The organism is Lentzea californiensis (assembly GCF_024648825.1).
In the GTDB taxonomy this organism is placed as follows: domain Bacteria; phylum Actinomycetota; class Actinomycetes; order Mycobacteriales; family Pseudonocardiaceae; genus Lentzea; species Lentzea californiensis.
Genome location: NZ_JANBBE010000001.1, coordinates 1,189,211 through 1,301,665, shown reverse-complemented (window position 1 = coordinate 1,301,665; position 112,455 = coordinate 1,189,211). Strand labels below are relative to the sequence as shown.

At 69.3% G+C, this 112,455-nt stretch carries 111 protein-coding genes, 3 tRNA genes, 1 other RNA gene and 2 pseudogenes (1 of these 117 running past the window's edge); 48 read left to right on the top strand and 69 right to left on the bottom strand.

The genetic code is table 11. The features are described from left to right. Together sftH and LX88_RS06820 are read left to right on the top strand one after the other, a co-directional pair. Positions 1-1,740, top strand: partial view of a DEAD/DEAH box helicase gene (sftH, locus tag LX88_RS06825; RefSeq protein ID WP_258946924.1) — the 3' portion only. The gene continues 558 nt to the left of window position 1, outside the view; the window shows 1,740 of its 2,298 coding nt (coding positions 559-2,298); its start codon lies beyond the left edge, outside the window; it ends in the stop codon at positions 1,738-1,740. Between the two features lie 180 nt (positions 1,741-1,920). After that, positions 1,921-2,694 carry an aminoglycoside adenylyltransferase domain-containing protein gene (locus LX88_RS06820; protein WP_258946923.1) on the top strand — a complete coding sequence of 258 codons (774 nt, stop codon included), beginning with the start codon at positions 1,921-1,923 and terminating at the stop codon, positions 2,692-2,694. A gap of 478 nt (positions 2,695-3,172) precedes the next feature. Here LX88_RS06820 and LX88_RS06815 read toward each other — a convergent pair whose 3' ends face one another. The 8 genes from LX88_RS06815 to ssd all read right to left on the bottom strand — a co-directional run bounded on the left by LX88_RS06815 (position 3,173) and on the right by ssd (position 8,789). Continuing rightward, positions 3,173-3,793, bottom strand: a complete 621-nt coding sequence (locus LX88_RS06815; RefSeq protein ID WP_090069862.1) for a bifunctional DNA primase/polymerase — start codon at positions 3,791-3,793, stop codon at positions 3,173-3,175. A gap of 196 nt (positions 3,794-3,989) precedes the next feature. After that, the gene (locus LX88_RS06810) at positions 3,990-4,415 is read right to left on the bottom strand and encodes an Rv3654c family TadE-like protein (protein ID WP_258946922.1); all 426 of its coding nucleotides are present in this window, start codon (positions 4,413-4,415) and stop codon (positions 3,990-3,992) included. Further along, the gene (locus LX88_RS06805; protein WP_258946921.1) at positions 4,412-4,711 is read right to left on the bottom strand and encodes a TadE family type IV pilus minor pilin; all 300 of its coding nucleotides are present in this window, start codon (positions 4,709-4,711) and stop codon (positions 4,412-4,414) included. Before LX88_RS06805 ends, LX88_RS06810 begins: the two co-directional genes overlap by 4 nt. Positions 4,712-4,721: 10 nt before the next feature. Further along, positions 4,722-4,883 (bottom strand): DUF4244 domain-containing protein, encoded by a 162-nt coding sequence (locus LX88_RS06800; protein ID WP_084402016.1) that lies wholly within the window; start codon positions 4,881-4,883, stop codon positions 4,722-4,724. A gap of 9 nt (positions 4,884-4,892) precedes the next feature. Continuing rightward, on the bottom strand, positions 4,893-5,420 hold the full coding sequence (locus tag LX88_RS06795) for a type II secretion system F family protein (RefSeq protein WP_258946920.1): 528 nt from the start codon (positions 5,418-5,420) through the stop codon (positions 4,893-4,895). Further along, positions 5,417-6,187 carry a type II secretion system F family protein gene (locus LX88_RS06790; protein ID WP_258946919.1) on the bottom strand — a complete coding sequence of 257 codons (771 nt, stop codon included), beginning with the start codon at positions 6,185-6,187 and terminating at the stop codon, positions 5,417-5,419. The genes LX88_RS06795 and LX88_RS06790 overlap by 4 nt, the downstream gene beginning before the upstream one ends. Then, positions 6,181-7,290, bottom strand: coding sequence for a TadA family conjugal transfer-associated ATPase (locus LX88_RS06785; protein ID WP_258946918.1), 1,110 nt, complete (start codon positions 7,288-7,290; stop codon positions 6,181-6,183). Before LX88_RS06785 ends, LX88_RS06790 begins: the two co-directional genes overlap by 7 nt. Before the next feature lie 464 nt (positions 7,291-7,754). Beyond that, positions 7,755-8,789 (bottom strand): septum site-determining protein Ssd, encoded by a 1,035-nt coding sequence (gene ssd / locus LX88_RS06780; protein ID WP_258946917.1) that lies wholly within the window; start codon positions 8,787-8,789, stop codon positions 7,755-7,757. A 449-nt stretch (positions 8,790-9,238) separates the two neighbouring features. Here ssd and LX88_RS06775 point away from each other — a divergent pair, with 449 nt between their 5' ends. From LX88_RS06775 to LX88_RS06760, 4 genes are all read left to right on the top strand, one after another. After that, positions 9,239-10,033 (top strand): HAD family hydrolase, encoded by a 795-nt coding sequence (locus tag LX88_RS06775; protein ID WP_090069851.1) that lies wholly within the window; start codon positions 9,239-9,241, stop codon positions 10,031-10,033. A gap of 631 nt (positions 10,034-10,664) precedes the next feature. Next, a complete protein-coding gene (locus LX88_RS06770) occupies positions 10,665-12,320 on the top strand; it encodes a glycoside hydrolase family 3 protein (RefSeq protein WP_258947628.1) in 1,656 nt (551 codons plus the stop codon). Beyond that, on the top strand, positions 12,317-13,522 hold the full coding sequence (locus LX88_RS06765; RefSeq protein WP_258946916.1) for an exo-beta-N-acetylmuramidase NamZ family protein: 1,206 nt from the start codon (positions 12,317-12,319) through the stop codon (positions 13,520-13,522). Before LX88_RS06770 ends, LX88_RS06765 begins: the two co-directional genes overlap by 4 nt. A gap of 7 nt (positions 13,523-13,529) precedes the next feature. Continuing rightward, positions 13,530-15,053: a serine hydrolase domain-containing protein gene (locus LX88_RS06760; RefSeq protein ID WP_258946915.1), complete on the top strand. Its 1,524-nt coding sequence runs from the start codon at positions 13,530-13,532 to the stop codon at positions 15,051-15,053. Here LX88_RS06760 and pdxR read toward each other — a convergent pair. Continuing rightward, positions 15,036-16,373 carry a MocR-like pyridoxine biosynthesis transcription factor PdxR gene (gene pdxR / locus LX88_RS06755; protein ID WP_258946914.1) on the bottom strand — a complete coding sequence of 446 codons (1,338 nt, stop codon included), beginning with the start codon at positions 16,371-16,373 and terminating at the stop codon, positions 15,036-15,038. The two genes, LX88_RS06760 and pdxR, sit on opposite strands and share 18 nt — an antisense overlap. Positions 16,374-16,422: 49 nt before the next feature. On the opposite strand from pdxR, the gene LX88_RS06750 reads away from it, so the two are divergent. The 3 genes from LX88_RS06750 to LX88_RS06740 are packed head-to-tail and all read left to right on the top strand — an operon-like array spanning position 16,423 to position 18,768. Then, complete coding sequence (locus tag LX88_RS06750; protein ID WP_258946913.1) at positions 16,423-16,887, top strand: carboxymuconolactone decarboxylase family protein; 465 nt, start codon at positions 16,423-16,425, stop codon at positions 16,885-16,887. A gap of 52 nt (positions 16,888-16,939) precedes the next feature. Then, complete coding sequence (locus tag LX88_RS06745) at positions 16,940-17,860, top strand: MurR/RpiR family transcriptional regulator (RefSeq protein ID WP_258946912.1); 921 nt, start codon at positions 16,940-16,942, stop codon at positions 17,858-17,860. Then, positions 17,857-18,768: an N-acetylmuramic acid 6-phosphate etherase gene (locus tag LX88_RS06740; RefSeq protein WP_258946911.1), complete on the top strand. Its 912-nt coding sequence runs from the start codon at positions 17,857-17,859 to the stop codon at positions 18,766-18,768. Before LX88_RS06745 ends, LX88_RS06740 begins: the two co-directional genes overlap by 4 nt. Here the strand turns inward: LX88_RS06740 and LX88_RS06735 are convergent. The 3 genes from LX88_RS06735 to LX88_RS06725 are packed head-to-tail and all read right to left on the bottom strand — an operon-like array spanning position 18,757 to position 20,842. Continuing rightward, a complete protein-coding gene (locus tag LX88_RS06735) occupies positions 18,757-19,875 on the bottom strand; it encodes a globin domain-containing protein (protein WP_258946910.1) in 1,119 nt (372 codons plus the stop codon). The two genes, LX88_RS06740 and LX88_RS06735, sit on opposite strands and share 12 nt — an antisense overlap. 11 nt (positions 19,876-19,886) lie before the next feature. Beyond that, the gene (locus tag LX88_RS06730; protein ID WP_258946909.1) at positions 19,887-20,363 is read right to left on the bottom strand and encodes an RrF2 family transcriptional regulator; all 477 of its coding nucleotides are present in this window, start codon (positions 20,361-20,363) and stop codon (positions 19,887-19,889) included. A 38-nt stretch (positions 20,364-20,401) separates the two neighbouring features. Next, positions 20,402-20,842 carry an Lrp/AsnC family transcriptional regulator gene (locus LX88_RS06725; RefSeq protein ID WP_211257779.1) on the bottom strand — a complete coding sequence of 147 codons (441 nt, stop codon included), beginning with the start codon at positions 20,840-20,842 and terminating at the stop codon, positions 20,402-20,404. Between the two features lie 106 nt (positions 20,843-20,948). Between LX88_RS06725 and LX88_RS06720 the strand changes: the two genes are divergently transcribed. Together LX88_RS06720 and kynU are read left to right on the top strand one after the other, a co-directional pair. Continuing rightward, positions 20,949-21,764 carry a tryptophan 2,3-dioxygenase gene (locus LX88_RS06720; RefSeq protein ID WP_258946908.1) on the top strand — a complete coding sequence of 272 codons (816 nt, stop codon included), beginning with the start codon at positions 20,949-20,951 and terminating at the stop codon, positions 21,762-21,764. Continuing rightward, a complete protein-coding gene (gene kynU, locus LX88_RS06715) occupies positions 21,761-22,861 on the top strand; it encodes a kynureninase (protein ID WP_258946907.1) in 1,101 nt (366 codons plus the stop codon). Before LX88_RS06720 ends, kynU begins: the two co-directional genes overlap by 4 nt. Here kynU and LX88_RS06710 read toward each other — a convergent pair. After that, positions 22,851-23,579, bottom strand: coding sequence for an oxidoreductase (locus LX88_RS06710; RefSeq protein ID WP_258946906.1), 729 nt, complete (start codon positions 23,577-23,579; stop codon positions 22,851-22,853). The two genes, kynU and LX88_RS06710, sit on opposite strands and share 11 nt — an antisense overlap. A gap of 258 nt (positions 23,580-23,837) precedes the next feature. On the opposite strand from LX88_RS06710, the gene acs reads away from it, so the two are divergent. The 4 genes from acs to LX88_RS06690 all read left to right on the top strand — a co-directional run bounded on the left by acs (position 23,838) and on the right by LX88_RS06690 (position 28,457). Next, the gene (gene acs, locus LX88_RS06705; protein WP_258946905.1) at positions 23,838-25,820 is read left to right on the top strand and encodes an acetate--CoA ligase; all 1,983 of its coding nucleotides are present in this window, start codon (positions 23,838-23,840) and stop codon (positions 25,818-25,820) included. 128 nt (positions 25,821-25,948) lie between these two features. After that, a complete protein-coding gene (gene nhaA / locus LX88_RS06700; RefSeq protein ID WP_258946904.1) occupies positions 25,949-27,106 on the top strand; it encodes a Na+/H+ antiporter NhaA in 1,158 nt (385 codons plus the stop codon). After that, on the top strand, positions 27,103-27,543 hold the full coding sequence (locus LX88_RS06695) for a phage holin family protein (RefSeq protein ID WP_258946903.1): 441 nt from the start codon (positions 27,103-27,105) through the stop codon (positions 27,541-27,543). The genes nhaA and LX88_RS06695 overlap by 4 nt, the downstream gene beginning before the upstream one ends. Further along, a complete protein-coding gene (locus LX88_RS06690; RefSeq protein WP_258947627.1) occupies positions 27,540-28,457 on the top strand; it encodes an alpha/beta fold hydrolase in 918 nt (305 codons plus the stop codon). The genes LX88_RS06695 and LX88_RS06690 overlap by 4 nt, the downstream gene beginning before the upstream one ends. Here LX88_RS06690 and LX88_RS06685 read toward each other — a convergent pair. Next, a complete protein-coding gene (locus LX88_RS06685) occupies positions 28,429-29,913 on the bottom strand; it encodes an FAD-dependent oxidoreductase (RefSeq protein WP_258946902.1) in 1,485 nt (494 codons plus the stop codon). The two genes, LX88_RS06690 and LX88_RS06685, sit on opposite strands and share 29 nt — an antisense overlap. A 72-nt stretch (positions 29,914-29,985) precedes the next feature. On the opposite strand from LX88_RS06685, the gene LX88_RS06680 reads away from it, so the two are divergent. Next, on the top strand, positions 29,986-30,681 hold the full coding sequence (locus LX88_RS06680) for a TetR/AcrR family transcriptional regulator (protein ID WP_258946901.1): 696 nt from the start codon (positions 29,986-29,988) through the stop codon (positions 30,679-30,681). On the opposite strand, the gene LX88_RS06675 is transcribed toward LX88_RS06680, so the two are convergent. The 4 genes from LX88_RS06675 to nth are packed head-to-tail and all read right to left on the bottom strand — an operon-like array spanning position 30,678 to position 33,804. Continuing rightward, positions 30,678-31,865, bottom strand: coding sequence for a MarP family serine protease (locus LX88_RS06675; protein WP_090069818.1), 1,188 nt, complete (start codon positions 31,863-31,865; stop codon positions 30,678-30,680). The two genes, LX88_RS06680 and LX88_RS06675, sit on opposite strands and share 4 nt — an antisense overlap. A gap of 15 nt (positions 31,866-31,880) precedes the next feature. After that, a complete protein-coding gene (locus LX88_RS06670; RefSeq protein ID WP_258946900.1) occupies positions 31,881-32,540 on the bottom strand; it encodes an NUDIX hydrolase in 660 nt (219 codons plus the stop codon). Next, complete coding sequence (locus LX88_RS06665; protein WP_258946899.1) at positions 32,537-33,100, bottom strand: TlpA family protein disulfide reductase; 564 nt, start codon at positions 33,098-33,100, stop codon at positions 32,537-32,539. The genes LX88_RS06670 and LX88_RS06665 overlap by 4 nt, the downstream gene beginning before the upstream one ends. Next, a complete protein-coding gene (nth, locus tag LX88_RS06660) occupies positions 33,097-33,804 on the bottom strand; it encodes an endonuclease III (RefSeq protein ID WP_258947626.1) in 708 nt (235 codons plus the stop codon). The genes LX88_RS06665 and nth overlap by 4 nt, the downstream gene beginning before the upstream one ends. A gap of 136 nt (positions 33,805-33,940) precedes the next feature. Between nth and LX88_RS06655 the strand changes: the two genes are divergently transcribed. The 3 genes from LX88_RS06655 (at position 33,941) to LX88_RS06645 (ending at position 36,949) form a co-directional block, all read left to right on the top strand. Then, the gene (locus LX88_RS06655) at positions 33,941-34,180 is read left to right on the top strand and encodes a hypothetical protein (RefSeq protein ID WP_030477588.1); all 240 of its coding nucleotides are present in this window, start codon (positions 33,941-33,943) and stop codon (positions 34,178-34,180) included. Between the two features lie 209 nt (positions 34,181-34,389). Further along, the gene (locus LX88_RS06650) at positions 34,390-35,064 is read left to right on the top strand and encodes a Crp/Fnr family transcriptional regulator (RefSeq protein WP_030477589.1); all 675 of its coding nucleotides are present in this window, start codon (positions 34,390-34,392) and stop codon (positions 35,062-35,064) included. A 637-nt stretch (positions 35,065-35,701) separates the two neighbouring features. Next, positions 35,702-36,949 (top strand): MFS transporter, encoded by a 1,248-nt coding sequence (locus tag LX88_RS06645; RefSeq protein WP_258946898.1) that lies wholly within the window; start codon positions 35,702-35,704, stop codon positions 36,947-36,949. Between the two features lie 49 nt (positions 36,950-36,998). Here the strand turns inward: LX88_RS06645 and dnaN are convergent, their stop codons facing one another. The 3 genes from dnaN to LX88_RS06630 all read right to left on the bottom strand — a co-directional run bounded on the left by dnaN (position 36,999) and on the right by LX88_RS06630 (position 39,413). Continuing rightward, positions 36,999-38,090, bottom strand: coding sequence for a DNA polymerase III subunit beta (dnaN, locus tag LX88_RS06640; RefSeq protein ID WP_258946897.1), 1,092 nt, complete (start codon positions 38,088-38,090; stop codon positions 36,999-37,001). A gap of 61 nt (positions 38,091-38,151) precedes the next feature. After that, on the bottom strand, positions 38,152-39,042 hold the full coding sequence (locus tag LX88_RS06635; protein WP_258946896.1) for a Gfo/Idh/MocA family protein: 891 nt from the start codon (positions 39,040-39,042) through the stop codon (positions 38,152-38,154). Positions 39,043-39,056: 14 nt separating this feature from the next. Continuing rightward, positions 39,057-39,413, bottom strand: a complete 357-nt coding sequence (locus LX88_RS06630) for a hypothetical protein (RefSeq protein ID WP_258946895.1) — start codon at positions 39,411-39,413, stop codon at positions 39,057-39,059. A 39-nt stretch (positions 39,414-39,452) separates the two neighbouring features. Between LX88_RS06630 and LX88_RS06625 the strand changes: the two genes are divergently transcribed. Beyond that, positions 39,453-40,247, top strand: coding sequence for an NUDIX hydrolase (locus LX88_RS06625; protein WP_372511193.1), 795 nt, complete (start codon positions 39,453-39,455; stop codon positions 40,245-40,247). After that, a complete protein-coding gene (locus tag LX88_RS06620) occupies positions 40,244-41,053 on the top strand; it encodes an MBL fold metallo-hydrolase (RefSeq protein WP_258946894.1) in 810 nt (269 codons plus the stop codon). Before LX88_RS06625 ends, LX88_RS06620 begins: the two co-directional genes overlap by 4 nt. On the opposite strand, the gene LX88_RS06615 is transcribed toward LX88_RS06620, so the two are convergent. From LX88_RS06615 to sp36, 4 genes are read right to left on the bottom strand one after another with little or no spacing between them, the layout of a single operon-like run. Then, on the bottom strand, positions 41,047-42,177 hold the full coding sequence (locus tag LX88_RS06615; protein WP_258946893.1) for a hypothetical protein: 1,131 nt from the start codon (positions 42,175-42,177) through the stop codon (positions 41,047-41,049). The two genes, LX88_RS06620 and LX88_RS06615, sit on opposite strands and share 7 nt — an antisense overlap. Before the next feature lie 11 nt (positions 42,178-42,188). Further along, a complete protein-coding gene (locus LX88_RS06610; protein ID WP_258946892.1) occupies positions 42,189-42,791 on the bottom strand; it encodes a hypothetical protein in 603 nt (200 codons plus the stop codon). Positions 42,792-42,831: 40 nt separating this feature from the next. Next, the gene (locus LX88_RS06605; RefSeq protein WP_258946891.1) at positions 42,832-43,287 is read right to left on the bottom strand and encodes a RidA family protein; all 456 of its coding nucleotides are present in this window, start codon (positions 43,285-43,287) and stop codon (positions 42,832-42,834) included. Continuing rightward, positions 43,284-43,439 (bottom strand): Sp36 family protein, encoded by a 156-nt coding sequence (gene sp36 / locus LX88_RS06600; RefSeq protein WP_090069797.1) that lies wholly within the window; start codon positions 43,437-43,439, stop codon positions 43,284-43,286. The genes LX88_RS06605 and sp36 overlap by 4 nt, the downstream gene beginning before the upstream one ends. Before the next feature lie 68 nt (positions 43,440-43,507). On the opposite strand from sp36, the gene LX88_RS06595 reads away from it, so the two are divergent. From LX88_RS06595 to bagB, 3 genes are read left to right on the top strand one after another with little or no spacing between them, the layout of a single operon-like run. After that, positions 43,508-43,759: a hypothetical protein gene (locus tag LX88_RS06595; protein WP_258946890.1), complete on the top strand. Its 252-nt coding sequence runs from the start codon at positions 43,508-43,510 to the stop codon at positions 43,757-43,759. 44 nt (positions 43,760-43,803) lie between these two features. Continuing rightward, positions 43,804-44,796 carry an ATPase BagA gene (gene bagA, locus LX88_RS06590; protein ID WP_258946889.1) on the top strand — a complete coding sequence of 331 codons (993 nt, stop codon included), beginning with the start codon at positions 43,804-43,806 and terminating at the stop codon, positions 44,794-44,796. Beyond that, on the top strand, positions 44,793-45,917 hold the full coding sequence (bagB, locus tag LX88_RS06585) for an ATPase BagB (protein ID WP_258946888.1): 1,125 nt from the start codon (positions 44,793-44,795) through the stop codon (positions 45,915-45,917). Before bagA ends, bagB begins: the two co-directional genes overlap by 4 nt. A gap of 13 nt (positions 45,918-45,930) precedes the next feature. On the opposite strand, the gene LX88_RS06580 is transcribed toward bagB, so the two are convergent. Then, positions 45,931-46,221: a WhiB family transcriptional regulator gene (locus tag LX88_RS06580; RefSeq protein ID WP_090069789.1), complete on the bottom strand. Its 291-nt coding sequence runs from the start codon at positions 46,219-46,221 to the stop codon at positions 45,931-45,933. A gap of 237 nt (positions 46,222-46,458) precedes the next feature. On the opposite strand from LX88_RS06580, the gene LX88_RS06575 reads away from it, so the two are divergent. Further along, the gene (locus LX88_RS06575) at positions 46,459-48,891 is read left to right on the top strand and encodes a transglycosylase domain-containing protein (protein WP_258946887.1); all 2,433 of its coding nucleotides are present in this window, start codon (positions 46,459-46,461) and stop codon (positions 48,889-48,891) included. On the opposite strand, the gene LX88_RS06570 is transcribed toward LX88_RS06575, so the two are convergent. After that, positions 48,892-49,545, bottom strand: a complete 654-nt coding sequence (locus LX88_RS06570; protein WP_258946886.1) for a GntR family transcriptional regulator — start codon at positions 49,543-49,545, stop codon at positions 48,892-48,894. Between the two features lie 52 nt (positions 49,546-49,597). On the opposite strand from LX88_RS06570, the gene LX88_RS06565 reads away from it, so the two are divergent. Continuing rightward, positions 49,598-50,314, top strand: coding sequence for an HAD-IA family hydrolase (locus LX88_RS06565; RefSeq protein ID WP_258946885.1), 717 nt, complete (start codon positions 49,598-49,600; stop codon positions 50,312-50,314). A 42-nt stretch (positions 50,315-50,356) separates the two neighbouring features. Here LX88_RS06565 and LX88_RS06560 read toward each other — a convergent pair whose 3' ends face one another. After that, entirely contained in the window at positions 50,357-50,827 is a 471-nt protein-coding gene (locus LX88_RS06560) for a GatB/YqeY domain-containing protein (RefSeq protein WP_258946884.1), read from the bottom strand. A 68-nt stretch (positions 50,828-50,895) separates the two neighbouring features. Here LX88_RS06560 and LX88_RS06555 point away from each other — a divergent pair, with 68 nt between their 5' ends. The 4 genes from LX88_RS06555 to LX88_RS06540 all read left to right on the top strand — a co-directional run bounded on the left by LX88_RS06555 (position 50,896) and on the right by LX88_RS06540 (position 52,962). Next, entirely contained in the window at positions 50,896-51,849 is a 954-nt protein-coding gene (locus tag LX88_RS06555) for a metallophosphoesterase (RefSeq protein WP_258946883.1), read from the top strand. A 17-nt stretch (positions 51,850-51,866) separates the two neighbouring features. After that, positions 51,867-51,940, top strand: a tRNA-Pro gene (locus LX88_RS06550). Positions 51,941-52,427: 487 nt separating this feature from the next. Further along, complete coding sequence (locus LX88_RS06545; protein ID WP_258946882.1) at positions 52,428-52,655, top strand: hypothetical protein; 228 nt, start codon at positions 52,428-52,430, stop codon at positions 52,653-52,655. A 10-nt stretch (positions 52,656-52,665) separates the two neighbouring features. Further along, positions 52,666-52,962: an antibiotic biosynthesis monooxygenase family protein gene (locus LX88_RS06540; protein WP_258946881.1), complete on the top strand. Its 297-nt coding sequence runs from the start codon at positions 52,666-52,668 to the stop codon at positions 52,960-52,962. A 1-nt stretch (position 52,963) separates the two neighbouring features. On the opposite strand, the gene LX88_RS06535 is transcribed toward LX88_RS06540, so the two are convergent. After that, a complete protein-coding gene (locus LX88_RS06535) occupies positions 52,964-53,443 on the bottom strand; it encodes a GAF domain-containing protein (protein WP_258946880.1) in 480 nt (159 codons plus the stop codon). 217 nt (positions 53,444-53,660) lie between these two features. Here LX88_RS06535 and LX88_RS06530 point away from each other — a divergent pair, with 217 nt between their 5' ends. Together LX88_RS06530 and LX88_RS06525 are read left to right on the top strand one after the other, a co-directional pair. Then, entirely contained in the window at positions 53,661-55,475 is a 1,815-nt protein-coding gene (locus LX88_RS06530) for a prolyl oligopeptidase family serine peptidase (protein WP_258946879.1), read from the top strand. Positions 55,476-56,110: 635 nt separating this feature from the next. After that, complete coding sequence (locus LX88_RS06525; protein WP_258946878.1) at positions 56,111-57,064, top strand: BtrH N-terminal domain-containing protein; 954 nt, start codon at positions 56,111-56,113, stop codon at positions 57,062-57,064. A 52-nt stretch (positions 57,065-57,116) separates the two neighbouring features. Here LX88_RS06525 and LX88_RS06520 read toward each other — a convergent pair whose 3' ends face one another. The 3 genes from LX88_RS06520 to LX88_RS06510 all read right to left on the bottom strand — a co-directional run bounded on the left by LX88_RS06520 (position 57,117) and on the right by LX88_RS06510 (position 58,685). Further along, on the bottom strand, positions 57,117-57,593 hold the full coding sequence (locus tag LX88_RS06520; protein ID WP_090069777.1) for a Dps family protein: 477 nt from the start codon (positions 57,591-57,593) through the stop codon (positions 57,117-57,119). 15 nt (positions 57,594-57,608) lie between these two features. Then, positions 57,609-58,031 carry an organic hydroperoxide resistance protein gene (locus tag LX88_RS06515; RefSeq protein WP_236217880.1) on the bottom strand — a complete coding sequence of 141 codons (423 nt, stop codon included), beginning with the start codon at positions 58,029-58,031 and terminating at the stop codon, positions 57,609-57,611. An 81-nt stretch (positions 58,032-58,112) separates the two neighbouring features. Next, positions 58,113-58,685 (bottom strand): NADPH-dependent FMN reductase, encoded by a 573-nt coding sequence (locus LX88_RS06510; RefSeq protein ID WP_030477613.1) that lies wholly within the window; start codon positions 58,683-58,685, stop codon positions 58,113-58,115. A 65-nt stretch (positions 58,686-58,750) separates the two neighbouring features. Between LX88_RS06510 and LX88_RS06505 the strand changes: the two genes are divergently transcribed. Further along, entirely contained in the window at positions 58,751-59,803 is a 1,053-nt protein-coding gene (locus LX88_RS06505; protein ID WP_258946877.1) for an alpha/beta hydrolase, read from the top strand. Here the strand turns inward: LX88_RS06505 and LX88_RS06500 are convergent. From LX88_RS06500 to LX88_RS06465, 8 genes are read right to left on the bottom strand one after another with little or no spacing between them, the layout of a single operon-like run. Beyond that, complete coding sequence (locus LX88_RS06500) at positions 59,779-60,954, bottom strand: MFS transporter (protein WP_258946876.1); 1,176 nt, start codon at positions 60,952-60,954, stop codon at positions 59,779-59,781. The two genes, LX88_RS06505 and LX88_RS06500, sit on opposite strands and share 25 nt — an antisense overlap. Then, positions 60,951-62,141 carry an MFS transporter gene (locus tag LX88_RS06495; RefSeq protein ID WP_258946875.1) on the bottom strand — a complete coding sequence of 397 codons (1,191 nt, stop codon included), beginning with the start codon at positions 62,139-62,141 and terminating at the stop codon, positions 60,951-60,953. The genes LX88_RS06500 and LX88_RS06495 overlap by 4 nt, the downstream gene beginning before the upstream one ends. A 38-nt stretch (positions 62,142-62,179) precedes the next feature. Further along, positions 62,180-63,586, bottom strand: a complete 1,407-nt coding sequence (locus tag LX88_RS06490; protein WP_258946874.1) for a gluconokinase — start codon at positions 63,584-63,586, stop codon at positions 62,180-62,182. Then, positions 63,583-64,320 carry a class I SAM-dependent methyltransferase gene (locus LX88_RS06485; RefSeq protein WP_258946873.1) on the bottom strand — a complete coding sequence of 246 codons (738 nt, stop codon included), beginning with the start codon at positions 64,318-64,320 and terminating at the stop codon, positions 63,583-63,585. The genes LX88_RS06490 and LX88_RS06485 overlap by 4 nt, the downstream gene beginning before the upstream one ends. A gap of 10 nt (positions 64,321-64,330) precedes the next feature. Continuing rightward, complete coding sequence (locus LX88_RS06480) at positions 64,331-65,806, bottom strand: ADP-ribosylglycohydrolase family protein (RefSeq protein WP_258946872.1); 1,476 nt, start codon at positions 65,804-65,806, stop codon at positions 64,331-64,333. Further along, positions 65,800-66,351 carry a hypothetical protein gene (locus tag LX88_RS06475; protein WP_258946871.1) on the bottom strand — a complete coding sequence of 184 codons (552 nt, stop codon included), beginning with the start codon at positions 66,349-66,351 and terminating at the stop codon, positions 65,800-65,802. The genes LX88_RS06480 and LX88_RS06475 overlap by 7 nt, the downstream gene beginning before the upstream one ends. A gap of 43 nt (positions 66,352-66,394) precedes the next feature. Continuing rightward, positions 66,395-67,459 carry an aspartate-semialdehyde dehydrogenase gene (locus tag LX88_RS06470; RefSeq protein ID WP_258946870.1) on the bottom strand — a complete coding sequence of 355 codons (1,065 nt, stop codon included), beginning with the start codon at positions 67,457-67,459 and terminating at the stop codon, positions 66,395-66,397. After that, positions 67,456-68,721, bottom strand: coding sequence for an aspartate kinase (locus LX88_RS06465; protein WP_090069762.1), 1,266 nt, complete (start codon positions 68,719-68,721; stop codon positions 67,456-67,458). The genes LX88_RS06470 and LX88_RS06465 overlap by 4 nt, the downstream gene beginning before the upstream one ends. Before the next feature lie 104 nt (positions 68,722-68,825). Here LX88_RS06465 and LX88_RS06460 point away from each other — a divergent pair, with 104 nt between their 5' ends. Beyond that, on the top strand, positions 68,826-70,049 hold the full coding sequence (locus tag LX88_RS06460) for a glycosyltransferase family protein (protein WP_258946869.1): 1,224 nt from the start codon (positions 68,826-68,828) through the stop codon (positions 70,047-70,049). Then, complete coding sequence (locus tag LX88_RS06455) at positions 70,049-70,609, top strand: nitroreductase family protein (RefSeq protein WP_258946868.1); 561 nt, start codon at positions 70,049-70,051, stop codon at positions 70,607-70,609. Before LX88_RS06460 ends, LX88_RS06455 begins: the two co-directional genes overlap by 1 nt. Here the strand turns inward: LX88_RS06455 and LX88_RS06450 are convergent. The 3 genes from LX88_RS06450 to LX88_RS06440 all read right to left on the bottom strand — a co-directional run bounded on the left by LX88_RS06450 (position 70,595) and on the right by LX88_RS06440 (position 71,707). Then, positions 70,595-71,008, bottom strand: coding sequence for an NUDIX domain-containing protein (locus LX88_RS06450; protein WP_258946867.1), 414 nt, complete (start codon positions 71,006-71,008; stop codon positions 70,595-70,597). The two genes, LX88_RS06455 and LX88_RS06450, sit on opposite strands and share 15 nt — an antisense overlap. Positions 71,009-71,104: 96 nt before the next feature. Further along, a complete protein-coding gene (locus tag LX88_RS06445; RefSeq protein ID WP_258946866.1) occupies positions 71,105-71,392 on the bottom strand; it encodes a hypothetical protein in 288 nt (95 codons plus the stop codon). An 18-nt stretch (positions 71,393-71,410) separates the two neighbouring features. Continuing rightward, positions 71,411-71,707 (bottom strand): hypothetical protein, encoded by a 297-nt coding sequence (locus LX88_RS06440; protein ID WP_258946865.1) that lies wholly within the window; start codon positions 71,705-71,707, stop codon positions 71,411-71,413. A 489-nt stretch (positions 71,708-72,196) separates the two neighbouring features. On the opposite strand from LX88_RS06440, the gene leuA reads away from it, so the two are divergent. Beyond that, positions 72,197-74,020, top strand: a complete 1,824-nt coding sequence (leuA, locus tag LX88_RS06435; protein ID WP_258946864.1) for a 2-isopropylmalate synthase — start codon at positions 72,197-72,199, stop codon at positions 74,018-74,020. Here the strand turns inward: leuA and LX88_RS06430 are convergent. The 3 genes and pseudogenes from LX88_RS06430 to LX88_RS06420 all read right to left on the bottom strand — a co-directional run bounded on the left by LX88_RS06430 (position 74,017) and on the right by LX88_RS06420 (position 77,692). Next, complete coding sequence (locus tag LX88_RS06430; protein WP_372511250.1) at positions 74,017-74,883, bottom strand: TolB-like translocation protein; 867 nt, start codon at positions 74,881-74,883, stop codon at positions 74,017-74,019. The genes leuA and LX88_RS06430 overlap by 4 nt on opposite strands. A 6-nt stretch (positions 74,884-74,889) precedes the next feature. Continuing rightward, positions 74,890-76,094: pseudogene (locus LX88_RS06425) on the bottom strand (MFS transporter); the annotation flags it as partial. A 29-nt stretch (positions 76,095-76,123) separates the two neighbouring features. Next, on the bottom strand, positions 76,124-77,692 hold the full coding sequence (locus LX88_RS06420) for a discoidin domain-containing protein (RefSeq protein ID WP_258946862.1): 1,569 nt from the start codon (positions 77,690-77,692) through the stop codon (positions 76,124-76,126). Positions 77,693-77,977: 285 nt separating this feature from the next. On the opposite strand from LX88_RS06420, the pseudogene LX88_RS06415 reads away from it, so the two are divergent. Next, positions 77,978-78,397 (top strand): annotated as a pseudogene (locus tag LX88_RS06415) (DedA family protein); the annotation flags it as partial. Positions 78,398-78,417: 20 nt separating this feature from the next. Here the strand turns inward: LX88_RS06415 and LX88_RS06410 are convergent. The 6 genes from LX88_RS06410 to LX88_RS06385 form a co-directional block, all read right to left on the bottom strand. Beyond that, the gene (locus LX88_RS06410; protein WP_258946861.1) at positions 78,418-78,999 is read right to left on the bottom strand and encodes a TetR/AcrR family transcriptional regulator; all 582 of its coding nucleotides are present in this window, start codon (positions 78,997-78,999) and stop codon (positions 78,418-78,420) included. A 103-nt stretch (positions 79,000-79,102) separates the two neighbouring features. Beyond that, positions 79,103-80,209 (bottom strand): ABC transporter ATP-binding protein, encoded by a 1,107-nt coding sequence (locus LX88_RS06405; protein WP_258946860.1) that lies wholly within the window; start codon positions 80,207-80,209, stop codon positions 79,103-79,105. Next, a complete protein-coding gene (locus LX88_RS06400; RefSeq protein ID WP_258946859.1) occupies positions 80,206-81,204 on the bottom strand; it encodes an ABC transporter ATP-binding protein in 999 nt (332 codons plus the stop codon). The genes LX88_RS06405 and LX88_RS06400 overlap by 4 nt, the downstream gene beginning before the upstream one ends. 6 nt (positions 81,205-81,210) lie before the next feature. After that, positions 81,211-82,134: an ABC transporter permease gene (locus LX88_RS06395; protein ID WP_258946858.1), complete on the bottom strand. Its 924-nt coding sequence runs from the start codon at positions 82,132-82,134 to the stop codon at positions 81,211-81,213. Between the two features lie 5 nt (positions 82,135-82,139). After that, the gene (locus tag LX88_RS06390) at positions 82,140-83,144 is read right to left on the bottom strand and encodes an ABC transporter permease (protein WP_258946857.1); all 1,005 of its coding nucleotides are present in this window, start codon (positions 83,142-83,144) and stop codon (positions 82,140-82,142) included. A gap of 42 nt (positions 83,145-83,186) precedes the next feature. After that, positions 83,187-84,866 carry an ABC transporter substrate-binding protein gene (locus LX88_RS06385; RefSeq protein ID WP_258946856.1) on the bottom strand — a complete coding sequence of 560 codons (1,680 nt, stop codon included), beginning with the start codon at positions 84,864-84,866 and terminating at the stop codon, positions 83,187-83,189. Positions 84,867-85,081: 215 nt separating this feature from the next. On the opposite strand from LX88_RS06385, the gene LX88_RS06380 reads away from it, so the two are divergent. After that, complete coding sequence (locus tag LX88_RS06380; protein ID WP_258946855.1) at positions 85,082-88,360, top strand: AfsR/SARP family transcriptional regulator; 3,279 nt, start codon at positions 85,082-85,084, stop codon at positions 88,358-88,360. On the opposite strand, the gene LX88_RS06375 is transcribed toward LX88_RS06380, so the two are convergent. The 8 genes from LX88_RS06375 to LX88_RS06340 form a co-directional block, all read right to left on the bottom strand. Beyond that, positions 88,336-88,812, bottom strand: a complete 477-nt coding sequence (locus tag LX88_RS06375) for a uridine kinase family protein (protein WP_258946854.1) — start codon at positions 88,810-88,812, stop codon at positions 88,336-88,338. The genes LX88_RS06380 and LX88_RS06375 overlap by 25 nt on opposite strands. A gap of 41 nt (positions 88,813-88,853) precedes the next feature. Beyond that, positions 88,854-89,462 carry a recombination mediator RecR gene (recR, locus tag LX88_RS06370; protein WP_258946853.1) on the bottom strand — a complete coding sequence of 203 codons (609 nt, stop codon included), beginning with the start codon at positions 89,460-89,462 and terminating at the stop codon, positions 88,854-88,856. Between the two features lie 3 nt (positions 89,463-89,465). Further along, positions 89,466-89,768 carry a YbaB/EbfC family nucleoid-associated protein gene (locus LX88_RS06365; protein WP_258947624.1) on the bottom strand — a complete coding sequence of 101 codons (303 nt, stop codon included), beginning with the start codon at positions 89,766-89,768 and terminating at the stop codon, positions 89,466-89,468. 477 nt (positions 89,769-90,245) lie between these two features. Next, the gene (locus LX88_RS06360) at positions 90,246-92,288 is read right to left on the bottom strand and encodes a DNA polymerase III subunit gamma and tau (RefSeq protein WP_258946852.1); all 2,043 of its coding nucleotides are present in this window, start codon (positions 92,286-92,288) and stop codon (positions 90,246-90,248) included. A 31-nt stretch (positions 92,289-92,319) separates the two neighbouring features. Continuing rightward, positions 92,320-92,414: signal recognition particle sRNA small type (ffs, locus tag LX88_RS06355), an RNA gene on the bottom strand. Between the two features lie 18 nt (positions 92,415-92,432). After that, on the bottom strand, positions 92,433-93,005 hold the full coding sequence (locus LX88_RS06350) for a maleylpyruvate isomerase family mycothiol-dependent enzyme (protein WP_258946851.1): 573 nt from the start codon (positions 93,003-93,005) through the stop codon (positions 92,433-92,435). Next, positions 93,002-94,180 carry an RNA polymerase sigma factor gene (locus tag LX88_RS06345; RefSeq protein ID WP_258946850.1) on the bottom strand — a complete coding sequence of 393 codons (1,179 nt, stop codon included), beginning with the start codon at positions 94,178-94,180 and terminating at the stop codon, positions 93,002-93,004. Before LX88_RS06345 ends, LX88_RS06350 begins: the two co-directional genes overlap by 4 nt. 10 nt (positions 94,181-94,190) lie before the next feature. Next, entirely contained in the window at positions 94,191-94,529 is a 339-nt protein-coding gene (locus LX88_RS06340) for a YciI family protein (protein ID WP_258946849.1), read from the bottom strand. 131 nt (positions 94,530-94,660) lie between these two features. Between LX88_RS06340 and LX88_RS06335 the strand changes: the two genes are divergently transcribed. Continuing rightward, positions 94,661-94,745: transfer RNA gene (locus LX88_RS06335), tRNA-Ser, on the top strand. A 58-nt stretch (positions 94,746-94,803) separates the two neighbouring features. Then, a complete protein-coding gene (locus LX88_RS06330) occupies positions 94,804-95,448 on the top strand; it encodes a GOLPH3/VPS74 family protein (RefSeq protein ID WP_258946848.1) in 645 nt (214 codons plus the stop codon). Between the two features lie 66 nt (positions 95,449-95,514). Here LX88_RS06330 and LX88_RS06325 read toward each other — a convergent pair whose 3' ends face one another. After that, on the bottom strand, positions 95,515-97,956 hold the full coding sequence (locus LX88_RS06325) for a DUF8508 domain-containing protein (protein WP_307789531.1): 2,442 nt from the start codon (positions 97,954-97,956) through the stop codon (positions 95,515-95,517). A gap of 200 nt (positions 97,957-98,156) precedes the next feature. On the opposite strand from LX88_RS06325, the gene LX88_RS06320 reads away from it, so the two are divergent. After that, positions 98,157-98,927 (top strand): maleylpyruvate isomerase family mycothiol-dependent enzyme, encoded by a 771-nt coding sequence (locus tag LX88_RS06320; protein WP_258946847.1) that lies wholly within the window; start codon positions 98,157-98,159, stop codon positions 98,925-98,927. A gap of 43 nt (positions 98,928-98,970) precedes the next feature. On the opposite strand, the gene LX88_RS06315 is transcribed toward LX88_RS06320, so the two are convergent. The 3 genes from LX88_RS06315 to LX88_RS06305 form a co-directional block, all read right to left on the bottom strand. After that, a tRNA-Ser gene (locus LX88_RS06315) sits at positions 98,971-99,055 on the bottom strand. A gap of 32 nt (positions 99,056-99,087) precedes the next feature. Continuing rightward, entirely contained in the window at positions 99,088-99,519 is a 432-nt protein-coding gene (locus LX88_RS06310) for a nucleoside deaminase (protein ID WP_258947622.1), read from the bottom strand. A gap of 14 nt (positions 99,520-99,533) precedes the next feature. Further along, the gene (locus tag LX88_RS06305; RefSeq protein ID WP_258946846.1) at positions 99,534-100,022 is read right to left on the bottom strand and encodes a tRNA adenosine deaminase-associated protein; all 489 of its coding nucleotides are present in this window, start codon (positions 100,020-100,022) and stop codon (positions 99,534-99,536) included. 60 nt (positions 100,023-100,082) lie between these two features. Here LX88_RS06305 and LX88_RS06300 point away from each other — a divergent pair, with 60 nt between their 5' ends. Genes LX88_RS06300 through LX88_RS06280 form a run of 5 tightly spaced genes read left to right on the top strand, consistent with a single transcriptional unit; the run spans position 100,083 to position 106,762 of the window. Beyond that, on the top strand, positions 100,083-101,288 hold the full coding sequence (locus LX88_RS06300) for a M20 metallopeptidase family protein (protein ID WP_258946845.1): 1,206 nt from the start codon (positions 100,083-100,085) through the stop codon (positions 101,286-101,288). Positions 101,289-101,313: 25 nt separating this feature from the next. Beyond that, positions 101,314-102,261 carry a prephenate dehydrogenase gene (locus LX88_RS06295; protein WP_258946844.1) on the top strand — a complete coding sequence of 316 codons (948 nt, stop codon included), beginning with the start codon at positions 101,314-101,316 and terminating at the stop codon, positions 102,259-102,261. A gap of 9 nt (positions 102,262-102,270) precedes the next feature. Then, a complete protein-coding gene (locus LX88_RS06290) occupies positions 102,271-103,821 on the top strand; it encodes a fibronectin type III domain-containing protein (RefSeq protein ID WP_258946843.1) in 1,551 nt (516 codons plus the stop codon). A gap of 19 nt (positions 103,822-103,840) precedes the next feature. Next, complete coding sequence (locus LX88_RS06285; protein WP_258946842.1) at positions 103,841-105,559, top strand: hypothetical protein; 1,719 nt, start codon at positions 103,841-103,843, stop codon at positions 105,557-105,559. 18 nt (positions 105,560-105,577) lie between these two features. Then, a complete protein-coding gene (locus tag LX88_RS06280; protein WP_258946841.1) occupies positions 105,578-106,762 on the top strand; it encodes a thiolase family protein in 1,185 nt (394 codons plus the stop codon). 111 nt (positions 106,763-106,873) lie between these two features. On the opposite strand, the gene LX88_RS06275 is transcribed toward LX88_RS06280, so the two are convergent. Next, positions 106,874-107,584, bottom strand: a complete 711-nt coding sequence (locus LX88_RS06275) for a GbsR/MarR family transcriptional regulator (RefSeq protein WP_258946840.1) — start codon at positions 107,582-107,584, stop codon at positions 106,874-106,876. A 187-nt stretch (positions 107,585-107,771) separates the two neighbouring features. Between LX88_RS06275 and LX88_RS06270 the strand changes: the two genes are divergently transcribed. After that, complete coding sequence (locus LX88_RS06270) at positions 107,772-108,371, top strand: DUF4097 family beta strand repeat-containing protein (RefSeq protein WP_258946839.1); 600 nt, start codon at positions 107,772-107,774, stop codon at positions 108,369-108,371. A 30-nt stretch (positions 108,372-108,401) separates the two neighbouring features. Further along, positions 108,402-110,516 (top strand): S9 family peptidase, encoded by a 2,115-nt coding sequence (locus tag LX88_RS06265; protein ID WP_258946838.1) that lies wholly within the window; start codon positions 108,402-108,404, stop codon positions 110,514-110,516. Here the strand turns inward: LX88_RS06265 and LX88_RS06260 are convergent. The 4 genes from LX88_RS06260 to LX88_RS06245 all read right to left on the bottom strand — a co-directional run bounded on the left by LX88_RS06260 (position 110,513) and on the right by LX88_RS06245 (position 112,404). Continuing rightward, positions 110,513-110,674: a DUF397 domain-containing protein gene (locus LX88_RS06260; RefSeq protein WP_258946837.1), complete on the bottom strand. Its 162-nt coding sequence runs from the start codon at positions 110,672-110,674 to the stop codon at positions 110,513-110,515. The two genes, LX88_RS06265 and LX88_RS06260, sit on opposite strands and share 4 nt — an antisense overlap. Positions 110,675-110,687: 13 nt before the next feature. Then, positions 110,688-111,509, bottom strand: a complete 822-nt coding sequence (locus tag LX88_RS06255) for a helix-turn-helix domain-containing protein (protein ID WP_258946836.1) — start codon at positions 111,507-111,509, stop codon at positions 110,688-110,690. An 82-nt stretch (positions 111,510-111,591) separates the two neighbouring features. After that, positions 111,592-112,233, bottom strand: a complete 642-nt coding sequence (locus LX88_RS06250) for a putative glycolipid-binding domain-containing protein (protein WP_258946835.1) — start codon at positions 112,231-112,233, stop codon at positions 111,592-111,594. Continuing rightward, positions 112,234-112,404 (bottom strand): antitoxin, encoded by a 171-nt coding sequence (locus LX88_RS06245; RefSeq protein WP_258946834.1) that lies wholly within the window; start codon positions 112,402-112,404, stop codon positions 112,234-112,236. Positions 112,405-112,455: the final 51 nt, after the last annotated feature.

Here is a 112,455-nt window from a genome sequence, read left to right as displayed (position 1 = left end):
GAGTGCCATTCCTATCGGGGCGTTTTCGGTTCGCACGTGGCGTTGTTGATGCGGCGCTTGAGGAGGGTCGCGCGCAAATACGGCGCTGATCCGATCTTCGTATTGGCATCGGCCACTGTGGCTGATCCTTCTGGATCGGCTGAAAGATTGCTCGGCGTTCCCGTTTCCGCTGTCGTGGACGACTTCTCGCCGCGTGCGTCGCGCACGGTCGCGTTGTGGGAGCCCCCGCTGACCTCTCTGGAGGGTGAGAACGGCGCGCCCGTCCGGCGCTCGGCGGGCGCGGAGACGTCGCGCATCCTGGCCGACCTCGTCGTCGAGGGCGCACGGTCGCTCGCGTTCGTGCGCTCGCGCCGCGGTGCCGAGCTGACGGCGCTGGGCACCCAGCGGATCCTGTCCGAAGTGGACGACGAGCTGCCTCCCCGCGTGGCCGCGTACCGGGGCGGGTTCCTGCCGGAGGAGCGGCGGGCGCTCGAGAAGGCGCTGTCCACAGGCGACCTGCTGGGCGTCGCGACCACGAACGCGCTGGAACTCGGCGTCGACATCGCCGGGCTGGACGCGGTGGTGGTGGCCGGTTTCCCCGGCACCCTGGCGTCGTTCTGGCAGCAGGCGGGTCGTGCGGGCAGGTCGGGGGCCAGTGCGCTGGTCGTGTTCGTGGCGCGCGACGACCCGTTGGACACGTACCTGGTGCACAACCCGGCCGCGGTGCTGGACAGGCCGGTCGAGGCGACGGTGCTGGACCCGCTGAACCCGTACGTGCTGGGTCCGCAGCTGGCCTGCGCGGCGTCCGAGATGCCGCTGACACCGGCGTGCCTGGACGACTTCGGCGGACCGCTCGCCGAGGCGGTGCTCGCCGACCTGGTGGCGGAGAAACTGCTGCGCAAGCGGCCTGCCGGGTGGTACTGGGCGTCGCACGACCGGCCGCACGCCGGCGTGGACATCCGCGGTTCCGGCGGCGACCAGGTGGCCGTCGTGGAGGCGGACTCCGGCCGGATGCTCGGCACGGTCGACCCGGGATCCGCCTGCTGGCAGGTGCATCCCGGTGCCGTGTACCTGCACCAGGGGCGTTCGTACGTCGTCGACGAGCTCGACCTGGACAGCGGTCTCGCGATGGTGCACCGCGAAGACCCGGAATGGACCACGCAGCCGCGTGACTGCGTGGACATCACCGTCGTGCGCGAGGTCGAACGCACCGACTTCGGCGGGGTGTCGGTCTGCCTGGGCGAGGTGGAGGTGACGACCCAGGTCGTCGGCTACCTGCGCCGGCTGCCGTCCGGTGTGGTGCTCGACCAGATCCCGCTCGACCTGCCGGAACAGTCGCTGCGGACACGTGCCGTCTGGTACACCGTTGACGAGTCGCTGCTGTTCGACGCCGGCGTGGAGGCCAAACGCGTCCCCGGCGCCCTGCACGCCGCCGAGCACGCGGCGATCGGCCTGCTGCCGCTGTTCGCGACGTGCGACAGGTGGGACATCGGCGGCGTGTCGACGGCCGCGCACCCGGACACGGGGATGCCGACGGTGTTCGTGCACGACGGCCATCCCGGCGGGGCGGGCTTCGCCGATCGAGGTCACTCGGCCCTGCGGGCCTGGCTGTCGGCGACCAGGGCGGCGATCAGTGCCTGCGGGTGCCCGATGGGCTGCCCGTCGTGCGTGCAGTCACCCAAGTGCGGCAACGGCAACGATCCGCTGGACAAGGCCGGTGCCGTGCTCGTGCTGGACGTGGTGCTGGGCAAAATCGCCTGACCGGGTGGCCGCTCCTTGGCTACCGTGGCGTGGTGAACGCATGCAGCTGCAACGCCGCCGACCGGACCCGCCGCGCCTAGGCGCGGCTGAGCCGGAAGCCCGCCGTGCCCTCGCGCGCGGCTGGGCCTGATCACTCCGCCGCGCCCGTCCCTTTCGGCCACGGGTTCATTGGAGACTGCCTTGTTCACGCCCTTTTCCGACCTCGACACCCTTCTCGCCGGCCTCGTCGCGTCCGTGCGCGAGATCCTCGGCCACACCTACGTCGGCACGTACCTGCAGGGCTCGTTCGCCCTGGGCGCTGGTGACGTCCACAGCGACTGCGACTTCATCGTCGCCTGCACCGAGCTGCCGTCCGGTGATCGCGAAGCCGGGCTCCGCGCGCTGCACGCCGAGATCCCGACCCGTCCCGGCCGTTGGTCGACGGAGATCGAGGGCTCGTACGCCGACGTCCAGTCACTGCGTTCGGTGGCAGGCCTTGGGGTTCCGTGGCTGTTCAACGACCACGGGACACGCACGTTGGAGTGGGACCTGCACTGCAACAGCCCGCACACCCGCTGGATCCTGCGCCGCCACGGCATCGTGCTGGACGGCCCGCCGATCACGTCGCTGGTGGAGGAGGTACCGGCTTCCGTCTTGCGTTCATCGATGCGTGCCGAACTGCCGCACGTGCTGGAAGGCATTCGGGAGTGGGCGCCGATGGGCAACGCGTGGTCGCAGCGCTACATCGTCTCGGCTTACTGCCGCACGCTCTACACCATCCACACGGGAAAGGTGGAGTCGAAGCGCGGTGCCTTGTCGTGGGCGAAGAAAATGCTCGATCAGCGGTGGCACCCGCTGATCGAGCAGGTCTTGCAGGACCGGAACCTCGGCTGGCACGCCGACGCGGTTCCGCGGCCCGGATCCATGGAGGAGACCTTCGCTTTCGCTTCCTACGCGGAAGCTCTCCAGCTCTAGGTCTACCACTCTTGCTCTAGGTCTACCACTTCTTCCGTGGGGCGCGGCGGGGGCTCACGGGTACCCCCGCCGCGCTCTCCACGTGCCGAACACTGTTTTCCCGCCTGCTACCGCTTCGTGACCGGATCCCTTGGAACATCGGTGGAATCTGGTTCGTTCGTCTCAACAGGACACGCGGGAGGCGACGGTGTCGACTGTCTTCTGACGAACTCCGGGGAGGAGCCGGCTTCACCGACCGCGGCAGAGCTGGTGCTCTGCCACTAACGTCCTCGGTCCGGTCACTGGTGCGGGAGGCTGTCCTTCGGGGTGCGTGTTCGGCTTTTCGCCCGTTCCTCTGCCGGCCCCCGACGTGCGGGGTGCGGAGGCCGATCATCGGACCGGGCTTGGTGGAACGGCCGTGCAGGGCATCGCCTTCGGGGTTGTCGGGGAGAGTCCACGACGACACCCAGCACGGCCGGGCTTCGCATTCAGTTGTGTGTCAGACGGCTTCGAGCTCGTAGCGCGCCGGGGCGTGCACGGCCTCGACGAGTGCGTCCTGCACGACGTGCGCGTCCGGCAGGTTCCAGCCGCAGACCTGGGGCTTGACCCGCCAGTGCACGACACCGTGCGCCATGGTGGTGGGAGGCAGCGGGATGTACTCCCCCTTGCCGTAGAGGTGCACGTCCGGGTTGTTGGCCAGCTCGGCGTTGAGCGTCGAGCCGGACTTCACGAGGAACATCCAGCGACCGGACGGGGTCGCGGCGATCGGCACGGGGACGCCGATCGACCGCAGTGCGACGGCCGCGCGGCGGCCGAGGCCGGTGCCGACCTCGATCGCGTCCACGACGTGGCCGGTGGCGACGAGAAGGCTGTACGAGCGGCCCGCCCACCACGTGGCGACCTGGTCGGGACTGGTCCCGACGCGGTCCACCCAGTCGCGGTGCACGGGGATCGGGCCGTGGAGCTCGAGGCCGCTGCGGCCCGCCCACTTCGTGACGCCGTCCTCCGTACCGGCCGGATAGGTGCCTGGCAGCACGGGCCAACCGCGGTACGCGAGGCTCACGGCCTCGGCACGCAGTTCGATGCGGAAGGCCCCGCGCCAGCTATCCGACCAATCCATCTTCCGTCGCCTTCTTCCTAGGTTCTGACTCGACATCAACGTGGTGCCGGTGTTCTTGGGACACCGCGTCGGTGCCGCCACTACAACTAACGACACCGGCACCGGCCTCCGTAACCCCCGCGCGACAACTGGTAGCTACGGGACGGCGAACGTCATTTGCTTGACCGGGCAACCGAACTGTTCGCGTTTGGTTCGATCACCGTTCAGCATGTCCCGTCGGCAGTGTGAGTCCGCTCACCGCTGTGAGCCGACCGCTCGTCGTGCTCCAAACGGCCCGATCTTCGGCCGGACCTGCCCTGGCTCGCGCGCTCGCCGGGCCGAACGGCGTAGCCGCCGACACCTCCACGACCACCTCCCATCCGTCCACCGCGCAGCTCGTCAGCTCGGCCCGGTTCTCCGATGCCACGCGTTTCGCCAGCTCACAAGCACTTTCGCCACCGTCGACGAGACGAGCGGCCGCCGCGAGCGCCGCTAGGTCGGCCGCACCGGTCACCCGGTGCCGGGCGACGACCGCCGATCCGATCCGCGCACCCGCCACCACGACGATGATCAGCGACAACATCGCCACCACACCGCTCACCGCAGCCGAACCGCGCTCGCAGCCGAACCGTTCGCCGTTCATCGCGGCTCTGGCACGGCGAACGCCCGTGCGCTGAGCGGTAAGCCCAACGGCCCGCGTTTGCTGACCACGACTTCGATCGCATCACCTCGCGTGCCGATCACGACGTTGGCGTCGGCCACGATCCGCCCGGCCGCTTCCTCGCCGCGCTGTCGTTCACCGCGGGCGGTGAGCCGTGCTGCCTCTCTCGCCGCGTCGGTGCACCGCATCTGCTCGGTGACCGCCGCCAGCCCGTTCGCCCCCAGCCACATGGCCACGAGCAACGCGCACACGGCGATCGCCGCCTCGACCGTGACCATGCCCCGGTCGTCAGACCGAAGACAGTGCACGCTGTATCAGCCCTTCCATCAGTTTCCGCATGAAGTCGCTGGTGAGGAGCACGTACAGCAGACCGCCGAACGCGGCCGCCGCCAGCGTCCCGATCGCGTACTCCACCGTGCTCATGCCGCTGTCGTCCTTCAGCAGTTCCATCTGCTTCTCCTAGTCGAGGAATTGGCCGGCCAGCCCCAGTACCACCGGCGCGACGCCGAGGCACAGGAAAGCCGGGAGGAAACACAGTGCGAGCGGTGCCGCCACCGCGACCGCGGCCCGCTGCGCCTTGGCCTCGGCGTCGTCACGTGCCTCGGCCCTGGTCCGTTCGGCGAGTTCAGCGGTCTGCCGGGCCAGTGCGGCACCAGATCGCGCGGTCCGCCGCGCCGCTCTCGCGAGCAGCGCCGTCGCGGGCTGGTCGAGCGCGGACGCCCACGCCGTAACCGGATCTGCTCCGAGCCTGAGCATTTCGGCGACCTGGCCCAGCTCCTTCATCTCGACCGCCTGGATCGCCGTGGGCACCGGCAAACCGGCTTTCAGGCACGCGGCCAGCAGGTCCCAGGTCGCAGCCCGTTCGAATGGACCGTCCGGCTTCGTCCTGTCGTGCGGCGGGTCGTGGGCCCTGGGCTTGAACCGGTCGATCGATCGCCGGGGCGGTGGCGCGAACAGAACCGCCAGCGCGAGCAGGAGGAACGTCACGTCTCCACCTCCGTGATCCGCTGCGTCCACCACACCCCCGCCGCCCCGAGCACCGCGCCCAGTGCCAGCAGGAACTGCCCCGCTGTCGTGTTCGTGAGGACGTGGAACGGCCTGGCACCGCCGAACTCGCCCAGCAGCACTCCCAGCACCGGAAGCACCGCCAGCACCATCGCGCTGGCCCGTGGCCCGGCCATCCGTGCGTGCACCTGCCGTGCGAACGCCGCCCGTTGGTCGAGATCGCGTCTCGTGGCGTCGAGGACGTCCGCCAACGCCACACCGTGCTTCGCCGACACGTGCCACGCCTTGGCCAGCTGGTCCACGGCTCCGCCGAGCAACGGCTGCTTCAACTCGCGCAACGTCCGCTCCACATCGCCACCCAGCCTCGACGCGGCCGCCGCCGCTTTCAGCACCTCCTTGGCCGGCGCCGGGGTGTCCTCCGCCGCGCCCTCGGCCGCCTGGGCGGGATGCGCGCCCGCCCGCAGCTCGTCGATCACGCCGCCCAGGCCGTTGCTCAGCGCTTCCGCGGTTTGCCGGAGCGCCTTGTTCCGCCTGTGCTGCTTGAGGATTCGCCGACCGGTCACCGCCAGCACCGCTCCGGCGACCAGTCCGCCCGAACCCGCGACGAGGTACGTGACCGTCGCGGCGGCCACCAGCCAGATGTACGGCGGCACAACGACTTCCCTTTTGCCGCGCGGCCTGAGCCGTCGGACCGCCTTGAGTTGCGGCCAGATGATCAACGCCGTCGCCAGCAACAGAAGGCTCAGCACAGCAACTCCTTCGCGAGCCACCCGCTCTCCCGCGTCCAGACCGGACGGACCGCGAGCTCCGGCTTCGCCTCGAACACCCCGATCTCGTCGAGGTACCTGCTGTTCTCGTCCCGGCGCATGTGAAGCACGACCCGGACCGCCGCCGCGACCTGACAGCGCAGCGCCTCGGGCGAAAGCCCGCCCAACGCGCCCAGCGCTTCGAGCCGCGCCGGCACCTCGGCCGGCGAGTTGGCGTGCAACGTCCCGGCGCCACCCTCGTGACCGGTGTTGAGCGAGGTGAGCAACTCCCTCACCTCGGCACCGCGCACCTCCCCGACCACGATCCGGTCGGGCCTCATCCGCAGGGCCTCCCGCACCAGTTCCCCGGTGGTGACCTCGCCGGCTCCCTCGACGTTCGCCGGCCGCGCGGTGAGCCGCACGAACTGCGGATGGTCGGGGCTCAGCTCACTCGCGTCCTCCACGCACACGATGCGTTCGGCCGGTGACACACACCCCAGCAGCGCCGACAACAACGACGTCTTGCCCGAGCCGGTGCCACCGATCACCAGGAACGCCAGGCGCCTGCGGATGATCGCCCGCAACGCCTCCGCGATCTCGGCGTCGAACGTGCCGAGCGCCTGCAACGCCCGCAGGTCGTGCGTCGCGGGCCTGAGGACGCGCAACGACAGGCACGTCCGATCCGCGATGGGCGGCAACACCGCGTGCAACCGCACCCCGCTCCCCGGCAACCACCCGTCAACGCACGGCGAGGCGTCGTCGAGCCGCCGGCCCGCCGCCACCGCCAGCCGCTGGGCGAGGCGCCGGACGGCGTCCTCGTCGGGAAAGGTGATGTCAGTCCGCCGCAGGCCCGTCGTGCCGTCGACCCACACCTGGTCCGGCGCGGTGACCAGGACGTCGGTGGTGCCGGGGTCGTCGAGCAGCGGGTCGAGCGGCCCGGCACCGCTGAACTCCTGGCGGAGCACCTGGAGTGCTTCGAGGACGTCCGAGTCGGCCAGGACGCCGCCGGCTTCCGATCGGACCGCATGCGCCACAACGGCCGCGGTCATCTCCGTGTCGGCGCCGGCGAGGCGGTGGCGGACCCGGTCGATGAGGGCAGAGGTCATGTCGCCGCCTCCGGGCGGTGGGCGTGGCGGCCGTAGGTGATCTCGCGGCCCGTGAGGCGGAGCCAGGATTCCTTGCACCAGATGAGGAAGCGGTTCACTTCGGCTCCTCCTTGAAGATGTAGCGGGGCGGGTAGAGGCGGCGGTAGACGACGAGGTTGCGCAGCATCCGGCCGAGGATGCGGAGCAGGATCACGGCTGGAACTCCTTTCGTGGTAGCGAGATCCGGTCGCGAGCGGTGCGTCTCGTGGAGGCAGGAGTGTGCGGCGATGGCGCGCCGTCCTGAGCCGGAAATCCCTCTGCCGCAAGGAAGTGGCCGGGAGGACGGGGGTATGGGACTCTCACCTCTTCTCCGCGCAGAACCGGGATGCACCCGCAGCCGAAAGCGTCCGCTGACACGGTCTCGGCGTTTCCTGAGGCGAGCGCGATGTACTCGGCCTCATCAGCGACCGCGATATCCGCGGCGGTCATGGGCGGAGCTCCTTCAGCACCACGCGGGCCGCGGTCGCGAGCGGGCCCTTGGGGTTGCGGGGGAAGCGGCCTCGTTCCAGCACCTCGGCCAGCCCCGGTTCCGGGCGCATCGAGGTGAGGAGGGGGACGCCGATCACGTCGGCCATCTCGGCCGGCTGGAGGTTGCCCGGGGACGGGCCGCGGACCACCAGGCGGAGGTTGCGGCCGTTGGTCAGGAGGGTGGTGGCCACGCGGCTGGCGGCCGCGGTGGCGCGGACCTCGGCCGGCACCACGAGGATCGTCAGGTCTGTGCGGTCCAGGGCCGCGGAGGCGGAGGCCGTGGGGAAGCGCGGGAGGTCGCAGATCACCGTGCAGCCCGCTCTGCGGCCGGCGTCCAGGACTGCCGCGACCGCCGCCGGTTCCGGGTCGGGCGCCGACCGGTCGCAGGCCAGGACGGTCAGGTCGCCCGTGGCCGGCAGGGCGGCGCGCAGGGCCGACATCGGGACCCTGCCGCCGGTGGCGTGCACGCCCGGCCAGCGGGCGCCCTGGTCGGCTTCGGTGCCCAGGGCCAGGTCTATGCCTCCGCCCAGCGGGTCGCAGTCGACGAGCATCGCCTCGCCGCCCAGCGCCACCGCCTCGCGGCCGCAGGCGATGGCCAGCGTCGAGGCTCCCGCGCCTCCCCGGCCGCCGATGAACGACACCACGCGGCCCAGGTCCGAGGGCGGGCCCTCGCCCAGGTCGGTCAGCGCCGTCACCAGGGAGCGGCCCTCCACCGGGAGTTCCAGGACGCCGTCCGCGCCCAGGGCCACGGCCGGTGCCCACGGCGGGTCGCCTCCGTGGACCACGAGGACGCCGGTGCGGCGGGGGAAGCCCGCGTCCAGGCAGGCGGAGACCGCGGCGGGGTCGAGGAGCACCAGGGGCGCGGTGTGCCACTGCGAGCGCAGCGACGTGACGTCCGGGGCGCAGGAGAGCGGGCAGTCGGCCGCGGCGGCCACGCGGAGGACCTCGTCGAGCAGGTCCTGGTCCGTGAGCAGGGCGATGGGGTGGCTCATGGGTCTGACCGTGGCCGGTCGTGATGAACGACACAACGGGGTGAAGATCCACCTGTGGACAACTCAGCGGCTGTGGACAGGTCGCGATCTTGGAAGCCTTGGCGGGCCGGAACTGTCGGACCCGTGTGCGACGCTGGAGGGTTGGGCACACGGCGCTCGGGCAAGAGCGGCAGAGGTCCAGTCGTACCCACGAGGAGACGGGGTCCGGATATGGGACGACCCCCGCCAGGGGGGAGGGACGGGGGTCGTCAATGGTTCAGTCCCGGGGGGTCGGACTGAACCCGTCCGTCGAACCGGACTCTCCTACTGTATCCCCATGCGCCAGTGCTGCGCGCAACTTCCGCAACAGCTGCGGGCCAAGTTTCGGTAACCGTGCAGCACAAGGATTTCGTACACGAGCGAAATGCCGCCCGAACGGCCTACTGACGAGTACACCTAAGCTGAGGCACATGAGCCGGATCGCCGCCTTCTTCGACCTCGACAAGACCGTCATCGCGAAGTCGAGCACGCTGGCGTTCAGCCGGCCCTTCTTCCAGGAGGGCCTGATCAACCGCCGCGCGGTGCTGAAGAGCGCTTATGCGCAGTTCGTGTTCATGCTCGCCGGCGCGGACGCGGATCAAATGGATCGGATGCGCGCGCACATCACGGCGCTCGCCGCCGGCTGGGACGTGGAGCAGATCCGCAGCATCGTCAACGAGACGCTGTTCGACATCGTTGATCCGCTCGTTTACAAAGAAGCGACGCAGTTGATCGCCGATCACAAGGCGGAAGGCCACGACGTGGTCATCGTCAGCGCGTCCGGAGAGGAACTGGTCGCCCCCATCGCGCAGATGATCGGGGCGGACTACAGCGTCGGCACGAAGATGGTGGTCCACGACGGCCGCTACACCGGCGACGTCGACTTCTACTGCGCCGCCGACAACAAGGCGGTCGCGATCAAGCAGCTGGCCGCCGAGCACGGGTACGACCTGTCGAAGAGCTACGCGTACTCGGACAGCGTCACGGACCTGCCGATGCTGGAGGTCGTCGGCCACCCGACGGCCGTCAACCCGGACCGGGGCCTGCGCCGCATCGCCGTCGAGAAGGACTGGCCGGTGCAGCAGTTCGTCGACCCGGTGAGCCTGCGCTCCCGCATGTCCACCCCCTCGGGCAAGGCGGTCGCGGTCACGGCCATCGGCATCGGCGCCGTCGCGGCGGCCGGAGCGGCCTGGTACGGCCTGCGCCGCAAGCGGTCCCGCGACTGAAGTCAAGCCCCCGCGGCCACAATGCACCGAGAAGAGACGGGTACCGGCGAGTAGCGGCAACGCGCCGCACACGTGGTGCCCAGGTGAGTGCACGGCACCGCCCTCCCGGCGGTACCCGAACACGAAGAAGACCTCACAAATCCAGAAACCCCAGCACTTTCACTACTGAACGTGGCTTGACCGGTGCACCCGTCCGAGCCCTTGCTGTGACCGGGCCCACGCACTTAAATGGGTGGTGCGGACCTCGGGTCGGCCAGGGGCCAGACGAAGAGAAGTCAGGATCCACCCCGGCCAAGCTCCGTGCGCGGACTTCGAGTACCCACGCGCAGCACGCCGCGGGAGGCTTGTCGTCTAGGGCCTGCGTACCGGGACGCCGGACGCCGAGGCCAGGGTTGTACGACTGGAGTTGCACGCTTGGTAGCTCGCAAGCCCGCGCTGAAGACGGGGCACCCTTTCGAGGGTGCCCCGTCTGCTTGTTCGGTCAAAAACTGCCACCGAACGGCAGAATGTGCCCCCGTTGACCCACCACGAAGTCGTGAGTAACTTGCGAAATACGCCAGTTACCTGTGGGAACATCACCGGGAGGCACGGACAAGTGCGGAAGATCGCCGCGTTGACGCTGGTCACAGCCATGGTCGCCCTCACGCCGGTGGCGAGAGCGGACGCCTCGGTGACCACACTCCGCGGGATGTCGCTGGAACAGAAGGTCGGCCAACTCTTCGTCACGTACGTCAACGGCCAGGCCGCCGACGTCCCGCTGCCCAAGAACCAGACCGATTTCGGAGTGGCCACGACCGCGGACATGGTGCGCAAGTACCAGCCCGGCGGCGTCATCTACTTCAACAACTCGAGCCGCGACAACGTCGACACGCCCAAGCAGGTCGCGCAGTTCTCCAACGGCCTGCAGAAGGCCAGCAAGATCCCGCTGCTCGTCTCGATCGACCAGGAGATGGGCGTCGTCACGCGCATCGGCCCGCCCGCCACCCAGTTGCCGGGCAACATGGCCCTCGGCGCGGGCCGGAGCACCAAGGACGCCGAAGAGGCCGCGCGCATCACGGGCCAGGAGCTTCGCGCGATGGGCATCAACCAGAACTTCGCGCCGGACGCCGACGTCAACTCCAACCCGGCGAACCCCATCATCGGCGTGCGCAGCTTCTCGAGCGACCCGAAGCTCGCCGCCGAGATGGTGGCCGCCCAGGTGCAGGGCTACGAGGGCCGCCGCTGGTTCGACATGACGTCGGTGACCTCGACCGCCAAGCACTTCCCGGGCCACGGTGACACGTCCGAGGACAGCCACACCGCGCTGCCGGTCTCGAACCGCAGCCTCGACCAGTGGCGCCAGATCGACGCGCCGCCGTTCAAGGCCGCCATCGCCGCCAAGATCGACTCGATCATGACCGCGCACATCCAGGTGCCGCAGATCGACCCGTCGGGCAACCCGGCCACGCTCAGCCCGAAGATCATCACCGGCCTGCTGCGCGACGAGCTGAAGTACGACGGCGTGGTCGTCACCGACTCGCTGGAGATGGCGGGCGTCCGCAAGTTGCACTCCGACGCCGAGATCCCGGTGCTGGCCATCAAGGCGGGCGTCGACCAGCTGCTGATGCCGCCGAACCTCGGCCTCGCGATCGACAGCGTCGTCAAGGCCGTCCGCAGCGGTGAGATCACCGAGCAGCGCATCGACCAGAGCGTCCTGCGCATCCTCAAGATGAAGCTCCTGCGCGGCGTCATGCTCACCTCCGAGGTCGACGTGAACAAGGTCGACCAGGTCGTCGGCTCCAACACGCAGCAGGCCCAGGCCATCGCCGACCGCACCATCACGGTCGTCCGCAACGACGCCCAGGCGCTCCCGCTGAACGCCACCGCTCCCCTGGTCGTCGGCACCAGTGACGCGACCACCACGGCCCTCGCCACCAGGCTCAAGGGCACCAAGTTGGTCACCGCGAGCAGCCCCACGGCCGCGCAGATCCAGCAGGCGGTGGCAGCGGCCGCCAACGCGGACAAGATCGTGGTGCTGACCAACAACGCGAGCACCAGGCGCGCGCAGGTCGACCTGATCAACCAGCTCGTCGCCACCGGCAAGCCCGTCGTCGCGGCCGCCACCGCCAACCCGTACGACGTCGCGCACAGCGGCGCCAAGACGTGGCTCGCCACCTACTCGACCACCACCGTCTCGATGGAGGCGCTGGCCAGGGTCCTGCTCGGCGAGGTCAAGCCGCAGGGCAAGCTCCCGGTAGACGTGCCCGGCCCGACCCCTTACCCGTTCGGACACGGGGTGACCTGGTGAGGAGGCGGAGCTTCCTCGCGGCGACCGCCCTGTCCGTCCCCCTCGCCGGCACCGCGACGGCCACCGCGTCCCCGAAGCTCGCCACGGCGGCCGAACAGCTCGCGCAGGACGGCTGGCGCAAGCTCGAGGGCCGCAAGGTCGGGGTGCTGACGAACCCGACGGGCATCCTCAAGGACCAGACCCACGTCGTCGACTCGATGGTCGCCCACGGCGCCAAGCCGACCGCCGTCTTCGGACCGGAACACGGCTTCCGCGGCACGGCGCAGGCAGGCGGCTCCGAAGGCGACTACGCGGACCCTCGCACCGGTGTCCCGGTGTACGACACGTACCAGGCCAGTCCCGCGAAGATCCAGGCGATGTTCACGAAGGCGGGCATCGACACGGTCGTGTTCGACATCGCGGACGTGGGCGCGCGCTTCTACACCTACATCTGGTCGCTGTACCAGGCGATGGAAGCGGCGAAGGACCTGGACTTCATCGTCCTCGACCGCCCGAACCCCATCGGCGGCACCGCGAACGGCCCGCAGCTCGACCCCGCCTACGCGACCTTCGTGGGCTTGAAACCGATCGTCCAGCAGCACGGCATGACGGTCGGCGAACTGGCCCGCCTCTTCAAGGGCGAGTTCGGCCTGACCACGAGGCTCGAAGTGGTCAACGTCAGGAACTGGCGGCGGAACCAGCTCGACACCGGTCTGCCGTGGGTGCCGCCGAGCCCGAACATGCCCACCCAGGACACCGCGCTGGTCTACCCCGGCACGTGCCTGTTCGAGGGCACGGTGCTGTCCGAGGGCCGCGGCACCACCCGCCCGTTCGAGACCGTCGGCGCGCCCGGCATCGACTGGCGCTGGGCCGAAGCGCTGAACGCCCTGGACCTCAAGGGGATCAGGTTCCGCGAGACCTACTTCTCGCCCACGTTCAACAAGTTCCAGGGCAAGGCCTGCGGTGGTGTCACCCTGCACGTCACCGACCCGCGGGAGTTCGACGCCATCAAGGCCGCCGTGGCCATGCTGATCACCGCGAAGTCGCTGTACCCCGGTGTTTTCGCGTGGCGTCCCGACAACTGGATCGACAAGCTCAGCGGCTCCGACCGGCTGCGCCGGATGATCGACGCCCAGGCTCCCCTGGCCGAGGTCGTCGGCGCGTGGCAGCAGGAGCTCCAGCAGTTCCGCCGCACCCGCCTGCCCTACCTGCGCTATCGGTGAGGACGCCATGCTCATCCCTGCCCTGGCCACCGCACTGGTGACGACCCTGGTCCCCGGCCACTTCGACCAACCCCAGGACGGCTTCGCACACCAGTTGACGACGCTGCGCGCGTCGAACCCGTTCTGGGCCGGTCTCGACCCGGAGCCGATCAACGCGGCCCTGGGCCAGCTGCGCGACTTCACGAAACCGCAGGCCAACGGCAAGCCGCTGTACGCCGGTGCGGTCACGATGTACGTGCACGACGGCAAGATCGTCACGCACGACCGCACGGGCTACGCGGTTCTCTACGAGGACCAGCAGACCCAGCTGCCGGAAGCCGAACGCGTCCCGATGCAGAAGGACACGATCTTCGACTTCGCCTCCATCTCCAAGCTGTTCACGTCGATCGCGGTGATCCAGCAGGTCGAGCAGGGCCGGGTGGGCATCGACGAGAAGGTCGCCACCTACCTGCCCGAGTTCGGCGTGAACGGCAAAGAGAACATCACCGTCAAGCAGCTGCTCACACACACGAGCGGCCTCGAACCGTTCATTCCGTTGTGGCAGAAGTACCCCGATGTCCCGTCACGCATCAAGGCCGTGATGGACGTGAAGCCGAAGTCCACGCCGGGCACCACGTACGTCTACTCGGACCTGAACCTGATCACGCTCGGCGAGCTGGTCCTCAAGGTCAGCGGCAAGAAGCTCGACCAGGCGGTGCGCGACGGCATCACCAGGCCGCTCGGCATGAAGGACACCGGCTACAACCCGAAGGCCAAGGACCGCACGGCCGCAACGGAGTTCCAGTCGGCACCGCCACGCGGCATCGTCCGCGGTGAGGTGCACGACGAGAACGCGTGGTCCCTCGGAGGAGTAGCGGGCCACGCCGGTGTGTTCGGCACAGCCAAAGACCTCGCCGTCCTCGGCCAGACGATCCTCAACGGCGGCACCTACCAAGGCCGCCGGATCCTCAGCGAGCACTCGGTCGAGCTGATGCTCACGAACTTCAACCAGCAGTTCCCGGACAACGCCCACGGCCTCGGTTTCGAGCTCGACCAGCGTTGGTACATGGGTGCGCTGAGCGGCCGGGGAACCGCGGGGCACACCGGTTACACCGGCACGTCGTTCGTGATCGACAAGGCCTCGCGCTCGATCGCGATCCTGCTGACCAACCGCGTGCACCCGAGCCGTGACTGGGGCAGCGTCAACCCCGCCCGCCGTGCCGCCGCCGACGGCCTGGCCGGCGCTCTCGCCGTCAAGTCGAACGGGAAGCAGTGGCGCGCAACGACTTCCGGCGGCACCCTCACCGCGGAGCGTCCGGTCGAGGTCTTCGTGGACGTCGACAAGGGCGACAAGCTGACCGTCCAGCGCTGGAACGGCACGGACTGGCAGGACGCGCGCACCATCACGACGACCGGACGTCGTTGGGTGTCAACGGAATCCGTGAAGACCCGGTTCGTCTACACCAAGGCGGGCCAGTACAACGGCCGCGGCGTCTACGTGCACGCACGTGGCGACGTCACGGCCGAAGGCTGGTCAGTGGCACGCCGCTAGGACCTCGGTGAACAGCGGGAGCGCCCGCGGAAACGCGGGCGCTCCGAAGCTCACCACGATCCCCGTGCGGTCGTCGTCGCTCAGCTCGTGCCGGAACCACGAGAGAGGGCTGAGCTCGATCCCGCGTTCACGCGCGGTCCGCACGATCTCCGCTTCGTGAGGCGTGTCGAGCACCGCGTGCATCCCGGCCGCGATACCGGACACCGACACGTACGGCGAGACGGCTTCCACCAGCCGGTCACGGCGGCGCTGGTACTTCAACCGCATCCGGCGCACGTGGCTGTCGTACGCCCCGGACTCCAGGAAGTCGGCCAGCGTCAACTGGTCGAGCATGCTGATGTGCTGTTCGCGATCGGTCTTCAACGCCAGCACGGGGTCCACGAACCGGTCGGGCAGCACCATCCACGCGATCCGCAGCGCCGGTGACAACGCCTTGCTGGACGTGCCCAGGTACACGACGTGCTCCGGATCAAGCCCTTGCACTGCGCCGACGGGCTGCCGGTCGTAACGGAACTCGCCGTCGTAGTCGTCCTCCAGCACAAGGCCGTTCACGCGCCGTGCCCACTCCACGGCCGATGCACGCCGCCGTGGGTGCAACGGGCCGCCCAGCGGGAACTGGTGCGCGGGAGTCAACACACACGTCCGCAGGTCGTCCGGCAGTTGCTCGGTGTTCGCGCCGTGGTCGTCCACCGCCAACGGCACCGTCGACGTCCACATCGACCGGTGGAAGCCCAGCCCGTACTCCTCGACGACGACCGGCGGTGTCAGCAGCCGGTCGAACATCTGGACCGCGCCCCCGAACCCCGAGCACAGCACGATCCGCTCGGGATCGGCACGCACACCCCGCGCCCGTGCCAGGTACTCGGCCAGTGCCGTCCGCAGCTCGATCCGGCCCTGCGGATCTCCCGGCCCGAACGCCTCCGAAGGCGCCGCCGTCAGCGCTCTCCGAGTCGAACGGATCCACTCCGCGCGCGGGAACTCGGTGACGTCCGGCGTGGAGACCCTGAGGTCGTACCGCACCTCGGCGTCCGCGGCACGGCGGGTGACCGGAGGAGGCGGCTCGACACGTTGCGCCACAACGGTTCCCGACCCCTGACGCGCGGTCAGCCAGCCTTCCGCCACCAATTCCGCGTAGGCCTCGGCGACGGTGTTGCGCGCGATCCCGAGGTCGAGCGCGAGCGACCGCGAGGCCGGCAGGCGGGTGCCGGGCGGCAGCCGTGCCGACCGGACAGCGTCCCGCAACGACGCCGTCAACCGGTGCCGCAGACCACCTGGGCCGGACAGGTCCAGGTGGAAGTCGAGATTGGCCCACGATTCCACGATCAGATTTCACCATGCCCAGGGCCAATCATCGCCCTAGGTTTTGACCATGACGAACCGCATCGACCTCGCCAAGAAGGCCCCGAAGGTCTACCGCGCCATGATCGCCCTCGACGCCGCTGCCCGCGAGGGCCTCGACGAGCAGCTCGCCGAGCTCGTGCGCATCCGCGCCTCGCAGCTCAACCACTGCGCCTACTGCCTCAACATGCACACCGTGGACGCCCGCAAGGGTGGCGAGACCGAGGCCCGCATCTACCTCCTCAACGCGTGGGAGGAGGCCGGCGACCTCTACACCGAGAAGGAGCGGGCGGCGCTGCGGCTCACCGAGGCCATCACGGTCCTGAGCAGCCACGAGTACGTCAGTGACGAGGTCTACGAGCTGGCCGCGAAGCACTTCGGCGAGGAGGAGCTCGCGCAGCTCATCGCGTTGATCTTCACCATCAACTCGTGGAACCGGATCGCGGTGTCCACCCGGAAGGTGCCCGACGTCCACCAGGACCTGCCGAGAGGGTGACTTTCGGACACACTCCGTTGACCCTCGCAGTGGCGGTTAGTAAGTTTCCCACGTGTCCACTGAAAGCAGTGCCGAGTCCAGTCCACTGGTGAAGATCCGGTCGTTGCTGCCGGGTCTCGCGCGCGCGGAGCAGCGCGTCGCGAAGGTGGTGCTGGAGAACCCCGGAACTGTCGCGCACCGCAGCATCACCGAGGTCGCCGAGCAGGCGGGCACGAGTGAGACGACGGTGACGCGGTTCTGCAAGGCGATCGGCGTCGGTGGATATCCGGAACTGCGCATCGCGCTCGCCGCGGACACGGCCCGCAGCCAGGCCAGGGCCAACCACGACATGGGTGGCGACATCGGACCGGGCGACGACCTCAAGCAGGTCGTCGGCAAGGTCGCGTTCGCCGACGCCCGCGCCGTCGAGGAGACCGCCGAGCAGCTCGACGTCGAGTCGCTCGAGAAGGTCGTCCAAGCGGTCGCGGGCGCCCGTCGTGTCGACGTCTACGGTTTCGGCGCGTCCGCGTTCGTCGCGTTCGACATGCAGCAGAAGCTGCACCGCATAGGGCTCACCTGCTTCGCGTGGAACGACACGCACATCGCGCTGACCTCGGCCGCCGTGCTGACCCCCGCCGACGTGGCCGTGGGCATCTCGCACACCGGCTCGACCGCGGAGACCGTCGAGGCCCTGCGCGTCGCCCGCGAGACCGGCGCGACCACCGTCGCGCTGACGAACTTCCCGCGCTCGCCCATCACCGAGATCGCCGACCACGTGCTGACCACGGCCGCGCGCGAGACGACGTTCCGCTCCGGCGCGATGGCGAGCCGCATCGCCCAGCTCACGGTGATCGACTGCCTGTTCATCGGCGTCGCCCAGCACCACGTGGACACGGCGAAGACGGCGCTGGAGGCGACCTACGAGGCGGTGTCCGGCCATCGGCTCGGTGCCAGACCAGACGGCCGGCGGCGGCCGCGGGAGACGACTAAATGACCTCCCCCCGGAACGGTGTGGTGGTGCGCGTGGAATCTCCGACCGAGCAACGGAACCCCCGCACCACGGACATCGACCGGGCATCCACGATCGACGTGCTGCGCATGATCAACGAGGAGGACCGGACGGTCCCCGCCGCGGTCGCGCAGGCACTGCCGGAACTGGCCGGGGCCGTCGACCTCGGCGTCGCGGCGATCATGTCCGGCGGCCGCGTGCACTACGTCGGCGCGGGCACGTCGGGGCGCCTGGCGACGCTGGACGCCGCTGAGCTCGTGCCGACGTTCAACGCCCCCGCCGACTGGTTCGTCGCCCACCACGCCGGCGGTCCGGAAGCTCTCGTCCGCGCCGTCGAGGAGGTGGAGGACCACTCGGGCGCCGCCCAGATCCGCCGCCACGCCACCGCGAAGGACCTGGTCGTGGGCGTGACGGCGTCCGGGCGCACACCGTTCGTGATCGGCGCGCTGCAGGAGGCGCAAGCGCTCGGCGCGCGCACCGTGCTGGTGTCGAACAACGCGTCGGTGCCGTTCACGCCCGACGTCCTGGTCGCGCTGAACACCGGCCCGGAGGCCATCGCCGGTTCCACGCGGATGAAGGCGGGATCGGCCCAGAAGCTGGTCCTGACGTCGTTCTCCACCGCGGTGATGATCAAGCTCGGCCGCACCTACTCGAACCTGATGGTCAGCATGCGCGCCACCAACGCGAAGCTGCGCGGCCGGACGATCCGGATCCTGCACGAGGCCACCGGCCAGCCCGAGACCGCGTGCGAGCAGGCGCTGGCGGACGCGGACGGCGACCTCAAGGTGGCGCTGGTCCACCTGCTGTCCGGCGAACCGACCGAACGTGCGGCCGCCGCTCTGGAGGACACCAAGGGCCACGTCCGCAACGCCCTGGACCGGCTAGCGGGTTAGGTCCGGCCCGAACACCTCGTAGTGGATGTCGGTGACGCCCGCTTCGAGGAGCTGGGCCCGCATCGCCCGCAGGAACGGCACCGGTCCGCACAGGTAGGCGGTGGTGTCCTGGGGAACGGGAACACCGCGGAGGTCGGCGAACCCGGTCCGTTCGGCTGGCCACTCACCGACGGGCAGCTCGTAGAAGACGTGCGCCTGCGCGTCCTCGAGCTTGGCCACGAGCTGAGCGAGCTCGGCGCGGAACGGGTGGCTGAACTGGTCGCGGTCACCGTGCACCGCGATGACCTGCCGCGGCGAGCCGGTGGCGGCGAGCTCGGCGAGCATCGCGATCATCGGCGTGCACCCGATCCCCGCCGACGCGAACAGCACCGGGCCGTCACCGGGCTGGAGCGTCACGTCCCCGGCCGGACGGCTGAGCCTCAGCGTGCTGCCCACCGGCGCGCGGTCGTGCAGGTACCGGGACACCTCGCCGTCGCGCTTCACCGAGAACTGCAGCGCGTCGTCGGTCCGCCCGGACAGGCTGTACTGGCGGATCTGCCGGGCCCCGTCGGGAAGCGGCACCTGCACCGACACGTACTGACCGGGGGCGTTCAGGGGCACCGGACCGTTGACCGGCCTGACGACGAACGTGACGACGTCCTCCGTCTCCTGGAACCGGGCGATCACCCGGTAGTCCTGCTGGCCCCTGGGCAGGAACCGCTCCAGTCCGATCAGCGTGTCGGCCATCAGCCAGTAGACCTCGCTCCAGGCCGCCGCGATCTCCGGCGTGACGTCCAGGACCTCGCCGACGGCCGCGAGCAGGTGCTTGTGCACGACCGCGTACTGGCCGGCCGTGACGCCGACCGAGACGTGCTTGTGCGCGATGCGGCGCAGCATCGCGTCGGGCTGCTGCCCGGCGAGCAGTCCTGACGCGAAGGCCGCGACCGAACCGGCCAGCGCCTGGGCCTGCGTGCCGTTGGCCTGGTTGCCGCGGTTGAACAGGACCCGCAGCAGGACCGGGTGCTCGGCGAACATGCGCTGGTAGAACAGCTTGCTGATCTCGCCGATGGCGGCCCCCACAGCGGGCAGGGTGGCTTCGACCAGCTCAGCGGACTTCGGGGACAGCATCGACGTGCTCCTCACCTCAGCCGGAGGCTGAGCAGAACAGGACCGGTGGGATCAGCGACGAGGTCCTCGACGCGCAGTGGATCGAGCGAGGCGTAGAAAGCTTCCTGGGCCTGACGCAACGCGTGTCGCAACCGGCAAGCGGAACTCAACGGGCACGGCACTTCGCCGTCGCAGTCGACGACCTCTCCGTTACCTTCCAGCGCGCGCACCAGCCACCCCACCGAGACGGACCGTCTCGTCTCGGCGAGCGCCAGGCCGCCGCCCCTGCCGCGGCGCGCCACGATCACGCCGAGGTGCTGGAGCTGGGCCACGACCTTGGCCGCGTGGGTGTACTGCACGCCCATGACCTCGGCGACTTCACGCGTGGTCGGGTTCGCCGAGACGGACCGTCTCGTCTCGCCGGGCGACGAGACGAGACGGTCCGTCTCGGCAGCGGCCAGCCGCATCACGATCCGCAGCGCGATGTCGGTGCTCTTGGTCAGCCTCACAAGATCGAGGCTAACTTAATTGGAATCTCAGATGCATGTTATCCGGGCAACACCGGCCGCCACGGGATCGGCGTCGACAGCACCATTGCGCTGGACGTCTCCCCGTGCGCGGCCAGCCGGACCAGCAGCCGCTCCAACTCGACGATGGACGTCGTGACGACCTTCACGACCGAGCAGATGTCTCCGGTCAGCCGCACGACCTCGACCACTTCGGGGAGGTCGTCGAGCAGTTCGGGGTGCACGGTGATGCACCGCGGGCCGTAACACTTCATGCGCACCAACGCGACCACCGGACGTCCGACGACGGTGGGGTCGACCACGGCGCGGTAGCCGGTGATCGCGCCCATGTTCTCGAGCCGGCGGACCCGCTGCGCGACCGTCGGCGGTGAGACGTGGACCCGGCGGGCCAGCTCGTTGTACGACAGCCGCGCATCCTCTTGGAGGGCCTCCAAGAGGGCCTTGTCCACCTCGTCCAACATGAACGCAAAGCTACTCGGCGATCCGTTTTGCGATTGGAAGAAGTTCGAGCCGAACGCCTTTCGTCGCCCATTCAGGTGACGGGCCGTTCCGGCGACGATTGAGCACATGAGCTGCCCCGTGTCCCCCAAGCTGGATTTCGGCGGCACCACGCCGTACGAGGACTACGTGCACGCGTCGGTGTTGCACACCCTTCAACAGCAGTGGTCCAAAGATCCCCGTGAGATGTCGTTCCTGGTCATCACGCAGGTGATGGAGCTGTACTTCGGCCTGCTCTGCTTCGAGTGGCGGCAGGCCCAGACCGAACTGCGCGCCGACGACCTCCGCGCGGCCGTGCGCACGCTCCGGCGTTCTGACCTGCACCTGCAGGCACTGTCGGCGGCGTGGCGGCCGATCGCGCGGATGACGCCGACCGAGTTCAACTCGTTCCGCGACGCGCTCGGCGAGGGGTCGGGCTTCCAGTCGGGCATGTACCGCGAGATGGAGTTCCTGCTCGGCGAGAAGTCCGCTTCGATGCTCGTGCCGCACCGCGCGGTGCCGGCGATGCACGACCAGCTGGAGAGGTCGCTGGGCCTGCCCTCGCTCTACGACGACGTGCTGGCCGCGTTGCAGCGCAAGGGTTTCGACATCCCGCAGAGCGTGCTGGACCGCGACCTGACCAAGGCCTACCAGCCGTCGGCCGAGGTCGAGCAGGTGTGGGCGGCGATCTACCGCGGCGACGACCGCGACCTGCTGGAGCTGGGCGAGGCGCTGACCGACATCGCCGAGGAGTTCGCGCGCTGGCGCTACGACCACCTGCTGGCGACCCGTCGTTCGATGGGCTCGAAGGTCGGCACCGGTGGCTCCGCCGGCGTCGCATGGCTGGAGAAGCGCACCCAGCGAGCGGTGTTCCCCGAGCTGTGGACCGCCAGGAGCTACGTGTGAGGCGCGAGCTGTTCGACATCCCCGAAGGCGTCATCTACCTCGACGGCAACTCCCTCGGCGCACCTCCGAAGCATGTCGCCGAGCGGATGCAGGAGGTCGTGGAGCACCAGTGGGGCACGCGGCTGATCAGGTCGTGGAGCGAGGGCTGGTGGGAGGCGCCGCAACGGATCGGCGACCGCGTCGGCCGGCTGATCGGCGCTGCGCCCGGTCAGGTCGTGGTGGGCGACTCGACGTCGGTCAACGTCTTCAAGGCGTTGATGGGCGCGGTGAAGGGCACCGGCCGCACCGAGATCGTCTGCGACGAGTCGACGTTCCCGACCGACGGCTACATCGCGGAGTCGGTGGCGTCGCTGACGGGGCTGAAGATCCGGGCCGCGCTTCCGTCCTCTTTGGACCTGAGCGAGGACGCCGCCGTGGTGCTGCTCAACCAGGTCGACTACCGGACCGGCGCGCTGCACGACATGAAGGCGCTCACCGAGCAGGCGCACGCCGTGGGCGCGCAGGTGGTCTGGGACCTCTGCCACAGCGCCGGTGTGCTGCCCATCGAACTGGACGCCCTCGGCGTCGACTTCGCGATCGGCTGCACCTACAAGTTCCTCAACGGCGGACCGGGCTCGCCGGCGTTCATCTACGTGCCGCACGCCAGGCAGGCGACGTTCGAGAACCCGCTGTCGGGCTGGAACGGCCACCGCGAGCCGTTCGGCATGAAGCCGTCCTACGAGCCGGACCCCGGCATCGTCCGCGCACGGGTCGGCACGCCGGACATCCTGTCGATGCTGGCGCTCGACGCGTCGCTGGACGTCTGGGACGACGTCGACCTGGCCGAACTGCGGCAGCGCGGCCTGGCGCTGACCGCGTTGTTCCGCGAGCACGTCGAGAAGCTCACGAACCTCGAGGTGATCACTCCGGAGCAGCGGGGCAACCAGATCTCGGTGCGCTGCCCCGACGCCAGGGCCGTCATGGACGAACTGATCGCGCGCGGCGTCATCGGCGACCACCGGCCGCCGGACGTCCTGCGGTTCGGTTTCGCCCCGCTCTACGTGACGGACGAGGACGCCGTCAGGGCCGCCGAAGTACTGGCGGACATCACCCGGTGAGTGCGGCGTCCGCGATGCTCTTGGCCTCGCGGGCGCCCGCCTCCAGCGACGAGCAGACGAACAGGATCCACTGCGCGAGACCTTCCAGGGACCCCGACGCGAACGCCACGGACGCGGCCTCGTACTCCGCCGACCGACGCAGGCACGCCACCTCCGGCACACCGAGGCCCTTGGGGTCCAGGCCTGTGGAGATCGACGTCATCCGCGCGGCCGCACGGGCGACCACCCCGTTGGCGACACCGAACGGCGCCAGCCCGAGCAGTTCGCCGTGCACCACCGCGACGACGATGGGCGCCGGCACGGACGTGCCACCGCTGACGAGCGAGCCGAGCATGTCGAGCCGTTGCGACACGTCGTCGGAGACGCGCGGCCGTCCGACTTCGGTCGTGAGGTCGGCGGCGGCCAGCACGTGCAACCGCGCGAGGGCCTGCAACGGCGCGCGCTGCCACGTGGCGACGAGCCCGCCCAGTGCCTCCGCGACCCGCAAAGAGCCCGCCAGCACGGGGTCCGAGACCTCGCCGGACTCCGGGATCTCGGTCGGACCGCCCTCCAGGGCCGCCGACGCGCGGGCCGCGCGGACGGACGCTTCCGCCGCCGTCGTGGCCCAGCCGCGCAGGTTCACCCGATGGCGGTGCACCTGGAAGACGGCGTCCTTGGCGGCGTTCGCGGCGTCCGCCACGCCGGGCAAGGAAAGCAGCGGTGCGAGAGGATCGGTCACGGTCGCGCAGAGTACCTGACCAGGTGAAACGCGTGACCCAGCTCACTGACCCAACCGCTGAGCGCGCAACTGCGCCCGTTCAACGCGCCACACGTGCCTGGAACAGACAAAACGGGTTACACAATGACAGCCGTGTAACCGCCTCCCCAGATTGGTCTGAACCTTTTGAGGGAGGAGCCTGTTGGAAGTGAGCTGGCTCGCACTACGGTCAGTACCCGCATCCCCAACCGGTCTGGACATTCCAGGAGGTCTCGCACCATGACGCAGTCGCCAGGCCAGGGCAACGCCCTGGACAACCTGCTCACGGAGAGCAGGACGTTCCCGCCTTCCGACGAGTTCGCGGCACAGGCGAACGCACAGCCCGCGCTGTACGAGGAGGCGAAGGCCGACCGCGAGGCGTTCTGGGCGAAGCAGGCGGAACGGCTGCACTGGGAAACCAAGTGGGACCAGGTCCTCGACTGGTCCGGCGCGCCCTTCGCCAAGTGGTTCGTCGGCGGCAAGCTCAACGTCGCCTACAACTGCGTGGACCGCCACGTCGAGTCGGGCCACGGCGACCAGGTCGCCATCCACTGGGAGGGCGAGCCCGGCGACTCCCGCGCCATCACCTACGCCGAGCTGCAGCGCGAGGTCTCCAAGGCCGCGAACGCGCTGACGTCGCTGGGGATCGGCGCCGAGGACCGCGTCGCGATCTACATGCCGATGGTCCCCGAGGCGATCTTCGCGATGCTGGCGTGCGCCCGCGTCGGCGCGTTGCACAACGTCGTGTTCGGCGGCTTCTCCGCCGAGGCGCTGCGCACCCGCATCCAGGACTCCGCGTGCCGGCTCGTGATCACGACCGACGGCCAGTACCGCCGCGGCACCCCGGCTCCGCTCAAGCCCGCCGTGGACGAGGCCGTCGCCGACGCGCCGTCCGTGGAGAAGGTCATCGTCGTCAAGCGCACCGACACCGAGGTCGCGTGGACCGGCAAGGACGTGTGGTGGCACGAGCTGGTGGACTCGCAGTCCGACCAGCACACCCCCGAGGCGTTCGACTCGGAGCACCCGCTCTTCATCCTCTACACCTCGGGCACCACGGGTAAGCCGAAGGGCATCCTGCACACGTCCGGCGGCTACCTCACGCAGGCGTCGTACACGCACCAGAACGTGTTCGACCTCAAGCCGGACACCGACGTGTACTGGTGCACCGCGGACATCGGCTGGGTCACCGGCCACAGCTACATCGTCTACGGCCCGCTGTCGAACCGCGTGACGCAGGTCGTCTACGAAGGCACGCCGAACACCCCGCACGAGGGCCGCCACTGGGAGATCGTGCAGAAGTACGGCGTCTCCATCTACTACACGGCGCCGACGCTGATCCGCACCTTCATGAAGTGGGGCGCGGACATCCCGGCCAAGTACGACCTCAGCTCGTTGCGCGTGCTGGGATCCGTCGGCGAGCCGATCAACCCCGAGGCGTGGATCTGGTACCGCGAGAACGTCGGCGGCGGCAAGACCCCGATCGTCGACACGTGGTGGCAGACCGAAACCGGCGCGATCATGATCTCGCCGCTGCCCGGCGTCATCTCGACCAAGCCCGGCTCCGCGCAGCGGCCGCTGCCCGGCATCGGCGCCAAGGTCGTCAACGACGAGGGTGTCGAGGTTCCGGCCGGTGGCGGTGGCTACCTGGTGCTGGACGAGCCGTGGCCGTCGATGCTGCGCGGCATCTGGGGCGACGAGGAGCGCTACCGCGACACGTACTGGTCGCGCTTCAAGGACCAGGGCTTCTACTTCGCCGGTGACGGAGCGAAGTACGACGCCGACGGCGACATCTGGCTGCTGGGCCGCGTCGACGACGTGATGAACGTGTCCGGTCACCGCATCTCGACCACCGAGGTCGAGTCGGCGCTCGTGTCGCACCCGACCGTGGCCGAGGCCGCCGTCGTCGGCGCGTCCGACGACACGACCGGCCAGGGCATCGTGGCGTTCGTGATCCTGCGCGGTGGCGCGGGTGCGGACGCCGGTGGCGCGGACGCCATCAAGGCGTTGCGCGACCACGTGGCCAAGGAGATCGGCCCGATCGCGAAGCCGCGGCAGATCATGGTCGTGCCGGAGCTGCCGAAGACGCGCTCGGGCAAGATCATGCGCCGCCTGCTGCGCGACGTGGCGGAGAACCGCGCGGTCGGCGACGTGACGACGCTGGCCGACTCGTCGGTCATGGACCTGATCTCGGCGGGTCTGCAGTCGGGCAAGGCCGAAGACTGAGTCTGCTTCAAACGTGACGGGCGTCCTCACCGGGGACGCCCGTTCGCGTTAAGATTCCATCTTGGTGAGCCGGGAAGTCTGGTCGGCACGAGTATTCGCGTACCCGCCGACAGCCCCTGGAGCTCCTGTTGCCCCCCAAGATCGCTGACTTCGCCCGTTACCTCCGCACGGAGACCGTGGGCGGCACTGTGCTGCTCGGAGCCACGGCGGTCGCGCTGTTGTGGGCGAACTCGCCGCTCTCCGCCGCGTACTTCACGCTGCGGGACCTCCATCTTGGACCGTTGTCGGTCGGCGACTGGGCCAAGGACGGCCTGCTCGCGATCTTCTTCTTCGTCGCCGGGCTCGAGCTGAAGCGCGAACTCGTCGTCGGTGAGCTGTCGAACTTCAAGGCCGCGATCCTGCCGATCATCGCGGCGATCGGCGGCATGATCGTGCCCGCGCTGGTCGCGCTCGGGATCGGCTGGGGACAGCCGGGGATCGAGAAGGCCTGGGCGATCCCCGTCGCGACGGACATCGCGTTCGCACTCGGAGTGCTGGCGCTGACGGCGTCCGGGCTGCCGTCGAGTCTGCGGGTGTTCCTGCTCAGCCTGGCCGTGGTGGACGACCTGGGGGCGATCGTCGTGATCGCGATCCTGTTCACGGCGAAGTTCAACCTGCTCGCGGCGGGCGCGGTCGTGCTGCTGCTGGCGCTGTACTGGTTCCTGCAGCGCAAGAGGATCACCAGCGCCTGGATCTACGTGCCGATCGCGCTGGCCACCTGGTGGTTCATGCACGAGTCGGGTGTCCACGCCACGATCGCGGGTGTCGCGCTGGCGTTGCTGACGCGGGTGCGGCGCGACCCGTACGAGCAGGAGGCGCCGGCCGTGCGGCTGGAGCACCGGCTGCAGCCGTGGTCCGCAGGGGTGGCCGTGCCGGTGTTCGCGCTGTTCGCGGCGGGTGTGCCGGTGGGTGCCGAGGCGTTGGGCAAGCTCTTCGACGACAAGATCGCGATCGGCGTGATGGTGGGGCTGGTCGTCGGCAAGGTGATCGGGATCGTGGGGGCGTCGGCGCTCGCCGTGTGGTTCAAGGCGGCGGTGTGGCCGTCCGGGGCGGGGCCGCGCGACATCGTGGCGGTGGCGACGCTGGGCGGCGTCGGGTTCACCGTCAGCCTGCTGATCGCGGACCTCTCGCTCGACGAGCCGGAGACCGCGAAGGCCGCTGTGCTGATCGCCTCGATGATCGCGTCGCTGCTCGCCGCGGTGTTGCTCATTCGTCGCAGCCGGGCTCATGGCACCATGTCCGAGTGACCACCAGGGAGCACATCGCGTCGATTCCGCTGACCGCAGACGACCCGACGGCCGAGGCGTCGATCGGCGGTCTTGTCCGTGACGCGACCGCCCACGTGTCGACTTTGGTCAGAGCAGAGGTCGAGCTCGCCAAGGGCGAGATCACGGCCGAGATCAAGAAGGGCGTGAAGGGCAGCGTCTTCTTCATCGTCGCCCTGACGATCCTCTGCTTCAGCCTGTTCTTCCTGTTCATGGCGCTCGGCTTCGGTTTCGCCGAGTGGTTCGGGTGGGGCTACTGGGCGGGCTTCGGGCTCGTGTTCGGCGTGATGCTGCTGACCGCCGCCGCCTTCGCCTTCCTCGGCTACCGCAAGGTCAAGAAGATCAGGGCGCCGGAGAAGTCGATCGCGGCCGCGAAGGACACCGTCGCGGCCCTCACGCGCAGGGGCGACGACAACTGAGCCGCAAACCCGACCCGTCCGTCGTACGGGTCGCGGGTCCGTGGACGCACCGCGACGTCTCGGCCAACGGCATCCGCCTGCACGTCGCCGAACTCGGTGAGGGCCCGCTCGTGCTGCTGCTGCACGGGTTCCCCGAGTTCTGGTGGTCGTGGCGGCACCAGCTGACCGCACTGGCCGAGGCGGGTTATCGCGCCGTGGCCGTCGACCTGCGCGGCTACGGCGACTCGGACAAACCACCGCGCGGCTACGACGGCTTCACCCTCGCGGGTGACATCGCCGGTCTGGTCAAGGCGCTCGGTGCCCCGCGCGCCCACCTCGTGGGTCACGCGTGGGGTGGCGCCACGGCGTGGACCGTCGGCGCCCTGCACCCGCGCGTGGTCTCGTCGATCTCCGTGCTGTCCGCACCGCACCCGCTGGTGACGCGCCGGACGTTCCGCAGGCATCCCCGCACGAACTCGCACGTGCTGCGCTTCCAGCTGCCGATCCACCCGGAACGGTGGCTGACCGCCGAGAACGGTCTGCAGGTCGCCAAGCTGCTGTCCGCGTGGTCCGGCCCGAAGTGGCGGTCGGCGCCCGAGTTCGACGAGGTCATCCGCCGCTGCCGGCAGGCGATGACGGTGCCGGGCGTGGCCCACAGCGCGCTGGAGTACTACCGCTGGGCGGTGCGCTCGCAGCTGCGCAGCGACGGCCGCCGGTTCGCCGAGGCCGTCGACAAGCCGGTGCAGGTGCCGGTGCTGCAGATCCACGGCGCGCTGGACCCGATCGTCCTCGAGTCCTCCGCGCGCGACTCGCTGCCGTGGCTCGGGCCCGAGTCGGAGTTCCGCTACCTGCCGGAGGTGGGGCACTTCCCGAACCAGGAGGCGCCCCACATGACGAGCAGGCTGATCACCGAGTTCCTGCAGAAGCTGAGCTGAACGCGGTCGCGAGTGCGGTGGCCGGGTCGTCCGGCAGGTCCGCCGACCGCCAGGCGACGTAACCGTCGGGCCTGATCAGCGACGCACCCTTCGCGGACAGTCCGAACAGGTCCAGCTGCTCGACCCGTTCGTACCGGACGGTCAGGCCTGCCGCCGCCTCCTCCCACTGCGGGTGGTCGGCGACGAGCACCCAGCCGCGCCGGAACAGGTCCACAGTGGACTTTCCGGGCTCGATCCACGCGTGCGGTGCCCTGGTGCCCGGCTGGCCGTTCCACTGCTCGGGGAGCTGGGCGGGCGGGAGCTCCGGGCCCGCGCCGAGCACCGCGTCCGAGCGGTAGAGGACGCCGAAGTGCATGGCGTTGTTGTCGTACAGCGGCGCGTCGTCCGGTTCGCCGTCGCGGTTGTGGCCATCGTTGCGCGCGAAGATCTGCTGGTGGCACAGGGTCGCGACCGGACGCCGTTCGGCGTCGTAGGTGTCCAGGAGGGACGGTCGTGACTCGCCACCGAGCACCGCGGCGAGCTTCCACGCGAGGTTGTGCGCGTCCTCGATCCCGACGTTCGCCCCGAACCCGCCGCGACTCGGTGGCAACGTGTGCGCGGCGTCGCCCGCGAGGAAGACCCGGCCCTGCGAGAACCGGTCGGCGACGGCCGCGCTGATCGTCCAGCGACCGGTGGTGATGATCTCGACGTCGAGGTCGTCGCGGCCGATGGCCTGGAAGATCTTCTGCCGCAGCTCGGGCTCGTCGTACTCGCGGTCGTCGAGCATGAGGACCCAGCGGCCGTCGCCGTAGGTGGTCAGGAAGCCGACGCCGCCGATGACGAACTGGCCGATCCCGTCCTTCAGGTACTCCTGCAGCGGCGCGCGGAACAGCACGCTGCGGGAGGTGTGCATGTACCCGCGCCCGGTGCGGCCGATGCCGAGCTGTTCGCGGATGGGGCTGCGGTGCCCGTCGGCCGCGACCAGGTAGCCGGCGCGGATCTCGTACGGCTCGCCGTCGCCCTGCACGACCGCCGTGACGCCCTCGTCGCCCTGGGAGAACTCCAGCAGCCGGGTGCTCATGCGGATGTCCGCGCCGAGTTCGCGGGCCTTGTCGCGCAGGATCGGCTCCATCCGGTCCTGGGCCACACCGACGCCCGTGGACGGCGAGTACTCGACGTCGGAGAGTTCGGCCGGCGGCGACCAGAACGTCTCGTCGAACTTCTTCCCCACCAGGCTCTCAGCCCTGACCCGCCGAACGCCGAAACCCTTCGTCATCCTGCTCGGCGGCAGTTCGTCCTCGATCCCGACGGCACGTAACAACTCGCCGACCCGAGCGTTGAACCCGACCGCTCGCGGGTGCGCCGAGCTGCCCGGATGCTTCTCCACCAACGTCACGGGAACCCCGCGCCACGCGAGGAACAACGCGGCCGACGTTCCCGCCAGGCCTCCCCCGACCACCAACACCGAAGTCCTCACAGCCATCCCCTCTCAATACGGCGTATCGCTCAATACACTGTATCGCCATGAGACACTGTATTGTCCAGCTCGATGTCGAACGAACCCGTGTGGGACCGCCCAGAGCCGCCCAGCAAGCCGTCACCGACCCCGTTGAGCAGGGAACTGATCGTGAACGCCGCGATCAGGCTCGCCGACGAGGGCGGGCTCGACGACGTGTCGTTCCGCAAGGTCGCCGCCGCGCTGAACGCGGGCCCGATGCGCCTGTACGGCTACGTCGAGACCAAGGACGAGCTGCTGGACCTGATGGTCGACGAGGTCTACGGCGAGATCACGCCACCGCCGGCGAAGTCGGACTGGCGTTCCGGCCTGAAGCACGTCGCGCACGAGATGCGGAACGCGGCGAAGCGGCACGAGTGGTTCATCGACCTGCTCAGCGGCCGTCCGCACCAGGGCCCGCACTCGCTCGCGCACATCGAGTCGACGCTCGCCACGGTCCGGCTCGCGGACATCGACCAGGTGCTCGGCGTGGTCAGCGCCGTGATGGCGTACGTGTTCGGCGCCGTCCGCAGCGAGATCACGGAGCTGCGCGCGGAACGGGCCACCGGCCTTACCGAGGAGCAGTGGCAGCGGGCGTCCGGGCCGTACATGGAACGGATGCTCGCCACCGGCCGCTTCCCGCTGCTCGGCAGGGTCATGCACGAGTCCACCGACCGCGACCACGCCGAGGTCTTCGACACCGGCCTCGGCTACGTCCTCGACGGCATCGCCGTCCGACATGGTTTTTAGCTCGCGCAGCCCTGGGTGGAGGCGCGCTTGGTCAGCGTCGGCGCCTTCTGCACCATCGCCTGCACCTGCTGGGCGGTGAGCACGAAGCCCGTCTCCGGGTCGTCGACCGCGGCGCCGAAGACCACGCCCATCACCCGGCCGTTCGGGTCGACCAGCGGGCCGCCGGAGTTGCCGGAGCGGACCTCGGCGCGAACCGTGTAGACGTCGCGCGTGACCGTCTGGGCGTCGTAGATGTCCGGGCCGCGCAGCAGCGGGATCCGCTCGCGCACCCGGGCCGGCGAGGCCTTGTACGGGCCGTCGAGCGGGTAGCCGAGCACGATGCCGTCCTCGCCGGGCTGCACCTCGTCCGAACGGAACTGCAGCGGCGTGGCCTCCAGGTCCGGCACCGCGAGCACGGCGATGTCCGTGCGCGGGTCGTAGGAGACGACTGTCGCGTCGAACTGGCCGCGGCCGACCTCGACCGTCACCTCGTTCGTGCCGGCGACGACGTGGGCGTTGGTCATGACTCGTTCCGGCGCGATGACGAAGCCGGTGCCCTCCAGCGCACGGGAGCACGACGGCGCACGGCCGCGGACCTTGAGCACGGAGGCCTTCAGCCGGTTCGCGACCGGCGAGTTCGCCAGCTGGCCGTCCGGCGGCTCGACGTCCTTGAGCGGCGTGCGGTTGAACGGGTCCATCGCCTGCGGGAAGCCCGAGACGTCGAAGAGCTTCTGCAGGTCGCCGGACAGCACGCGGGCGGCCTGCGGCATGGTCTGGTCGACCTTGCCGAGGATCACCGACTGCTTGAGCGACGAGGTGAGGTCCGGCAGGCCGACGACCGAGGTCAGCGGCAGCGCGATCATCCACGCCACGATGAAGACGACGAAGCCCTGCACGATCGCGCCCAGCGCGTTGTCCGCGCCGCGCAACGGCGACGCGTTGACCCTCGCCTTGATCGTCCGGCCGATGTAGACGCCGATCGTCTCGCCCAGCGCCACGAGCAGCACGACGATGCCGACCGCGAACACGACCTTGGTGACGACGTTCTCGAACTGGGAGACCAGCAGCGGAGCGATCTGCGTGCCGAGGATCAGGCCGACGAGCACGCCGACGAAAGCGGGCAGCGCGACGACCATGCCTTGCCTGGCCCCGGACAGCGCGGCGATCGCGGCGAGGCCCAGCACCAGCAGGTCAACCCAGTTCAACCCGAAACCTCCGCCTCACTGTGTAGCGCGCAACGCTAGTTCAAGGTCACGCACATCGGTCGCATCCCACGGCTGTTCCCAGCCGCCGAGTGCGATCAGGCCGTTGATCAACCCCGCGGTGAAACCCCACACCAGCATGCCCGGCGCGGAGAAGGCCGCTCCGACGTAACCCGCGGGATGGCGCACCCGGAACCTGTTGGCAGGATCGGCGAGGTGCGCGACCGGCACCCGAGCGACCGCGGCGGTCTCCGCCGGGTCGACAGCTGCGACGGGGCTCGGCTGTTCCCAGTAGGCGAGCACGGGCGTGACCACGAACCCGGACACCGGCACGTAGAGCTCCGGCAGCGTTGCAAGTGGTCTCACTCCTGACTCAAGTACACCTGTCTCCTCGTAAGCCTCGCGTAATGCCGTGCCCACCGGCCCGTCGTCGGTGTCGTCGGACGCACCGCCGGGGAACGCGACCTGGCCGGGATGCGAGCCCAGCGTGTCCGAACGGCGCAGCAGCAACACGTCCGGCCCGTGCTCCTCGGACTCGCCGAACAGCATGAGCACGGCCGCCTTGCGCACGCCCTGCTCCGGCGCCCGCGGGACCCGCATGAACGTCTGCGCGTCGATCTCCTCGGTGGCCTTGGCCAGGCGCTGCATCCAGTCGGGTGGCTCTGTCGCCTCCGTCATCGAACCGCCTTCTCCACCTGTTCCGGTGCCTTGAAGTACGGCGGATCGGTGATCTGCCGGACCTGACCGTCCGCTGCTACGTAATACGTGGCGGGAAGCGTCATCGGCGCCTTGAATTGCTTGCGGAGCTGATCCGCCTCGTCGTGGACCGAGGGCAGCCGCACGCCGAGCCGGGCGAGCAACTCCAGGCCGTCCGCCTCCCTGCTCTCCACGAGAACTGGGACGACCGGGACGGCACCTGGTTGCTTCGCATAGGTGTCCAGCACCGGCAGCTCCTCCTGGCACGGCTGGCACCAGGTCGCCCAGAAGTTGATCAGGAGCGGCCCTTGGAGCGCGAGGGCCGTCCGGGTGCCGTCGCGCAGGCACGTCACGCCGACGCCGCCCTCGGCCCCCGGCACGCACGGCCGGAGCTGGGCCTGCGCGCGCAACGCGACCAAGTCCTGGGTCGGGCGGGTGGACGTGGGCGGCGGGGCCGGCGCAACGTTCCGGGGCCACAGCGCCACGACACCCGCCACGCCGAGGACGAGCACCACGACGAGCCAGCGCGTGCGGTTGTTCACGCTCCTAGCTTCTCACCGGCCCGTACCCGCTCGGCGAGCTCGATCAGGTGGGGCTTCTCGTCGCCCTTCACGAGCTTGGCGGCCTTGTCCGGGTCTTCGGGGCCGAGACCGTACGACGGGCAGTCGTTCATCAGCAGGCAGGCACCGCAGGCCGGGGTCTTGGCGTGGCAGACGCGGCGGCCGTGGAAGACGATCCAGTGCGACGCCATGGTCCAGTCGCGCTTCTCGATCAGCTCGCCGATGGCGTGCTCGACCTTGACCGCGTCCTCCAGCTCGGTCCAGCCCCAGCGGCGCACGAGGCGGCCGAAGTGGGTGTCGACTGTGAGCCCGGGCACATCGAACGCGTTGCCCAGAACCACGTTGGCCGTCTTGCGTCCTACACCAGGGAGCTTGACCAGCTCCTCCAAGTTGCCCGGCACCACACCGTCGTGCTGCTCCACGAGAGCGGCACCGAGACCAAGCAGGGACGTCGCCTTGTTCCGGAAGAAACCGGTGGGGCGAAGGATCTCTTCGAGTTCCGTCCGGTCGGCACCGGCGTAGTCGGCGGCCGTCGGGTACTTCGCGAAGAGCGCGGGAGTGACCTCGTTGACCTTCTTGTCGGTGCACTGCGCGGACAGGATCACCGCCACGACGAGCTCGAGCGGCGTGGTGAAGTCCAGCTCGCAGTGCGCGTCCGGGTATCCCTGGGCCAGCACGCGCACCATCCGGCGGGCCCTGCGGGTCAGGCCGAGTCTGGTTTCCGGTTTCTTGGTTGCGGGCACTGATCCAGCGTAGTCAACACGCCGAACCCCACCCCTAGATCCGCACTCGAATCCCTCATGCGCCACACTTCGGAGCATCATGACTGCCTGGCTTGTGATCGTCGTTCCGATCGTGATCATGTTCTTCGCGCTCTTCATGGAGCGCGTCGAAGCGAAGCTCCGGCACGTTGCCGTGCAGGAGAACGAGGTCGAGGAGTTCCTGGAGTCCGCCAGGCCCGAAGAGGTCAAGGCGCTCTACGGACACGGCATCGGTCGCGCCCTTGACATGTTCCGGCTCCGTCGCCGTGGCCGCGGTGGTGCGCGCAAGCGCGTCCGCTGACACGACCCTGGCGTTGACCGACACCCAAATGGCGTAGGCTGGCTCGTTGGGCTCTGGATCGAGCCAGCCGGGTTGTTCCTAGTAAGACGGCGAGCCGAGCGGCGATCCACAAGAGAGCCCTTAGACTGCAACGCAGTGATCGGCGGCACGGCGCTGACTCCACCAAAGATGGTGGTAGGCGTGCCGTCGCGTCGATTAGGAGGGACGAGGTGGACGAGACCCTGGCGCGAGCGGGCATCTTCCAGGGGGTGGACCCGGCAGCCGCAGAGGCGCTGGCGACGACCCTTGAGACGGTGGAGTTCCCGCGTGGCCACGTGATCTTCGCGGAGGGTGAGCCGGGCGATCGCCTGTACATCATCCAGTCCGGCAAGGTGAAGATCGGCCGCAAGTCGCCGGACGGCCGCGAGAACCTGTTGGGGATCTTCGGGCCCTCCGACATGTTCGGCGAACTGTCCATTTTCGATCCCGGGCCCCGCACGTCGACTGCGACGACGGTGACCGAGGTGCGCGCGGTGTCCATGGACCGCCCCGCGCTCCGTCAGTGGATCACCAACCGGCCGGAGATCGCCGAGCAGCTGCTGAGGGCCCTGGCCCGCAGGCTGCGCCGGACGAACTCGATGCTGGCCGACCTGATCTTCACGGACGTGCCCGGCCGCGTGGCCAAGGCGTTGCTGCAGCTCGCACAGCGCTTCGGCTCGCAGGAGGCCGGCCTGCTCCGCGTCACGCACGACCTGACGCAGGAGGAGATCGCGCAGTTCGTCGGCGCGTCCCGCGAGACCGTGAACAAGGCCCTGGCCGACTTCGCGCACCGCGGCTGGCTACGACTCGAGGGCAAGAGCGTGCTGATCCTGGACCCGGAGCGCCTGGCGCGCCGAGCCCGCTAGTTCAGAACGCAAAGCACCAACGCAACGGAGCCCCGTGCAGTACACGGGGCTCCGAGCGCGTTCAGCCCCAAACACGCGACAGAACTCCGGCAGGCATCGCGAGTTCGCGGCAGCACTCCGACCAGGCGAGCAGTTCCGCAAGTTCGCGGCGGCGCTTCGACCGGACGAGGTGTTTCGCGAGTTCGCGCTGGTCATCCGTCGCCTCTTCGTCTCGATTCGGCGAAGCCCAATCGGGGCGAAGCGGCGGGCGGATGACCAGCTTCCCGGCGAACTCGCCGCCGTCTGCGGAGCAGCGGCCAACAAGCACAGCCCCAAACACAAGGGACCGGGCGCCACCCCCGACGTGGCGCACCGGTCCCTTGTGTTCACACGGCCCATCCCCCGACGAACCGTGCCTTCCTTCCCTCCGGCGCGTAGGCCCCGACCCTCAAGCCGGAAGGTTGGTCTCGGTCGGCGAGTCGACTTTCGCACGTCGGCACCCCGACCACTCAAGCCCTTTCACCCTCAAGGACCTGGTGTGTGGCCGATTCGTTGCATGTTTCACCCGGTCATCCCATTCCCGTGACCCAATCGCAACCATCGTGACCCTGCGCACCCGATCTGGTACATCCGTACCAACTTTGGCATACTGGTACACATGTCCCACTCCGCCCGTCTCTCCGACTACCGCGCTGCCCTGACCACTCCCAGCATGCGCGGCCCTGTGGTCGCGTCTCTGCTCGCCCGCCTGCCCATCGCCATGGTCGGGCTCTCGCTGCTGCTCTACGTCGAGCGCGCGACGGGATCGTTCGCGGTCGCCGGCATGGTCTCGGCGGCGGCACTGACGGGTGTGGCACTCGGCTCCGTTGTCCAGGGCCGGCTGATGGACCGCTTCGGCCCCACCCGTCCCCTGCTCTGGGTGACCGGGATGTTCGCCGTCTTCGTCACCGTCTCCGTGCTCGCCGTCGAGGCGGCCGCGTCGGTGTTCGTGCTGGTCCCGCTGGCCCTCGGTGTCGGCGCGACGGAGCCGATGGTGGGCTCGGCTTCGCGTGCGCTGTGGGAGCGGATGGTCCCGGCCGGTCCGACGCGGATGGCCGGTTACGCCTACGAGGCGATCAGCATGGAGGTCTTCTTCATCCTCGGGCCGGGTCTCGCCGGTCTGCTGCTGGCCGCGCCGTGGGCGGGCACCGGTGTCGTCGTCGGCGCCGTGCTGATGGTCATCGGCGCCATGTGGTTCGCGTTCAACCCCGTCGTGCGCGCGTGGGGCCCTGTCAAGCAGGCACCGCGCCCGTTGCTCGGCGCGTTCGCCTACCCCGGTATGCGCACGGTGGCGCTGGCCGCGCTGGGCTTCGGTGTGACCATCGGCTTCGTCGAGGTGGCCGTGCCGGCGTTCGCGAAGGCCGAGGGTCACGCCTCGATGGGTGGCCTGATGCTGTCGCTGTGGTCGATCAGCTCGGTGGTCTTCGGCGTGCTCTACGGCATGCGCCCGTGGCCGCGCCCGATGCACCTGCGCCTTCCGGTGCTGCTGGCCGGCTTCGCGCTGCTGACGTTCCTGCTCGCGATCCCGGCGACGCTCATCGGTCTCGCCATCGCGTTGTTCCTCGTCGGCACGCTGATCACGCCGCAGTCGACCGCGCACTCCGCGGCGATCGAGCAGGTCACGCCGAACGGCATGGCCGCGGAGGCGTTCGGCTGGGTGATCACCTCGGTGACCGTCGGCCTCGCCATCGGCCAGGGTGTGTCCGGCCAGCTGATCGAGCACTTCGGCACGCGCCCGGCGTTCGTCGCGGCCGGTGTCGCCGGGCTGGTGATCGCACTGGCGGTCTGGCTGCTGCGCGGAACCGTGCAGCGCGGCGTGCCCGCCGAGGTGCCGGCCCGGTCCGAGATGGAACTCGCCTCGCGCTGATCGGTTCTTCCAGAAGGCCGGCCCACATCGGGCCGGCCTTCTTCTTTCGTCAGGCCACCCAGCGCATCGGCACCACGAGGTAGGTGAGCTCGACGCCGTCTTCCCCAGGCGGCGACGTCAGCACCGTCGAGCGGAGGCCGCCCTGGATCTTCAGCTCGATCCGGCGGCCCGCGAACGCCTTCAGCGCGTCCGCAAGGTAGCGGGCCTGGAACGTCTTGGTCAGCCGGTCGCCCTCGACGGTGGCCTTCACGAACTCCTCCGACTCGCCCTGCTGCGGGTCGCTGCCCTTGACCCTGACCTCCGAGTCCTCGACCTGGATGGTCACGGCCTGGTGCGGGCCGCCGTAAGGAGTGGCTCTGCGAACGGCGCGCGCCAGCGCGTCGGCGTCCACGAGCACCGTGCTGTCGATGACTGCCTCCAGGAGTCGGCGCGCCCGGTCGTCCGGGAACGGAGCGGCCAAGAGCGCGGTGGAGATCGAGTTGTTGCCCCAGGCGAGGCCGATGCGGTCCTCGTTCGCGTGCAGGGCGACCTTGTTCGTCGCTTGCCGGGCCGCCTCGACGATGGCCTTCGCAGGTACCAACAGGTCTAGTTGACCTTGTTGTTCCCACGGAAGTGTGGCGTAGGCCATGCGATAGCGGTCCGTGGCCATGAAGTGCAGCTTGTGGGCGTCCGACTGGATCCGGATGCCGGTGAAGATCGGCAACGCGTCGTCCTTGCTCGCCGCGCCCGCCACGGCCGCGATGATCCGGAGCTTCGCCGCGTCGATGTGGCCCTGCAGCTCCGGCAGAACCGGAACACCGGGGTGGTGGCCGAGGTCGAGCAACGGCAGCGCGAACCTCGACGTGGGCGTGCGGACGGCCAGCCGCTGCCCCTCGACCTTGAGCCTCACCTGCGGCTCGTCGAGCGACTGGAGGGTCGCGGCCAGCAGCTTCGCCGGCACGAGCACCTCTCCCTCGGTGTGCACCGTCGCGTAGACGCTCAGGCGCACACCGTGCTCCTGGTCGCTGCCGGCGACCTCCACGTCCGTGCCTGCCTTGAGGCGGAGCCCGGCCAGCACCGGGTCGAGCACGCGGGTCGGCAGCAACCGCGCCACCTCGGCGGCGGCACCGGCGAGCTCGGCTGTGGTGGCGGTGAGGTCCATGGTTCTGGACGCTAGCGGGCACCCCTGACAATTTCGGGCGCCCCGGTTCCGACCGCGGCGGTCAGGCGCCCGCCTTGCGGCGCGCCAGGTCGATGATCCGCTGCAGGTGCAGCCCGCGCCGCACGTCGCACTCGTGCGTGGTGGTGCCGCTGTCCACCATCGCCACGAAGTCGTCGAGCAGGTTCGTGAAGCACTCCGGCGCGGGCGTGTCCCGGTTCGTCAGGGTGCGGTGGCCCTCGGTGCCGAAGACGGTGAAGTCCGCGAACGGTGGCTGCATCGGCAGTGAGAGGCAGAGCGAGACGGTGCTGGTGGCGCCGCCGGCGTGCTGGAGGATCAGCTGCCACAGGCCGGTGTCCGTGACGTTCGCGGCCAGTACGTCGGTGATCTCGCCCAGTGCGGCGTCGAGCAGGTCGAACGCGTGCGGGCCCACGTCGTCCAAGGCGCCCTTGTCGTGGCGCCACGGGGAGTTCGAGAACGGGCCGTCGAGCAGCGCGCCGGAGATCCAGCGGCTGTCGGCGCCGGTCCAGCCGCCGGTGCGGTGCAGCTGGGCCAGCATCTGCTTGGTCTCCGGGGCGTAGCGGCGGGTCAGCACGACCAGGGACGCGACGCCGGCCTCCTCCACGGCGGCCACCAGTTCCGCTGCCACCTCTACGGATTCCGCGATCGGCTTCTCCAGGACGAGGTGCTTGCCCGCGCGCGCCGCCTCGATCGCCATCGGGCCCTGCACGCCCGGCGGCACGCAGAACGCCACGGCGTCCACAGTGGACAGCATCGCGGTGTAGTCCTCGAACGGTTCCGCGCCGAAGGAACCCGCCAGCGAGGCGGCCGCTTCCGGGCGGCGCGCCCACACACCGGTCAGCGCGGTGCCGGGGTGGTTCGCGATTCCGGGGCCGTGGATCATCTGGGCCCACGGGCCCGCACCGACAAGTCCTACGCGCAGCTGTTCTTCCACTCGCACATCCTGCCTCAGGTGTAACTGGCCTTGGGGACGAAGATCTCGCCGCCGTTGCCGAACTTCAGGCGCACGCCGTCCTCGACGGACTCCCGCTTCGGCTCGTGTCCCCAGCCGCCGGGCACCGTCACCACGTAGCCGCGGTCCGGTGACGGGCCGAGCCAGACCTCGTAGTGGTCGCCGCCGACGACCCGTTCGACCTTCTTCACGTACATGCCCGGCGCGTCGGAGGTCGGTTCGGCGCTGCTCACGGTCGTGCTGTCCGGCACGAACATCACCACGCCCGCCACCGCGGTGAGGCCTGTGCCCATCACCGCGCCCAACAGGAACAGCAGGACCTTCACCAGGCAGCCGGAGACGTTCGTCGCCATCACACCATCCTCGAGTAAGCGCGGTCGTACGCTCGGAGGATGCCCGACGACATGACCTTGCCGGGAAACCTGGTACCCCGAACGCCGGTTTCCCAACCCGCCGAGGCACGCGACGCCGTCACCGTGGTCCTGCTCCGCGACGGCGCCGAGGGCCTCGAGGCCTTCCTGCTGCGCCGCGTGAAGGGCATGGCGTTCGCGGGTGGCATGACCGTCTTCCCCGGCGGTGGCGTCGATCAACGCGACGCCGACACGTCCGTCGCGTGGACCGGTCCGCCGCCGGAGTGGTGGGGCGAGATCTTCGGCGTCGACGCGACGACGGCCCGTGCGTTCGTGTGCGCGGCCGTGCGCGAGATGTTCGAGGAGTCCGGCGTGCTGCTCGCGGGCCCCGACGCCACCTCGGTCGTCGCGGACACGAAGGACTACGCGCAGGCCCGGCAGCAGCTGGTCGACCGCGAGCTCTCCCTCGCGCAGTTCCTGGCGGCGAACGACCTCGTCCTGCGCGCGGATCTCCTGCGGCCGTGGGCGAACTGGGTGACCCCGTACGAGGAACCCCGCCGCTACGACACCCGTTTCTTCGTCGCCGCGCTGCCGTCGGGCCAGAAGGCCGACGGCGAGACGACCGAGGCCTCCGACGCGGCCTGGCAGACCCCCGCCGCCGCCATCCAGGACGCCCAGGAGGGCCGCCGCATGCTCATGCCGCCCACCTGGCGCACCCTCGACGAGGTGGGCGCGCTCGGCAGCGTCGAGAAGGTCATGGCCGAGGAACGCAGCGTCGAGAAGATCATCCCGAAGCTGATCCGCGACGGCGACGTCATCCGGGTGGTGTTCCAGTGAGCGGCTCCCCGCTGATCGGCGCCCGCGCCCAGCACCCGCGGTACGGCGAACTCCGCCAGGTCACCGAGCACGCCGCCGTGCTGCTGGCGGACAACCCGTCCCCGATGACGCTCGACGGCACGAACACGTGGCTGCTGAAGGCACCGGACGCGACGTCGTACGTGGTCGTCGACCCCGGCCCGCTCGACGACGCCCACCTCAGGCGCATCGCGGAGGTCGGCCCGATCGCCGAGGTGCTGCTGACCCACGGCCACCCCGACCACTCCGAGGGCGCGCGGGAGTTCGCGGAACGCGTGAAGGCCCCGGTGCGCGCGCTCGACCCGACGTTCACCTACGGGTCAGAGGGCCTCACGGACGGCGATGTGATCACCAGTGCCGGTCTGGAGCTCCGCGTCCTGGGCACACCCGGCCACACCAGCGACTCGCTGTGCTTCGTGATCGACGGCGAGGCCGTGCTGACCGGCGACACCGTCCTGGGCCGCGGCACGACGATCGTCGCCCACCCGGACGGCAGGCTCGGCGACTACTTCGAGTCGCTCAAGTTGCTGGCCGAACTGCCGGAGAACACCGCTGTCCTGCCCGGCCACGGCCCGGAGCTCGCCGACGCGGGGGAAGCGGCGCGGATGTACCTCGCGCACCGCACGCAGCGCCTGGAGCAAGTCCGCAAGGCCGTCCAGGCACTCGGCGGGGCACCGACCCCGCACCAGGTCGTCGAGGTCGTCTACGCGGACGTCGACAGGGTGCTGTGGCCCGCCGCCGAGTGGTCGGTGCGGGCCCAGCTGGAGTACCTGCGGACCGGTTACTGAGGCTGGTGGCCGTTGTTCGTGGCCCCGAACGCCGACTGACGCGACGAGGACCGGTCGATCTGCCAGCGGCCGCTGTCGGTGGCCGGCGCCCCGGTCTGCTCCCGCTGCGCCAGCTCCTCGTGCAGCTGCTGCAACAGGGCTCGCTCGCGCTCGCTGAGGTTCGCGTCCACCGAGGACGGCTCGGCGGGCTCGGCCAACGCGGCCTGCAGGGCCGCGAGCTCGTCGGGCTTGAGCTCGGTGGTGATCTCGGCCCGGTTGATCGGAACGGGCTCGGGGAGCACCTCGACCTCGGGCTCCACGGTGGCCCTCGGGATGCGCTTCACGGGCTTGGGCGGGAAGGGCTGCGAGCCCTCCACCGCCTGAGGTGCGGAACGTGTGCGTCGTGAGCCGGTCTCTTCCAGTTGCTCCGGCGCCGGTGTCGGCTCGGCCACCGGCGCCGGAGCCGGAAGCTCCTCGGCGGGCTGGTCGAACCAGGCTTGCTGCTGCTGCTGCGAGACGTGGTCGGCCATCGGGGCCGGGGCACCGGAGATCGGCACCGCGACGGACGACGTCACCGCGGCGGCGTGGTAGTCGCTGACCTGCACACCGGTCGCCATGACCTCGACGGCGGCGCGGACGCCCGCCTTCCGCAGCACCGTGTCGATCCGGTAGGCGGTCGCGGGCGCGAAGCCCTGCGGACCGATGTCCACCAGCACCACGCGCTGCGGCAACGGGCCCGGCGTGGAGCCCGTGGGCGAGGAACGCCAGACGCACCGCACCGAGCGGATGTCCGGCAGCACCGACACCGCACGGGTCAGGTCGCCGGCGATGTCCGAGGCCGGGTCGGTCTCGGAGGTGAAGCGGTGCCTGATGAACGGCAGCATCTCGACCACCGGCAGGCGGTCGGTCAGCGACCCGTCCGAGCGGACCTCGTGGAGGATCCACGTGATGGCGGCGCGCTCGTCCGGCAGCACGGGGATGGTGCCCGCGACGAGCGTGCCGACGAGCAGCTCGATCGAGCGGTCCAGTTCTCCGACCGCGAGGAACTCGCGGGCCTGCGACAGAGCGGCGTCGTCCACGCGCCCGGCCATCGACAACAGGAGATCGTGGAGACGGACCGGCAGGCCGACACCGTCGTTCGTCACGTCAACTCTCCTTAGCTGAGCACCAGGTGCTCATCGGACTCGGCGCCGGCGCACACCAGCTCGGATGCGGCCAACGCCGCCCGGTGATAGGGCGGAAGGTCCATTCCGGACGACATGACCTCTACGCACGGGTCGTGCTCGCCCAACGCCCGCAGAACGCGCTGCAACTCACCGGTCAGCCGGGCGTGGCCGGTCGTGGCCGCCACCAGCAGGACGCGGTTGATCCCGGAGGGACCGATGCGCCAGCAGGAGCGAACCTCACCGACCCCGTGCCGGCCTCGCAGCGTGGCACCGAGAACGACGGTCGCGGAATCACCCATCGGCACCCGATCGGGTGATTCCGGGGAAAAGGTGTAGTCGGTGGCGGGCAGTTCGTCCAGTCCTTTGACCGAACTGAGCGCACCGGGTTCCGCCCCGTAGGGCACCAGCGCGTCCTGCAAAAGGCGCAGTTCGTGATCGGTCAGCGGGATGCGTCCGTGCAGAAGGGTGCGCGGCAGCGACCGCGCGAGCACCGCGTACGCATCCGATGCGGCCCAGTCCCGGTACCGCCACAGCAGCTCGTCCGGGAGGCGCCCGGCGAGCCGCAGCAGCAGTTCGTGGCACGTGTCCGACATGTCACACCCTTCAGCAGAACCCGTAACCCGAACCGGGAACTCAGACCTCGACGATCAGTTCGATCTCCACCGGAGCGCCGATCGGCAGCTCGGCCACGCCCACGGCGGAGCGGGCGTGCTTGCCCTCGTCACCGAAGATCTCGCCGAGCAGCTCGGAGGCGCCGTTGATGACACCCGGCTGACCGGTGAAGCCCTCGGCGGAGGCCACGAACCCGACAACTTTCACGACTCGCTTGATCGAGTCAATCCCCACGAGCGCGTGCACGGCCGCGAGAGCGTTGAGGATGCACGTCGCGGAGTACTGCTTGGCCTCCTCCGGGGAGACCTCGGCGCCGACCTTGCCGGTCGCGGGCAGCTTGCCGTCCACGAACGGCAGCTGGCCGGACGTGAACACCCACGAGCCGCTCTGCGTGGCGGGCACGTAGGCGGCGAGCGGGGCGGCGACGCCGGGCAGCTCGATGCCGAGCTCCTTGAGGCGGTTGCTCCAGGTGGTCACGCCTTCACCCGCTTCAGGTACGCGACGTGCTGCTCACCCGTCGGGTTCGTCAGCACCGTGACCAGCTCCCAGCCGTCGTCACCCCACTGGTCGAGGATCTGCTTCGTTGCGTGGATCAACAACGGCACGGTCGCGTACTCCCACTTCGTCATGCCCGGAGCCTAACTTGCCACCCGAGCGGGGCCTGCCCGGTCGGCGAGGTTGGAGCTACCTTGATCACATGGAGACCTGGCGGATCATCGCCACCGGCCTGTTCGCGGTGGGTGGGCTGGTCTTGGTGCTCGTCGCCATGGCGCAGGTGCGTGACCGCAAGCACAGCCAGCGAGTCGCGGTCGTCCAGGCCGGACTGATCGGACTGGTGGTCGTGGTCGTCATCACGGCCGGCATCGCGCTGTGGCTGCCGTCGGTCGTGGCCTGGGCCTTGGTCGCCGCCACCGCCATGGCCGTTCTCTTCCTCACCATGGTCGATTGACCGACCGGTCCACGTTCGACCGATTTCACACATAGTCTGGACGTGTGACGTCGTGGACCGAGGAGCTGACCCGAGCCCGTCTGCACGTGGTCTCCGGCAAGGGCGGCACGGGCAAGACGACGGTGGCGGCCGCGCTCGCGCTCGCGCTGGCCACCGGCGGGCGCCGGGTGCTGCTCGTCGAGGTCGAGGGCAGGCAGGGCATCGCCCAGCTCTTCGACCGGGCCCCGCTGCCCTACTCCGAGGAACGGATCGCGTCCGCGCCGGGCGGCGGTGAGGTGCACGCGCTCGCGGTCGACGCGGAGGCCGCGCTCCTCGAGTACCTGGCGATGTTCTACAACCTCGGCTTCGCGGGCCGGACACTGCGCAAGATGGGCGCGATCGAGTTCGCGACCACTCTCGCCCCCGGCCTGCGCGACGTCCTGCTGACCGGCAAGGTCAAGGAGTGCGTGAACCGCACCGGGCCGGACGGCCGCCACCTCTACGACGCCGTCGTGCTGGACGCGCCGCCCACCGGGCGCGTGGTCAAGTTCCTCGACGTCACCAAGGCCATGGCCGACCTCGCCAAGGTCGGGCCGATCAAGGGGCAGAGCGAGGGCGTCGTGCGGCTGCTGCACTCCGGCGACACGGCGGTGCACCTGGTGGCGCTGCTGGAGGAGATGCCGGTGCGCGAGACCCTGGACGCCGTCGCCGACCTGGACGGCGCCGACCTGCGTCCGGGCGCGGTGCTGGTGAACCGGGTCCAGCCGGTCCGGTTGCCCGCGCGGTCGCTGCCGGTCGCCGCCGAGGGCCGGCTCGACGAGGCACGGGTGCGCGCGGGGCTGCAGACCGCCGGGCTCGACCTCGACGAGTTCACGCTCGAAGGTTTGGTCGACGAGACGGTGGAGCACGCCATCCGGGTGCAGTCACAACAAGAGGCCAAGGAACTGCTCGGCGAGTCGGACCTGCCGACGCTGGAGCTGCCGGACCTGACGGACGGGGTGGACGTGGCCGCGCTGTACGAGCTGGCCGAGGTGCTGGTCGCGGCAGGAGTCCGATGAACAGGCTCGATTTCGACCCGCTGCTCGACGACCTGGAGACACGCGTCCTCGTGTGCTGCGGCTCCGGCGGTGTGGGCAAGACGACGACGGCGGCGGCGCTGGGGTTGCGCGCGGCCGAACGCGGCAGGCGCGTGGTCGTGCTGACGATCGACCCGGCCCGGCGCCTGGCGCAGTCGCTGGGGCTGCGGGAACTGGACAACCACCCGCGCGAGGTCGTCGTCGAAGGCTTCGAGCCCAAGGGCGAGCTGTTCGCGATGATGCTCGACATGCGTCGCACGTTCGACGACATGGTGCTGACCCACGCGGGCCGCGACCGGGCCGACCAGATCCTGTCGAACCCCTTCTACCAGACCATTTCCTCGTCGTTCTCCGGCACGCAGGAGTACATGGCGATGGAGAAGCTCGGCCAGCTGGTGGCGCAGGACGAGTGGGACCTGATCATCGTCGACACCCCGCCGAGCCGGTCGGCGCTCGACTTCCTGGACGCGCCGCAGCGGTTGTCGACGGTGCTCGACGGCAGGTTCATCCGGATGCTGTCCGCTCCGGCACGGGCGAGCGGCCGCGGCCTTCTCAAGATCGTCGGAACCGGTTTCAGCCTTTTCACGCGCGCCGTGTCGACCATCGTCGGTGGCCAGCTGTTGCAGGACGCGTCAACCTTTGTTCAGGCTTTCGACAGCATGTTCGGAGGATTCCGCGAGCGCGCCCAGCGCACGTACGAACTGCTCCGGTCGCCCGGAACCGGTTTCGTGGTGGTGGCGGCGGCGGAACCCGACGCATTGCGCGAAGCCAGCTATTTCGTGGAGCGGCTCAGCGCCGAGAACATGCCGTTGTGCGGGCTCGTCGCGAACAGGACGCATCCCGTGCTCGCGACCGACCTGCCCGCGGCGAAGGCGGTCGCCGCAGCGGACGAACTCGACCGCTCCGGTGACGCGCCGCTCGCCGCGGCAGTGCTCCGGCTGCACGCGGACCGGGTGGCAGTCGCCGATCGTGAGAAGCGGCTGCTGGCCCGGTTCACGCGTGCCCACCCCGGCGTTTCGCTGGTCGGCGTGCCCGCGTTGCCCGCGGACGTGCACGACCTCGACGGCCTACGGGAGATAGGTCGCCGGCTGGCCGGCGAGTAGACGCTGACAGCGCCTAACTGACCCTCGTGTCCTCAACGTGCTCTTGACGCGCGTTGTCGAGCAGTTCGTGCCACGAGTCGACGTCCGGACGGCGGCGCAGCAGAGCACGGCGTTCGCGCTCGGTCATGCCTCCCCAGACCCCGAACTCGATCTTGTTGTCCAGCGCTTCGGCCAGGCATTCCATGCGCACCGGGCAACCCAGGCACACGAGCTTCGCCTTGCGCTGCTCCGCACCTCGGACGAAGAGCTGATCCGGCTCCTCATCACGGCACGAAGCGTTGATACGCCAATCCCCCTGGTTCATATCCCCCACTCCTCAGTGCTGTCCAAATGTGGAAATCCGCCACACCCCTGCCACGGATGCCGTAGCGTTCGAGCCACGGCTGCATTCCTTGGACGTTGACGGACTGTAGTGCTGTTCGGTTCCCTGTCCAAGCCTGGGTCACCCGACTGTTACCTGTCTTGCGTATGTCTACTCATGCTGAGTAACGGCACTTACTGATCACCTTCACCCGTTCGTGTACGGCGTACGCTGGCCCGCGTGCGAGTCAGGAATGGCGTGCTCAAGATGCTCGGCCTGTGCCTGCTGGCTGGGGTTCTCCTCGCCGGCATGCTGTTCCCAGTCGTGGGTGCGACAGGTCTCGTCTCGAACAGAGCCAGCGACACGGTGGACAGCATCTCGGCCGACCTGGTGACGACGGATCCTCCGTTGATCACCACGGTCACGGACAAGGACGGGGCGCCGATCGCCTACCTGTTCGACCAGTACAGAGTCCTGACACCTCCCGAGAAGATCTCGCCCACCATGAAGGCGGCGCTGATCTCGGTCGAGGACCGCCGGTTCTACGAGCACCAGGGCGTGGACTGGAAGGGCACCATCCGCGCCGGCCTGACGAACCAGGTCAGCGGCTCGGTGTCGCAGGGCGCGTCGACGCTGACCCAGCAGTACGTCAAGAACTACCTGGTCCACGTCGTGGCGCGGAACAACAAGCTGGAGCAGGCCAAGGCCCAGGAGCAGACCATCGCGCGCAAGATGCGCGAGGCGCGGATCTCGTTGCAACTGGAGCGCAAGCTCGGCAAGGAGGAGATCCTCGCCCGGTACCTGAACGTCGTTCCTTTTGGTTCGACCATTTACGGCATCGCGGCGGCGGCGCAGGCTTACTTCGGCACCACTCCTGACAAGTTGACCGTTCCACAAGCGGCGATGCTCGCCGGAATGGTGAACAGTCCGTCAGCACTCGACCCCGAAGCGTATCCGGACAAAGCTTTGGACCGTCGCAACAAAGTGATCGACAGGATGGTCGAGAACGACAAGCTGTCGCGCGACGCGGGTGAGGCGGCGAAGAAGGAAGGCCTTGGTCTCGCGACTCCGGTGCGCACCCCGCCGAACGGTTGTGTCGGTGCCGGTCCGGAAAACGGTTTCTTCTGCTCGTACGTCGTGAACTACTTGCAGCGCGCGGGTTTCAGCGAGGAACAGCTGCGCACCGGCGGTTACACCATTCAGACCACATTGGACAGAGCGGCCACCTCGCAGGCGAAGGCCGCGGCGGAGGCGGGCGTCGCCAAGGGCACCGAGGGCATCGCGAACACGATGGCGATCGTGAAGCCCGGCAAGGAGCGCCACGACGTCCTCGCGCTGGTCGCGAACCGCGACTACGGCCTGAAGTCCGACCTGCGCCAGACCACGTACGACCTGCCCAGCGGGGTGGAGAACAAGTTCGGCGCCGGCTCGATCTACAAGGTCTTCACGGCCGCGGCGGCGCTGGAGAAGGGTCTCGGCATCGAGAACGTCATCCCGACGCCGACGTCGCACACCTCCAGGGTCTTCAAGGGTGGCGCCCAGCGCTGCCCGAGCACCGGTGAGCCCGGCACGCGCTGGTACTGCCTGTCGAACTTCGACTCGAAGTACCCGTCCTCGATGACGCTGCAGCAGGCCCTCGCGACGTCGCCGAACACCGGCTTCGTGATCCTCGAGGAGCAGACGGGCATGGACCCGGTCGTCGACATGGCCTCGCGCCTGGGCATGCGCGAGACGATGGCGACGAACCTGCAGGGCACCAGGCCGGACCCGAAGGCCAAGGACAAGCAGAACCGCATCTCGCAGACGGAGTTCTACAAGCAGAACGGCGGCAACGCGTCGTTCACGCTCTCGCCGGCGCCGGTGTCCACCCTGGAGCTCGCGAACGTCGCCGCGACCATCGTGAGCGGCGGCAAGTGGTGCCCGCCCACGCCGATCGCGAAGGTGCTGGACCGCAACGGCAAGGCCGTCCCCGTCAACGAGGCCCCGTGCGAGCAGGTCGTCGCCGAGGGTCTCGCGAACGGCCTCGCGGTCGGCATGAGCAAGGACGACACCGGCAACGGCACCGCCGCGGCCGCCGCCCGTGCCGCGAAGTGGACCCGCCCGATGATCGCCAAGACGGGCACCACCGAGGAGTACAAGTCGGCGGCGTTCATCGGCGCGACCCCGGACTTCGCGGGCGCCGTGCAGACGTTCAACGACGGCACCAACCCGCGCCCGATCTGCATCGGCGCCGCACCCCGGTTGTGCGGCAACGGCAACATCTTCGGCGGCACGATCCCGGCCAAGACGTGGTTCGAGACGATGACGAAGGTGCACGGCTCGATGCCCGCCTCGGCGTTGCCGCAGGTCGAGCAGCGCTATCTCAAGGGCGGCCGCGAGATCCAGGTGCCCGACGTGGTGGGCAAGCAGATCAACGACGCCACGCGGATCCTCGACCAGGCCGGCTACAAGGTGAGCCAGCAGTCGGTGAACTCCGAGCAGCCGAAGGGCACCGTCGTCAGCCAGTCGCCGCGCGGCAACGCGTTGCGCGGCACGGTGATCACGCTGTCGGTGAGCTCGGGGTACGTGCCGCCGCCGGTCGCGTCGGAGCCACCGGCCCAGCCGCCGCCCGCCCCCGGCAACCCGAACGAGCCGCCACCGATCACGCTGCCGACCGAACCGGAGCCCAGGTAGTCACCGGCGGAGCAGCTGTTCGAGCTGCTCCACGCTCACGTCGATGTGCGCCCGGATCTCGGCGACCGCCCTGTCGTGGTCGCCGAGCCGGATCGCGTCGAGGATGACCCTGTGCTGCGCCACGACCTCCTCCGGCGTCTCGGACTTCGAGAGCACCATGAGGTAGAAGCGCAGCTCCTTGGTCATCGCCGCGAAGAACTCGTCCAGCCTCGTGCTGTCGAGCAGCGCCACGATCGCCTGGTGGAAGGCCAGGTCCCGATCGACGATCCGGGCCGTGTCGCCCTCGGCGGCGGCCTCGGTGATCTCGTCGAACGCCCTGGTGATCGCTTCCAGCTGCTCGGGGCGCGGCGTGCGGAGCACCGCCGCCGTTTCCAGGCGCTCGCGGGCCGTGTAGAGCGCCTCGATCTTCTCCGGGGTCGGGGCGATGACGACGGCGCCGCGGTTGACCTCGTAGCGGACCAGGCCGGTCAGCTCCAGGATGCGGACGGCCTCGCGGATGGTGTTGCGCGCGACGCCCAGCTCGGCCGCGATCGCGCTCTCCCTGAGCCGGTCACCAGGGCCGAAGGCACCGGCCATGATCCGTTCGGAGAGGCCGTCGGCGAGCTGCTGGGCCGTGGTGGTGCGGCGCACTTCGAGGCCGTCGAGGGCTGACATGTGGCCAGTTTAACCAGTTGTCCTACAGTTGAACTGTACTACAGTTTGGGTCATGGACCTGACGACGTTCAAGGCGCTCAGCTTCGACTGCTACGGCACGCTCATCGACTGGGAGACCGGAATCGCCGCGGTGCTGTCACCGTGGGCACGCGAACAGGGGCTGTCGCTGTCCGACGAGGAACTCCTGCTCGCCTACGGCGAGCAGGAGGCGGCCGCGCAGGCCGCGACCCCGTCCGCGCTGTACCCGGACCTGCTGGCGTCGGCCTTCCGGCTCATGGGCTCCAACCTCGGGCGCGAGGTGAGCGACGAGTGGGCGTGCCGGCTGGGTGACTCGGTGCCGGACTGGCCGGCGTTCCCCGACTCCGCGGAGGCGTTGGCGCGCCTGGCTTCCCGTTACAAGTTGATCATTCTGTCCAACGTGCACCGCGAGGGGTTCGCCGGGAGCGACCGGCAGCTGCGCGGCGACTTCGCGGCGATCGTCACCGCGGAGGACGTCGGCGCGTACAAGCCCGCCGAGAACCACTTCCGCGCACTCGACGCCACGCTCGCCTCGTTGGGGGTGGAGCGTTCGGAGCTGCTGCACGTGGCGCAGAGCCTGTTCCACGACCACGTGCCGGCCAAGCGCGAGGGACTGCGGTCCGTGTGGATCAACCGGCGGCACGACCGGCCGGGCTGGGGCGCGACGCCGAAGCCGTCCGAGGACTTCAGCTACGACCTGGAGTTCGGGTCGATGGGCGAGTTCGCGGACGCGGTCGGCAAGGCGTTCTGATCGGGGTGCCGCAGCGGTCACAGCCGCTGCGGCACACTCGTGTCAGCCGGCCAGCTTGGCCTTCACCGCGGCGGCCACCCGGCCACCCTCGGCGCGCCCGGCGACCTCGGCGTTGACGGCCTTCATGACCTGGCCCATCTGCTTCTGCCCCGGCGCCTCGCCGAGCTGCGCGGCCACGGCGTCGAACGCCTTGTCCACAATGGACGCCAGCTCGGCGTCGTCGAGCTGCTTCGGAAGGTAGGTCTCCAGCACGGCGAGCTCCTGGCGCTCCAGCTCGGCCTTCTCGGCCCGGCCGGCACCGTCGAAGGCCTCCGCGGCCTCCTTGCGCTTCTTCGCCTCGCGCGAGAGGACCTTCACGACCTCGTCGTCACTGAGCTCACGGGCCGTCTTGCCCGAGACCTCCTCGTTCGTGACGGCCGTGAGCGCCATCCGCAGCGCACCGGCCGTGACGGTCTCCCGTGCCTTCATCGCGACAGTCAGGTCGTTCTTCAGCCGCGTCTTCAAGTCCGCCATGACGCAGAACGGTACCGCCCGCCGGATGCCGCGCCGATCGAGTTACCGCCCTTCCGTACCCTTGACGCGTGAACAAGCTGGGCCGCGCCCTCCTCGCCACGACCGCTCTCGGCGCCGCGACCGTCGCGTACGCGGCGGGAATCGAGAGAAGGCACTGGACCCTGCGCACCGCCACGGTGCCGGTCCTGTCCCCCGGCGCCAAGCCGATCCGCGTGCTGCACATCTCGGACCTGCACATGACGCCGAACCAGGTGTCGAAGCAGCGCTGGGTCGCCGCGCTGGCCGACCTGAACCCGGACTTCGTGGTCAACACGGGCGACAACCTCGCGCACAAGGACGCCGTCCCCGGCACCCTGCGCGCGCTCGGCCCGTTGCTCGACAAGCCGGGCGTCTTCGTGTTCGGCAGCAACGACTACTACGCGCCCAGGCTCAAGAACCCGGTGCGCTACCTGCTGCCGTCCGCCAAGACCAAGCGCATCCACGGCGTGACGCTCCCGTGGCGCGACCTGCGCGCAGGCATGATCGAACGCGGCTGGGAAGACCTCACGCACCTGCGCAAGACCATCATGGTGAACGGCCAGGCCATCTTCTGCGCGGGCCTCGACGACCCGCACCTCAAGCGCGACCGCTACGCCGACATCGCCGGCAGCCCGGACCCGTCCGCGGCCCTGAGGCTGGGCGTCACGCACTCGCCCGAACCGCGCGTCCTGGACCCGTTCGCGGCCGACGGCTACGACTTCGTGATGGCCGGCCACACCCACGGCGGCCAGCTGCGCATCCCGTTCTACGGCGCCGTTGTGACGAACTGCGAATTGGACCGGGGCCGAGCCCGCGGCGTTTCGCGCTGGGGTTCGCACATGTGGATGAACGTGTCCGCCGGCATGGGCACTTCGCCGTACGCCCCGGTGCGCTTCTGCTGCCCTCCGGAGGCTTCCCTGCTGACCTTGGTTCCGCGGCCCGTTACGCCTGGTCAGGGGCGGAATGAGGGGGTCCGATTCGGAGCTGGCGCGGACATGATGTAGAGTTCTTCTTGTTCGACCGGGGTGTGGCGCAGTTTGGTAGCGTGCTTCGTTCGGGACGAAGAGGTCGCAGGTTCAAATCCTGTCACCCCGATTAAAGAACACAAATCAGCCCCTGTCGCAGAAATGCGGACAGGGGCTGATTTGTTTTACAGCCGTTTCGCGGGGAGATCGGTCAGACCGCCGTGGCGATCCGGCGGGGACCGTGGCGGCGCTCGGGCGGCCGGCGTCGACGATTCCCTTCAGTCGTGAATTCGTCTCAGCTCTTGTCTGACTGGATCACCTCACAAGGTCCTCGCGCCCCAGGGTCGAAGGTCCTTTCCGATCACGGAAAAGGACATCAACGTTCCCGATAGACCACCCGATCGTGTGACGTGTCTCGACACGCGCGGCCGTAGACGGGACCGTTCTTACATGACACAGCGCCATCGTTCCACGTCAAACCTTACGAAACCTGCACGTAGCGTTAACCCTTATGAGTGAAGGTTGACGGTTCAACTCACGTTGCGTAACGGCTGTCTTGATCCAAACGACGAAGGCAGTGGTTCAGCCATCGTGGAATATGTCGGGAGATGTTTGTGATGGACTCCGCCTCCGCCGCCAATCCGTCTAACAGGTCCTGGATCGTCATTGCGGCCAAGGCAATCGTGGTGCTGCAGTCCCTGGGGATCGTTTTCATGCTCACTTCAGCCTGGGTGACGGCCGTGGTGGCCGTCGGCTTCATCGTGGTCTTCGTCGCGATCAGGGCGCTGTCACGCGCCTCACGGCAGGTCGACCAGATCTTCGACGAGGAACTCGGCCGCAAATAGGCTCGACACCATGCTGACGCGGGTGTCCGAGGCCCTGGTGAAGCCAGGCCGGGAGCAGGAGTTCGTCACACGGGTGCGGGACCTCGTGAAGGGGTTTCCCGAGATCTACGACGGGCTCTTGGGCCACGAGGTGCTCGTCGACCTCGACGACCCGCTGCGCGTGCGGTACGTGAGCCGGTGGCGGGACGAGCAGGCACTCGAGAGTTACGCGGGGCCCAGGTGGCGCACCGATCCGGTGACGTTCCCGGACGAGGACGCGTACCTGCAGCGGCCGTTGGCGCTGCGGCACTTCCGGCACGTGAGCTGACTCAGCTGATGAAGCCCCGCGCGGGCAGGCCTTCCGGGAACCGGTCCAGCGCCTCGCCCGAGGCCAGCGCGAGCGACTCCAGCGTCTCCGTCTCGGCCGGGGTCGCGGTGTGCGGGACGGCCCAGTAGCAGCCGATGGCGCCGATCGCTTCCGGGCGCAGGATCGGAGCCATCAGCAGGCTCCGCACAAAGGTCGGCCGATAAGCTTCTTGAGGAATCCTCGAATCGAAGCGGATGTCCCTGATCGCGACGGTCTGACGATTCAACATCGCCCAGCCGCTGATGCAGTTCACGGCGGGGAAGCGCTGGCCCTTCCACAACGGGCTCATCGAGTCCTCGTCGGCGTAGTAGCAGAGGTCGCCGTCGAGCAGCACCAGCGTCGCACCGTGCGCCACCAGTGAAGACCTGGCCGTCGTGCGCACGATCCGTTGCACTTCCTCCAACGTCGCAGCTCCGGCGAGGCGCTCCATCGTGTCGGACATCCGCCCACGTTAACTCCCGCGGAACCGCGCACCTAGATTTCCTGATCCGATTCAACTGATCAGCGGCAGTTCGCGGCATGTGACCTTGTGACGAAGATTGCCGGTGCTTCGCGACAATTCACCGCTGCGGCGACCGGGCGGTGTGGTGACGGCCCCACTTCGGCGGTCGTGTCGTCTGCCATCCCCCGGAAGCGGCCTCTGACTCTAGTGTTGAACCGTGACCACGCACCCTTCTCCCGACATCCCGGAACAGCTCTTCGAGGACCCGGCCGCCGAGACCCGGTGGCGTGAGCGGTTCACCGCTCCCCGGATGAGCCTGCCCGGCTGGGCCGACGACGCTCCGGACCGCACCCTGTACGTCTCCAACGCCAGTGGCGTGTGGGAGATCTACGCCTGGGACCGCGCGACGGACGAGCACCGCAAGGTCACCGACCGCCCGAACGGCACGTCGCACGCCACGCTGAACCCGGACGGCACCGAGATCTGGTGGTTCGACGACCACGACGGCGACGAGTTCGGCGTCTGGGTCCGCGAGCCGTTCAAGGCCGACGGCAGCAAGGCCGAGCCCGCGGTCGCGGACGTGACGGCCGGCTACCCGGCGGGTCTGGAGATCGGCCGCACCGTCACGGCCGTGGCCGCGTCGACGGACGACGGCACCACGGTCTGGCTGACGCGCGACGGCCGCAGCGAGGTGATCTACCAGCACGTCAACGACGCCGGCGTCACCGCGCTGGCCAAGGACGAGTCGATCGTCGTGATCGCGCACTCCGAGCACGGCGACAACCGGCACATGGCGCTGCGCGCGCTCAACGCGGAGAACGGCGAGACGATCGCCGAGAAGTGGGACGGCAAGGGCAAGGGCCTCGACGCCATCTCGTTCAGCCCGGTGCGCGGCGACCAGCGACTGCTGGTGCTGCACGAGCGCCGCGGCCGCGAGGAGCTGCTGATCTGGGACGTCGCCGCCGGCACCGAGCAGGAGATCGTCCTCGACCTGCCGGGCGAGGTCGCCGCGGACTGGTACCCGGACGCGTCCGCGCTGCTGGTCGTGCACACGCACCACGCCCGCAACACCGTGCACCGCTACGACCTCGCGACCGGCGAGCTGTCCACTCTGGACACCGCACCGGGCGTGATCGGCTCGGCGGGCGTGCGGCCGGACGGCACGATCGAGTACTCGTGGTCGTCCGCCGAGAAGTCAACGGTCATCCGCGCGCTGGCCACCGACGGCACCGAACGCGTGCTGGTCGAACCAGTCGGCGCCAAGCCCGCGACGTCGCACAAGCTGGAAGACGTCTTCGTCGGCGACGTGCACGCGCTCGTCTCGAAGCCCGAGGGCGAGGGCCCGTTCCCGACCGTCTTCCTGATCCACGGCGGCCCGCACTCCTCCGACGAGGACCGCTTTTCCGCCTACCGCGCGGTCTGGCTCGACGCGGGCTTCGCCACCGTGCACGTGAACTACCGCGGCTCCAGCGGCTACGGCTCGAAGTGGCGCGACGCCATCGAGGGCAGGCCGGGCATCACCGAACTCGAGGACATCGCCGCCGTCCACGACTGGGCGGTCGAGTCGGGCCTCACCGACCCTGAGAAGTCGGTGCTCAACGGCGCCTCGTGGGGCGGCTACCTGACCCTGCTCGGCATCGGCACCCAGCCGGACCGCTGGGCAGTCGGCGTCGCGGGCGTCCCCGTAGCGGACTACCTCGCCGCCTACGAGGACGAGATGGAACCGCTGCGCGCCTTCGACCGCGCCCTGTTCGGTGGCTCCCCGGAGGAGCTGCCCGAGCTATACAAGGAGTGCTCGCCACTCACGTACGTCGACCAGGTCACCGCGCCGGTGCTGATCCTCGCCGGCGAGAACGACCCTCGCTGCCCGATCCGGCAGATCGACAACTACCTCGACGCCCTCGCGGCCCGCGGCCACACCTACGAGATGTACCGCTACGACGCGGGCCACGGCTCGCTGGTCGTCGCCGAGACGATCCGGCAGACGGCGGCCGAGGTGGACTTCGCGCGGCGCCACCTGGCGGCGAAGTAGTTTCGCGGCCGGGTTGATGGCTGCGGTAGCTGGTCGCCGGTGGTTCGTTGCCGGTAGTTCGTCGCCGGTAGTTCGTCCGGTGATTCGTCGCCGGTAGTTCATGATCGCGAGTTGTCCACAGGCTGCCGTGCGGTTGACCTGCGGTTATCCGAACTTCGGTAGCCTGTGGACAGAGCGGGAACCAAATCCGGGGATCGCGCGTTGCGTCATGAGGAATCGCGCGGGGAGCGGTGGGCACGGCGGCCGGCCACGGTGCCAAGGTGGACAGATCGCCGCGCTGTACAACAGCTCGTCGCGCCGTGCAGCGACTCGTCTCGCCGCACAACAGCCCGCCGCGCCGCACAACAGCCCGCCGCGCCGCACAACAGCCCGCCGCGCCGCACAACAGCCCGCCGCGCCGTGCAGCAGCTCGCCGAGCAGAACAACAGCTCGTCGCGCCGTAGGATGGGTGACGGCGCCGCCGAGCGCCTCACCTCCTGATCGGTCACCCACGCTGACCGGCGTCGCGGAGGCAAAGGGGACTCCTGTCCTCCCGGCGCCGGTCGGCCGTGTCTGTCGTGTGCACCGCGAGCTGAGTCCGGACGAGCAGAGCCAGGCGTGGGGAACGGCTGTTGCGCGTCCGCGAGAGGCACGCCATGACCGAGCAGAAGTCGTTCAAGCGCCTGGTTCGCGCCCGGATGGAGCGCACCGGCGAGTCCTACACCACCGCCCGCAGGCACGTGCTGAAAGACGCGCGGCCCACCGGGCAGATGCACGACTCCTGGTTGCTGCGGGAGGTGCTCGACGACGAGTGGTCCGAGGCGATGCTGGCCGGGCTCGCGGGTGGGATCGGGTTCATGTACTTCGTGTTCGAGTACAAGGGGCACGCGCCCACGATGACGATCGTCGCGCGGCACCATCCCGCGCCGTTCATCCCTACCGCGCTCATGCATGCCGGCATCGCGCATGAGGTCACCAGCACCACCTCCGCACGCAAGGCCGAGCAGCAGTTGCGGTCGGCTGACGGGCCGGTGATCTGCTTGCTGGGCAAGGAGAAGCACCCGGCCGGGGTGCTGGGCACGGATGGTGACACCGTCACCGTGCACAACCACGGCACGCACCAGCAGCCGCTCGCCGAGTTCATGGCGAGCTGGGGGCAGGGCAAGCACGAGATGATCAGCATCGGTGAGGGCCGGGGTGAGCCGGACGTCGCCGCGGCCGTGCGGATGACGTGCGAGCACCTGACCGGGCCGGTGCTGGGCAACAACTTCGACGTGAACTTCGGCTTCTCCGGGATGGGCAAGTTCGCGGAGCAGTTGCGCGACAAGGGGAAGAAGGGCTGGGCTCAGCGCTGGGCCGGCGATCCCGCGTTGCCGCAGCAGCGGCTGCACGACTGCCTGGAGGTCGAGTACACGGCGCCGGGGGCGACGCGACCGCTGTACGCGGAGTTCCTGGCGGAGGCCGGGCTTCCTGGGGCGCAGGAGTTCCAGGAGTCCGGCAGGCTCTGGTCGGAGATCGCCGGGGGTGGCGACTACGACGAACTGGCCCGGAAAGTGGACGAGGCCCGTTCCATCGAGGAACGGGCCATCCGTCGGCTGATGTCGAGCTGACACGCTCAGCTGATGTCGAGCTGACAGGCTCGGCTGATGCCGAGCTGGCGGGCTAGGCCGCCTGGGCCTGCCACATCCAGTGCGCCTGCTCCAGTTCCTGCGTGATGCCGATCAGCAGGTCCTGGGTGACGAGGTCGGGCTTGTCGGTCTCGTCGATGCGGGAGCGCATGCGGGTGATCAGTGACGCCAGCGAAGCCGTGATCGACGTGACGACCTGCTCCTCCTTCAGCCAGCCGGTCTCGATCTCGGACACGCCGGACGACGCGGCGACGGTCTTCGCCGTGCCGTTCGGCGTGACGCCGAGAGCGGCCGCTCGTTCGGCTACCTGGTCGGCCGCGTTGCGGGCGAGGACGACCAGTTCGTCGAGCTGGAGGTGGACGCTGCGGAAGTTCTTGCCGATCACGTTCCAGTGCGCCTGCTTCCCGATCAGGGAGAGGTCGACGAGGTCGACCAGGGTCGCCTGCAGAATGGCTCCGACGGCGTCGCGGTCGGCGTCAGCGAGCGGGCTGGTGATCGGGTTCTTGGCCATGGTGAAACGCGCCTCCTAGACGGTGACGGTGAGCGCCACCTCGATGTTGCCGCGCGTCGCGTTCGAGTACGGGCAGACCTGGTGGGCCTGCTCGACGAGCTTTTCCGCGACCGCCTGGTCGAGTCCGGGGATCTTCACCGCGAGTTCGACGGCCAGTTGGAAGCCACCGGTGCCGTTGGAGCCGATCCCCACTTTGGCGGTTACCTCAGAAGAAGCGACCTGAATCTTCCCTGCGCGCGCGACTGCTGCGATGGCGGAGTTGAAGCACGCCGAGTAACCGGCTGCGAAGAGCTGCTCGGGGTTGGTCGCGTCACCGCCGGGGCCGCCCATCTCCTTCGGGACCGACAGCACCTCGTCGATCACACCGTCGGAGGAGCGAACCTCGCCGTTGCGGCCTTCGCCGTAAGCAGTCGCCTCAGCCGTGTACAGCGCTTCCATTCCGCTCTCCCTTGAGTCAGTGTTCAAAGCCTTTCACTGAGGGAGAACGCATCGTGCGCGACTTAAATGCCCGGTGGTGACTCAGTTCACGTCGGAGATGGGACGGCGCAGCGCGAACTCGGCCACCTGACGGCCGATCATCCGCAGGTTGCGGTCGACGTCGGCGTCCGAGCAGGCGCCGTCGCCGTCGAACTTGACCTGGGCTGAGTTGATCGCGGAGCCCAGCGGGGTCGGCCAGCCGCGCAGGGCGTGCACGATCGAGCGAACGGCCGCGAGCGTGTTCACCGCGGCCTGCCAGCCGTAGGCGGCGGTGATGGTGCCTACCGCGCGGCCGTCGAGGTACGGGCGGTCGTCGTCGCGCAGGTCCTCGATGTAGTCGAGGGCGTTCTTGACCAGGCCGGACACGGTGCCGTGGTAGCCGGGTGACACGACGATCACGCCGTCGCAGCGGCGCAGGTCCTCGACCATCCGGAGGGCTACGTCCGTGCGGTCCGGTACCGACGGGTCGTAGAACGGGAGCACCAGCTCGGGGCCGCTGTACTGGATCGTCCGCGCACCGAGCTCACGAGCGCCCTCCAGAGCCACCCGCAATGCCCGTTCGGACTGCGAGTCGGACCTGATCGAGCCGCCGATGCCCACCACCGTCACCGTCATGACAACGATCCTTCCACCTCCAGCTACCTGGAGATCCAGCACTACTCGCGAGTAACCTGCACCACATGTCGAACTTCCAGGCGGCCGTGATGGCCGGTGCTCTGCGCTTCGCGTTCGGTCTTCCCGGCCCTGTGCGCCGCCTCATCGCCGGTGCCCCGATCCGTCTGGACGGCCAGGACCTGCACCCCGAGGCGCAGCTGCTGCTCAGGCTCCAGCAACTGACCGGGACGGAGTGGCGCACGAGGACAGCATCCGAGAGCCGACTGGACCTGGAGTTGAGTTCGAAGCTCGTCTCCGGTCCGAAGATCACCGGAGTGGGGTCGCGCGACCTCACGATCGGGGAGTTCGCCGGGCGTCTCTACACGCCGGACGGTCTCGCGGCAGGCTCCTCGTTGTTGATCTTCTACCACGGTGGCGGCTGGGTGACCGGCAGCCTGGAGAGCCACGACAACCTCTGCCGCTTCCTCGCGAGGGAGGCGGGCATCCGGGTGCTCGCGGCCGACTACCGGCTCGCCCCGGAGGCCCCGTTCCCGGCCGCGGCCGACGACGCCGCCGAGGTGCTGCGCTACGCCGTCGCGAAGGCGGAGGACCTGGGCATCGACCCGAGGCGGATCGCTCTCGGCGGTGACAGCGCGGGCGGCAACCTGGCCGCCGTCACGGCTCACAGCGCCGAGGTCGACCTCGCGTTCCTGCTGCTCCTCTACCCCGGCGTCGACGCGTCGGTGCGCCGCCGGTCGCGGGACATCTTCGGCAACGGGTTCTTCCTGACCGACGAGAAGATGGACTGGTTCCTCGACCAGTACACCGCCGAGGGCAAGGACCGGCACGACCCGCGGCTGTCGATCATGCTGGCCGAGGACCTGTCGAACCTGCCGCCGACCTACATCGCGACCGCGGGCTACGACCCGTTGCGCGACGAGGGCGAGGCCTTCGCGGAACGCCTGGCCGCCGAGGGCGTGCCGGTCGTGCTGCGCCGGCACGAGGGCCTGTTCCACGGCTTCGCGAACGTGCTCGGCATCGGCGGGATCTTCCGCGAGGCCGTGTCCGAGGCCGTCGGTGCGCTCCGGACCGGCTTCGCGCTGGCCAACTCCGCTCAGGACGTGGAGGAGACCGCCTGACGCTCGCGCGACAACACCCAGCCGACGCCGGCGACCAGCAGCCCGGCCACGCCGGCGACGACGAAGCCGAGCGGGGGGCCGCTGTGATCGACAGCGATCCCCGCGAGCGGCTGACCGGCGGCGACGCCGAACGTGAAGGCGGAACCCTGCAGCCCCAGCGCGAGCCCGCGGGCCGTGGGGGGCGCGTTCTTGGCGATCAGCTCGGACGACGCCGTGATCGTCGGCGCGCAGGCGAGGTTCATCGGGATCAACGCGAGCGCCAGCAGCCAGACGTGGCCGTCGCCGAGGCCGACCGGTATCTCCAGCAAGGCCATGCACGCCAGCAGGAACACGCCGGTCGGCACCCGTTTGAGGGTGCCGTAGAAGAGACCGCCGAGGGCCGACGCCGCGCACATCACCACGAAGACCAGGCCGAGCCAGCTCTGCTGACCCGAGCGCTCCAGCGAGGCGATCGCCGAGATCTCCATGCCGGACAGCACCATCGTGGCACCGAACGGGATGATCAACGCCGCGATCATCGGTCCGCGCAGCCACTGCCGCAACGGGGGTGGCGGGCCCTCGGTCACGTCGTCCTCGTGCAGCAGCACCGGGTTCACGAGGAACAGCACCGCGCTCGCGGTCAGGATCGCGATGCCGATCACGATCAGCGCCGTCCCGGTCGAGTAGTTCGTCGCGATCAGCACACCCGCGGCGGGCCCGACCATGAACGACAGCTCGACCGAGATCGAGTCGAGTGAGAACGCGGGCCTGCGCTGCGGTTCGGGCACGATCGCGGTGAGCGCCTGCCGTCCGATCGACATCACCGGCACGGCCACGAGCCCGTTGGCGAACGCGAGCACGAGCAGCACGTAGTAGTCCATCAGCGGCGCCGTCACCCAGAAGGCGCCTTCGAGCAGGCTCAGTGCCAGCACGAACCGCAGACCCTTGGTGTCGACCAGTTTGCCCATCAACGGCGACCCGAGGCCGAGGCCGATCATGGTCGCGAAGCCGACCGTGCCGGCCGCCGCGTAGCCCTTGTCGAGCGTGGTGACGACGTGCAGCGTGACCGTGACGCCCGCCGCCGTCGGGGGGATCCTGGCGAACAGCATCAGCAGCATCAGGGGACGAACCCCCGGCAGCGCCAGGACCGACTTGAACGGGGCGAGGTTCACGAGGACATCGTCACCTGGCTGGCAACGGGTTTGTTCTGCCGCGACAGCAGCCAGGCGACGCCCGCGACCAGCAGTCCGATCACGCCGACGATCGCGAACCCGGCCGGTGCTCCGCCGCGGTCGATCGCGACACCGGCGATCGGTGCGCCGATCGCGTTGCCGACGGTGAACGCCGACCCCTGCAGGCCGAGTGCCAGGCCGCGGGCGGTGGGCGGCGCGAGCCTGCTGATGTGTTCACCGGAGGCCGCGATCAACGGCGCGCACATGAGGTTCATCGGCACGAGGAGCAGGCACAGCAGCAGCACGTTGCCATCGCCCAGGCCCACCGGGATCTCCAGAGCGGCCATCAGCACGAGCAGCACCAGCACGCTCGGCACCCTCTTCACGCCGCCGTAGACCAGGCCGCCCACGATCGACGCCGCGCACATCGCGAAGAACACCGCGCCGAGCCAGCTCTGCTTGCCGATGTGCTCCAGCGACGCGATCGCCGAGACCTCCATGCCTGTGAGGCACACCGTCGCCCCGGCGCACACGACCAGCACGCCGACGATCCGTCCGCGCATCCACTCGAACACGCGGGGCTTCGGCCCGTCGCTGACCTCGTCCTCGTGGATCATCGGCGGGTTCGCCCAGTACAGCAGCACTCCGGCGACCAGGATCGAGCCGCCGATGAACATCAGCGCGGCGTCCGTCGAGAGCTTCGTCGCGACGAACACCCCGAGCGCGGGCCCGCCCATGAACGACAGCTCCACCGAGATCGAGTCGAGCGACAACGCGACCCGCCGCTGCCTCTCCGGCACCAGCGCGGTAATGGCCTGCCTGCCGATCGACATCATCGGCACGCCGAGCAGCCCGACGCAGAACGACGTGATCAGCAACGTCCAGTAGCCCATCAGCGGCGCCGTCAGCCAGAACGCCGCCGAGGCCGTGACGCTGACCGCGAGCATCGACCGCAGTCCGCGTTCGTCGATCAGCCTGCCCATGAGCGGCGCGCCCAGCCCCATGCCGATCGTGCCCGCCGCCCCGACCAGGCCAGCCGCGCCGTAACCCCTGTCCAGCGTGACCGCGACGTGGAGCGTCAGGATCACGCCGGTCGCCGCCGGAGGCATCCTCGCGAAGAACATCAACAGCGCTAGGGGCCGCACTCTGGGCAGCATCAGGACGTGTTTGAAGGGGGCGAGGTCCACCCAGCCATCCTCACCTGGATGGCAAAAGGTTTTCCTTGCTAACGATGTGATTCGCCGTACAGGTCTTCCAGTGCGCGGTAGGCCTTCACGACGAACGGCCGCGCGTTCGCGTACCTCTCGACCAGCCCCTCGTCCGGCGTGATCGTCTGGGTCGGCCGCACGAGGTCGACGGTCAGCGACTCGATCTCGCCCAGCGCCCGCCACGCCAGCAGCGCCGCGCCCACGGCCGAACCGCCGGTGTCCTCGGTGAGGTGCAACGGCATGCCGAGCGTGTTCGCCAGGGTCTGGGCCCAGATCGGAGCGCGGAACGCCCCGCCGGTGATCCGCAACGACTCGACGTGCGGCACTGCGTCCAGCACGAGCGCCAGCTGCTGACACACACCCTCGACCAGTGCCTTGGTGATCTGCTGAGGGGTGTGCTCGCGCCGGAGGCCGAGCAACGCCGCGTGCGCGGTCGAGTCCCACCACGGTGCCCGTTCGCCCAGCAGGTACGGCAGCGCGACGAGCCCGTCGGAGTCGACGCCGGCGGCCTGGGCGAGCAGATCGCCGACCGGGATGCCGAACGTCTCCGCGGCCCACTGGGCGACCACACCACCGTTGCTGATCGCGCCGCCGCGAACCCAGAGGCCCTCGCCGATGGCGTAGCTGAACGTGCGGCCTTCGTCGTCGACCCCTGGCCCCAGCTGCGCCACGCGGAGTGCGCCCGACGTGCCGAGCGAGACCGCGCCCGCGCCGGGGCCGGCCGCGCCGACGCCGAGGTTGCCCAGCGGCCCGTCGCCACCGCCGACGATCACCGGGAGGCCGGGCCGCAGTCCGGGGATCAAGGCCGTCAACGGCGTCGCGTGGGTGGGCTCGACCAGAGGCGGGAGCTGGTCCGCGGTGACGCCGGCGAACTCCAGCGACGGCTCGTGCCACTGCAGGGTGTGGACGTTCATCAGGCCCGTGCCGGAGCCGGACGAGTGCTCGTTGAGCAGTGCCCCGGTCAGGTGCAGGTGCACGAAATCCTTGATCTCGCACCACTTCGCGGCCCGGACACCGTTCTCGTGGAACCACGCGAGCTTCATCAGCGGGGTGAACGAGTGGATCGGCGCGCCCGTCGCCTGGTGCAGCGCACGGCCCTCTTCGGTGCCCCGCAACCGTTCGGTCTGCTCGATCGCACGGTTGTCTGCCCAGCTCAGGGCGTCCATGACCGGGCTCAGGTCCGCGTCCAGGCCCATGATCGAGTGCATCGCGCCGGTCAGCGCGATGGCCCGCACGTCCTCCGACGCCAGTTCGCGCAGAGCGTCGAACACAGCGTCGAGCACCTGCCGCGGATCGTGCGTGGCTTCGAGACCGACGGTGCGCATGGGATAGCCGCGTTCGGTCGAGGCGACGACACGAGCCTGCGCGTCGACCGCGACGACCTTGGTCGCCGTGGTGCCGAGGTCTACCGCGAGAACGATCACCGCGCGCCTCGCACGGCGGAGAAGACGGCGAAGCTCGGGGACTTCCGCAGCGGTCCCCAGAACTCCTCGCCGCGCTCGTCGTCCGGCGTCACGGCGGGCTGCCGCGTGACTTCGAGACCCGCCCGGGTCAGCGCTGCGTCGAACACGCCGCGTTCCCAGTAGAACGAGTCGAAGTCGAACGGCGGATCGCCCAGCACGTGCACGTTGACCGGCTGTTTCACGTTCATCGGGCCGGTGCGGGTGATCTCGTAGCCGTAGCGGCCGTACTGCCCGAGCAGGTCCCAGTCGGCGTCCGGGTTCGGGACCAGCACGACGAGCCGGCCGCCGGGAGCGAGGTTCGCGGTCAGGTTCGCGATCATGACGTCGAGCGCGGACTCACCTTCCGCGTAGCCCAGCAGCCACACGGCCGTCACGACGTCGAACTCGCCGAGCACCGGCAGATCCGTCGCGTCGTGCTGCTCGTAGGCGATGCCACGGGGTTCGCGTTCCTCGACGTGGCGGGCGTAGCCGATCATCTCGCCGGCCGAGTCGACGCCCACGACCCTCGTCGCGCCGAGGTCGTGGAAGAGCCGGGCGTAGAACCCGGTACCGCAGGCCACGTCCAGCACCGAGCGGCCCAGCAGGTCACCGACCGCGGACAGCAGCGTCGCGCGCTCGGCCAGTCCGGTCGGGATGTGCTTGGCGCGCTCGTAGATCGCGCCCAACGCGTCGTACTGATCGTCGCTCTCCGCCATGGATCACACCCTAGATCGGCGGATACCGGACGAACCACTCTCGTCCCACGGGCGCGGCCTGGCTGGTCTCGATTTCCCAGTCCGCCACCATCTGATCGATGACGGGACGGAACTGCACGCGCTCGACCCAGTCCGGGCGGATCTTCCCGACGCCGTGCAGCGCGCCGGCGAGGTTGCCGGCCATGGACGCCGTCGAGTCGTTGTCGCCGCCGTGGTTGACCGAGATCAGCAGCGCCTCGTTCGGGTCGTCGGTGACCAGCACCGAGTACAGCGCGATGGCGAGTGCCGTGTCGCCGACGCCGCCGCGGCCCAGTTCCTCGACCCGCGCCACGCTCGGTTCGCCCAGGGCGGCGAGTTCGAGGGCGTGCTCGATGGCCGCGACGACCTCCTCGTGGCCTTCGCGCCGGACCAGGGAGTCGAGGGCGACGTCCAGCGCGTCCAGCAAGTCCTTGCCGCGCAACAGTTGGTGCACCAGCACGGCGAACACGGCCGCCGAGAGGTAGCCGCTCGGGTGGCCGTGCGTCAGTGCCGCGTTGGCCGCCGCCAGTGCGAACACCACGGCCGGATCGTCGTCGGCGAGAGCGACCGGCGCGACCCGCATGGCGCCGCCACAGCCCTTGGAGTCGTTGACGGGCTTGGTGATCGTCGCCTGCTCGCCGGTGCGGGCGTACTCCTGCAACGCGCTCGTGCACGTGAGGCCGGGTGCCCGCATCCGGAAGAGGTCGCCGTGGGTGATCAGCCAGCCGTCCGGCTCGTCCAGAGTGGAGTGGACGCCGCGTGCCTTGTCCCACGGCGTTTTCTGGGTGTGCAGCCAACGCTGGTAAGCGTTCTGCGTGATGCCGGTGATCTCGCGTTCGCCGCTGATCCGCTCCCGCACGTGCGCCCGGATGACCGCCTCGAACGTGAACAGCGTCATCTGGGTGTCGTCGGTGATGTCCGGCTTCTCGGGGAGGTCGGTGATGCCGGCCGGCCCGTGGCGTTCGTAGACGACCTCCATCGGCAGGTTCTCGGTGTTCGCACCGAGCGCGTCCCCGATCGCGCCGCCGATCAGGCACCCGCGCAGCCGCGCGCTGTCCTTGTGCGGCACCACGAAGAACCTGCGGCCCTCGGCATCGACCCAGCGACTGGTCTCCCGTGTGGCGGTCGGCCGCTCACCGCACCCGCACGTCCGCATGTGCTCCGCGGCGGCTTCGGCCAGCTCCGCGAAGTCGAACTCCGCCTCGTAGGGCAGGCCTGGGTTGACGTGCAGCCGCGGCTTGGTGGCGACGAGCCTGCTCAGGACGGTGTGCAGCGGGACGCGGATCCACTGCTCGACGCCCGCCGGCAGCCGCGACTCCTCGGTGTAGGCGAGGAGGACGTCGGCCTCGGTCATCAGGACCTCGCCGGGAATCAGCAGCTCACCGTGCGCCCCGTGCTGCCCGAAGCCGTGCACGTCGTCTTCGTACTCGTGCAGGAGCTGTTCCACCGGCGTCAGCGGGTTCACCACGATCTCCGGTACAGCTCTTCGGCCACGAGCCGGACGTCGTGCTCGGGCCCGCCCTCCAGCGCACCCGCGACGGCCCGCGCGACACCACGGCCCTCACCGCGGACGGCCTGCGCCAGCGCACCCGCGGCGGTGAACGGATCGGCGTCCGGCGGGTCCAGCTCGGACGGTGTGAAGAGATGTGTGGCCAGCATGATCACCGCGTCGGCTGCCGCGGAGTCCTGACCATGGGTGAGCGCGACGAGCTCGCGAATCCGGTCCGCGTCGAGCCGCTGAGCCGCGGCGGGCAACGCCCAGATCAACGCACCGGGCCCCTGCGACCTGACCTCGCCGCGACGGGAGTTCCTGACGCTCTGCAGGGACACCAGATCGGGCTGGACGCCGGGCTTCGAGGCCCAGTCGGCCAGCGCCTGCGCCGGGTCCTCCGCCGAACACGCGACCAGCTGGCCGACCAGTCCTGTTCGGACACCCGCGCCGGAAGCGAAACCCTGATAGGCGGCCACGACCTCGGTGAGGCGGGGCGGCCTGATCCACTCGATCTCCCCCATCGCCGTCAGACCCTACCGGGCCCGACGGCGACGGGAGCGACGATCAGAGGCGCTTCGCGAGCTCTTCCGCGACCTCGTAGGTGTTCAGCGCGGCACCCTTGCGCAGGTTGTCACCGCACACGAAGAAGTCCAGCGTGTTCGGGAAGTCCAGCGCCTGGCGCACGCGGCCGACGTACGTCGGGTCCTCGCCCACGGTGTCCGCGGGCGTCGGGAACTTCTGCGCCGCCGGGTCGTCGACGAGCACGATCGTCGGCTGCGCCTCGAGGATCTTGTGCGCGGCCTCGACCGTGATCTCGCGGGCGAACGTCGCGTGGACGGACAGCGAGTGGGTCGTGACGACCGGGACGCGGACGCACGTCGCGGAGACCTTCAGGTCCGGGATGCCGAGGATCTTGCGGGCCTCGTTGCGAACCTTCAGCTCCTCGGACGACCAGCCGCCGTCCTTGAGCGAACCGGCCCACGGCACCACGTTCAGCACCAGCGGAGCGGGGAACGGCGAGTCCTCCGCGGACAGACCGGCGGCGGCCAGCGCCTGCGCCACGTCGCCCGCGGACACACCGGCCTCCTTGCCCGCCAGCGCCGCGATCTCGGCGTAGAGGCGGTCGATGCCGGACTGGCCGGCGCCGGAAGCGGCCTGGTAGGAGGCCACGACGAGCTCCTTGAGCTCGAACTCCCGGTGCAGCGCGCCCAGCGACGCCATCATCGACAGCGTCGTGCAGTTCGGGTTCGAGATGATGCCGCGCGGACGCTCACCGATCTGGTCCGCGTTCACCTCGGGCACGACCAGCGGCACGTCGGCGTCCATCCGGAACGCGCCGGAGTTGTCGATCGCGACGGCGCCGCGCTCGACGGCGATCGGCGCCCACTCGGCCGACACCTCGTCCGGCACGTCGAACATCGCGATGTCGACACCGTCGAAGGCCTCGGCCGACAAGGCGATGACCGTGACGTCCTGGCCGCGCACGTTGATCTTCTTGCCCGCCGAGCGCGGGGACGCGATCAGCCTGATCTCGCCCCACGGCACGGACGAGCGGGTGTTGATGATGTCGATCATCACGGTGCCGACGGCACCGGTCGCGCCGACCAGCGCGAGAACGGGGGCGGTCATCGTCCAGTCCCTGCGTAAACGACGGCCTCTTCGTCGGTGCCCAGGTCGAACGCGTCGTGCAGGGCACGGACGGCGTCGTCGAGCTGGGTGTCGCGGCAGATGACCGAGATGCGGATCTCCGAGGTGGAGATGATGTCGATGTTGACGCCGGCCGTGGCCAGCGCCTCGCAGAACGTCGCCGTGACGCCGGGGTGCGAACGCATGCCCGCGCCGATCAGCGACACCTTGCCGACGTGCTCGTCGTAGAGCACCTGGTCGAACCCGATCTCACCGCGGGACTTCTCCAGGGCCGCCACCGCGCGCGGGCCGTCGACCTTGGCCAGCGTGAACGTGATGTCCGTGCGGCCCGACGCCGCCTGGGACACGTTCTGCACGACCATGTCGATGTCGAGCTCCGCCTGCGCGACGACGCGGAAGATCTTGGCCGCGATGCCGGGGTGGTCGGGGACGGCGGTAACGGTGATTTTGGCTTCGGACCGGTCGTGCGCGACGCCGGTGATCATCGCCTGTTCCACGTGAAGGTCCTCCACTGAACCGGACACGATGGTTCCGGTCTTGTTGCTGAACGAAGAGCGGACGTGCACGGGCACGTTGTAGCGGCGGGCGTACTCCACGCAGCGGAGCATCAGCACCTTGGCGCCACACGCGGCCATCTCGAGCATTTCCTCGTACGTGATCGTGTCGAGTTTCTTCGCGTTCGGCACGATGCGCGGGTCGGCGGTGTAGACGCCGTCCACGTCGGTGTAGATCTCGCACACGTCGGCCTTGGTCGCGGCCGCGAGCGCCACCGCTGTGGTGTCGCTGCCGCCACGGCCGAGCGTGGTGATCTCCTTCGAGTCCTGGGAGACGCCCTGGAAGCCCGCGACGATCACGATGGCTCCCTCGGACATCGCGTCCTGGATCCGGCTCGGCGTCACGTCGATGATCCGGGCCTTGCCGTGCGCCGAGGTCGTGATCACGCCGGCCTGCGAACCCGTGTACGAGCGCGCCTCGGCACCGAGCGAGTTGATGGCCATCGCGAGCAGCGACATGGAGATCCGCTCACCGGAGGTGAGGAGCATGTCGAGCTCACGGGCGGGCGGCACCGGCGAGACCTGGCGCGCGAGATCGAGCAGCTCATCGGTCGTGTCGCCCATGGCGGACACCACGACGACGACGTCGTTCCCCGCCTTTTTGGTCGCGACGATGCGCTCGGCCACGCGTTTGATCCGCTCGGCGCTTCCAACCGATGAACCGCCGTACTTCTGGACGACGAGCGCCACCGACCTGACCTCCTTCGCGCGACTAAAACCCCACGTCGAAGGCAGCCTACCCGGACCACCTGGTGAGACTCTGGAGCCGTGACGCGCGTGACTACTCTGTCCGGGTGTCGTCGAGCGCCGATGTCGTGGAGGCCCCAGCAGCCGTGCAGGAGAGCAGTGCGCGCTTCCGGATGGCCGAGGCGCTCAGACACCCGGCCGCTCTCTGGACCGCTCCCGCGCTCATCTACCTGATCGTCCGGCAGGTCGGCCTCTTCGTCCTGCAGCTCGTCGTCGAGTACCAGAACAAGCTGACCGGGAAGACCGACACCTCGGTCGACAACCTGAGGTCATGGGACGGCGACTGGTTCCTCGGCATCGCGTCGGGCGGCTACAACGGCGTCCCGTCGCCCCCGTACGACGCTTTCGGCCGCCGCACCGCCGAGACCCCGCTCGCCTTCTTCCCCGGCTACCCCGCGCTCATCCGCTGGGTGGACGGGCTGCCGGGCGTGGACGTGGTCGGCGCGGCCTTCGCGGTCAGCCTGATCAGCGGCATCTTCTGCGCGTACGGCCTGTTCGTGCTGGGCCGGGTCGTCCGCGACGGCTCGAACCGCGCGGGCCTGATCTTCGTGACGCTGTTCGCCGCGTCCCCGATGGCCGTCGTGCTCTCGATGACGTACTCCGAGGCCACGTTCTGCGCGTTCGCCGCCTGGGCGCTGGTCGGCGTGGTGAAGAGGCGCTGGATCCTCGCCGGCGTCTGCTGTGCGGCGGCGGGCCTGGTCCGCCCGACCGCGGCGGCCCTGATCGTGGCGGTCGGCCTGGCCGCGCTGGTAGCCGTGCTGGCCGACAAGAAGGACTGGCGAGCGTGGGTGGGCGGCGCCGTCGCACCCCTCGGCCTGCTCGGCTACCTGGGCTGGGTGGCCGTCCGCACCGGCGACCTCATGGGCTGGTTCGGCGTGCAGCAACGGGGCTGGGGCTCGAAGTTCGACGGCGGCGCGGCCACCTGGGAGTTCGCCCTGGGCCACCTCGGCAACCCGCGCTCGTTGCTGGAGACCGGCACCGTCTGGCTCCTCGCCCTCGCGATCGTGCTGGTCTTCTACGCCTTCCAGCGCCGCCTGGAGTGGCCGCTGGTCGTCTACGGCGTCGGCGTCCTGGTCATGGACCTGGGCTCGAACGGCCTGATGAACTCGAAGGCCCGCCTGCTGTTCCCGGCCTTCACCCTGCTGCTCCCCCTGGCCCTGGTCCTCGCCCGCCGCCGCCCGTCCACCGTCCTCACGATCCTGGGCATGGCGACGCTCTTCAGCGCGTGGTTCGGCGCCTACTCGCTGGCCGTTTGGCAGTATGCGATCTGATGAACGAGCTGATCTCGAAGCGCTGGAGCCCGCGCGCCTTCTCCGCTGACGCGACGGTGACCGACGACGAACTCCGCACCGTGCTGGAGGCGGCCCGCTGGGCCCCGTCCCACGGCAACAGCCAACCGGCCCGCTTCATCGCGGGTCACCGGGGCACCGACACCTTCGACGCGATCTTCGAAACCCTGACCCGCGGCAACAAGACCTGGGCCGTCCGCGCCTCGGTCCTGCTGGTCGGCTGCGTGCTCACCACCGACGACCGGGGCGACATCCCGAACGTCGAGTTCGGCCTGGGCCTGGCGATGGAGAACATGGCCCTGCAGGCCGTCGACCTGGGCCTGATCGCACACATGATGGGCGGCTTCGACAAGGAAGCGGCCCACGAGACCTTCTCCATGCCCGCCGACGTCCGCCCACTGGTGGCCATGGCACTGGGAAGGCAGGGCGACGTGAAGGACCTCCCCGAGGACCTTCAGGCCCGTGAGCAGCGAGAACGCAAGCGCCTGCCGCTCTCCGAGACCGTCTTCACCGGTACCTGGGGCAACTCACAGTTCAGTTGAGAAGTACTTCGTCGCAACGTCGTTGTGCAGCGGAAACGCCAACGGCACGCAGTCGAAGATGACCTTGCGCTCGGAAGCCTCGTCGTTGGGCACGAACGGCGGCATGTCCTCGGCGTTGATCGCGGGCGCGGTGGCGAACATCAGCACGGTCCCGCCGTCGGGCGTGGACACGAAGTGCAACGGCCGCAGGTCATCCGGCGGAATGCGCACACCGGCTTCTTCCTCGAGCTCCCGCACGGCACTCTGCTGCCAGGACTCACCGCGATCCATGAACCCGCTGACGAACGCCAGCTCACCAACAGGCGGAATCGCCCGGCGCACGGTCAGCAACCCGGTCCGCGGCCCGTCCTTCACAGGCACGAGCAACACCACGACCGGCGAGGGGTTGGCCCACACCATGTGCCCACAGCCAACGCACCTACGCGGGTACACGGACGTGTCGGAGTACTGAGTGCCACAGCTGCTGCAGAAGTCGTCGCGCGCCATGAGACGAACCTAGTTCAGCCGCCTAACGAGCTTAAGGACGATCGCTCGAACGCCAAGCCAGAACAAGGCGGCCAACCCGAAGTTCACGATCACCCGCAACTTCGCGTCAGCGGGCGAGAATAGGTCCCTGAACGCCAAAGCCACCGGCTCGGCCAGGGACTTGACCGTGCTGGTGATGGGGTTGCCGGGGTTGGCCCCGCCGACGGTGAGCACGACGTGAACGACGAGCACGACCGCCAGCGCGAGGCCGACCCAACTGACAACTCCGGCGGCGATACCGACCACACGCGTCCGCATACCGCCGGAATGTACTACTCAGTAGCGCGACACCGCACGCGCGATCAAACCGGTCACAACCAGCCAGAACACGGCAGCAAGACCGTAGTTGAGGAAGACGTCGAGGTTGTAGTTGCCAGTGTTGAAGAGCCCCGGGAAGAACAGAGCGAGAGGCTCGGCGAGGGACTGGATGAACTTGAAGAACGCGTTCCCCTGGTTCGCGCCCAACACGATCATCAAGATGTACAGCACTTCGATGAAGGCGAAGAGTGCACCGATGCCGCTGATCACGCGGGAAGCCGTGCCGCGGCCGCTGGAGGTACGTAATCTGGACATACATGAACGATTCCCAGGTCTGAGCACACCAAAACTTGCAAGATGACCTGCATCGCGCGCGCCCACGCACCCGCGATGCCGCAAACGACCCGCCCACGCCACCCGAAGCCGAAGTCGAGCCGCCCCACACACGCGAAGCCGCAAACGAGCCGTCCCTTCGCACGCGAAGCCGAAGGCGAGCTGTCCCACGGCGCCACCCCCGATCAGATTGCCGGGGGTCTGGGGGCAGCGCCCCCAGGAAAACGCACGCAACCGCAAGGTCGCCGCCCGCAAGGCGACCACCCACAAGGTCGCGGCGCGCCCCGCCCATGTCCCACGATCCGGTCGTCAAGTTCCATCAACCCCACACCTGTGACTACTCTGTCCGACGTGTGGCGTTCCCTCCTGCTTCGCTGCCGTGACGGGGTCTGATCAGACCGGCCCCCCGTCGCGGGACTCAGCGTTGCCGCCGGTCGTTCCCATCAAACGACCCGCAGGAGCACAACCCCCATGACCTCCAACGAGGCTTTCACCACCACGACCCCGGACTCGGCGGACGCCTACACCTCAGGCACCAGCCGAATCCGCAAGCCTTCCCGCCCGGCCCCGGACTCCCAGCAGTCCTGGAACCGCCAGCTGGGCAGCAGCATGCCGTTCCACCGCTACCGCCCGTTCCACGACCTGGTAGAGGTCATCGACGTCCCGGACCGCACCTGGCCGACGAAGAGGACCACGAAGGCCCCGCTGTGGTGCGCGGTGGACCTGCGTGACGGCAACCAGGCCCTGATCGACCCGATGTCCCCGGCGCGCAAGCGCAAGATGTTCGACCTCCTGGTCCGCATGGGCTTCAAGGAGATCGAGGTGGGCTTCCCGGCGGCGAGCCAGACGGACTTCGACTTCGTCAGGGAGATCATCGAGGACGGCGCCGTCCCGGACGACGTCACGATCCAGGTGCTGACCCAGTGCCGCGAGGAACTGATCGCCCGCACGTTCGAGTCCCTGCGGGGCGCCGACAAGGCGATCGTCCACTTCTACAACTCGACGTCGATCCTGCAGCGCCGCGTGGTGTTCCGCAGCGACAGGGACGGCATCAAGAAGATCGCCGTCGAGGCGGCGAAGTTCGCCAAGCAGCAGGAGCAGGACTACCCGGAGACCGACTTCCGCTACGAGTACAGCCCCGAGTCCTACACGGGCACCGAGCTGTCCTACGCGCTGGAGGTCTGCAACGCGGTCCAGGACGTCATCCGGCCGACGCCCGAGAAGCCGCTGATCATCAACCTGCCGGCGACCGTCGAGATGGCCACCCCGAACGTCTACGCCGACTCGATCGAGTGGATGTCGCGCAACCTCGCGAACCGCGAGGCGATCATCCTGAGCCTGCACCCGCACAACGACCGCGGCACCGGTGTCGCCGCCGCCGAGCTGGGCTACCTGGCCGGCGCGGACCGCATCGAGGGCTGCCTGTTCGGCAACGGCGAGCGCACCGGCAACGTCTGCCTGGTCACGCTGGCGATGAACATGTTCAGCCAGGGCATCGACCCGCAGATCGACTTCAGCGACATCGACGAGGTCCGCCGCACCGTCGAGTACTGCAACCAGCTGCCGGTCGCCGAGCGCCACCCGTACGGCGGTGACCTGGTCTTCACCGCGTTCTCCGGTTCGCACCAGGACGCGATCAAGAAGGGCTTCGAGGCCCTGGAGGCCGACGCCAAGGAGGCCGGCCAGCACGTCGACGACTTCCTGTGGGAGGTCCCGTACCTGCCGATCGACCCGAAGGACGTCGGCCGCAACTACGAGGCCGTCATCCGGGTCAACTCGCAGTCCGGCAAGGGCGGTGTGGCGTACCTGATGAAGCAGGAGCACCACCTGGACCTGCCGCGGCGCCTGCAGATCGAGTTCTCGAAGGTGATCCAGGAGGTCACCGACACGCAGGGCGGCGAGATCGGCCCGAAGGAGATGTGGGACGCCTTCGCGGAGGAGTACCTGCACGGCAAGGTGCCGCTGTACCTGCTGAAGCACAGGGCGTCGTCCGACGGCAGCGGCCGCGAGGAGATCACCGCGACGCTGCTGATCGACGGCGACGAGCAGGAGATCACGGGCTCGGGCAACGGCCCGATCGCCGCGTTCGTCGACGCGCTCGCCTCGGTGGGCTACGACGTGCGGGTGCTGGACTACGCCGAGCACGCGCTGTCCGCCGGTGACGACGCCCGCGCGGCCGCCTACGTCGAATGCGCCGTGGGCGACCGCGTGCTGTGGGGCGTGGGCATCGACTCCTCCACGGTCGCGGCGTCGTTCCGCGCGATCGTGTCGGCGATCAACCGCGCACAGCGTTAACCAAGGACGAGCGACGGGGAGGACGCGTGCGGCACCAGTTGCCGCGGAGCGCCCTCCCCGTTCGCTTGCACGGCCCAGATGCCCTCACCCGGCAGGCCGTAGGCGATGGTGTCGTCGTCGAGCCACACGACCTGGTCGTCGATCCCGCGGGTCTCGGCCAGCGGTGTCTCCACCATCGTGGTCAGGTCCAGCACGTGCTGGCGCCACGGTCGCGCGCCGTCACCGGGCACGCGCTTCTTGAACGCCACGCGCTTGCCGTCCGGTGAGAGCGACGGGCATTCGGCGTTCTCCCGCAACGTCTTCGCCGACTCGTCGACCGCGTCGCCCCGCACCAGGTACGTCTTCCCGGCCGTGCTGAGAGTCGCGTAGTACGTGCGGTCGTCCGGGGCGAACGTGACGCCCCACCAGTTCATGTCGTTGACGGTCTTCATGCCCTCGACGGAGGTGCCCTCGATGTTGCTGGCGTAGGCCTCCGTCTGCTGGTCGAAGATCGCGGTGCGGGTGGAGAACGTGCCCGCCTGGGCGTACGAGTCGCCGGTGACGAACGTCGTCCACGACGCCATCCGCCCGTCCGCCGACAGCTTGGCGCGGTTGGGCACGCCGTCGACCTCGACGCGGCGGCGTTCGGCCAGCCCCCGGTCGACGAACACCGCCGTCGAGCCGGGCAACGGGCCGGAGGCGTCCGCGAGGCACAGTCCCTGCCCGCCCGCGGTGAAGAACCGCTTGCAGGACAACGAGCTCACCCGCCGCGGACCGGACGGCGCGGTCAGCGGCACCGACGCCACCTTGCCGCTCACCTCGTCCACGAACACCAGCCGGCCGGACGACAGTTCGACCGGACCCTGTTCCACGGCAACGGAGATCTCGGCCGGAGCGCGCAGGGCGTAGGCGGTGGCGCCCGCGCCCAGCGCGATCACGGCGGCGATGACGATCAGGACCCTCACCAAGCGAACCACGTCCAAAGAGCACCGAAGAGAACGGAGGAGGTGGCACGGGCGAGCACCTGCCCGGTCTGCAGGAGAGCCAGACCGGACGTGCGCAGCTCGTCCGGGATCATCGGCCCGGCGACGGCCATCAGCACGCCGTCGGTGCACGCGTAGAACAACCCGTGCAGCACCAGAACGCCGATCAGCAGGGAGATCCCGGAAACACCGGCCAGCAGGACGTACGCGCCGAGCAACGCGAGATGACCGAACAGGAAGATCTTCCACCGGCCCACCCGATCGGCCAGTGAGCCCAGCGGCACGGCGGCGAGCAGGTACACGCCGGCCGTGCCGAGGGGCAGCAACGCGATGTAGGCGAGCTCGACGTCGAGCTTCTTCTGCAGCAACAGGTAGACGAACCCGTCGCCCAGCGTCAGGAACCCGAGCCCGCACGCGACCAGGCAGACCCGCCGGAACGGCCTGGACCGCAGCAACCCGAAAGCCGATCGCAGCGACACCGCGACGCGTGGCAGCACGTCCCGGTGATCACGCACGAACAGCACCAGGACCAGAAAACCCAGTGCCGCGAAGCAGAAGCTCACCACGAACACCACGTCGTAGCGGGCGGGCAGCGTCCACAGGAGGCAGAACGCCAGCAGTGGGCCAAGGAACGCGCCCACGGTGTCCATCGCGCGGTGGACACCGAAGGCCCGTCCCAGCGCCGAAGGTTCGCTGCTCAACGTGATCAGCGCGTCCCTCGGCGCCGTGCGCAGGCCCTTGCCGGTCCGGTCCCCGGCCAGCACGAGCCCCATCGCGGTGGCCGAGGTCCCGGCGGCGAGCAGGCCGAGCTTGCCCAGCGCCGAGATCCCGTACCCGAGTCCGGCCACGAACTTGCGCCGTTGCCAGCGGTCCGCGGCGTGGCCGCCCACAACGCGGACCAGTGCCGTCACACCGGTGTAGATGCCGTCGAGCACACCGAACTGCAGCGGGGAGAACCCCAGTCCCAGCACCAGGTACAACGGCAGGATGGCGGTGACCATCTCGGACGAGACGTCCGTGAGCAGGGACACCGCGCCCAACGCGAGAACGTTCCCCGCGATCCTGCCGGTGCCACCAGAAGCCGGAGCTTGTCTAGCGGTTGCGATGTACACGACGGCCTCCGATCAACAGCCAGAGAAGATCAACGACAGTTGTAAGGACCGGCCTTGTCGCGCACCCTGCCCGCGGTGTCGATGACCTCCCACGAGTAGGAGCGACCGGACAGCGTGAACTTCACGACGCCGTGCGAGTCCGCGAACCACTTCTCCACGCCCGCACGGGGCTTGACGTTGGAGTAGAGGTAGTCACCGCCGATGCCGATGATCGCGGAGCGCATGCCGTTGGCCTGGTCGACAGCGCCGCTCTTGTTCAGCGGGGCCAGTCGCTCGTAGTGGTGGTCGTGACCGCTGAGCACCAGGTCCGCCTTGGCGTCGGCGAAGGCGTTCCACACCGTCGTCATCTTGGACTTGTCGCCGTACTCACCCGAGTTGAAGCGCGGGTGGTGCCAGTAACCGACGACGCACGCCTTGGTGTTCGCGGCGAGGTCGGCCTTGAGCCAGCTCATCTGCGTCGAGTCGGCACCCGTGTCGTACATCTTCTGGGAGTCGACCGAGACGAAGTGGAAGTCACCGGCGTCCCAGCTGTAGTACGGCTTGCCCTGCGGGTAGGCCTGGGCACCGAAGTAGGACTTGTACCCGTTGAGGTTGTCCTCCCACTCGTGGTTGCCGGTCGCGGGGTGGGTGATGCTCTTGAACTTGCCCCACGACTTGTCGTAGTGGGCCTTGAACTCCGAGAGCGTGCCGCTGTCGTACTGGTTGTCGCCGACGGTGAGCACGTGGTTCGGCTTGATCTGGTCGATCAGCCTCGCCGTCTCGTAGTGCTCGGTGTTGGTCAGCGACGCGATGTCGCCGGCCGCGACGACCGTGATGGTGTCGCCGGGTGCGGGCGGCAGGGTCGTCGCCTGCACCGAGTTGCTCGCGGGACCGAGGTTGCCGGCCGCGTCACGCGCCTTGACGGTGTAGGTGAACGCGGTGCCGGACGCGAGGCCCGTGTCGGTGAACGTGGTGCCGGTCGGGGTGCCCACGACACTGCCGTTGCGCAGGACGTCGTAGCCGGTCACGCCGACGTTGTCGGTCGCGGCCGTCCACTGCAGACTGACCGAGCTCGACGTGGTGCCGGTCGAGGTGAGAGCGCTGGGCGCGGTCGGCGGCGTGGGGTCGGCGCCACCCGAGCTGCCCCAGACCTCGAGGTCGAAGATCGAGTAACCCCACGCCGTGCCGCGCTTGGTGCCGTAGACCCGCACGTAGCGGCCTGACGCGCTCAGCGTCGTCTCGTCGATGCCACCGTTCTGACCGGTGAGGGTCTTGCCGGTGGTCCACGTCGAGCCGTCGTTCGAGGTCTGGATCTTGTACTCGGAGGCGTACGCGGCCTCCCAGTTGATCTTGACCTTGGACACGGTGGCGGCGCCACCGAGGTCGACGGCGATCCACTGCGGATCGACGCCCTCGAGGCTCGCCCACCGGGTGGCCGAGTTCCCGTCGACGGCGTTGGCGCCGCCGAAGGTCTCGGCCTCGACGGACGAGACGGTGGTGGGTTTGTTGGCGGACAGCAGGGAATCAGCCGCGTTGGCCGTGCCCGACGCGGCGATCTGGGGGACCACCAACGCGAACAGGGCTATCGCGACACCGGCTCTGGTGTGCTTTTTGATCACTTCGTTCCTCCTGGGCGAAGGCGGCGGCTCGAAGGATTGGTTAACAAGCTTCCCAATTGATTCGGGACGCTAGGGTCGACCGAACGAGCAGGTCAACGGCAGAACGCCGGACCGCACGGGAACTGGGCCGCCACACCGCTCATGACCTGGCTCACACCCGGAAGAAGGCCAAGCCCAGACATGCCCTTTTGGACAGTGCGCGCCGCTCGGGCCTCATACCTGTGGGCACGCTGAAGAAACACCCAGGTCGGGATTGTTCACCTGGGTCACGTACGTTCACCGATCATGAGCACCGCAGCCAGCCTCGTAGTGCTGTTCCTGGTCGCCGTGGTGCCACTGGCACCGACGGAGGCAGTGCTCATCGGCGCCGGCGTCCTGGCTGCGTCCGGTGAGGTGCCGCTCTACCTGGTCGTGCTCGTCGCCGCGGCCGGCTGCCTGCTCAGTGACATGATCAACTTTACCGCGGGGCGCCGGATGGGGATGCGGGCCCTCGACAAGGTCAACAGGAACGCCAAGGCGCGGTCGATGGTCGTGTGGACGGCCGACCAGCTCGCGACCAAGGGCGAGACGATCCTCATCGCGGCACGGTTCCTGCCCGCCGGCGGTATCGTCGGGGCGCTGCTGACGGGGGCGCTGAAGTGGCCGCTGCGCCGGTTCGTGCCGGTCGCGGCGCTCGGGTCGGCGCTGTGGAGCCTCTACCCCGCCACCGTGGGGTACATCGGCGGTCAGCTCGTCGACGAGGCGTGGCTCGCGATGCTGTTGTCGTTCGGCGTGGCCACGCTCATCTCCATCCCGGTCGGCATGGCGATCCGTGCGCGCAACGCCGACCGCACTCTCTCGTACGCCGAGGCGTCGTCGTAGAGCACCGCGAACCGGTCCGCGGCCGCCAGCAGGGCGTCCACCTCGAACGCCATCTGGGCGTCGCCGCACAGCCGTTCCAGCAGTGAGATCCAGCGCAGGTTGAAGAGCATCAGCGCGTCCCGCACGCGGCCGGGGCGAGCAGCGAACTCCGAGCGCGTCACGACGAAGAAGCAGCCGCCGGGGAACACGCGGCGCTTCGAGTAGTCGAGCCAGCGTTCGCTCAGGTCCAGGATCGTTCCGCCCGCCATCACGACCTCGTGCGCGAAGATCTCCGCGGCCGTGTGCACGGTGCAGATCTGCAGTTCTTCCTTGGCGCCGAAGTGCGAGAACACCCCGCTCTTGCTCATGCCGAGCTCGACCGCGAGCCGCCCGATCGTGACTCCTTCGAGCCCGTCGACGGACGCGATCTCCGCAGCTCTCAGGAGGATCGACCCACGACTGTCCATCCCAGAACTGGACCACCCACCCCTCAAGCCCGCCTATCGAAACGCACGCGGGGACCTTTCGTACTCACATGGAGTACGAAAGGTCCCCGCGTGCGGTTCCGAACTAGGGGTTGAGAGCCTCGGTCACCGAGGCTGGGCCTACCAGGGGGATGTCGGGCGACAGGCCGTCGCCCTCCTCCACCAGGATCGGCTTCACCTCGTGCGGCTGGATCTGGCCGGACTGGATCTGCTCGGCCCAGTGGCACGCCACCTTGTGCCCCGGCTTGAGCTCGCGCAGCGCGGGCCGTTCGGTGTCGCACTTGGTCTCCTGCCGCCACGGGCACCGGGTGTGGAACCGGCAACCGGTGGGCGGGTTCGCCGGCGACGGGAGGTCGCCCGCGAGCAGGATCCGTTCGCGCCGGTCCTCGACCACGGGGTCGGGCACCGGGATCGCCGACAGCAGCGCCCGCGTGTACGGGTGCAGCGGCTCGGCGTAGAGGTCCTCGGCCGAGGCCTCCTCGACCAGGCCGCCGAGGTACATCACGCCCACGCGGTCGGAGATGTGCTTCACGACCGCGAGGTCGTGCGCGATCACCAGGTAGGTCAGGCCGAACTGCTCCTGGAGCTGTTCCATCAGGTTCACGACCTGCGCCTGCACCGACACGTCCAGCGCGGACACCGGCTCGTCGGCGACGATCAGGTCCGGCTCGAGGGCCAGGGCCCGCGCGATGCCGATGCGCTGCCGCTGACCGCCCGAGAACTCGTGCGGGTACTTGCGCAGCGCGGTGGTCGGCAGGCCGACAGCCGTGAGCAGTTCGCGGAGCCGCTTGTTGGTCGACTCCTTGCCCTTGTCCAGGCCGTGCGCCCGCAGGCCCTCGATCAGGATCGACTCCACGGACTGGCGCGGGTCGAGCGACGACAGCGGGTCCTGGAACACCATCTGGATCCGGCGCCGCATCTTGCGCAGCTCCTCGCCCTTGAGGGCGGAGAAGTCCTGACCGTCGAAGACCATCTTGCCCGAGGTCGGCTCGTTGAGCCGCAGCATCGCCCGCCCGAGGGTGGACTTGCCGCAACCGGACTCGCCGACCAGGCCGTACGTCTCGCCGCGCTTGATCTCCAGGTCGACGCCGTCGACCGCGTAGACGTAGCCGACGGTGCGGTCCATGAACACGCCCCGCTTGATCGGGAAGTGCACCTTCATGTCCTGCACGGAAACCAGGGTCTCGCTCATACCGGCACCTCCTCGGCGGCGGGAGTTCCCGGCACCACCGGGTTGTGGCAGCGGAGCAGGCGACCCAGCTGGTCCTCTTCCGCGGGCGTGACCTGAACGCACACGTCCAGCGCGTTCGGGCACCGGGGCGCGAAGGCGCAGCCCTGCGTCCACGGGATGTTGTCCGCGACGGAGCCCCTGATCGGCGTCAGCTTCTCGCCGGGCGCCGCGTCGAGGCGCGGGATCGAGGCCAGCAGGCCGTGCGTGTACGGGTGGCGCGGCTCCGCGAAGAGCGGGTGCCGGTTGGCCTTCTCGACCACCTTGCCGCCGTACAGCACGTTGACCTCGTCGCACAGGCCCGCGACGACACCCAGGTCGTGGGTGATCATCACGAGCGCGGTGCCGAGGTCCTGCACCAGTTCCTTCATCAGCGACAGGATCTGGGCCTGGATGGTCACGTCCAGCGCCGTCGTCGGCTCGTCCGCGATCAGCAGCTTCGGCCGGCACGCCAGCGCGATCGCGATGAGCGCGCGCTGCCGCATGCCGCCGGAGAGCTGGTGCGGGTACTCCTTGAGCCGGCGGTTCGGGTCCGGGATGCCGACCTTGTCGAGGAGGTTCTTCGCCTCGATCATCGCTTCCTTGCGTGCCAGGCCGCGGTGCCGTTCGAGCACCTCGGTGACCTGCAGGCCGATCGGGATGACCGGGTTGAGCGACGACAGCGGGTCCTGGAAGACCATGCCGAGCTCGCTGCCGCGCTTGTCGCGCATCTGCTTGTCCGACAGCTTCAGCAGGTCCGTGCCGTCGTAGGTGACGGTGCCGGTGACCGTGGCGCCGCGCTTGGGCAGCAGACCCATGATCGCCAACGATGTCACGGACTTGCCGCAGCCCGACTCGCCGACGAGGCCGACGGTCTGGCCGGGCTCGACGTCGAAGCTGACGCCGTCGACCGCGCGGAACGGTTCCTCGCCACGACGCTGGAACACGACGGTGAGGTCACGAACTTCGAGCAGTGCCACGACGACTCACCGCCTGTTCTTCGGGTCGAGGGCTTCACGCAGGGTCTCGCCCATGAGCGTGAAACCGAGCGCGACGATGATGATGCAGACCGCGGGCCACGCGGCGAGGTGCGGATGCGTGTCGAAGACGTTCTGCACGTCGCCGAGCATCTGCCCCCACTCCGGGATCCGGTCGTCCGGGTTGCCGAGACCGAGGAACGACAGGGCGGCCGCCTCGATGATCGCGGTGGCCAGGACGAGCGTGGACTGCACGATCACCGGGCTGAGCGAGTTCGGCAGCATGTGCCGGAACACGATCGCGCCCTTCTTCACGCCGAGCGCCGTGGCCGCCAGCACGTGGTCGCTGTGCCGTTGCGCGAGCATCGAGCCTCTGAGCAACCGGGCGAACACGGGTATCTGCACGATCGCGACCGCGAGGATCACGGTGAACTGGCTCGGCCGCGCGAACATCGCCGCGATCGAGAACGCCAGCAGCAGCGACGGCAGCGACAGCATGACGTCGACCAGGCGCATGACGATCGAGTCGACCCAGCCGCCGATGGCGCCCGCGAGCGTGCCCAGGATCAGGCCGCCGGTGAGGCCGATCAGCGTCGCGCCGACACCGACGATCAACGTCTGCTGCGAGCCGACCAGCAGGCGCGAGAAGAAGTCGCGGCCCTGCAGGTCACCACCCAGCGGGTGGCCCGGCTGAGCGGGCGGGATCTCGTTGCGCGCCTTGACGACCTGCTCGATCAGCATCTTGTCGGACGGGTCGTGCGGGGCGAGCCACGGCGACAGCAGCGACACCACGATGAAGATGCCGATGATGGTCGCGCCGATGAGGAACACCGGGCTGCGCCGAAGCCGCTTCCACGCGCTCGCCGCGAGCGACACGCCCGCGGTGCCGGCGAGGTCGTCGATCTTTTCCTTCTTGGTGACTCCGAGTGCCACTGCGCTCACCTCGTCCTGATGCGCGGGTCGATGAGCGCGTACGAGAGGTCGACCAACAGGTTGACCACGACGTAGACGATCGTGGCCATGATGATCAACAGCAGCAGCACCGGGTAGTCACGCCGTTCGAACCCGATGGCGAGCGCCTGGCCGACACCGGGGATCACGAACACCTTCTCGGTGAGCACCGCGCCGGAGAGCAGTGCGCCGGTCTGCAGACCGATCGTCGTGACGACCGGCAGCATCGAGTTGCGCATCACGTGCCGGCGGCGGATCACCGATGCGGTGAGGCCCTTCGACTCGGCGGTGCGCACGAAGTCCTCGTCGAGCACGTCGAGCACGGCCGCCCTAGTGATCCGGAAGATCACCGCGAACGGGATCGTGGCGAGAGCGATGGCCGGCAGGATCAGGTGCTTCAACGCGTCCAGCGTCGCGTCGAACTCACCGGTGAGGATGCCGTCGAGGGTGAAGAAGCCGGTGACGCGAGTGGCGTTGATGTCACCCTGGCGGCCGAACGAGGGAAGGCCGAGAGCGGCCGACGCCGCGTCCTTGAGCACGTAGGCCAGGAAGAACACCGGCACGGCCACGCCGATGAGCGAGCCGATGACGCTGAGGTTGTCGAACCAGCCGCCGCGACGCTTCGCGGCGAGGTAACCGAGCGGGACGCCGACGAGGATCGCAAGCAGGATCGCGAAGAAGCTGAGTTCGATCGTCGCGGGGAACCGCTGGACGAAGATGTCGAGCGCCGAGTCACCGGGCTGAACACCGGTGGAGACGCCGAAGTCACCGGACGCCGCGCGCCCGAGGAACTTGAAGTACTGCACGATGATCGGCTGATCGAGGCCGAGTTGCTTGGTGAGGGCTTCTCGCGACTCCGGCGTAGCGCGCTCTCCCAGGAGGGCCGAAACCGGCCCTCCTGGGAGGAGGCGCATCCACGCGAAGAGCAGCAGCGAGAGCACCAGCACCACGCCGACCAGCTGGACCAGCCGTCGAATGGTGTAGCGGAGCACTTGAGCTACCCCGTTGTTCTCTTGTGGTGGGAGCTAGTCAGCTCAGCCCTTGGAGGCCGGGCCGAACTTCTCGTCGGTCAGCGGGCTCGGGACGACACCCTTGATGTCCGACTTCAACACCAGAGCGGGCGGGGAGTGCGAGATCGGGATCGCGGGCAGGTACTCGTCCATGATCTTCTTGTTGATCTCTTCGTACAGCTTCGTGCGGTTGGCCTCGTTCGGCTCGGAGTTCGCCTTGGCGAGGTCGTCCTTGAGGGAGTTGCCCCACGCGGACACACCGGTGTTGAAGCGGTTGTCGGTGCGGCCGAAGAACGTGCCGACCCAGTTGTGCGCCGTGCCGTTGTCGCCGGTCCAGCCCAGCAGGAACAGGTCCGGGGCACCGTTGTCGACGTCGGTCAGGTAGCCGCCGTTCCACGGCTTCGTGGTGACCTCGATCTTGATGCCGGCGGCCTGCAGGTCACCGGAGATCGCGCCGAACAGGTCCTTCGGGTTCGGCATGTACGGACGCGTGACCTCGGACGGCCAGTAGAACTTCAGCGTCAGGTCGGAGGCACCGGCCTCGGCCAGCAGGGACTTCGCCTTGGCGGCGTCGTAGCCGACGGCCTTGAGGTCCTTGTTGTAGCCGTTGACGGTGTCCGGCATGAACTGCGTCGCGACCTTGGCGCCCTCGGGCAGCTGCGACTTGACCAGCTGCTCGCGGTTGATCGCGTACTGCAGCGCCTGGCGCACCTTGAGGTCCGCGAGCTTCGGGTTGTTCTTCTGGTTGATGCCCAGGTAGAACACGTTGAAGGCGGGACGGATCGCGACGTTGAAGCCGTCGGTCTTCAGACCGGCCCAGTCCGCCGCGTTCGGCAGGTCGTAGCCGTCGATGTCGCCGGCCTTGAGCGCCTGCTTGCGGGCGGTCTCGTCCGGGATGATCTTGAAGACGAGCTTGTCCAGCTTGGCCTTCGTGCCGTGGTAGGCGTCGTTCTTCACGAGCTCCACGGTGTTGTTGGCCTTGTCGTACTTGCCGAACTTGAACGGGCCCGTGCCGGTCGGGTGCTCGTTCGCGTAGGCCGGGTAGGTGAACGCGTCACCGGCGGCCTGGACGTTGTCCGCGTCGTACTTCTTCAGCGCGTCGGGGCTGGAGATCGAGAACGACGTGAAGCCGAGGACCGACGGGAACTGCGAGGTGACCTCGTTCAGCTCGACCACCGCGGTCTTGGCGTCCTTGGCCGTGCAGGACTTGAACAGCGAGGGCTTGTCCGGCGTGGTCGCGAACCCGCCGAAGTTGTCCAGCCAGTACTGCGAGACGGCGTCGGACTGGCCGGCGCCCTTCTGGTTGTACCAGCGGTTGAAGTTGAAGCAGGTGGCCTCGGCGTTGAAGTCCGTGCCGTCGTGGAACTTCACGCCCTCCTTGAGGGTGAACGTCCACGTCTTGCCATCTGCACTCGGCTCGTACTTCGTGGCCAGCGCGGGCTCGACCTCGGCGGTACCCGGCTTGAAGCCGACCAGACCCTCGAACATCTGGCGGGAGACCCGGAAGGTCTCACCGTCGGTCGCGTAGAACGGGTCGAAGAGCTTCGGCGCGCCGGCAGCGCCGAAGGTCAGCGTGCCGCCTTCCTTGCCGCCGCCGCCAGAGTCGCGCTGGGATTGCGCGCAACCGGACAGGGCGAGCGCGCTGACGCTGAGGAAGCCGATCGCGGCAACCCAACGGCGGCGAGCCGTTACTGAGTGGACCATCAAACACCCCTTGGACAATCCGCACATCTCACGGTGTGGTCGCCGACCATAACCGTTGTAGATACCCCGTCCGGGGTTACTCAGGTCACGATCCGGCCACTAGACCAGGCATTCTGATACGTCCGGCGCACGGCCGCTGACCCAACGTGAGCACGGTGATGCGTCGGAGGCTCTCCTAGGCTGTAGAAACAACAACGACACGCGGAGGAGGTCACATGAGCAGGCTGGTCGAGTTCCGCGTGCTCGGCCCCCTCCAGGTCCTCCTCGACGGCGAACCTCTGCTGGTCAGGGCCGGTCGGCAGCGCGCGTTGCTCGTGTCGCTGCTGCTGCGCGCGGGCACGTCGGTGTCCGTCGACGAGCTCGCCGCAAACGTGTGGGGCGAAGATCCACCGGCGCGTGCGCGCGCGACACTTCAGACATATGTGATGCGTCTCAGACAGCTGCTCGGGCCGTCCGTACCGATCAAGACAGTGCCCGACGGGTACCTGATCGACGTCGACGAGAAGACCATTGACCTTCTGCGCTTCGAACCCCTGATCGAGCAGGGCGAGCAGGAGCGGTCCGCCGGGAACCTGCAGGCCGCGTCCGCCGCGTTCGCCGCCGCGCTGGGCCTCTGGCGCGGTCCGGCCCTGGTGGACGTGCCGTCGGAAGTCCTGCACCGCGACGAGGTGCCGCGGCTCGACGAACGCCGCCTGCACGTGCTGGAACGCCGCGTCGAGGTCGATCTCGAACTGGGCCGCCACGGCGAGCTGGTCGCGGAACTGTCCCGGCTGACCAGCGAGCACCCGTTGCGCGAGCGGTTCTGGGCGCAGCTGATGGTGGCGCTGTACCGGTCCGGCCGGCAGAGCGAGGCGCTGGCCGCCTACCAGCGCGTTTCGCGGTTGCTGGGCGGCGAGCTGGGCATCGACCCCGGCGATGAGCTGCGGCGCGTGCACGGCCAGGTGCTGTCCGGGTCGATCAACGCGGTGGCCGCCTCGGCCGGTGCGCCGGTGGTCGCCGCGAAGCCGGAACGGGTCGTGCCGTCGCAGCTGCCCGCGGACATCCCCGACTTCGTCGGCCGCGACGAGGCCGTGTCGCTGATCGTGGCCCTGCTGCGGACCGCCCAAGGCGTGCCGGTCGTGACGCTGGCCGGGCCGCCGGGCGTGGGCAAGACGGCGCTGGCCGTGCACGCGGCACACCGGATGCGCGCCGACTTCGCGGACGGTCAGCTGTACGTCAACCTGCGCGGATACGCCCCCGGACCGCCGTTGAGCGCGGTGGACGTGCTGCCCCGGTTCCTGCGCGCGCTGGGCACCGAGCCCGACCAGGTGCCGCTGGACCAGGACGAGCAGGAGGCGATGTTCCGGTCCACGCTGACCGGTCAGCGGGTCCTGTTGCTGCTGGACAACGCGTCCTCCGCCGAGCAGATCCGTCCCCTGCTGCCCGGTTCGCCGGGGTGCGCGGTGCTGGTGACGTCGCGCGACACGTTGCGCGGCCTGGCCGTCTCGCACGCGGCGTCGAACGTGCGGCTCGACGTGCTCGACTGGCACGAGACGAAGTCACTCCTCGCAGGTATTTTGGGTGCGGACGAGGTGGCGTCCCAGGAGGACGCGGCGCTGGAGCTGGCGGCCCTCTGCGCGCACCTGCCATTGGCTTTGCGTATCGCGGCCGCGAACCTCGTGTCGCGCCCCGAGCTGTCCATCGCGGACTACGTGGAGGAGCTGCGGGCGGGCAACCGGCTCGCGGCCCTGGCCGTCGAGGGCGACGAACGGGTCGCGGTGCACGCGGCGTTCGACCTCTCCTACACGGCGTTGAAGCCCGAGCTCGCGCAGATGTTCCGGGTGCTGTCACTGGTGCCCGGCACGGACTTCACACCCGAGATGGCGGCCGCGCTGAGCGGGCTGACCACCCAGGACGCCCGCCGGCGGCTGGACCGCCTGGCCACCGCGAACCTGATCTCGAACCACGCGCCGTCCCGCTACCAGTTCCACGACCTGCTGCGCGACTACGCGGCCGAGCGCCTGGCGTTCGAGGAGGGCCGTGCGGACGCGCGCCTCGCGTTGCGGCGGCTGCTGGACTGGGCGGTGCGCTCGGTCGACAACGCCACCTCGGCGATGAAGTCGACGCTGTTCCGCTTCCCCCGCCCCGACCCGCTCGACGGCGTGGTGCCGCGAACGTTCAGCACCTCCACCGAGGCCCTGACCTGGCTGGACGTCGAACGCGCCAACCTGGTCGCGCTGGTGGCGCACTCCGTCGAACGCGATCCCGAGAACTCGCCGTGGCAGCTGGCCGACGCCCTGCGCGGCTACTTCTACACGCAGTCGTTGACGGCGGAGTGGCGGGAGACCGCGAAGGCCGGCCTGCTGGGTGCCCGCGCGCCGCGGGACGAGCTCGGCCAGCTCGCGATGCTGTCCTCCCTGGGCACGCTGTACTGGGTGACCGGGCAGCACCGCAACGCGCTCGGCTACTACCAGCAGGCCATCGCCCTGCAGGAGCACATCGACCTGCCCCAGGCCGAGGCCGCCGTCCTGTCCAACGCGGGCAGCGTCCACATCGACCTGGGCGAGCTCGAACACGCCGCCGACCACCTCGAACGGGCCCTGGTGATCGCCCGCCGGGTCGGCGCGGACCAACTGCTCGCGAACGCGCTGTTCAACCTCGGCGGCGTCTACATGCAGCTCGGCCAGCTCGACCGCGCCGCGTCGACGTTCGAGGAAGCACTGGAAGACGGCAAGCGCCTCGACTCGTGGATCCTGCAGGCGAACTCGATGCGCGCGCTGGGCGAGGTGCAGGCGTGGCGCGGCAAGCCGGACCTCGGCGAGGACTACTTCGTGCGCGCACGTGAGCTGTACGAACGTGCGGCCGCCCGGAACTTCGGGCACACCATGCACGAGGGCATGGCCATCACGCTGATCATGCGCGGCCGTTACGAGGAAGCCGCACTCGAAGCGTCCGCCGCCATGCAGATCGCGCAGGACCTGGAGAACGTCAAGAGCGTCTGCGACGCGCAGAACCTGCTCGGTCGCGCGCTGGAAGGCGGCGGTCGCTACGAGGAGGCTTCGGAGCAGTTCTCGTCCGCGCTGGCCATCGGCCTGGAGACCGGTTACTCGTGGGGCATCTGCTCGGCCCGCCGCGGCCTGGCCTCCTCCTACCGCGCGGTCGGCCGTTACGAGGAGGCCCTGTCGACGGCCACCGCGGCGCTGGTCGAAGCGGGCAAGTCGCAGTTCCGCCTGGCCGAGATGGAGGCGCTGCTCGTGCTCGGCCGCACCCACCTCGACACCTCGAACGCCGAGGGCGCCCTGGAATGCGCCCTGCGGGCCGTTTCGGTCGGCTCGGACTCCGGTCACCGCTGGGTGTTCGGGCGCGCGCTGCAGCTGGCCGGCGACGCGTCCTCCGCCTTGGGTGACTCCGATGGTGCCCGGTCGTACTGGTCCACGTCGCTGGAGGTCCTCAGCGCGATCGGGACTCCTGAGGCTTCCGTCGTCGAGGCTCAACTGCTTGACGTGACAACGTAGTCAGCCCTGGACCTGGTCTCGTCGACCGCGAACCAGCCTCTTTCGTACTGCTGCCAACGGATGAAGTGCTCGCGTTGGTGCTCGCCGTCGCGTTTCACCGCGCGTTCGAGCCGTGCCCGTTCGTCCTCGTGGTCCACGAAGATCGCGAGGCTCAGGCGGGTGTTCGCTTTCCTGGCTGAGGAAAAGCCTTCCAGGATGATGGTCCTTTGTGGAGTGATGACGACCTCGTCGCCTTCTCCGATGCACGGAAACCCTGGGGACCAGTCGGTTTTCCGGTAGCTGCCTTCGCGGTTCCGCGCGACTTCGTCGAGTGCTCGTTGCAGCCGCGGCCACCACTGCGTCGTGGGGTCGTCCCAAGTGGCGAAGTGGTCGGTGCTGATGAGCTGGGCACCGAGTTCGTCCGCCAGGTGCCTCGCGAACGTCGACTTGCCCGCACCCGAAGGCCCGTCCACCGCGACCAGGCGGGTGTCGCCCAGCCGCGGTGGAGTTTCGGCTACATGCTCCGGCGACCAGATAGCGCACGTCCCAGCGTCAGCTCGTCCGCGAACTCCAGGTCGCCGCCCATCGGCAGCCCGCTGGCGAGGCGCGTGACGGACAACCCCGGGAAGTCCCTGAGCATCCGGACGAGATAGGTGGCCGTGGCCTCGCCCTCGGTGTTCGGGTCCGTGGCGATGATGACCTCGGAGATGTCGACACCGTCGACGGCCGTGCCGATGCGGTTCAGCAACTGCCTGATCCGCAACTGGTCCGGGCCGACACCGCTCAACGGGTCGAGCGCGCCACCCAGGACGTGGTAGCGGCCCTTGAACTCCCTGGTGCGCTCGATGGCCTGAACGTCCTTGGGCTCCTCGACCACGCAGACCAGGCTCAGGTCACGCTTGGGGTCGCGGCAGATGCGGCACCGGGTCTCCGCACTCACGTTGCCGCAGACGTCGCAGAAGACGACGCCTTCCTTCACCTTCTGCAGTGCCTGCTGCAGCCGCTCGATGTCAGCGGATTCCGTTGCCAGCAGGTGGAAGGCGATGCGCTGGGCGCTCTTCGGACCAACACCCGGGAGTCTGCCCAGTTCGTCGATGAGGTCCTGTACCGGGCCTTCGTACATGTGTTAGCCGAGCAATCCGCCGAGGCCGCCCTGGGCGAGCGGGCCGAGCTTCTGCTCCACCAGCTCCTGCGCCTTGGCGTTGGCGTCCTTGATCGCGGCGATCACCAGGTCCTGGAGAGTGTCCACGTCCTCCGGGTCCACGATCTTCGGGTCGATGGCGAGGTTGACCAGCTCGCCGCCGCCGGTGACCGTAGCGGTGACCAGGCCGTTGCCCGCGTTGCCGGTGACCTGCGTTTCGGCCAGCTGCTGCTGGGCGTCCGCCATCTGCTGCTGCATGTTCTGGGCCTGCTGGAGAAGGGCCTGCATGTCGAACTGACCGGGTTGCACCGCTGGTCCTCTCGGGTGGGGTTCGTTCTGGTCCAGGGTACGGGGCGTGGCTGTTTCCCTGGGGCTCCGGTCCCAGACCCTCAATCCTGGGGCTCCGCCCCAGACCCCGCCAATCTGATCCAAAGCCGGGGTCCACGCCATCAGCGGGTAGATGGCACGCCTGTTGCGTTGGGAAGGCGCGTTGCTTTGAGGGGCGCGTTGGTGGGGTGACGAAGCCACCCCGCCCGGACCGTTCGGTAAGGACGGCTCGCCTTCGGCTTCGCGGGGTGGGATGTGTTCCCTGAGCGTGCGCTCGGACTGCTCGCCTGCGGCTTCGCGGGAGTGTCAGACCCCGTCGCTATGTTGGGTCGCGGGGGGCCCGAATGCGAAGGGGACCCCTGCGTGAGCATGGGCTCCATGCATGAGCGTGGGGTCCGTGCGTGAGCCAGGGGTCCGTCCCTGCTTGGTGCGGTGTGGCTAGGCCTTCTTCAACGGGCGGGCGCCTAGTTCGTCTGCCAGGAGTTGGAGCAATACCGACTCCGGGTCCTTCGCCTGGACCTCGTTCACCGTGGCCGGGTCCACCGGGCGGGCGGCCTCGGCCAGCATTGCTTCTTCGTCGTCCGGTTCCGGCGGGAGCGGGTCATCGGGCTCCGGGGGCTCCGGCGGGGGTGGGACGTCGTCCACCGGTGGGCGCGGGGCCTGGGCCTGTTGTGGTTCTGGCTGGGGGCGGGACTGCTGGTTCTGCGCCTGGCTCGGGCGGGTGGGGGCCGGGCGGGCCGCCTTTGCCTGGGTTGCCTGTTGTGGGGTGGCGCCTGGGGTGCCGTGGGTGCAGCGGACCTGCCAGGTGCCGCCCAGTACCGAGGCCAGGGCCGTGGCGATGGCCTCGGTGTTGCGGGACTCGGCCAGGCGGCGGGCCAGTGGGGCCGAGGTGTGGGTGATCGTGACCACGTTGCCGTCCACCTCGCTGACCATGGCGTTGGTCAGCATCGCCTCGGTGCTGCGGCTGGTCGCGCGGACCGCTGCCAGCAGTTCCGACCAGATTCGGCGGACCGCCGTCGCGTCCATGGCGCCAGAAGCCGTGGCGGCTGGGGCCGGAGCAGCGGCGGCGGGCTGTGCGGGTGCGGCGGTCGCGACCGGTGCGGCTACCGGGGGCGTGGGCTGCGCGGCGACTGGAGTGGGGGCTGCTGCCGGTGCCGGAGTGGGTGCGGGTGCGGGCTGGGCAGCGGCTGCGACCGGGGTCGGGGCTGCTCGCTGCGGTTCCGGCTGGGGCGCGGGCTGGTCTGCCGGTTGCTGGGACCTGCGCGTGAAGACCGGGGCGCCCGCGGGGGCTGCGGGCTCGCCCGAGGCGGCCGCGATGGCCGCTGGTGGGCGGCGTTCGAGCTGTTCCAGGCGTTGGAGCAGGGCTGCTTCCGACTGGCTCACCGACGGCAGGAGCATTCGGGAGACGAGTAGTTCCAGGAGCAGGCGGGGGGCCGTGGCGCCCCGCATGTCGACCAGGCCCTGGTGGACGATCTCGGCGTAGCGGGTCAGGGCTGCCGGGCCGATTCGTTCTGCCTGGGCCGCCATGATGGCCACTTCGTCGTCCGGGGCGCTGACCAGGTTGCGTTCCGCGGCGTCCGGGACCGCGCAGAGCAGGACCAGGTCGCGGAGGCGGTCGAGCAGGTCCGAGGCGAAGCGGCGGGGGTCGTGGCCGGCGTCCACCAGGCGGTCGATGGTGCCGTAGACCGCCGCGCCGTCTCCTGCGGAGAGGCCGTCCACCACGTCGTTGATCAGGGCCGAGTCGGTGACGCCCAGGAGCGAGATGGCTCGCTCGTACTTCACGCCGTCCGGGCCCGCGCCGGAGAGGAGCTGGTCCATGACGGACTGGGTGTCCCTGGCCGAGCCGCCGCCCGCGCGGATCACCAGCGGGAAGACGGACGGCTCCACCGCCACGCCCTCTGCGGCGCAGTTGCGTTCCAGCAGGGAGCGCATGACGCCGGGCGGGATCAGGCGGAACGGGTAGTGGTGCGTGCGCGAGCGGATGGTCGGGAGGACCTTGTCCGGTTCGGTCGTGGCGAAGATGAAGATCAGGTGGTCCGGCGGCTCTTCCACGATCTTCAGCAGGGCGTTGAAGCCCTGCGTGGTGACCATGTGCGCCTCGTCGATGATGAAGACGCGGTACTTGGACTCGGCCGGGGCGTAGAAGGCCTTGTCACGCAGGTCGCGGGCGTCTTCCACACCACCGTGCGAGGCCGCGTCCAGTTCCACGACGTCGACGGTGCCGGTGCCGTTCGGGGCGAGGCCGATGCAGCTGTTGCACTCGCCGCACGGATCGGGCGTCGGGCCCTTCGCGCAGTTGAGCGAGCGGGCCAGGATTCGGGCCGACGACGTCTTGCCGCAGCCGCGTGGGCCCGAGAACAGGTAGGCGTGGTTCACCCGGCCTGCCGACAGGGCGACGCGCAGCGGGTCGGTCACGTGCTCCTGGCCAACGACCTCGGAGAACGTGGCCGGACGGTACTTGCGATACAGAGCGAGCGCCACGCCGCAGACAGTACCGGTGGACCCCGACACGAAAAGGGGACCCCGTGCACCCACCAGAGCCCGCTTATCCTTGCTGCCTTCCGGCCCTGGGGAGGTTCGCGAGATGTGTGCCGCACGAGGTCCGACGCAAGTGTAGCGAACCCTCTAGATCGAACGTGTGTTCGAGTTGCCCACAGCGTTGTCCCCAGGTGTGGACAACTTCCGGCCCGTGGCCATCATCAGCAGGTCAGGGGCAGGAAGATCAGGAATCCCGGACTCCCGGAAGCGCTTGCGAGCACCCCAAAATGGGCTTTTCAACACATGTTCGAGGGCGGCCCGCGCCGGTTCGAGCGGCATCTCGCGGACGCGGCCCAGCGGGCGGGCGATGTCCTGGCCGTGGACGAGGAAGTCGACCAGCGGGTCGATCGGGGCGGCCATCGGCGCGCGCTTCGGCGAGGCCGCGGTCTCGCGGATCTGCGCGATCAACTCCGACCGGGTGAACCGTGCGGCGATCGCGCGGGCCTTCTCGTTCTCCATGCGTTCCCAGTCGAAGCGCGCCTTCACGACGCCGGTGAGCACGTCGCGCCAGCCCGTGCGGGTGGACGTGGTCAGGTGGGCGGCCATCGTCTGCATGGTCCAGCCGGCGCAGAGGGTGTCGCGCCGCCACTCGTCGTCGGTGAGGTCCTCGAGGAGGTCGGCGACGCCCAGGCGTTCGGCCTCCAGCCACTTCATGATCATGGTTGTCCCTCGATGGCGGTCAGCCTGCGGCGCAGGAAGGCCTGTTCGGATTCGGTGCCCGCGAGCGCGATGGCCTCGCGGTAGGCCTGGGCGGCCTCGGCGTCGCGGCCCAGGCGGTGCAGCAGGTCCGCGCGGGCCGCCCGGTACGGGTGGTAGTCGCGCAGCCTGGGTTCGCCGGCGAGCGCGTCGAGCAACGCGAGGCCGGTTGCGGCGCCATCGCGCATGGCGATCGCGGCAGCCCTGTTCAGAGCGACGACCGGCGACGGCGCGAGCGCGGTCAGCACGTCGTAGAGCGCCACGATCTGTGGCCAGTCGGTGCTGCCGAAGTCCGGTGCCTCGTCGTGCAACGCGTTGATCGCCGCCTGCACGCCGTACGGCCCGTGCCCGCCCGTCAGCGCCCGTTCGGCCAGCGCGCTGCCCTCGTTGATCATGTCGCGGTCCCAGAGCGCGCGGTCCTGGTCCTCGAGCAGTTCGGCGCGGGCGTCGCGGCGGGCGTGGATCAGCAGCATCAACGCCAGCAGCCCGGTGACCTCGCGGTCGGGCAGCAGGCCCCGCAGGATCCGCGCCAGCCGGATGGCCTCGCCGGCCAGGTCGTCGCGCTGGGCCGCGTAGCCCTCGGTGAAGATCGAGTAGACGGCCTGCAGCACGCCGGGCAGGCGTTCCGGGAGCTCGTGCGGGTCCGGCACGCGGAACGGGATGCGCGCTTCCTTGATCTTCTTCTTCGCGCGCACGATCCGCTGCTGCATGGTCGTGACCGGCACCAGGTAGGCCCGCGCGACCTCGGGGGTCGTGAAGCCGGCCAGGCAGCGCAACGTCAGCGCGCCGCGGTCCTCCTCGGCCAGCGCCGGGTGCGCGCACGTGAAGAACAGCTCCAGCCGTTCGTCCGGCAGGCCGTCCCCGATGGGCGGGTCCGCGCGGTCGACCTCCACCTGCAACAACGCCAGCCGGGCCGCGTGGACCTGATCACGTCGCAACCGGTCGACGGCCTTGCGGCGCGCGGTCGTGAGCAACCACGCGCCGGGCCGGTCCGGCACCCCGTCCACCGGCCAGTGCTTCAGCGCCGCCTCGATGGCGTCAGAGGTGACCTCCTCGGCCAGGTCGAGGTCGCCGAAGCGCTTCACCAGCGTCGCGAGCAGCCTGCCGCGTTCCTCCCGGAACACCTGCCCGACGTCCATCGCGCCGGACTCAGAAGTCGAACTCGGCGATGGGCCGCACGACGACCGCCCCGCCGTCACGCGATCCGGGACACTTCGCCGCCCACTCCAGCGCCGCGTCGAGGTCGGGCACGTCGATGACGTCGTAGCCGCCCAGCACCTCCCGCGTCTCGGCGAACGGCCCGTCGGTGACGGCGCGCTTCCCGTCCTGTCCGACCTGGACGGTGGTCGCGGTGACCAGGTCGGCCAGCGAGTGCCCGGAGACCAGGACGCCCGCGTCCTTCATCTCCTTCTCGTAGGCGATCCAGTCCTCGACCGTGCAGCTCGCCTGCTGGTCAGCGGCCGCGTAGATCATCAGCATGTACTTCAAGGGTGCCCTCCTCGGTCCGGTCCTACGGGATCACGACGAGCGGGCTGCCGCCAGATCGACACGGGCTTCCGAACTTTTTCCGGCGACCCCCGTTTTGGGCCCCGGAACACCCGTCCGGTAAGGTTCTCCACGGAGGATTCGCATAGCGGCCTAGTGCGCACGACTGGAAATCGTGTTGGGTTCACCCCCTCACGGGTTCAAATCCCGTATCCTCCGCTCGCTGACAAGGGCGCCGAACGTTCAACGTTCGGCGCCCTTGGTGCATTGTGAGGGCATGCTTCCCGAAGATCTGATGCTGTTGTTCATCAACGAGCAGAACGGCAAGCTGCGCACCGACTCCTCGTCGGTGGAGAACGCGCTCGCGGGCGCCGTGCTGATCGAGCTCGTGAACTCGGGGCGCGTCGCGTTCGACCCCAACGGCAAGAAGCTCCAAGTCGTTGACCCGACGCCGTTGAAGGACCCGTTGCTGCAGGAGTCGGTGGCACGGTTCGACAAACCGATGAAGCCGCAACGGGCGGTGGAACGTCTGCGCAAGAAGGTGCGCGACAACGTGGCCGCGCGACTGGAAGGCCGTGGCGTCGTGCGGGTGGAGCCGAGGAAGGTGTTCGGGATCTTCCCGGCGAAGCGCTACGTGATCACTGACGAGACCGCGGCCGGCGGAGTGCGCAAGGCGGTCGGCGAGGTCGCGCTCGGGTACCGCGGGGCGGACGCGCGGACCGGTGCGCTGATCACGTTGCTGTGCGCGGTGAAGTCCCTGCACAAGGTCGTCGACGGCGACAAGCGCGACATGAACAAGCGGGCCAAGGACATCGCCGCCGGCAACTGGGCGGGTGATGCCGTGCGCCGGGCGGTCGAGGCGATCCAGGTGGGTGTGGTGGCCGCGACGGCCGCTGCCGCCGCCGCGTCCCAGGGCGGATGAGCGCGACATGACAGTGGCCGCCACCTCGGAGGGAAAGCTCCTGAGGTAGCGGCCACCGGGTCGTGACTACTTCTTGAGGCAGTCGATCAGGTCCTCGAGCGCGAACACGATCCTGTCGACGTTCGCGTCACCCGTGGACGGGCGGGCGCGGACGATCTGCGGGTCGTGGTCGCTCGCCTGGTCGGCGAACTCGGCGTTGATGTGGACGACGTCGTAGCTGAAGCGCGTGATGTTCTTGCTCACCACGAGGTGGTCGAGCGTCTGCGAGTTGCCCTCGAAGACGTAGCTGTACCGCTCGTTCGCGGGCAGCGACTCGATCAGCGCCTTGAGGTTGCCGTCACCGGTCAGCGTCTTGAGCGCGGGTGAGAACTGGTAGTCGTTCAGGTCACCGGCGAGGACGACGTTGGCGCCCTTGTCGATCGCGCGGAGCTGCTCCGTGAACGCCTTCAGCGCCGTCGCCTGCTTGGCGCGCTGCACCTCGGACGTCCGGTTCGGCGGCTGGTTGCGGCCGTGGATCGCCTCGTCGCCGCCCTTGGAGTTGAAGTGGTTCGCGACCACGAAGACCGTGCGGCCGCGGAACTTGAACTCGCCGGCGAGCGGCTTGCGGCTGTTCGCCCACGCGTCGTTCAGCGGGTCGATCCGGCCCGGTGACACGGAGAGCTGCGCGCGGCCGTTCTTCTTCACGACCTGGACGGGCGTGGAGAAGTCGCCGCCCGGACGGTCCACGAAGGACACCCGCTGCGGGTTGAAGAAGAAGCCGACGCGGATGTTGCCGCCGGGCTCGCCGCCGTCCTTGAGGTTCTCCGGGTCGATCTGACGCCACTGGTAGCGCGGGCCGCCCTTGGCGACGATCGCGTCGGAGAACTTCTGCAGCGTCTGGTCCGCCGCGACGACACCGTCGTTGGTCGCGCCGTTGTTGTCCTGGATCTCTTCCAGCACAACGACGTCCGGGCTGCGCAGGTTGGTCGTGACGCCCTCGGCGAGCCGGTCGAACTTGTCCTGCGGGTCGGACGGGTCGAGGTTCTCGACGTTGTAGGTCGCGACCGAGAGCTCGGACTCCTTCTGCTGCGCGGTGATCTCGCGCTGCAGGTTGGACGACGTGTGCGCGCCGAGCGTCAGTGCGGCCAGCGTGTAGCCGCCGAAGTTCGTGTACTCGATGGCACCCACGGTCGCGCCGGCGAACACGTCACCGACGTCGGCGGCGGGCAGCCCGCCGACGGTCTTGATCTTCAGGCGGCCGCTGTTCGCCTGGTCGTACGCGGTGTACGTGGTGCCGCCGCGCTGGTTGCGGTTCTGGTCGGGGTTGACCGTCACCCAGACCTCGCCGAAGTTGTTGCTGGGGCCCACGACGCGGGCGTCGTCGACCTGGACCAGCGTGCCCTCGAGCGACTCGAAGTAGTCGAGGCCGTACTTCGCGGGCTCCAGCGGGAGCTGCTCGATGCTGCCGCCCGGAGCGGGCAGGTAGCCGGCCGGGACGTTCTTCACGACGACCGGCGCCGGGACGGGGTTGCCCTTGGAGACGGTGATCGTGGTGGGCGCGGTGATCTCGGTGAGGGTCTGGTTGGACCCCGTCTCGCCGCCCGGCCGGTACTCCGCGATCGTGCCGCTGACCAGCACGCTGTCGCCGACCGCGACGGTCGGGGCGGTGCCCGCGGTGTAGACGAAGACGCCCTCGCTGGTGCGCGGGTCGGCGTCGGGGCCCGTGACGTCCTGGATCCAGAAGCCGCGGTCACCCGAGGCGCGCGTGCCGGTGACGACGCCGGGGACGTTGGTGACCTTCTGGCCGATCAACGGCGAGATGCGCGTGACGCCCTGGATGTCGTGGACGCGCTTGTCGCCGGGGGTGGGGTCCGGGTCGGGATCGGGATCCGGGTCGCCGCCGCCCGGGGTCTCGCCCTTGGAGTTGGTCGGGGTGGGGCTGCCGACGGTGAAGTCGGCGGAGTTGTCGTCGGTGTCGCCGAGCGCGGTGGCGCGGGACGCCGAGGTCGGGTTGCTGAGGGCGCCCGTCGCGCCGCCCTCGCGCACGACTGCCGTGCCGTAGCCGACGAGGTCCTTGATCCGCGTGTCCGCGGCGCAGTCGGCGGCCGTCTTGCAGGTCAGCGCCGCGGTGCCGGAGACCAGCGCGATGGTGCCGTTGGTGCCGCTCATGGCGATCGTGCCGGTGGCGTCCGGTGCCGGCAGCTCGACGGTGCCGCCGGTGCCCTTGGCCTCGGCGACGAGGAACGTCTTGCCGGGCGCGATCGAGCCGGTCAGCGGGGTGACGCCCCACTGCGTGGTCGCACCGGGGGTGGCCGAGATGTACTGGACGCTGTAGCCGTCCAGGCTGACCGCGCTCGTGCCCTTGTTGGCGAGCTCGACGAAGTCCTGCGTCAGCGTGGCGCCGGAGTTGCCGCCGCCTCCGTAGACCTCGGAGATCAGCGCGTCTGTGCTGGGTGCGGCGACGGCGGGGACGGCGGCGAGCACGAGTGCCGCCACCGCTGTCCCGACGACGGGCAGGGTGGGTCTCAAAACTTCCTCCAGGGGATGCGGCGGACCGACGCATCTTTCCCCGATCGGGTGAGCTTTGGTAGCCGTTGTTACTAACGGTTAACCGGTTGGCCCATCAATGATCACTCGAACAAGTGTTCGATCATGGTGTATGCTCCATTTCGGAACGCCGGCCAGTGGGCCCCTCCCAGGCACCGGCCGGCGTCCCTACATTCAGAGGTGTGGGGATTCCGAGCTACGAGCGCCGCTGCGCCGAGATCATCAACCAGACCGACCTGCTGGTCTCTTACCTGAACGACGCTGACCTGGGCATACAGGTCCCGTCGACACCGGAGTGGACCCTCAACCAACTGCTGCGCCACGTCGGCCACGCGCACCGCTGGGCCGACTCGATGCTCCGCGACAGACTTCCGGAGATCGACTTCTCGCGCAACGGCGCGCAACTCGTGTCGTCGTATGTGGGTGAACCCGCGTCCGTGCTGATCCCGTGGCTCCGAGAAGGCGCGGCGTCGCTCGCGGAGGTGCTGCGCGAAGTCGACCCGGACGAGATGATCGCGCCACTGGGGGGTCATCCCGGCCCGCGCGTGTGGTCGCGGCGGATGATGCACGAGACCGTGATCCACAGGTGGGACGCGTGCAACGCCCTGGGCGTGCCGTTCTCGCTGGACCCCGAGATCGCCCAGGACACGCTGCGCGAGTGGACCGGCCTCGCGCTGCCCTACGCGTTCCAGCGGTGGCCGTCCGAGACCGCGGCCCTCGCCGGTTCCGGGACCGTGCACCTGCACGCCACGGATGTCGAGGCGGAGTTCGTGATCGATCTCACCGGTCCCGCGCCGGCCGTCGAAGAGGGCCACGCGAAGGCGTCCGTGGCGTTGCGCGGTCCCGTCGTCGACCTGGTGCTCGCCGTGTACCGGCGGCGGCCGGTGGACGGGCTGGAGGTGTTCGGGGACGCGGAGTTGCTGGAGAAGTTCCTGGGCGCGATTCGGTTCTGAGAACGCAAGAAGGGCCCCGGATCGCTCCGGGGCCCTTCAACAGCGGTGGCGGTGGGATTTGAACCCACGGAGGCTTTCACCTCACACGCTTTCGAGGCGTGCTCCTTCGGCCGCTCGGACACGCCACCGGTAAGAACAATACACAGCCCGCGCGACTGGCTTAACGCTGGGTCCGGAAGAAGCGTTCGAGCAGGTCAGCGCACTCCTGTTCCAGCACGCCGCCCTGCACCTCGGGCCGGTGGTTGAGCCGGCGGTCGCGCACGACGTCCCACAACGACGACACAGCACCGGTTTTGGGCTCCCAGGCGCCGAAGACGAGACGCGAGACGCGGGCGAGCACCAGCGCGCCGGCGCACATGGTGCAGGGTTCCAGGGTCACCGCGAGGGTGCAGCCGTCGAGGCGCCAGCCGTCGCCGAACCGAGAAGCGGCGGTGCGCAGGGCCAGGACCTCGGCGTGTGCGGTCGGGTCGCCCAGGGTCTCGCGGGCGTTGCAGGCCTCGGCGAGGACTGTGCCGTCCGGGGCGAAGACGACGGCGCCGATCGGGACGTCCGCACCCGCCCCAGAAGCCGCCTTCAAAGCGGCGCGGACCATGTCCTCTGAGGAGATCACGCCTGGATCGTGTCGAGCAGCTTCGTGAACTCGTCGATGAAGCCGATGCGCTGGGCGATCATCTGGAGCTGCTCGTCCGGGTAGAGGTCGACCTCGTCGATGATGATCTGGAGTTCGTGCGCGGGCATGCCCAGGTCGGTCAGGACGCCGAGGTCGCCTTCCGGCCAGAGCTCGTTGTCCTCCTCGTCCGGTGGGTCGACGCGCAGGAGGTCGAGGACGTCGGCCGCGATGTCGTAGTCGAGGGCGGCGGCCGCGTCGGACAGCAGCAGCGCCACGCCGCCCGGCACGGGACGCAGGATGATGAAGAACTCGTCGTCGACGGCGAGCAGTCCGAACACAGCTCCTGTCGACCTCAGTTGGCGCAGCTCCGTGATAGCCGCGTCCAGTTCCGACAGCGCGGAGCTGTCCATCCTGCTGCACCGCCAGCGGCCGTCCTCTCGGACGACCGCGACCGCGAAGCCGTTGACCGGCTCCTGCTGTGTCATGTGCACACCGTAGGGCCCAGACGACCTTCCCGGTAGCCGAGGTGGTGGCACCATCGGGAGATGAGCACAACTACGCCGGACCCGCGTCTCGCCGGACTGCTCGAAGGGGCTCGCTCGCTGCAGCCCCGCACGGTGGCGCTGCGTCGTCAGATCCACCGGCACCCTGAACAGGGACTTCACCTCCCCAAGACGCAGGCCGCGATCCTGCACGCGCTGGAGGGGTTGCCTGTCAAGGTCACGAAGGGCGAGTCGACGACCTCGGTCGTGGCGGTCCTCGAGGGTGACCGGCCGGGGCCGACGGTGCTGCTGCGCGGCGACATGGACGGCCTGCCGCTCCAGGAGGACACGGGGCTGCCGTTCGCGTCCGAAGTGGACGGCAACATGCACGCCTGCGGTCACGACACGCACGTGGCGATGCTGGCCGCCTCCGCCCGGCTGCTGTCCGACCGGCGTGACGCGCTCAAGGGCCGTGTGCTCTTCATGTTCCAGCCGGGCGAGGAGGGCCACCACGGCGCCCGGTACATGATCGAGGAGGGGCTGCTCGACGACGGCGTGGAGAAGGCGTTCGCGCTGCACATCACCTCCACGATGAAGTCGGGCGTGGTGACCTGCCGGCCTGGGCCGATGATGGCGTCCGCGGACTCGTTCCACGTGCACGTCAAGGGGCGTGGCGGGCACGGCGCGATGCCGCACAACGCGCTGGACCCGGTGCCCGCGGCGGCGGCGATGGTCGGGGCGATCCAGACGATGCTCGGGCGGCGGGTGAGCGTTCACCAGCCCGCGGTGGTGACGGTCGCGCAGATCAACGCCGGTACGACGACGAACATCATCCCCGAGGTCGCGACCCTCGACGGGACGATCCGGACGTTGTCGGAGGAGACGCGGGCTCTGGTCCACAAGGAACTCAAGCAGGCCGTCAAGCACACGGCCGCCGCCTACGGGTGCCACGCCGAGGTCAACATCGTGCCGGGGTACCCGGTCACGGTGAACGACGACGTTGTCGGCAAGCACGTGGTGGACCTGGCGGCCACGGCGATGGGCGCTTCGTGGAGCGAGCCGATGCAGGACCCGCTGATGGGTGCGGAGGACTTCTCCTACGTGCTGCAGCGGGTTCCCGGGGCGCTGGCGTTCCTCGGGGCGTGCCCTCGCGGGATCGACCTGGAGGAGGCCGCGCCGAACCACTCGAACCGGGTGCTGTTCGACGAGGCCGCCATGGAGCACGGGGTCGCGATGTACGCGGCGTTCGCGCTGGACGCCCTCCGGTAGTTGCAGGTACGCCTCACACGGAATGATGGACGCCGTGCGAGACGTGTGCGTGATCGGACTGGGACTGATCGGCGGCTCCGTGCTGCGAGCCGCCAAGGCTGCCGGACGCACGGTGTGGGGTGCGACCGCGGGCAAAGAGGACGCGGACAAGGCACGCGCTGAGGGCTTCGACGTCGTGGGCGTGGACGAGGCCCTCAGCCGCAGCGCCGAGGCGCTCGTCGTCCTCGCCGTGCCGCTGCCCGCGTTGCCCGACCTGCTGCGCAAGGTTCCCGCAGGTACGAGACTCACGGACGTCACGAGCGTCAAAGGACCGGTGCACGACGCCGTGCACCGGTACGCACCGCACGTGCGCTTCGTCGGCGGGCACCCGATGGCCGGCACGAGCAGGAGCGGGTGGGACGCGGGCAGTGCGAGCCTCTTCGAGAACGCCGCCTGGGTCGTCACGCCCGAGGAGGCCGACGACCACCTCAACGACGTCATGCGGCTCGCGCTCGACCTGAAGGCGCACGTGGTGCCGACGACGCCCGAGGAGCACGACGAGGCCGTGGCGCGGATCAGCCACCTGCCGCACATCATGGCGGCGATCCTCGCGGCGGTCGGGGCGGACGGCGGACCGCTCGCCATGGCGCTCGCGGCCGGCAGTTTCGGGGACGGCACGAGGGTCGCGGGCAGCCGTCCGGAGCTCGTCAGGGCGATGTGCGAGGGGAACCGGGACGCGTTGCTGACGGCGGTCGACGACGCACTGGGCAGGCTCGGTGCGGCCAGGGGCTCGCTGGCGTCCACCGGAGGCCTCGCCAAGACGATCGAGGCTGGTCACGCGGGTCGGAACGCGCTGGTCGGCCAGCCGAACCGCACCCCGATCACGATCGACCTGACCAAGCCGGGAGCACTCGCCGCGCTGCGCAACCTCGGCTCTCGTGGCGGACGTGTGGTTGGTCTGAACGGCAGCACCGCCCGAGCGGAAACATCGTAGGGTCGCCGGGTGGATCGACGGACACTCGCCGGTGGTCTCGGTGGTCTCGCTCTCGTCGTCGCCTCCGTCGTGGCGCTCCGCAGCGGTGACGCGCCGGACACCCTCGAGAAGGAAGTCGCGGACGGCGTCGAGGTCGTAGCGCTCCAGGAGCCGGTGAAGCCCGCGAACCCGAGGGCCCAGGCGCTCGACGCCGACGCGCTGCAGATCGCGTGGAACGGCTCGGCGTCCGCCTACGAGGTGCGCTGGAACGGCAACCAGCAGCTGGTGCCGACCCCCGAGGTCGAACTGCCGGGGCTCGATCCCGAGCAGGAGACCCAGGTCGAGATCCGGGCGGTGAGCGCCACCGGCAAGCGCAGCGAGCCGCTCAAGATCGCCGCGAGGCCCAAGGACCTCTACAACGGCAAGTGGGACGACCAGCTCGTCGGCCAGCCGGACAAGTTCGGTGGCCCGGAGGCGCTCGACCCGCGCAAGTGGCGGGTCGAGGCGGAGCCGGACTGCCTCGGGCTCAGGCCGTTCGGGCCGGGCAAGCGCATCGACGTCGACTGCCCGATGGCGGCCTTCCAGTCGAACACGCCCATCCGCTTCGGCGTGCCCGCGAGCGACGGCGCGACCGGCCGGGCGATCATCAGCGTCGCGGGCGCGGTCGAGTCGAGTCACGTGCGGCTGACGTTGCTGCCCGGCCCGTGGCAGTACCTGCCGGAGACCGAGGCGCAGCCCAGGGGCGCGGTCAGCCTCGACATCACGACGCAGGGCACGCGGATCGTCGCGGACCCCGAGCTCCCCCGCACCGGCAAGCAGGTCACCCTCGGCGACGCGCCCATGACCGGGCTCGTCGCGGGTGTGCGGCACCGGTGGGAGATGCGGGTGCTGCCGGACGCGGTGGTCGCGCTGCGGGACGGCGTCGTGGTCGCCTACGAGCCCGTCGCGATCGCGGAACGGGTGGTGCACCCGCGGATCCGCATCGACGGCGGCGGTTTCCTGGACGCGTTCGGCGTCGGGGGCGTGCCGGAACGCGTCGTGCCGACCGAGGTGATCCCGCTCGACCGGGACGTCGAGGTGCCACAGGACGTCGTCGCGGTGAAGCTCGTCAGGCCGGGTCAGGACAACCAGGTCACGATCACCGACGTGCCTCTCGACGCCGGGAGGGTCGCCGCCCAGGAGCAAGCGCGGCTCGTGGTCGTCCGCAAGCCCGAGAGCCGTCCCGGCGCGCTCCCCCGGCTCGTCGACCGGCCCGGCGGCATCAAGACCGGCGGTCCCCGGCTGCACGTCATGCACGAGGACGGCACGAAGCCCCCGCAGCCGTTGCCCGGCACGGGACGCGTCCTCGTCACGGCCGAGGTCAACGCCATCGGGCACCGCGGCATCGAGCTCGAACTGGACGGCAAGCGGATCGTCGCGCTGCCCACCGACGAGCAGGGTCCCGGGGTCCCCGGCAGGCACGAGTTCTGGCTCGACAGCCTGAAGCTGGTCTCCGCCTCCCACGCCCGGCTCAAGCTCAGCGTCCTTCCGGCGGACGGTGGCGAACCCGTTATCGCGGAAACCGTGTTCGAGCTGGGGTGAACGCCTTAGCGTGACCGCTATGAAGCGGGTCGTCCTCGTTGTCGCGGGACTCGCGCTGGTGGCGGGCGTGATCGTGCTGCGCGACACCGGCGGAGGCGACCTGCCCGCGGCTCCCCCGCCGCCGACGAAGCTCAAGGCGTACGCGGCGGAGAAGATCCTGGTGCCGGGCCCGCAGAAGCGCCCGGCCACCCCGGCCGGCGTCGTCGCGCGAGCCGGCCACCACAAGGTCCAGCTCAACTGGACCGGCGACGCGCCCGCGTACGAGGTGCGGTGGGGCGAGCAGGTCAGGCTCGTGACCCGGCCCGGCACCCAGCTCAACGGCCTGGAGAACGAGCGCGAGCAGCAGATCGACATCCGCGCGGTCGACGCGTTCGGCCAGCGCTCGCAGCCCGTCACGACCAGGGCGACCCCGCGCGCCGACACCGCCCCGTACACGTTCGCCGACCGCTTCGACAGCCGGACCGAACCCGACCCGCAACGGTGGAGGCTCTCCAAGCGCACCGACTGCGCCCGTGCCACCTCGGGCGACGGGGACGACGACGACCGGCTCGTGATCAGCAGCAGCTGCGGCACCCGAGCGGTGACGCTGAGGTCGCGCACGCCGTTCGTGCGCAACGACGACGAAAGCCGCCTGGTGATCGAGACCGACGCCCCGAGCACCGGCGGCAAGCTGCTGCTCGACCTCGTGCCGGGCCCGGTCAGCGTGCAGGGCGAGCCGGTGCCGCCGAACACCGTCCGCGCCACGGTCTCCACGGACAACGCCGGCAACTCGATCGTCGAGCTCGTCCCGGACGGCACGACGGTCAAGCCCGTGCCGGCCGCGGTGCCGGGCGTGACGGTGCGCTGGGAGCTCGTGCTGACGCCTGCCGGTGTCCAGGTCGTGCGCGACGGCGACGTCGTCGCCGCCTCGCCGTTCGTGCCGCAGTGGCGCGAGGCGACGGCATTGGTCGGCGTCGCGGCGCTGGCGGGCGACCGGATCCGCGCCGGCGTCGACCTGATCGGCTACCGCACCGCCAAGGCCGACGTCCCGCTCACCGGTCCGACGCCGCAGGTCCGCGTGGACGGTCCAGCCAGCACCAGTGCCAGTCCCATCGCGGACGTCACCGCAGGTCAGCTGCGCATTGCCATGATCCCGTCACGCGAAAGCGCGCCCATCACCGCGGTGAAGGTCAACGGCATCCAGGTGCCGCTCAGGCCGGCCGTCGAGGGTTCGCCGTGGAAGCCGGGTGCGGAGTACCCGGCTGTCGCCGACCTGCCGGCGGAGGCGTTCACCGACAACCTGAACGTCCAGCTGGTCACGGAGGAACGCGTCCAGATCACCCACACCGACGTCGAGCTGACCGGCCCTCAGAGCAGTGCCCGGCGTGAGTCCGAGACACCGCTGGTGGACGCGAAACCGACGCTCGCCGACCCGGTCCCCGAGGTCCTGGACGCCGGTGGCCAGCCCGTCGAGAACGGCGCCGCCTTCAACCGCGGCCGTGTGGTCCTGGAGGTGCGCGTCAACGCGCTCGACGCGTCCGTGGCGGGGCTCGCCGGGTTCGAGATCAGGCTCGACGGCACCCACGTCGCGACCGTCCCGACCACGGCGGACGGACCTGCCGCGGCGGGCCGGTGGCGGATTTCACTCAACACGGGCGAGCTGACCGCCGGAGCGCACGCCATCGAGGTGAAGGCCTTCAGCACCGATTCAGAAGTACACCCCGAAACGGGTTACGTTCCCTTTTTGCTCAAGGCGTGAGTACCCCAAGATGGGGGCATGGCACGCGCATTGATCATCGACGCCGCCCGCACCCCGTTCGGCAGGTACCGGGGAGGTCTCTCCGGCATCCGGGTGGACGACCTCGCGGCGCTGCCCATCGTCGACCTGCTGCGCCGCTATCCGTCGCTCGACCTGGCGCGCATCGACGACGTGCTGCTGGGTGACGCGAACGGCGCAGGCGAGGACAACCGCAACGTCGCCCGCATGGCCTCGTTGCTGGCGGGGCTGCCGGTCTCCGTGCCGGGCGTGACGCTGAACCGGCTGTGCGCCTCGGGCGGTGAGTCGATCATCCAGGGCGCTCGGGCGCTGATCACCGGGGACGCCGACCTGATCGTCGCCGGTGGTGTCGAGGGGATGTCGCGGGCGCCGTTCGTGACGGCCCGCCCCGACAAGGCGTTCCCGGACCGGCTGGAGACCGTGTCGACGGCGCTGGGCTGGCGGCTCGTGAACCCGCGCATGCCCAAGCACTACACCGTGCCGTTGGGGCTGGCCGCCGAAAACGTGGCGCACGAACTCGGGATCACGCGTGAGCAGATGGACAACTTCGCCCTCCGCTCGCACCGTCGCGCCGCTGCCGCCTGGGGCGCGGGCGTGCACGAGGGTTTCGCGTTCCCCGTGCAGTTGCCGGACGGGACGGCGATCCGGCGCGACGAGAACGTCCGCGCGGACACCAGCCTCGAGAAGCTCGCGAAGCTGAAGCCCGCGTTCTCGGAGAACGGGTCGGTGACGGCGGGCAACGCGTCGCCGTTGAACGACGGCGCGCTCGCGGCTTTGCTCGGCACGGAAGCGATCGCGTCCGAACTGGGCGTCGAACCGCTGGGTGAGGTGCTCGGATCGGCGACGACCGGCGAGGAGCCGCACCGGTTCACGATCGCGCCCGTGTCGGCGATCCGGAAACTGTTGAAGCGCCTGCACATCGAGGCCGATCAGGTCGACCTCTGGGAGATCAACGAGGCCTTCGCGGCGATGGCGTTGTCGGTGGTGCACCACCTTCCCGAGATCGACAAGGAGAAGGTCAACGTCCACGGCGGCGCGATCGCCTACGGACACCCGCTCGGCGCCTCGATGCCGCGCGTGATCATCGACCTGTGCCGCCACCTGCGGGCTCGTGGTGGCGGCGTCGGCATCGCGGCGGCGTGCGTGGGCGTCGGCCAGGGCGTGGCCGTGGCGGTGCGGGTCTAAGCACCTGGCCAGAAGTCTTGTCCAAAACGGCGGGACTCTGAGGTTGATGAGGGGAGCTTTCATAAACCTCAGGTTTATGAAAGCTCCCCTCATCAAGCTGTTGTGAGGTGCTTAGTCCTTGGAGTGCAGGATGTCGCGCGCCTGTTCGGCGGCGCGGACGATGCTCTCGCTGACGAAGTCGAGGAACCGCGCGATGTTCTCGAGCCGGACGGCCGCGGGCGTGCCGGGGCCGAGGCTGCTGACGCCCTGGCGCGCGGCCTCGGCCAGCGTGGTCGTGCCGGCCGCGCTCGCGATCATCGACTGGTACCAGATGTCGCCGTCGTCGACGACGTAACGCTCGCGACGGCGTTCGTCACGCACGCGCCCGATCAGGCCCTGACTTTCCAGGTAGGACATGGCTTTCGAAACCGACGCCGGACTGACCCCCAGGCGCCCCACCAGTTCTGACGCGGTCAGGCTGCCGGAGTCGGTGGCGTAGAGGCTCGCGAGCGCCCTCGCCGTCATCTTCGGCAGCCCCTGGCCGATGAAGATGTCCGAGAACACCTCCTCGAACTCCCGCACGGCCTCGGGATCGCGTCCGTCCGCGCGGTCGACCACCTGGCGCCGGGGCGCGCCCTGCTTGCGGCGCTGCGCACGGCGTTCGGTGGCGAGGTGCGCGATGTCGGCCTTGTAGCCGGCCGGGCCTCCGTTGCGCGTCACCTCGCGCGTGATCGTCGAGGTCGGCCGGTCGAGGCTTCTCGCGATCTCCGCGTACGCGAGGCCGTCGGCCAGGCCGATGGCGATCTGGCGACGTTCCTGCTGGGTGAGTCGACCTCCTGGCATGGGCCGATCATAGCGTTCACCAACACTTCATTGCAACGACCGTTGCATTAGATCTACATCCCGTTGCAACGATATTGCGTGTTTGAGCTGCGAATACCCACTCTCTACGCAACGAAGCTGTTGGCGATATCCAGAAACGCAACGTAGCGTTTCGGCTATCAGAAACAACGAGCTACAGGAGCCCGAGATGCAGACCTTCGCCACCCCCGCCCCCATCGCCGCCGTTCTCGACATCCCCGCGGGCCGCGTCCGGTTCATCGCCGCGGACCGCTCCGACACCGCCGTCGAGGTCCTGCCGGCCAACGCCTCGCAGAGCCGCGACGTGAAGGCCGCCGAGAAGATCGCGGTCGACTTCGCCGACGGCGTACTGCGCATCAGCGCCGAGGGCGGCAACAAGATTTTCGGCTCGTCCGGGGCCGTCGAGATCACCGTCCAGCTGCCCGCCGGTTCCCGCGTCGAGGCGAAGGCCGCCAGCGCCGAGTTCCGCGGCGTTGGCCGGCTCGGTGACGTCAACGTCGAGTCCGCGCAGAGCGACGTCAAGATCGACGAAGCCTCGAACGTCCACGTGCAGACGCAGGCCGGTGACGTCACGGTGGGCCGCCTCAACGGTTCCGCCGAGATCAGCACCTTGAAGGGCGACATCAGCGTCGCCTCCGGACTCTCGGCCTCGCTGGACGCCGGCACCTCCTACGGCCGCGTCACCAACTCACTGCGCAACGACGGCACGGCCGGCATCACCATCCGCGCCACCACGTCGTACGGCGACATCACCGCCCGCAGCCTCTGACCGCACACTTCTGACGCACTGGGGAGAGACATGAGCACCGCCGCCAACTACCAAGCCGCAGAACAACTCCTCCGCCGCCTCGCCGCCCCCGGCGAACTGATCGTCGGTGACAAGGTCCGTCCACAGTGGATCGAAGACGGCCGCCGCTTCTGGTACCAGGTCCGCGACGGCGACACCAGACAGTTCGTCGTCGTCGACCCGGCCGCGGGCACCCGTACCCCGGACTTCGACCCGATGCCGTTCATCGCGGCGCCGGGCAACCCGCTGGAGGTCGCCTCCCCCGACGGCGAGGTCGCGGTCTCGCGGCGCGGCCAGGACCTGTGGGCCCGCTCCGGTGAACGCGAGTGGGCGCTCACGACCGACGGCGAACAGGACTACGGGTACGGCTACGGCCCGGACGTCCTGAGCTACAGCACGCTGATGCGCAAGTTCGGCCTGCCGCACATGCCCCCTGCCCTGGCCTGGTCGCCCGACTCGGCGAAGGTGCTCGCCCACCGCACCGACCAGCGCGAGGTCCGCCAGACCCACCTGATCGAATCGCGCCCGGCCGACGGCGGCGTCCCGGTGACGCACACCCAGCGCTTCGCCTACCCCGGCGACGCCGACCTGCCGTTCGCCGAACTCGTCGTCTTCGACATCGCCGCGGGCAAGACGGTCCACGCCCAGTGCGACCCGCTGCTCATGCCGGAGCTCTCGCCGATCACGGCCGGATGGGCGTGGTGGTCCGCGGACAGCTCGACCGTCTACTTCCTGAGCCGCCCCCGCGACCAGCACACCCTGACCCTGAACCGGATGGACGCATCGTCCGGCGAGGTCAGCGTCGTGCTCAGCGAGACGGGCACGAACCGCGTCGGTCCCAACCAGCTGATCTACGGCATGCCCCTCGTCCGGGTGCTGGCCGACGAGGTGCTGTGGTTCTCGCAGCGCGACGGCTGGGGCCACCTCTACCGCTACGACCTGCACACCGGCGCGTTGCTGAACCAGGTCACCACCGGCCAGTGGCTGGTCCGCGAGATCCTGCACGTCGACGAGACGAACCGTCTCGTCTCGTTCACGGCCAGCGGGCTGGTCGCGGAGGACCCGTACCGGCGCACGGTGTGCCGGATCGGACTGGACGGCACCGGCTTCACGGTCGTCACGGACGACTCGCTGGACCACGTCGTCACGGTGGCTCCGAACGGCGAGTACTTCGTCGACTCGGCGTCCACTGTGGACACGCCACCGGTGACGACGGTGCGTTCCTGGACGGGAGAGGTGCTGGTCTCGTTGGAGGAGGCCGACATCAGCCGGATGATCGCCACGGGCTGGACCGCACCGGAGCGCTTCCGCGTCAAGGCGGCCGACGGCACCACGGACATCTACGGCGTGCTCTACAAGCCGCGCGACTTCGACCCGACGCAGAGCTATGCCGTGGTGGACAGCGTTTATCCCGGCCCGCAGGTCACGAGGGTCGAGCCGTGCTTCGACCCCGGCGGCATGGGGATGGACGGGGAACCGTTGGCAGCAGTCGGTTTCGTGGTGGTCGCACTCGACGGACGCGGCACCCCGGGCCGTTCAAAGGCCTTCCACGACGCCTCGTACGGCAGGTTGGCCGACGCGGGCAGCCTGGAGGACCACGTCGCGGCACTGCACCAACTGGCGGAGTCGCGGCCGTGGATGGACCTCTCACGTGTGGGCGTGATGGGCCACTCCGGCGGCGGATTCGCCGCGGCACGAGCGATGCTGGACTTCCCGGAGATCTTCAAGGCCGGTGTCGCGTTGTCCGGCTCGCACGACGCGACGTGCATCGCGCAGGGTTGGGCGGAAACCGTCGACGGGCCGGACAACCCCGAGGCCTGGGAGCGGGCGTCGAACGTCCTGATCGCGGACAGGTTGGAGGGAAAGCTGCTGCTCATCCACGGCGAGCTCGACGACACGGTGCACCCGGACCAGTCGCTGCGGCTGGCCGACGCGCTCATCGCCGCCGGCAAGGACTTCGAGCTGCTGATCGTGCCGGGGGCCGAGCACCTGCTCCTCGACCGGCTCGCCTACGTGCGGACGCGGGCCTGGGACTTCCTGGTGCGCTCGTTGATGGGCGTCGAGCCGCCCGCCTACCGGCCGGCGCCGATCGTCATCGACCCCGAGGTGCTGGGAGAGATGCTCTAGCGAGCGGACTTCACCTCGGTCAGGAATGCCGACCACGCCTTGTCCGACACGGGCAGGTGCGTGGACGGCGCCTTGCTGTCGCGGATGCCGACGCCACGACCGACCTCAACACAGTCGCTCTGGTTCACGCTGTAGCTGCTCTTCCGCCACGTCGACATCCCCGGCGCCTCCTCAGGACACGATGCTGATGATCAGCTCCCTCGATTGTTCCTCATCCAAGGCCAGCTCATCGAGCGCTGTCACTACCTTGTCGTAGTAGGCAACGGTGTCCTTGTCTTCGAGGAAGAGGCCAGTCCTCGCACCTTCTACGAAGATCACCGGCTCGAACTTCTCATAGCCCAGTTGCACGAACGAACCTGCTACGCCCGCGTGCGCTCCCAACTCGCTGGGGAGAACGCGGATGCTGATGTACGGGCGGACCGTCATCGTCAGGATGTGGTGCAGCTGCGCCTTCATCACGTCCGCACCACCGACCGGAAGCCGAAGTGCCTGCTCGTGGATGTAGAAGACGAACTCTCTGCTCCGGTGGAAGATGGCTTGGCGCTCAAGCTTCGCGCTGACGGCCTCTTCGACATCCACGGCCACCGCCGATCGCTCACCGAGAGCGCGGATGTAGGCGGCAATCTGCAGTAGACCCGGAACGAGTGTCAAAGACCAAGCGACGATCTTGTTGGCGAGCTGCTCCTGTCTCATCAGGGTGCGCAGCGGGCCCAGCACGCCATCGTCGAACTGGAGGTACGCCCTTTCGCGGGTCTCCCGGTAGAGGGCGAGCAGGCGGCGGGCTTCGTCCGGCTCGACGCGGCAGAGGCCGAGGAGCATCGCGAGCTCGACCTCTGTGACCCCGCCCTTGCCCCTGACCAGGTCGGAGACCTTGGCCTCTTCCCAGTCGAGCAACTCGGCGATCTGCCGCTGCGTGAGCCCGGTGGACCGGATGGCGTCGCGGACGCCATCACCGAACGAGCGACCGACCACGCTCGAAAATCGTTTCGGCATGGTCGGAAGCTAGAACCACAGTCTCGGCGCTTCCATCGTTTGGATGCGACTCGCCACGAAGGAAGTACTTCTTGGAGCGGTTCTAAATCCGCTTCGAGATCAGCGGGTACTCGACGACCAGGCCGTTGGGGTCGACCTTGATGTTCTGCTCGAACCCGCCGCTCTTGAACCGCACCACCGAGACCTCGTCCCCCACGGACACGGTCTTGTAGGTCTGGGTCACGGCCTTCACCGACAGGTCCGGCAGCGACACCCGGACGACGGGCAGCGCGTGCTCGACCGGTTCGCGGTGCAGGCCCAGACGCCGGATCGGGATGGCGTTGAACAGCACGGCGAACTGGACGTCGACGTCGAGCGCGTCGTTGAAGGTCTCGCGTTTGCTGCCCTGGCCGTGGTCGACCAGCCAGGCGCCGTCCTCGGTGCGGGAGAGAGAGCACTGGCGCTCTTCCAGCACTGTGGCCGTGCGCAGCAGCAGGCGGTTGACCTGGCCGCTCTCGCTCACGGACACCTCGAAGGAGGCGTTGAACTGCTCGTCGGGGCCGGCGGCGACGAGACGGCCCGACGCGCGGAGGCGCAGGTCGCTCGACAGGAGCAGGCGGACCTGCTCGAGGCGCGGCTCGTGGATGCCCTGCCAGGTGATCATGTCCGGCCGGCGGGCAGAAGGAGAGCGGGTCTCTCCGGTGGAGGTGACCCGCCCCGCGTCAGTGGCGTTGAAGGAGTTCACTCATCCACCTGGAAGGATGTCCTTGATCTTCTCGGCGACCGAGTCGACCTGCTGGTCGTGACCGAACTTGCCTGCGACGAAGTCCGCCGCGGCGTCGATGCCCTGGTCGACCTTCTCGTGGTTCTGCTCAGCGAGGTCGAGGGCCTTCGTCTTGATCTCGTCGAAGTTCATGTGGTGCTCCTTCGTCCCTGACGCAGGGTACCCGAGTAGGGCCCGCGTGTT

Excerpts from the sequence above, each read along its gene's own strand:
- LX88_RS06815 (WP_090069862.1), bottom strand. The coding sequence starts at position 3,793 with ATGGATTGGTCGGATAGCTGGCGCGGGGCCTTCCGCATCGAACTGCGT.
- LX88_RS06810 (WP_258946922.1), bottom strand. The coding sequence starts at position 4,415 with ATGAACGGCGAACGGTTCGGCTGCGAGCGCGGTTCGGCTGCGGTGAGC.
- LX88_RS06805 (WP_258946921.1), bottom strand. The coding sequence starts at position 4,711 with ATGGTCACGGTCGAGGCGGCGATCGCCGTGTGCGCGTTGCTCGTGGCC.
- LX88_RS06800 (WP_084402016.1), bottom strand. The coding sequence starts at position 4,883 with ATGGAACTGCTGAAGGACGACAGCGGCATGAGCACGGTGGAGTACGCG.
- LX88_RS06785 (WP_258946918.1), bottom strand. The coding sequence starts at position 7,290 with ATGACCTCTGCCCTCATCGACCGGGTCCGCCACCGCCTCGCCGGCGCC.
- ssd (WP_258946917.1), bottom strand. The coding sequence starts at position 8,789 with ATGAGCCACCCCATCGCCCTGCTCACGGACCAGGACCTGCTCGACGAG.
- LX88_RS06775 (WP_090069851.1), top strand. The coding sequence starts at position 9,239 with ATGAGCCGGATCGCCGCCTTCTTCGACCTCGACAAGACCGTCATCGCG.
- LX88_RS06770 (WP_258947628.1), top strand. The coding sequence starts at position 10,665 with ATGGTCGCCCTCACGCCGGTGGCGAGAGCGGACGCCTCGGTGACCACA.
- LX88_RS06760 (WP_258946915.1), top strand. The coding sequence starts at position 13,530 with ATGCTCATCCCTGCCCTGGCCACCGCACTGGTGACGACCCTGGTCCCC.
- LX88_RS06750 (WP_258946913.1), top strand. The coding sequence starts at position 16,423 with ATGACGAACCGCATCGACCTCGCCAAGAAGGCCCCGAAGGTCTACCGC.
- LX88_RS06740 (WP_258946911.1), top strand. The coding sequence starts at position 17,857 with ATGACCTCCCCCCGGAACGGTGTGGTGGTGCGCGTGGAATCTCCGACC.
- LX88_RS06735 (WP_258946910.1), bottom strand. The coding sequence starts at position 19,875 with ATGCTGTCCCCGAAGTCCGCTGAGCTGGTCGAAGCCACCCTGCCCGCT.
- LX88_RS06725 (WP_211257779.1), bottom strand. The coding sequence starts at position 20,842 with ATGTTGGACGAGGTGGACAAGGCCCTCTTGGAGGCCCTCCAAGAGGAT.
- LX88_RS06720 (WP_258946908.1), top strand. The coding sequence starts at position 20,949 with ATGAGCTGCCCCGTGTCCCCCAAGCTGGATTTCGGCGGCACCACGCCG.
- acs (WP_258946905.1), top strand. The coding sequence starts at position 23,838 with ATGACGCAGTCGCCAGGCCAGGGCAACGCCCTGGACAACCTGCTCACG.
- LX88_RS06680 (WP_258946901.1), top strand. The coding sequence starts at position 29,986 with ATGTCGAACGAACCCGTGTGGGACCGCCCAGAGCCGCCCAGCAAGCCG.
- LX88_RS06670 (WP_258946900.1), bottom strand. The coding sequence starts at position 32,540 with ATGACGGAGGCGACAGAGCCACCCGACTGGATGCAGCGCCTGGCCAAG.
- nth (WP_258947626.1), bottom strand. The coding sequence starts at position 33,804 with ATGGTGCGCGTGCTGGCCCAGGGATACCCGGACGCGCACTGCGAGCTG.
- LX88_RS06655 (WP_030477588.1), top strand. The coding sequence starts at position 33,941 with ATGACTGCCTGGCTTGTGATCGTCGTTCCGATCGTGATCATGTTCTTC.
- LX88_RS06645 (WP_258946898.1), top strand. The coding sequence starts at position 35,702 with ATGTCCCACTCCGCCCGTCTCTCCGACTACCGCGCTGCCCTGACCACT.
- dnaN (WP_258946897.1), bottom strand. The coding sequence starts at position 38,090 with ATGGACCTCACCGCCACCACAGCCGAGCTCGCCGGTGCCGCCGCCGAG.
- LX88_RS06630 (WP_258946895.1), bottom strand. The coding sequence starts at position 39,413 with ATGGCGACGAACGTCTCCGGCTGCCTGGTGAAGGTCCTGCTGTTCCTG.
- LX88_RS06625 (WP_372511193.1), top strand. The coding sequence starts at position 39,453 with ATGCCCGACGACATGACCTTGCCGGGAAACCTGGTACCCCGAACGCCG.
- LX88_RS06610 (WP_258946892.1), bottom strand. The coding sequence starts at position 42,791 with ATGTCGGACACGTGCCACGAACTGCTGCTGCGGCTCGCCGGGCGCCTC.
- sp36 (WP_090069797.1), bottom strand. The coding sequence starts at position 43,439 with ATGACGAAGTGGGAGTACGCGACCGTGCCGTTGTTGATCCACGCAACG.
- LX88_RS06595 (WP_258946890.1), top strand. The coding sequence starts at position 43,508 with ATGGAGACCTGGCGGATCATCGCCACCGGCCTGTTCGCGGTGGGTGGG.
- bagB (WP_258946888.1), top strand. The coding sequence starts at position 44,793 with ATGAACAGGCTCGATTTCGACCCGCTGCTCGACGACCTGGAGACACGC.
- LX88_RS06580 (WP_090069789.1), bottom strand. The coding sequence starts at position 46,221 with ATGAACCAGGGGGATTGGCGTATCAACGCTTCGTGCCGTGATGAGGAG.
- LX88_RS06570 (WP_258946886.1), bottom strand. The coding sequence starts at position 49,545 with ATGTCAGCCCTCGACGGCCTCGAAGTGCGCCGCACCACCACGGCCCAG.
- LX88_RS06565 (WP_258946885.1), top strand. The coding sequence starts at position 49,598 with ATGGACCTGACGACGTTCAAGGCGCTCAGCTTCGACTGCTACGGCACG.
- LX88_RS06560 (WP_258946884.1), bottom strand. The coding sequence starts at position 50,827 with ATGGCGGACTTGAAGACGCGGCTGAAGAACGACCTGACTGTCGCGATG.
- LX88_RS06545 (WP_258946882.1), top strand. The coding sequence starts at position 52,428 with ATGGACTCCGCCTCCGCCGCCAATCCGTCTAACAGGTCCTGGATCGTC.
- LX88_RS06540 (WP_258946881.1), top strand. The coding sequence starts at position 52,666 with ATGCTGACGCGGGTGTCCGAGGCCCTGGTGAAGCCAGGCCGGGAGCAG.
- LX88_RS06535 (WP_258946880.1), bottom strand. The coding sequence starts at position 53,443 with ATGTCCGACACGATGGAGCGCCTCGCCGGAGCTGCGACGTTGGAGGAA.
- LX88_RS06525 (WP_258946878.1), top strand. The coding sequence starts at position 56,111 with ATGACCGAGCAGAAGTCGTTCAAGCGCCTGGTTCGCGCCCGGATGGAG.
- LX88_RS06520 (WP_090069777.1), bottom strand. The coding sequence starts at position 57,593 with ATGGCCAAGAACCCGATCACCAGCCCGCTCGCTGACGCCGACCGCGAC.
- LX88_RS06515 (WP_236217880.1), bottom strand. The coding sequence starts at position 58,031 with ATGGAAGCGCTGTACACGGCTGAGGCGACTGCTTACGGCGAAGGCCGC.
- LX88_RS06510 (WP_030477613.1), bottom strand. The coding sequence starts at position 58,685 with ATGACGGTGACGGTGGTGGGCATCGGCGGCTCGATCAGGTCCGACTCG.
- LX88_RS06505 (WP_258946877.1), top strand. The coding sequence starts at position 58,751 with ATGTCGAACTTCCAGGCGGCCGTGATGGCCGGTGCTCTGCGCTTCGCG.
- LX88_RS06485 (WP_258946873.1), bottom strand. The coding sequence starts at position 64,320 with ATGGCGGAGAGCGACGATCAGTACGACGCGTTGGGCGCGATCTACGAG.
- LX88_RS06475 (WP_258946871.1), bottom strand. The coding sequence starts at position 66,351 with ATGGGGGAGATCGAGTGGATCAGGCCGCCCCGCCTCACCGAGGTCGTG.
- LX88_RS06470 (WP_258946870.1), bottom strand. The coding sequence starts at position 67,459 with ATGACCGCCCCCGTTCTCGCGCTGGTCGGCGCGACCGGTGCCGTCGGC.
- LX88_RS06455 (WP_258946868.1), top strand. The coding sequence starts at position 70,049 with ATGAACGAGCTGATCTCGAAGCGCTGGAGCCCGCGCGCCTTCTCCGCT.
- LX88_RS06450 (WP_258946867.1), bottom strand. The coding sequence starts at position 71,008 with ATGGTGTGGGCCAACCCCTCGCCGGTCGTGGTGTTGCTCGTGCCTGTG.
- LX88_RS06445 (WP_258946866.1), bottom strand. The coding sequence starts at position 71,392 with ATGCGGACGCGTGTGGTCGGTATCGCCGCCGGAGTTGTCAGTTGGGTC.
- LX88_RS06440 (WP_258946865.1), bottom strand. The coding sequence starts at position 71,707 with ATGTCCAGATTACGTACCTCCAGCGGCCGCGGCACGGCTTCCCGCGTG.
- leuA (WP_258946864.1), top strand. The coding sequence starts at position 72,197 with ATGACCTCCAACGAGGCTTTCACCACCACGACCCCGGACTCGGCGGAC.
- LX88_RS06410 (WP_258946861.1), bottom strand. The coding sequence starts at position 78,999 with ATGGACAGTCGTGGGTCGATCCTCCTGAGAGCTGCGGAGATCGCGTCC.
- LX88_RS06405 (WP_258946860.1), bottom strand. The coding sequence starts at position 80,209 with ATGAGCGAGACCCTGGTTTCCGTGCAGGACATGAAGGTGCACTTCCCG.
- LX88_RS06385 (WP_258946856.1), bottom strand. The coding sequence starts at position 84,866 with ATGGTCCACTCAGTAACGGCTCGCCGCCGTTGGGTTGCCGCGATCGGC.
- LX88_RS06380 (WP_258946855.1), top strand. The coding sequence starts at position 85,082 with ATGAGCAGGCTGGTCGAGTTCCGCGTGCTCGGCCCCCTCCAGGTCCTC.
- recR (WP_258946853.1), bottom strand. The coding sequence starts at position 89,462 with ATGTACGAAGGCCCGGTACAGGACCTCATCGACGAACTGGGCAGACTC.
- LX88_RS06365 (WP_258947624.1), bottom strand. The coding sequence starts at position 89,768 with ATGCAGGCCCTTCTCCAGCAGGCCCAGAACATGCAGCAGCAGATGGCG.
- LX88_RS06350 (WP_258946851.1), bottom strand. The coding sequence starts at position 93,005 with ATGATCATGAAGTGGCTGGAGGCCGAACGCCTGGGCGTCGCCGACCTC.
- LX88_RS06345 (WP_258946850.1), bottom strand. The coding sequence starts at position 94,180 with ATGGACGTCGGGCAGGTGTTCCGGGAGGAACGCGGCAGGCTGCTCGCG.
- LX88_RS06330 (WP_258946848.1), top strand. The coding sequence starts at position 94,804 with ATGCTTCCCGAAGATCTGATGCTGTTGTTCATCAACGAGCAGAACGGC.
- LX88_RS06310 (WP_258947622.1), bottom strand. The coding sequence starts at position 99,519 with ATGGTCCGCGCCGCTTTGAAGGCGGCTTCTGGGGCGGGTGCGGACGTC.
- LX88_RS06305 (WP_258946846.1), bottom strand. The coding sequence starts at position 100,022 with ATGACACAGCAGGAGCCGGTCAACGGCTTCGCGGTCGCGGTCGTCCGA.
- LX88_RS06300 (WP_258946845.1), top strand. The coding sequence starts at position 100,083 with ATGAGCACAACTACGCCGGACCCGCGTCTCGCCGGACTGCTCGAAGGG.
- LX88_RS06295 (WP_258946844.1), top strand. The coding sequence starts at position 101,314 with ATGGACGCCGTGCGAGACGTGTGCGTGATCGGACTGGGACTGATCGGC.
- LX88_RS06285 (WP_258946842.1), top strand. The coding sequence starts at position 103,841 with ATGAAGCGGGTCGTCCTCGTTGTCGCGGGACTCGCGCTGGTGGCGGGC.
- LX88_RS06280 (WP_258946841.1), top strand. The coding sequence starts at position 105,578 with ATGGCACGCGCATTGATCATCGACGCCGCCCGCACCCCGTTCGGCAGG.
- LX88_RS06275 (WP_258946840.1), bottom strand. The coding sequence starts at position 107,584 with ATGCCAGGAGGTCGACTCACCCAGCAGGAACGTCGCCAGATCGCCATC.
- LX88_RS06270 (WP_258946839.1), top strand. The coding sequence starts at position 107,772 with ATGCAGACCTTCGCCACCCCCGCCCCCATCGCCGCCGTTCTCGACATC.
- LX88_RS06265 (WP_258946838.1), top strand. The coding sequence starts at position 108,402 with ATGAGCACCGCCGCCAACTACCAAGCCGCAGAACAACTCCTCCGCCGC.
- LX88_RS06260 (WP_258946837.1), bottom strand. The coding sequence starts at position 110,674 with ATGTCGACGTGGCGGAAGAGCAGCTACAGCGTGAACCAGAGCGACTGT.
- LX88_RS06255 (WP_258946836.1), bottom strand. The coding sequence starts at position 111,509 with ATGCCGAAACGATTTTCGAGCGTGGTCGGTCGCTCGTTCGGTGATGGC.
- LX88_RS06245 (WP_258946834.1), bottom strand. The coding sequence starts at position 112,404 with ATGAACTTCGACGAGATCAAGACGAAGGCCCTCGACCTCGCTGAGCAG.